General features: G+C 52.8%; 112 protein-coding genes, 1 tRNA gene and 2 pseudogenes (2 of these 115 cut by a window edge). 65 read left to right on the top strand and 50 right to left on the bottom strand.

Annotated features, from left to right (window positions below):
* Positions 1-973, top strand: the 3' portion of a protein-coding gene (locus J4E70_RS14135) for a ribulose-bisphosphate carboxylase large subunit family protein (RefSeq protein WP_213890282.1). It extends 296 nt beyond the left edge of the window; 973 of the gene's 1269 nt are visible here — the last part of the coding sequence; its start codon lies off the left edge, out of view; the stop codon is at positions 971-973.
* Positions 974-1560: 587 nt separating this feature from the next.
* Entirely contained in the window at positions 1561-2163 is a 603-nt protein-coding gene (locus tag J4E70_RS14130; RefSeq protein ID WP_213890281.1) for a hypothetical protein, read from the top strand.
* A gap of 14 nt (positions 2164-2177) precedes the next feature.
* Here J4E70_RS14130 and J4E70_RS14125 read toward each other — a convergent pair whose 3' ends face one another.
* The 3 genes from J4E70_RS14125 to J4E70_RS14115 form a co-directional block, all read right to left on the bottom strand.
* Positions 2178-3560, bottom strand: coding sequence for a DegQ family serine endoprotease (locus J4E70_RS14125; protein ID WP_213890280.1), 1383 nt, complete (start codon positions 3558-3560; stop codon positions 2178-2180).
* A gap of 196 nt (positions 3561-3756) precedes the next feature.
* Positions 3757-5379 (bottom strand): chaperonin GroEL, encoded by a 1623-nt coding sequence (groL, locus tag J4E70_RS14120; RefSeq protein ID WP_213890279.1) that lies wholly within the window; start codon positions 5377-5379, stop codon positions 3757-3759.
* A gap of 183 nt (positions 5380-5562) precedes the next feature.
* Positions 5563-6102 (bottom strand): Hsp20/alpha crystallin family protein, encoded by a 540-nt coding sequence (locus J4E70_RS14115; RefSeq protein WP_213890278.1) that lies wholly within the window; start codon positions 6100-6102, stop codon positions 5563-5565.
* A gap of 403 nt (positions 6103-6505) precedes the next feature.
* On the opposite strand from J4E70_RS14115, the pseudogene J4E70_RS19380 reads away from it, so the two are divergent.
* A pseudogene (locus tag J4E70_RS19380) lies at positions 6506-6655 on the top strand (IS6 family transposase); the annotation flags it as partial.
* A 183-nt stretch (positions 6656-6838) separates the two neighbouring features.
* On the opposite strand, the gene J4E70_RS14110 reads toward J4E70_RS19380, so the two are convergent.
* The gene (locus J4E70_RS14110) at positions 6839-7600 is read right to left on the bottom strand and encodes a sulfite exporter TauE/SafE family protein (RefSeq protein WP_213890277.1); all 762 of its coding nucleotides are present in this window, start codon (positions 7598-7600) and stop codon (positions 6839-6841) included.
* Positions 7601-7992: 392 nt separating this feature from the next.
* Between J4E70_RS14110 and J4E70_RS14105 the strand changes: the two genes are divergently transcribed.
* Positions 7993-8169 carry a hypothetical protein gene (locus J4E70_RS14105; RefSeq protein ID WP_213890276.1) on the top strand — a complete coding sequence of 59 codons (177 nt, stop codon included), beginning with the start codon at positions 7993-7995 and terminating at the stop codon, positions 8167-8169.
* Between the two features lie 302 nt (positions 8170-8471).
* Here J4E70_RS14105 and J4E70_RS14100 read toward each other — a convergent pair whose 3' ends face one another.
* Complete coding sequence (locus J4E70_RS14100) at positions 8472-9305, bottom strand: alpha/beta fold hydrolase (RefSeq protein ID WP_213890275.1); 834 nt, start codon at positions 9303-9305, stop codon at positions 8472-8474.
* A gap of 94 nt (positions 9306-9399) precedes the next feature.
* Here J4E70_RS14100 and J4E70_RS14095 point away from each other — a divergent pair, with 94 nt between their 5' ends.
* On the top strand, positions 9400-10299 hold the full coding sequence (locus J4E70_RS14095; RefSeq protein ID WP_213890274.1) for a LysR family transcriptional regulator: 900 nt from the start codon (positions 9400-9402) through the stop codon (positions 10297-10299).
* Between the two features lie 144 nt (positions 10300-10443).
* Here the strand turns inward: J4E70_RS14095 and J4E70_RS14090 are convergent, their stop codons facing one another.
* Positions 10444-11595 (bottom strand): tyrosine-type recombinase/integrase, encoded by a 1152-nt coding sequence (locus J4E70_RS14090; RefSeq protein WP_213890273.1) that lies wholly within the window; start codon positions 11593-11595, stop codon positions 10444-10446.
* 1237 nt (positions 11596-12832) lie between these two features.
* Between J4E70_RS14090 and J4E70_RS14085 the strand changes: the two genes are divergently transcribed.
* Both J4E70_RS14085 and J4E70_RS14080 read left to right on the top strand, forming a co-directional pair.
* Positions 12833-13207 carry a hypothetical protein gene (locus tag J4E70_RS14085; protein WP_213890272.1) on the top strand — a complete coding sequence of 125 codons (375 nt, stop codon included), beginning with the start codon at positions 12833-12835 and terminating at the stop codon, positions 13205-13207.
* Positions 13208-13629: 422 nt separating this feature from the next.
* Positions 13630-13830, top strand: coding sequence for a glycosyltransferase (locus J4E70_RS14080; RefSeq protein ID WP_213890271.1), 201 nt, complete (start codon positions 13630-13632; stop codon positions 13828-13830).
* Between the two features lie 494 nt (positions 13831-14324).
* Here the strand turns inward: J4E70_RS14080 and J4E70_RS14075 are convergent, their stop codons facing one another.
* The 6 genes from J4E70_RS14075 to J4E70_RS14050 form a co-directional block, all read right to left on the bottom strand.
* Positions 14325-14525 carry a hypothetical protein gene (locus J4E70_RS14075; protein WP_213890270.1) on the bottom strand — a complete coding sequence of 67 codons (201 nt, stop codon included), beginning with the start codon at positions 14523-14525 and terminating at the stop codon, positions 14325-14327.
* A 558-nt stretch (positions 14526-15083) separates the two neighbouring features.
* Positions 15084-16013 (bottom strand): sugar kinase, encoded by a 930-nt coding sequence (locus J4E70_RS14070; RefSeq protein ID WP_213890269.1) that lies wholly within the window; start codon positions 16011-16013, stop codon positions 15084-15086.
* 8 nt (positions 16014-16021) lie between these two features.
* Positions 16022-17809 carry an IlvD/Edd family dehydratase gene (locus J4E70_RS14065; RefSeq protein ID WP_213890268.1) on the bottom strand — a complete coding sequence of 596 codons (1788 nt, stop codon included), beginning with the start codon at positions 17807-17809 and terminating at the stop codon, positions 16022-16024.
* A 12-nt stretch (positions 17810-17821) separates the two neighbouring features.
* Entirely contained in the window at positions 17822-19120 is a 1299-nt protein-coding gene (locus tag J4E70_RS14060) for a TRAP transporter large permease (RefSeq protein WP_377608639.1), read from the bottom strand.
* Between the two features lie 30 nt (positions 19121-19150).
* On the bottom strand, positions 19151-19708 hold the full coding sequence (locus tag J4E70_RS14055; RefSeq protein ID WP_213890267.1) for a TRAP transporter small permease subunit: 558 nt from the start codon (positions 19706-19708) through the stop codon (positions 19151-19153).
* Positions 19709-19774: 66 nt separating this feature from the next.
* On the bottom strand, positions 19775-20797 hold the full coding sequence (locus J4E70_RS14050) for a TRAP transporter substrate-binding protein (RefSeq protein WP_213890311.1): 1023 nt from the start codon (positions 20795-20797) through the stop codon (positions 19775-19777).
* A gap of 114 nt (positions 20798-20911) precedes the next feature.
* Here J4E70_RS14050 and gntR point away from each other — a divergent pair, with 114 nt between their 5' ends.
* The 4 genes from gntR (at position 20912) to J4E70_RS14030 (ending at position 24622) form a co-directional block, all read left to right on the top strand.
* On the top strand, positions 20912-21961 hold the full coding sequence (gntR, locus tag J4E70_RS14045; RefSeq protein ID WP_213890266.1) for an HTH-type transcriptional regulator GntR: 1050 nt from the start codon (positions 20912-20914) through the stop codon (positions 21959-21961).
* Positions 21962-22208: 247 nt separating this feature from the next.
* Complete coding sequence (locus J4E70_RS14040) at positions 22209-23129, top strand: 2-dehydro-3-deoxygalactonokinase (protein WP_213890265.1); 921 nt, start codon at positions 22209-22211, stop codon at positions 23127-23129.
* Positions 23126-23755: a 2-dehydro-3-deoxy-6-phosphogalactonate aldolase gene (locus J4E70_RS14035; protein ID WP_213890264.1), complete on the top strand. Its 630-nt coding sequence runs from the start codon at positions 23126-23128 to the stop codon at positions 23753-23755. Before J4E70_RS14040 ends, J4E70_RS14035 begins: the two co-directional genes overlap by 4 nt.
* Positions 23756-24424: 669 nt before the next feature.
* Positions 24425-24622: a Flp family type IVb pilin gene (locus tag J4E70_RS14030; protein ID WP_213890263.1), complete on the top strand. Its 198-nt coding sequence runs from the start codon at positions 24425-24427 to the stop codon at positions 24620-24622.
* Positions 24623-24657: 35 nt separating this feature from the next.
* On the opposite strand, the gene J4E70_RS14025 is transcribed toward J4E70_RS14030, so the two are convergent.
* The 4 genes from J4E70_RS14025 to eutB all read right to left on the bottom strand — a co-directional run bounded on the left by J4E70_RS14025 (position 24658) and on the right by eutB (position 28721).
* Positions 24658-26028: an aspartate aminotransferase family protein gene (locus tag J4E70_RS14025; RefSeq protein WP_213890262.1), complete on the bottom strand. Its 1371-nt coding sequence runs from the start codon at positions 26026-26028 to the stop codon at positions 24658-24660.
* A 205-nt stretch (positions 26029-26233) separates the two neighbouring features.
* Entirely contained in the window at positions 26234-26713 is a 480-nt protein-coding gene (locus J4E70_RS14020; protein WP_213890261.1) for an Lrp/AsnC family transcriptional regulator, read from the bottom strand.
* 12 nt (positions 26714-26725) lie between these two features.
* A complete protein-coding gene (locus J4E70_RS14015) occupies positions 26726-27715 on the bottom strand; it encodes a cyclodeaminase (protein WP_213890260.1) in 990 nt (329 codons plus the stop codon).
* Positions 27708-28721: a hydroxyectoine utilization dehydratase EutB gene (gene eutB, locus J4E70_RS14010; RefSeq protein WP_213890259.1), complete on the bottom strand. Its 1014-nt coding sequence runs from the start codon at positions 28719-28721 to the stop codon at positions 27708-27710. The genes J4E70_RS14015 and eutB overlap by 8 nt, the downstream gene beginning before the upstream one ends.
* Positions 28722-29024: 303 nt before the next feature.
* On the opposite strand from eutB, the gene argE reads away from it, so the two are divergent.
* The 4 genes from argE (at position 29025) to J4E70_RS13990 (ending at position 32766) form a co-directional block, all read left to right on the top strand.
* Positions 29025-30188, top strand: coding sequence for an acetylornithine deacetylase (gene argE, locus J4E70_RS14005; protein ID WP_213890258.1), 1164 nt, complete (start codon positions 29025-29027; stop codon positions 30186-30188).
* Between the two features lie 109 nt (positions 30189-30297).
* On the top strand, positions 30298-30780 hold the full coding sequence (locus tag J4E70_RS14000) for a fasciclin domain-containing protein (RefSeq protein ID WP_213890257.1): 483 nt from the start codon (positions 30298-30300) through the stop codon (positions 30778-30780).
* An 84-nt stretch (positions 30781-30864) separates the two neighbouring features.
* A complete protein-coding gene (locus J4E70_RS13995) occupies positions 30865-31461 on the top strand; it encodes a CIA30 family protein (protein WP_246531763.1) in 597 nt (198 codons plus the stop codon).
* A gap of 51 nt (positions 31462-31512) precedes the next feature.
* A complete protein-coding gene (locus J4E70_RS13990) occupies positions 31513-32766 on the top strand; it encodes an MFS transporter (protein WP_213890256.1) in 1254 nt (417 codons plus the stop codon).
* A gap of 137 nt (positions 32767-32903) precedes the next feature.
* Here J4E70_RS13990 and J4E70_RS13985 read toward each other — a convergent pair whose 3' ends face one another.
* The 4 genes and pseudogenes from J4E70_RS13985 to J4E70_RS13965 all read right to left on the bottom strand — a co-directional run bounded on the left by J4E70_RS13985 (position 32904) and on the right by J4E70_RS13965 (position 37430).
* Positions 32904-33554 (bottom strand): hypothetical protein, encoded by a 651-nt coding sequence (locus J4E70_RS13985; RefSeq protein WP_377608636.1) that lies wholly within the window; start codon positions 33552-33554, stop codon positions 32904-32906.
* A 12-nt stretch (positions 33555-33566) separates the two neighbouring features.
* Positions 33567-34967, bottom strand: coding sequence for a selenium-binding protein SBP56-related protein (locus J4E70_RS13980; protein ID WP_213890254.1), 1401 nt, complete (start codon positions 34965-34967; stop codon positions 33567-33569).
* A gap of 143 nt (positions 34968-35110) precedes the next feature.
* A pseudogene (locus J4E70_RS19375) lies at positions 35111-36484 on the bottom strand (aminotransferase).
* 91 nt (positions 36485-36575) lie between these two features.
* Positions 36576-37430, bottom strand: a complete 855-nt coding sequence (locus J4E70_RS13965) for a LysR family transcriptional regulator (RefSeq protein ID WP_213890252.1) — start codon at positions 37428-37430, stop codon at positions 36576-36578.
* A 121-nt stretch (positions 37431-37551) separates the two neighbouring features.
* Between J4E70_RS13965 and J4E70_RS13960 the strand changes: the two genes are divergently transcribed.
* From J4E70_RS13960 to J4E70_RS13930, 7 genes are all read left to right on the top strand, one after another.
* Positions 37552-38100, top strand: coding sequence for a flavin reductase family protein (locus J4E70_RS13960; RefSeq protein ID WP_246531762.1), 549 nt, complete (start codon positions 37552-37554; stop codon positions 38098-38100).
* Between the two features lie 12 nt (positions 38101-38112).
* A complete protein-coding gene (locus tag J4E70_RS13955) occupies positions 38113-39594 on the top strand; it encodes an aldehyde dehydrogenase (protein ID WP_213890251.1) in 1482 nt (493 codons plus the stop codon).
* 36 nt (positions 39595-39630) lie between these two features.
* On the top strand, positions 39631-40665 hold the full coding sequence (locus J4E70_RS13950; RefSeq protein WP_213890250.1) for an LLM class flavin-dependent oxidoreductase: 1035 nt from the start codon (positions 39631-39633) through the stop codon (positions 40663-40665).
* Between the two features lie 32 nt (positions 40666-40697).
* Positions 40698-41294 carry an amino acid synthesis family protein gene (locus J4E70_RS13945; RefSeq protein WP_213890249.1) on the top strand — a complete coding sequence of 199 codons (597 nt, stop codon included), beginning with the start codon at positions 40698-40700 and terminating at the stop codon, positions 41292-41294.
* 1 nt (position 41295) lies between these two features.
* Positions 41296-42090: an alpha/beta fold hydrolase gene (locus J4E70_RS13940; RefSeq protein WP_213890248.1), complete on the top strand. Its 795-nt coding sequence runs from the start codon at positions 41296-41298 to the stop codon at positions 42088-42090.
* A gap of 22 nt (positions 42091-42112) precedes the next feature.
* Positions 42113-43801 carry a thiamine pyrophosphate-binding protein gene (locus J4E70_RS13935; protein WP_213890247.1) on the top strand — a complete coding sequence of 563 codons (1689 nt, stop codon included), beginning with the start codon at positions 42113-42115 and terminating at the stop codon, positions 43799-43801.
* 116 nt (positions 43802-43917) lie between these two features.
* Positions 43918-44586 carry a DNA-3-methyladenine glycosylase I gene (locus J4E70_RS13930; RefSeq protein ID WP_213890246.1) on the top strand — a complete coding sequence of 223 codons (669 nt, stop codon included), beginning with the start codon at positions 43918-43920 and terminating at the stop codon, positions 44584-44586.
* Positions 44587-44634: 48 nt separating this feature from the next.
* On the opposite strand, the gene J4E70_RS13925 is transcribed toward J4E70_RS13930, so the two are convergent.
* On the bottom strand, positions 44635-45669 hold the full coding sequence (locus J4E70_RS13925) for a LacI family DNA-binding transcriptional regulator (protein WP_213890245.1): 1035 nt from the start codon (positions 45667-45669) through the stop codon (positions 44635-44637).
* 255 nt (positions 45670-45924) lie between these two features.
* Here J4E70_RS13925 and J4E70_RS13920 point away from each other — a divergent pair.
* A tRNA-Arg gene (locus J4E70_RS13920) sits at positions 45925-46001 on the top strand.
* Positions 46002-46036: 35 nt separating this feature from the next.
* Here the strand turns inward: J4E70_RS13920 and J4E70_RS13915 are convergent.
* Positions 46037-46474 (bottom strand): hypothetical protein, encoded by a 438-nt coding sequence (locus tag J4E70_RS13915; RefSeq protein WP_213890244.1) that lies wholly within the window; start codon positions 46472-46474, stop codon positions 46037-46039.
* A 334-nt stretch (positions 46475-46808) separates the two neighbouring features.
* On the opposite strand from J4E70_RS13915, the gene J4E70_RS13910 reads away from it, so the two are divergent.
* Positions 46809-47597, top strand: a complete 789-nt coding sequence (locus J4E70_RS13910) for an inositol monophosphatase family protein (protein WP_213890243.1) — start codon at positions 46809-46811, stop codon at positions 47595-47597.
* A gap of 16 nt (positions 47598-47613) precedes the next feature.
* Here J4E70_RS13910 and J4E70_RS13905 read toward each other — a convergent pair whose 3' ends face one another.
* Both J4E70_RS13905 and J4E70_RS13900 read right to left on the bottom strand, forming a co-directional pair.
* The gene (locus J4E70_RS13905) at positions 47614-48315 is read right to left on the bottom strand and encodes a winged helix-turn-helix domain-containing protein (RefSeq protein WP_213890307.1); all 702 of its coding nucleotides are present in this window, start codon (positions 48313-48315) and stop codon (positions 47614-47616) included.
* 104 nt (positions 48316-48419) lie between these two features.
* Positions 48420-48701, bottom strand: a complete 282-nt coding sequence (locus J4E70_RS13900; RefSeq protein ID WP_377608633.1) for a hypothetical protein — start codon at positions 48699-48701, stop codon at positions 48420-48422.
* 182 nt (positions 48702-48883) lie between these two features.
* On the opposite strand from J4E70_RS13900, the gene J4E70_RS13895 reads away from it, so the two are divergent.
* The 4 genes from J4E70_RS13895 (at position 48884) to J4E70_RS13880 (ending at position 52240) form a co-directional block, all read left to right on the top strand.
* On the top strand, positions 48884-49390 hold the full coding sequence (locus tag J4E70_RS13895) for a hypothetical protein (RefSeq protein ID WP_213890242.1): 507 nt from the start codon (positions 48884-48886) through the stop codon (positions 49388-49390).
* 120 nt (positions 49391-49510) lie between these two features.
* The gene (locus J4E70_RS13890) at positions 49511-50149 is read left to right on the top strand and encodes a ribonuclease HII (RefSeq protein ID WP_213890241.1); all 639 of its coding nucleotides are present in this window, start codon (positions 49511-49513) and stop codon (positions 50147-50149) included.
* A gap of 90 nt (positions 50150-50239) precedes the next feature.
* Positions 50240-51355: a site-specific DNA-methyltransferase gene (locus J4E70_RS13885; RefSeq protein ID WP_213890240.1), complete on the top strand. Its 1116-nt coding sequence runs from the start codon at positions 50240-50242 to the stop codon at positions 51353-51355.
* A gap of 261 nt (positions 51356-51616) precedes the next feature.
* A complete protein-coding gene (locus J4E70_RS13880; protein WP_213890239.1) occupies positions 51617-52240 on the top strand; it encodes a hypothetical protein in 624 nt (207 codons plus the stop codon).
* Positions 52241-52339: 99 nt separating this feature from the next.
* Here the strand turns inward: J4E70_RS13880 and J4E70_RS13875 are convergent, their stop codons facing one another.
* From J4E70_RS13875 to mutY, 3 genes are all read right to left on the bottom strand, one after another.
* The gene (locus J4E70_RS13875) at positions 52340-53161 is read right to left on the bottom strand and encodes a hypothetical protein (RefSeq protein WP_213890238.1); all 822 of its coding nucleotides are present in this window, start codon (positions 53159-53161) and stop codon (positions 52340-52342) included.
* A gap of 275 nt (positions 53162-53436) precedes the next feature.
* Positions 53437-54570, bottom strand: coding sequence for an alkane 1-monooxygenase (locus J4E70_RS13870; RefSeq protein WP_213890237.1), 1134 nt, complete (start codon positions 54568-54570; stop codon positions 53437-53439).
* A gap of 53 nt (positions 54571-54623) precedes the next feature.
* Positions 54624-55682, bottom strand: a complete 1059-nt coding sequence (gene mutY / locus J4E70_RS13865) for an A/G-specific adenine glycosylase (protein ID WP_213890236.1) — start codon at positions 55680-55682, stop codon at positions 54624-54626.
* An 81-nt stretch (positions 55683-55763) separates the two neighbouring features.
* Between mutY and J4E70_RS13860 the strand changes: the two genes are divergently transcribed.
* Genes J4E70_RS13860 through J4E70_RS13850 form a run of 3 tightly spaced genes read left to right on the top strand, consistent with a single transcriptional unit; the run spans position 55764 to position 58113 of the window.
* Positions 55764-56291: a DUF721 domain-containing protein gene (locus J4E70_RS13860; RefSeq protein WP_213890235.1), complete on the top strand. Its 528-nt coding sequence runs from the start codon at positions 55764-55766 to the stop codon at positions 56289-56291.
* Positions 56292-56305: 14 nt separating this feature from the next.
* On the top strand, positions 56306-56971 hold the full coding sequence (locus J4E70_RS13855) for a DsbA family protein (RefSeq protein ID WP_213890234.1): 666 nt from the start codon (positions 56306-56308) through the stop codon (positions 56969-56971).
* Entirely contained in the window at positions 56971-58113 is a 1143-nt protein-coding gene (locus J4E70_RS13850; RefSeq protein ID WP_213890233.1) for a CaiB/BaiF CoA transferase family protein, read from the top strand. The genes J4E70_RS13855 and J4E70_RS13850 overlap by 1 nt, the downstream gene beginning before the upstream one ends.
* Here the strand turns inward: J4E70_RS13850 and lpxK are convergent.
* The 6 genes from lpxK to J4E70_RS13820 form a co-directional block, all read right to left on the bottom strand.
* The gene (gene lpxK / locus J4E70_RS13845; protein ID WP_213890232.1) at positions 58100-59095 is read right to left on the bottom strand and encodes a tetraacyldisaccharide 4'-kinase; all 996 of its coding nucleotides are present in this window, start codon (positions 59093-59095) and stop codon (positions 58100-58102) included. The genes J4E70_RS13850 and lpxK overlap by 14 nt on opposite strands.
* Positions 59095-60378, bottom strand: coding sequence for a 3-deoxy-D-manno-octulosonic acid transferase (locus tag J4E70_RS13840; RefSeq protein WP_213890231.1), 1284 nt, complete (start codon positions 60376-60378; stop codon positions 59095-59097). The genes lpxK and J4E70_RS13840 overlap by 1 nt, the downstream gene beginning before the upstream one ends.
* Positions 60379-60390: 12 nt before the next feature.
* On the bottom strand, positions 60391-60636 hold the full coding sequence (locus J4E70_RS13835; RefSeq protein WP_213890230.1) for a DUF4170 domain-containing protein: 246 nt from the start codon (positions 60634-60636) through the stop codon (positions 60391-60393).
* 475 nt (positions 60637-61111) lie between these two features.
* Positions 61112-61885 (bottom strand): 3'(2'),5'-bisphosphate nucleotidase CysQ, encoded by a 774-nt coding sequence (locus J4E70_RS13830; protein ID WP_213890229.1) that lies wholly within the window; start codon positions 61883-61885, stop codon positions 61112-61114.
* Positions 61872-63218 carry a TldD/PmbA family protein gene (locus J4E70_RS13825; protein WP_213890228.1) on the bottom strand — a complete coding sequence of 449 codons (1347 nt, stop codon included), beginning with the start codon at positions 63216-63218 and terminating at the stop codon, positions 61872-61874. The genes J4E70_RS13830 and J4E70_RS13825 overlap by 14 nt, the downstream gene beginning before the upstream one ends.
* Before the next feature lie 123 nt (positions 63219-63341).
* A complete protein-coding gene (locus tag J4E70_RS13820; protein WP_213890227.1) occupies positions 63342-64862 on the bottom strand; it encodes a DUF2125 domain-containing protein in 1521 nt (506 codons plus the stop codon).
* A gap of 126 nt (positions 64863-64988) precedes the next feature.
* On the opposite strand from J4E70_RS13820, the gene J4E70_RS13815 reads away from it, so the two are divergent.
* The gene (locus J4E70_RS13815; protein WP_213890226.1) at positions 64989-65741 is read left to right on the top strand and encodes an SDR family oxidoreductase; all 753 of its coding nucleotides are present in this window, start codon (positions 64989-64991) and stop codon (positions 65739-65741) included.
* Entirely contained in the window at positions 65738-66349 is a 612-nt protein-coding gene (locus J4E70_RS13810) for an enoyl-CoA hydratase/isomerase family protein (RefSeq protein WP_213890225.1), read from the top strand. Before J4E70_RS13815 ends, J4E70_RS13810 begins: the two co-directional genes overlap by 4 nt.
* An 81-nt stretch (positions 66350-66430) precedes the next feature.
* Here J4E70_RS13810 and J4E70_RS13805 read toward each other — a convergent pair whose 3' ends face one another.
* Complete coding sequence (locus J4E70_RS13805; protein WP_213890224.1) at positions 66431-67111, bottom strand: hypothetical protein; 681 nt, start codon at positions 67109-67111, stop codon at positions 66431-66433.
* 221 nt (positions 67112-67332) lie between these two features.
* On the opposite strand from J4E70_RS13805, the gene J4E70_RS13800 reads away from it, so the two are divergent.
* Both J4E70_RS13800 and J4E70_RS13795 read left to right on the top strand, forming a co-directional pair.
* Entirely contained in the window at positions 67333-68649 is a 1317-nt protein-coding gene (locus J4E70_RS13800) for a mechanosensitive ion channel family protein (RefSeq protein WP_213890223.1), read from the top strand.
* Positions 68646-69818: a TIGR03862 family flavoprotein gene (locus J4E70_RS13795; RefSeq protein ID WP_213890222.1), complete on the top strand. Its 1173-nt coding sequence runs from the start codon at positions 68646-68648 to the stop codon at positions 69816-69818. The genes J4E70_RS13800 and J4E70_RS13795 overlap by 4 nt, the downstream gene beginning before the upstream one ends.
* 129 nt (positions 69819-69947) lie before the next feature.
* Here the strand turns inward: J4E70_RS13795 and J4E70_RS13790 are convergent, their stop codons facing one another.
* From J4E70_RS13790 to J4E70_RS13765, 6 genes are all read right to left on the bottom strand, one after another.
* Positions 69948-70796 (bottom strand): class I SAM-dependent methyltransferase, encoded by an 849-nt coding sequence (locus J4E70_RS13790; protein ID WP_213890221.1) that lies wholly within the window; start codon positions 70794-70796, stop codon positions 69948-69950.
* Positions 70797-71065: 269 nt separating this feature from the next.
* The gene (locus J4E70_RS13785; protein ID WP_213890220.1) at positions 71066-71656 is read right to left on the bottom strand and encodes a glutathione S-transferase family protein; all 591 of its coding nucleotides are present in this window, start codon (positions 71654-71656) and stop codon (positions 71066-71068) included.
* A 17-nt stretch (positions 71657-71673) separates the two neighbouring features.
* Positions 71674-72696 (bottom strand): DNA polymerase III subunit delta, encoded by a 1023-nt coding sequence (holA, locus tag J4E70_RS13780; protein WP_213890219.1) that lies wholly within the window; start codon positions 72694-72696, stop codon positions 71674-71676.
* A complete protein-coding gene (gene lptE, locus J4E70_RS13775) occupies positions 72693-73181 on the bottom strand; it encodes an LPS assembly lipoprotein LptE (RefSeq protein WP_213890218.1) in 489 nt (162 codons plus the stop codon). Before lptE ends, holA begins: the two co-directional genes overlap by 4 nt.
* A complete protein-coding gene (gene leuS, locus J4E70_RS13770) occupies positions 73168-75729 on the bottom strand; it encodes a leucine--tRNA ligase (protein WP_213890217.1) in 2562 nt (853 codons plus the stop codon). Before leuS ends, lptE begins: the two co-directional genes overlap by 14 nt.
* Positions 75730-75803: 74 nt before the next feature.
* On the bottom strand, positions 75804-76325 hold the full coding sequence (locus tag J4E70_RS13765; protein ID WP_213890216.1) for a DUF3576 domain-containing protein: 522 nt from the start codon (positions 76323-76325) through the stop codon (positions 75804-75806).
* 162 nt (positions 76326-76487) lie between these two features.
* Between J4E70_RS13765 and J4E70_RS13760 the strand changes: the two genes are divergently transcribed.
* Complete coding sequence (locus J4E70_RS13760; RefSeq protein WP_213890215.1) at positions 76488-77147, top strand: YggS family pyridoxal phosphate-dependent enzyme; 660 nt, start codon at positions 76488-76490, stop codon at positions 77145-77147.
* Between the two features lie 11 nt (positions 77148-77158).
* On the opposite strand, the gene J4E70_RS13755 is transcribed toward J4E70_RS13760, so the two are convergent.
* Entirely contained in the window at positions 77159-77656 is a 498-nt protein-coding gene (locus tag J4E70_RS13755) for a L,D-transpeptidase family protein (protein ID WP_213890214.1), read from the bottom strand.
* The gene (ribA, locus tag J4E70_RS13750; RefSeq protein ID WP_213890213.1) at positions 77653-78735 is read right to left on the bottom strand and encodes a GTP cyclohydrolase II; all 1083 of its coding nucleotides are present in this window, start codon (positions 78733-78735) and stop codon (positions 77653-77655) included. The genes J4E70_RS13755 and ribA overlap by 4 nt, the downstream gene beginning before the upstream one ends.
* Positions 78736-78898: 163 nt before the next feature.
* Here ribA and J4E70_RS13745 point away from each other — a divergent pair, with 163 nt between their 5' ends.
* The 10 genes from J4E70_RS13745 to J4E70_RS13700 all read left to right on the top strand — a co-directional run bounded on the left by J4E70_RS13745 (position 78899) and on the right by J4E70_RS13700 (position 86723).
* Complete coding sequence (locus J4E70_RS13745) at positions 78899-79585, top strand: response regulator transcription factor (RefSeq protein ID WP_213890212.1); 687 nt, start codon at positions 78899-78901, stop codon at positions 79583-79585.
* A 692-nt stretch (positions 79586-80277) separates the two neighbouring features.
* Entirely contained in the window at positions 80278-81066 is a 789-nt protein-coding gene (locus J4E70_RS13740) for an exodeoxyribonuclease III (RefSeq protein ID WP_213890211.1), read from the top strand.
* Positions 81067-81077: 11 nt separating this feature from the next.
* A complete protein-coding gene (locus J4E70_RS13735) occupies positions 81078-82562 on the top strand; it encodes an FAD-binding oxidoreductase (protein ID WP_213890210.1) in 1485 nt (494 codons plus the stop codon).
* Complete coding sequence (locus J4E70_RS13730; protein ID WP_213890209.1) at positions 82559-82960, top strand: hypothetical protein; 402 nt, start codon at positions 82559-82561, stop codon at positions 82958-82960. The genes J4E70_RS13735 and J4E70_RS13730 overlap by 4 nt, the downstream gene beginning before the upstream one ends.
* Complete coding sequence (locus tag J4E70_RS13725; RefSeq protein WP_213890208.1) at positions 82961-84013, top strand: hypothetical protein; 1053 nt, start codon at positions 82961-82963, stop codon at positions 84011-84013. It begins immediately after the preceding gene.
* Positions 84003-84293, top strand: coding sequence for a hypothetical protein (locus tag J4E70_RS13720; RefSeq protein ID WP_213890207.1), 291 nt, complete (start codon positions 84003-84005; stop codon positions 84291-84293). The genes J4E70_RS13725 and J4E70_RS13720 overlap by 11 nt, the downstream gene beginning before the upstream one ends.
* Before the next feature lie 79 nt (positions 84294-84372).
* On the top strand, positions 84373-85281 hold the full coding sequence (gene trxA, locus J4E70_RS13715) for a thioredoxin (RefSeq protein WP_213890206.1): 909 nt from the start codon (positions 84373-84375) through the stop codon (positions 85279-85281).
* Positions 85282-85307: 26 nt separating this feature from the next.
* Positions 85308-85946: an LON peptidase substrate-binding domain-containing protein gene (locus J4E70_RS13710; RefSeq protein WP_213890205.1), complete on the top strand. Its 639-nt coding sequence runs from the start codon at positions 85308-85310 to the stop codon at positions 85944-85946.
* The gene (locus J4E70_RS13705) at positions 85943-86125 is read left to right on the top strand and encodes a Trm112 family protein (RefSeq protein ID WP_213890204.1); all 183 of its coding nucleotides are present in this window, start codon (positions 85943-85945) and stop codon (positions 86123-86125) included. Before J4E70_RS13710 ends, J4E70_RS13705 begins: the two co-directional genes overlap by 4 nt.
* A gap of 121 nt (positions 86126-86246) precedes the next feature.
* Positions 86247-86723 carry a lytic transglycosylase domain-containing protein gene (locus tag J4E70_RS13700; RefSeq protein ID WP_213890203.1) on the top strand — a complete coding sequence of 159 codons (477 nt, stop codon included), beginning with the start codon at positions 86247-86249 and terminating at the stop codon, positions 86721-86723.
* A 106-nt stretch (positions 86724-86829) separates the two neighbouring features.
* Here J4E70_RS13700 and J4E70_RS13695 read toward each other — a convergent pair whose 3' ends face one another.
* Positions 86830-87495 (bottom strand): hypothetical protein, encoded by a 666-nt coding sequence (locus J4E70_RS13695; protein WP_213890202.1) that lies wholly within the window; start codon positions 87493-87495, stop codon positions 86830-86832.
* 176 nt (positions 87496-87671) lie between these two features.
* Between J4E70_RS13695 and J4E70_RS13690 the strand changes: the two genes are divergently transcribed.
* On the top strand, positions 87672-88598 hold the full coding sequence (locus J4E70_RS13690; RefSeq protein WP_213890201.1) for an aminotransferase class IV: 927 nt from the start codon (positions 87672-87674) through the stop codon (positions 88596-88598).
* Between the two features lie 98 nt (positions 88599-88696).
* Here the strand turns inward: J4E70_RS13690 and J4E70_RS13685 are convergent, their stop codons facing one another.
* Positions 88697-89959, bottom strand: coding sequence for a UbiH/UbiF/VisC/COQ6 family ubiquinone biosynthesis hydroxylase (locus tag J4E70_RS13685; RefSeq protein WP_213890200.1), 1263 nt, complete (start codon positions 89957-89959; stop codon positions 88697-88699).
* A 45-nt stretch (positions 89960-90004) separates the two neighbouring features.
* On the opposite strand from J4E70_RS13685, the gene J4E70_RS13680 reads away from it, so the two are divergent.
* From J4E70_RS13680 to J4E70_RS13665, 4 genes are all read left to right on the top strand, one after another.
* Complete coding sequence (locus tag J4E70_RS13680; RefSeq protein WP_213890199.1) at positions 90005-91336, top strand: amidase; 1332 nt, start codon at positions 90005-90007, stop codon at positions 91334-91336.
* Positions 91337-91429: 93 nt separating this feature from the next.
* Positions 91430-92635, top strand: a complete 1206-nt coding sequence (locus J4E70_RS13675; RefSeq protein ID WP_425516551.1) for an aminotransferase class I/II-fold pyridoxal phosphate-dependent enzyme — start codon at positions 91430-91432, stop codon at positions 92633-92635.
* 13 nt (positions 92636-92648) lie between these two features.
* Complete coding sequence (locus J4E70_RS13670; protein ID WP_213890198.1) at positions 92649-95474, top strand: DNA translocase FtsK; 2826 nt, start codon at positions 92649-92651, stop codon at positions 95472-95474.
* An 81-nt stretch (positions 95475-95555) separates the two neighbouring features.
* Positions 95556-96161, top strand: a complete 606-nt coding sequence (locus J4E70_RS13665) for a LolA family protein (RefSeq protein WP_213890197.1) — start codon at positions 95556-95558, stop codon at positions 96159-96161.
* 16 nt (positions 96162-96177) lie between these two features.
* Here J4E70_RS13665 and J4E70_RS13660 read toward each other — a convergent pair whose 3' ends face one another.
* Positions 96178-96759: a transglycosylase SLT domain-containing protein gene (locus tag J4E70_RS13660; protein WP_213890196.1), complete on the bottom strand. Its 582-nt coding sequence runs from the start codon at positions 96757-96759 to the stop codon at positions 96178-96180.
* Positions 96760-96972: 213 nt separating this feature from the next.
* On the opposite strand from J4E70_RS13660, the gene hspQ reads away from it, so the two are divergent.
* Positions 96973-97299, top strand: a complete 327-nt coding sequence (gene hspQ, locus J4E70_RS13655; protein ID WP_213890304.1) for a heat shock protein HspQ — start codon at positions 96973-96975, stop codon at positions 97297-97299.
* On the opposite strand, the gene J4E70_RS13650 is transcribed toward hspQ, so the two are convergent.
* The gene (locus J4E70_RS13650) at positions 97296-98876 is read right to left on the bottom strand and encodes a gamma-glutamyltransferase family protein (RefSeq protein WP_213890195.1); all 1581 of its coding nucleotides are present in this window, start codon (positions 98874-98876) and stop codon (positions 97296-97298) included. The two genes, hspQ and J4E70_RS13650, sit on opposite strands and share 4 nt — an antisense overlap.
* A 36-nt stretch (positions 98877-98912) precedes the next feature.
* Between J4E70_RS13650 and J4E70_RS19555 the strand changes: the two genes are divergently transcribed.
* On the top strand, positions 98913-99047 hold the full coding sequence (locus J4E70_RS19555) for a hypothetical protein (RefSeq protein WP_281414307.1): 135 nt from the start codon (positions 98913-98915) through the stop codon (positions 99045-99047).
* Positions 99048-99236: 189 nt separating this feature from the next.
* On the opposite strand, the gene J4E70_RS13645 is transcribed toward J4E70_RS19555, so the two are convergent.
* Both J4E70_RS13645 and J4E70_RS13640 read right to left on the bottom strand, forming a co-directional pair.
* Entirely contained in the window at positions 99237-99701 is a 465-nt protein-coding gene (locus J4E70_RS13645; RefSeq protein ID WP_213890194.1) for an ATP-binding protein, read from the bottom strand.
* A 24-nt stretch (positions 99702-99725) separates the two neighbouring features.
* Entirely contained in the window at positions 99726-100067 is a 342-nt protein-coding gene (locus J4E70_RS13640; RefSeq protein ID WP_213890193.1) for an STAS domain-containing protein, read from the bottom strand.
* A gap of 101 nt (positions 100068-100168) precedes the next feature.
* Here J4E70_RS13640 and J4E70_RS13635 point away from each other — a divergent pair, with 101 nt between their 5' ends.
* The 11 genes from J4E70_RS13635 to J4E70_RS13585 all read left to right on the top strand — a co-directional run bounded on the left by J4E70_RS13635 (position 100169) and on the right by J4E70_RS13585 (position 111593).
* The gene (locus tag J4E70_RS13635) at positions 100169-101347 is read left to right on the top strand and encodes a thiolase family protein (protein WP_213890192.1); all 1179 of its coding nucleotides are present in this window, start codon (positions 100169-100171) and stop codon (positions 101345-101347) included.
* Complete coding sequence (locus J4E70_RS13630; RefSeq protein ID WP_213890191.1) at positions 101344-101796, top strand: GAF domain-containing protein; 453 nt, start codon at positions 101344-101346, stop codon at positions 101794-101796. The genes J4E70_RS13635 and J4E70_RS13630 overlap by 4 nt, the downstream gene beginning before the upstream one ends.
* A 124-nt stretch (positions 101797-101920) precedes the next feature.
* Complete coding sequence (locus J4E70_RS13625; protein WP_377608563.1) at positions 101921-102493, top strand: helix-turn-helix domain-containing protein; 573 nt, start codon at positions 101921-101923, stop codon at positions 102491-102493.
* An 8-nt stretch (positions 102494-102501) separates the two neighbouring features.
* Positions 102502-103128, top strand: a complete 627-nt coding sequence (locus tag J4E70_RS13620; RefSeq protein ID WP_213890190.1) for a LysE family translocator — start codon at positions 102502-102504, stop codon at positions 103126-103128.
* Positions 103128-103511 carry a GFA family protein gene (locus J4E70_RS13615; RefSeq protein ID WP_213890189.1) on the top strand — a complete coding sequence of 128 codons (384 nt, stop codon included), beginning with the start codon at positions 103128-103130 and terminating at the stop codon, positions 103509-103511. The genes J4E70_RS13620 and J4E70_RS13615 overlap by 1 nt, the downstream gene beginning before the upstream one ends.
* 11 nt (positions 103512-103522) lie before the next feature.
* Positions 103523-105970 carry a GcvT family protein gene (locus J4E70_RS13610; RefSeq protein ID WP_213890188.1) on the top strand — a complete coding sequence of 816 codons (2448 nt, stop codon included), beginning with the start codon at positions 103523-103525 and terminating at the stop codon, positions 105968-105970.
* Positions 105937-106425, top strand: a complete 489-nt coding sequence (locus J4E70_RS13605) for a pyridoxamine 5'-phosphate oxidase family protein (protein WP_246531760.1) — start codon at positions 105937-105939, stop codon at positions 106423-106425. The genes J4E70_RS13610 and J4E70_RS13605 overlap by 34 nt, the downstream gene beginning before the upstream one ends.
* On the top strand, positions 106422-107318 hold the full coding sequence (locus tag J4E70_RS13600) for a homocysteine S-methyltransferase family protein (protein WP_213890186.1): 897 nt from the start codon (positions 106422-106424) through the stop codon (positions 107316-107318). Before J4E70_RS13605 ends, J4E70_RS13600 begins: the two co-directional genes overlap by 4 nt.
* 5 nt (positions 107319-107323) lie before the next feature.
* The gene (locus J4E70_RS13595) at positions 107324-108337 is read left to right on the top strand and encodes a GlxA family transcriptional regulator (protein WP_213890185.1); all 1014 of its coding nucleotides are present in this window, start codon (positions 107324-107326) and stop codon (positions 108335-108337) included.
* A 96-nt stretch (positions 108338-108433) separates the two neighbouring features.
* Entirely contained in the window at positions 108434-110881 is a 2448-nt protein-coding gene (locus J4E70_RS13590) for a GcvT family protein (RefSeq protein WP_213890184.1), read from the top strand.
* Positions 110882-110945: 64 nt separating this feature from the next.
* A complete protein-coding gene (locus tag J4E70_RS13585; protein WP_213890183.1) occupies positions 110946-111593 on the top strand; it encodes an RluA family pseudouridine synthase in 648 nt (215 codons plus the stop codon).
* Positions 111594-111649: 56 nt separating this feature from the next.
* Here the strand turns inward: J4E70_RS13585 and J4E70_RS13580 are convergent, their stop codons facing one another.
* Positions 111650-113089 carry an aldehyde dehydrogenase family protein gene (locus J4E70_RS13580; protein ID WP_213890182.1) on the bottom strand — a complete coding sequence of 480 codons (1440 nt, stop codon included), beginning with the start codon at positions 113087-113089 and terminating at the stop codon, positions 111650-111652.
* 145 nt (positions 113090-113234) lie between these two features.
* Between J4E70_RS13580 and J4E70_RS13575 the strand changes: the two genes are divergently transcribed.
* Positions 113235-113882, top strand: a complete 648-nt coding sequence (locus J4E70_RS13575; RefSeq protein WP_213890181.1) for a peroxiredoxin — start codon at positions 113235-113237, stop codon at positions 113880-113882.
* Between the two features lie 70 nt (positions 113883-113952).
* On the opposite strand, the gene pnp is transcribed toward J4E70_RS13575, so the two are convergent.
* A protein-coding gene (pnp, locus tag J4E70_RS13570) for a polyribonucleotide nucleotidyltransferase (protein WP_213890180.1) crosses the window boundary here: on the bottom strand, positions 113953-114038 show its final stretch. The gene runs 2050 nt beyond the window's last position; 86 of the gene's 2136 nt are visible here — the last part of the coding sequence; its start codon lies beyond the right edge, outside the window; the stop codon is at positions 113953-113955.

The raw sequence follows: 114038 nt of genomic DNA, 5'->3' as shown, positions 1-114038 counted from the left end.
AGGCAATCTTTTCGAGCTGGCAGAACTCTCGGCGATCCGCATGACAGATATCGGCCTGCCCAAGGTCTTTGCCAAAACCAATCCCGGCCCCGCTTTCGGTGCCACAGGGACGAGAGGGGAATTGGGTGCGCATGATGGACCGATCATTGGCACAATCATCAAACCTTGTGTCGGACTAAGCCCTGCAGAGACAGCCGACCTTGTTCAGATATTGGCGGTCGCAGGAATCGACTTCATCAAAGATGATGAGTTGCAGGCCAATGGGCCGCATTGCCCATTCCCAAAGCGTGTCGAAGCAGTTATGGGCGTTCTGAACGCCCACGCTGACAAAACAGGCAAACGGGTGATGTATGCCTTTAACATCACCGACGAAGTTGACCAGATGAAGCGCAATATGGACCTGCTGAGCGCGCATGGGGCCACATGCGCAATGGTCTGCATGAATTCGGTAGGCCTGAGCGGCCTGCGTGCAGCACGCGATCACGGCAACCATATCATTCATGGCCACAGAGCTGGATGGGGACTTTATTCCAGATCGCCTCATATTGGCATCAGTTTTCCAGCTTGGCAGAAACTCTGGCGCCTCGCCGGTGCCGACCACCTGCATGTCAACGGCTTGGCCAGCAAATTTACCGAGCCTGATCCAGTTGTCGCAGAATCCGCCAAGTCAGTCCAAACTCCGGTCTTCTACGATCGCGGACCAGCACATCTTGCCATGCCGGTTTTCTCATCAGCGCAGACAATTTGGCAAATCCAACCGGCCAGAACCCTTTTGGGAAACGACGATTTCATCTTCTGCGCAGGTGGCGGGATCATGAGTCATCCAGGTGGCCCTGGTGACGGTGTGATCGCTTTGCGACAGGCCGCCGATGCGGCGCGCGCCGGCATATCGATCGAGAAATATTCACGCCAACATCCTCAGTTGCGTGCGGCGTTGGACGTGTTCATCAAGCCAACCCTTGATCTGGGTTGAAGATCGAGTTTCGGCAAGGAAAAGTTAGTGGAACGTCCACGGATCTCTGCTTTTGCGCTTAGTGGCAGTTTGGGTGCAAAGCGATATTTGGCAGTTGCCGACCAATATCCGCTCTGTCCCGCATAGCTGCCATCGGGGCGGCGAGCGGCAAACGGCTGTTTTGAGTCCCTAGTGACCAATGTTGCGACTTGTACATTTTGACGAGAAGAACCGAAAACGACTATTGGCCTGCGGCACTACTTTCGCAAGCTGGAGGGATGCTGTCGTGCGCTGCAAGATTGCAATATCATACTGACGTTACCGCTCCGTTTCCTATCGGTCCTTATAGAATGGACCCAACTAACTCAGGGCAATATCGTGGCCAAGATTCTCATCATCGAAAGCAAACCACCGTAACTGGTGGCTATGGGCAACGCGGCCTTTTTTGGATTCGTGTGCTCTGTCATCGAACGATATCGAAGTTTATCACAGCTCAACTGGTGGTAAAAAATTTACGAAGCGCTTTAAGAAAGGTTATCTTTTAACAAAAAAGTCTCTCGTAAGTTCAAAAAGAGTTACAATTTTTTCAAATCTGAAGGGAACGTTTGGTGCTAAAGAAAATTGAAGAGTTGAGACAACACATCCAAAAGCTCGAAGACGAATTGGAGGCTGAATTCGAGGACGCACGCGTGGCATTGGGTGTTCATATTGAGAACGGACGTGCAGTGTTCCGGGAAGAAGTGCTGCAGCGCCACAGCGAACTTCGAACAAGTCTTTTGAAATATGTCAGCGGTGCAAAATTGCTGACTATCCTGACAGCTCCTGCTATCTACGCTGTTTTTGTTCCTTTGGCGTTGCTTGATTTGTTTGTTTCAATATATCAACTGATCTGTTTTCCGGTCTACGGCATAAAAAAAGTACGTCGAAGCAATCACATTGTGTTCGATCGACACCGCCTTAAATATCTGAACGGTATCGAGAAAATAAACTGCGTTTACTGTTCTTACGCGAATGGAGTCCTCTCGTATGTAGTTGCTGTTGCTTCAGATACGGAAAAGTACTGGTGTCCGATCAAGCATGCGCGTCGAATTCCAAATCCTCATGGGAGTTACCATTCGTTCGCAGATTATGGAGACGCTGAAGGGTACAAAGACCGTGTTGCAAGATGTCACCGATCGTACAAGAAAATTGACGGCTCTACTCAAGAATAAAGAAACTTTTTTACCTATCGAATAATAAGATAAAGTCTTGTTCCTCCACGAAAAATCGTGAGCGCTACAGCAGAACTGTTATCGGGAAGAGCGCTAAATAGCTCCTCTACAGTCAATATTTTCTGTTTGTTTACGGCCATTATTACATCACCTGCCCGCAACCCTGCGTTGGCTGCGGGACTATGGCGGAGAACTGAGACGACTGACACACCTTCTACAATTCCAAAGCCTTGCATTCCGGAACTCAGGGCTTTGAATTCGGCACCCGTGAGTCTGTTAACGCGGCTTTCTACTCCGGTACGCGTGGGTTCGGTTGGTATGTCGATTGTTGTATCCAGCGTCATCAATTCGCCATCTCTGAGTAGTGTAATCCAAAGCGTTTCTCCGGGTTTTGTCAGGCCGACCATATTTCGCAGGTCACCAGAATCGTCAATGCTTTCGCCATCGACATCAATCACGATATCACCGGGCAAAAGCCCGGCCTTTTCTGCGGCAGAACCCGGCTCTACCTGTACAATGATCGCGCCTTGCGTAGTATCCAAGTCAAGGGCGGCCGCCAAATCTGGTGTCAAATCCTGTGCAGAAACACCAAGCAATCCACGACGGACTTCGCCATATTCGATCAATTGCTCCATAACCAGTTGTGCCATGTTGATGGGCACCGCAAACCCTATTCCGACGTTGCCACCAGAAGGGGCAATGATTGCCGAGTTTATGCCGACAAGATTGCCGTCGAGTGTTACAAGAGCTCCCCCTGAGTTACCTGGGTTGATTGATGCATCCGTCTGAATGAAATCTTCAAACCCTTCGGGGTTGATACCAGAACGATCAAGTGCACTTATAATGCCGGAAGTCACAGTCTGACCCAAACCGAAGGGGTTACCGACCGCCACAACAAAATCACCAACCCGCAAAGTCGAGGAATCTCCCATTTGCAGGGCGGTCAAATCTGATGGGTCAATTTTTAAAAGCGCAATATCAGTTGCACTGTCTGAGCCGATAACCACCGCCTTAAAGTTTCGTCGGTCGTTCAGCGTCACCGTGATTTCGACCCCATTTTCGATCACGTGATGGTTGGTGAGAATATAACCTTTTTCCGCGTCAATAACGACGCCGGAGCCAGCACTTAGACGCCGCTGTGGCTCCATGCGTTCGGGAAAATCAAAGTAACGCCGAAAGAAGGGATCGTTAAACAGCGGGTTCATTCGAATAGGTTTCTCTGAGACCACAGCAATGTTCACAACTGCGTCAGTGATTTTCTGCAGCAAGGGCGCAATCGTGGGTATGCCACGTTCATCTGTTTGAGCTAAAATCTGTGCCTGTGCCGGAAACGCCTGAGCATTCACAAAAACCAAGGTTACACTTATGAAAAGAAATCTAAAAAAGAACCTGTCCATCTGATAACCCTCCATTTTCACAAAATATCATCTAATGTCTTTGTCTTAGAGACGGTGAACTTATGCGGACTGCGTACTCCATTGACGAAAATCACACATGCGCTTGGCTCTTAACCTTTTCTGGGGACCTGCCTCTAATCGATATAGATCTAGAAAAATAATTATATAGTGACGCATACTACGGCCTATTTTTTGCCTAAATCCCTACAGCGCTTTCTCGTTGCCCTTTTTCTTCAGATTCGGGGACTTCCGTCATTGTTGCTTCTGTCAGCAAAAGAACACTGGCTACAGAAACAGCGTTTTCAAGGGCGATACGTACAACCTTTGTTGGGTCAATGATGCCAGCGTCAACCAGATCTACATATGTATTTGTTGCAGCGTCATATCCGACATTCTTTTTGCTGTTCATACTTTGGGCGACAACAACGCCGTCATCGACGCCAGAATTTTCAGCGATCTGCCGCATCGGTGCGGAAAGTGCGCGCCGCAGTATCTGGAGACCGGTACGTTCGTCACCCTCGACAGATTTTTCAAGGTCTTCCAAAGGCTTCGTGCAGCGTAAAAGTGCCAGTCCGCCTCCTGGGACTATCCCTTCGGAAACGGCAGCTTTGGTCGCATTAATCGCATCATCAAGCGCTTCTTTCTTTCGTTTCATTTCAGTTTCTGTCGGCGCGCCCACGCGGATAACAGCAACACCACCAGAGAGTTTAGCAGCACGTTCTTCCAGTTTCTCGCGGTCATAATCGCTTGTCGTCTTTTCAATCAGGTTGTGAATTTGTTCAACCCTGGCCTTGATCGCCGCGCTTTCGCCAGCGCCGCCGACGATCGTTGTTTTGTCGCCGTCACAGACAACGCGACTGGCGCGCCCAAGCTGCGGAAGCTGAACTTTTTCGAGCGTGAGCCCAATATCTGACGAAACCATCTGAGCTCCGACAAGAATTGCGATGTCCTCTAGCATGGCTTTACGCCTGTCTCCAAAACCCGGTGCTTTGACTGCAACGTTGGGTAAAACACGCCGCATCTGATTTACAACCAGGGTTGCGAGCGCTTCCCCATCTACGTCCTCTGCGATAATAAGGAGGGAATTTCCGCTTTTTACAATCTGCTCCAGTAAAGGAACAAGGTCATTCATCGTTGTAATTTTTCGGTCACATAACAGGATCAATGGATCTTCTAAAACAGCTTCCATTTTAGCCGCATCGGTCACGAAATAGGGGGAGATGTAACCGTGATCAAATTGCATCCCTTCGACAATATCCAGCACGGTTTCGGTGGTCTTCGATTCCTCCACCGTGATCACACCGTCGTTCCCAACCTTTTCCATTGCGTCAGCAATAAGTTCGCCGATTACTGTATCGCTATGCGCGGAAATGGCGGCGACCTGTGCTTTTTCCAATTTTGTTTCGACGGGTTTCGACATTTCTTGCAGGGTTTTGACGACGGTATTCAACCCTTTTTCAAGACCTCGTTTGATTTCGACCGCACTGGCGCCCGCCACAACGTTCCGTGTTCCGTCCGCGAAAATTGCATGGGCAAGTATCGTCGCGGTGCTTGTGCCGTCACCCACCGCGTCACCTGTTGTTTCGGCAGCCTGACGAAGCATGCGCGCTCCCAGGTTTTCCTCGGGATCTTTCAACTCGACTTCCTTGGCGATGGTGACACCATCATCGCAGACAATTGGCGCACCCCATTTTTTCTCGATGAGAACAGATTTTGATCGTGGCCCAAGCGTTACACGCACCGCGTCGGCCAAGGCAGATGTTCCGCGTAAAATTTTCTGTCGGGCGTCTGACCGGAATGTTATATTTTTGTAGGGCATTTTGCAGTCCCAACTTGCTCAGTGCAATAACTTGAAGCATTTAAGTAATAAGATGGCCCCCGCGTGATACCTGGGGGTGCGGGGGCACATCGTCGGTGGCAGACATAAAATAGTTCCGCCACCTGTTTCGTTCCGGAAATTTAAAGGTGACCGGAGCTTTCTCAAGTGTCATTCGAAGGCCATCTATGCTTTGGCTTTGACCTTCACCTTTTTCGTTTTTGCTTTCGCTTCAGGTAGTTTTGGTAAAGTGACCGTCAAAACACCCTTGCTGAAAGAGGCATCAACCTTGTCTGTGTTAACCCCTTCGGGTACAGCAAGCGATCGGGTGAAGGAGCCATAGCGCCGTTCGGAGAGATAGTAATTTCCTTCTTTCTCACCCTCTTCGCGTTCTTCCTTTTTTTCACCGCGGATGGTCAGCATGCGATCAGAAAGTTCGACTTCGATATCGTTTTCGTCCATACCGGGCAGCTCAGCTTTGATCTGAACTTCCTTTTCCTTGTCAATGACGTCTATAGCTGGGACTTTGGTGCCAAAATCAAAGGGCGTGGACAATGTCGGAACTTTCCATTGACGCGCCAATCGTCCAAACGGCCACCCTCCCTGAAACTCGTCAAAAACGTTTTCGATTTCTTCACGCAGATCGAGCAACGGGTGCCATTGTGATCTTGATGCGTCTGGCATGTCTTCTTTTGTTTTTACGGCTATATCGCTTTTCTTGTTCATAGTATGTCCTCCAGAATTTCTAAGGAAGTAAACGAAGCTCCCCTGAAAACAACTTAGGTGTTTGCAAATTTTTCTCATTGACGTTTGTCAATCATTCGCACCATCGAACATCAGAAGATGAACCGTTGGCTGAATACTTGTTAGGAGAGCTCGAATCCGCAATTTCAGCGAAGAGAGAGCTATGCCTCGCACCCGTCGAAATCGGAGTCTGTAGCGCCATTTTTTAGACAGTATGCAGCGGTTGTTTCAGAAACTCGCCGTGCCTGTGGGGACTGGTTTGCTTCTGTCTGAAAGCACCAATAGAAATGTTGGAAACTGAATGGCATATGATCGTCCACTCACCGAGCGAACTTCTTGCCCAGAAAATGGGACCGAGTGCTGACATTTGTCAATCTTTCCCTGGCCGCGCGCGATGCAGTGCTTCACGTACATGCGAAGTTTGCAGAAATTTGTATCTGTTCAAGCCTCTGACTACACTCACTTCAATTTGGAGCGCCACCTCTACAGTTGGGCCAAATTCAAGCTTAACCGCACAGCTGGTCTGGCCGAGTGACGCCAACTTTGTTCCGCATAAGTGCGCCCTATTTGCGGCAAACGGAGATTGGTTCGAACTAGTCTGACAACCCTAGGGTCGGTGTTTGATGGCACATTTATAGTGCTGCGGGGGGCATTTAATATAGATCTTTAAAATCTCAAAAACCGAAGCAAATATCAGCTACTCGCCAAGTAGGCTGGATCAGGGAAAGTTTGCAGTCGTAACGAACAACAGACCGGTGGCACTTAAGATCAACAAAAGCCACAAAACGACGGCCCTGAAAGTTTTTGGATCCGTTGATGCGAACTGCCTAGAGCCAAGCCATACACCAAGACCCAGCAGTGGAAGTGATACCAAGATCCGGTGGACTGTGAGACCATCGTAGAACCCTGAAGTAGCTAGAAATCCACCCGCCCAAACATCCGCCACAAACAAGTATGCAATCATGGTGGCGCGCATGCGCGTGGCTTTTTCATCTGTCAGGCTGAAAAACAACGCCAGAACCAAACCACTTAAGGCAGTTGCTCCGTTGGCTATACCGATGGCAAAACCCACCAATCCGTGCACCAATGACGGCAATGTGCGTAACCGTTTGTGTGAGAAAATAAGATAAAAACTTGAGATAAAGATAAAGGCGAGGACTGAAATGCGAAGGGGATCTTCAGGAAGAATTCCGAGAAGATAGACGCCTATTGGGGTTCCAACGAAACCGGCAGTCAGAAGTATGGAAAGTTGCTTCCACCGAATGTCAGAAAATATTCCACGGGCCTGACCGGACGAGGCAGCTAATTCTAAAGCGATCGACAGCGGTACGATCTCGATGATCGGGAGCGAGATCGTTAACCCCGACATGAGAACCGCTGTAAAACCAAACCCGGAATAGCCGCGTATGTAGGACGCTACAAATAGGACGGTCCCGCACCAGACTAGGTCAGTAATCGAGAGGCCCAGAAGCGGTATCATGGAAATCCAATCCAAGTGAAAACCAATGTATTGATTGTCTAACTAGACCTTGCAAGTTGGCAAAGGCGAAATTCCGATTGTTACACCAACTCACTTACACTCGATTATAAAAAAAATTTCTTCGTAGAATGCAATGTAGATATGTACGGACTCTCGGGACACTTCCTGTAAATTCCCTGATTTGGGATGGAGGAAGTTTTCATGACGAACGAAGAACGCGATATTCAACGCAAATTGTGAGTGCTCATAGAGCGGCTTGGCGCCCGCATAGTGTTCGCTGATGACACCACCCCCAAAAGTGTTGACGCCATCGCCTATGCCAAAAATCCAAAAAAAGGAGGCGGGGGGATCAGTGTTGCGAGACGAATGCGAAGTAGTCTAGGCATGTCTGCATGAAACAAGTCCCCAAAAATACCACGGATGAAGCGCTTATTCAGGAATTCCTGAACAAAGGCGGCAAAGTCAGCGTTGGCAAAACCAAACCCCTGCCAAGTGAGCTGGGTTTGAGCAACAATTCTTGGAACAACAAGCTGACTAAAGAAGAAAAGTCCGCGCGCGATCGGAAGTGATCTAGCAAGGCGAGGCCCTGCCTTTCTGCGCTTACTACACTATCCTCTCCAACAGAGATGGGCGGAAGCGGCCATTCGCTGCGTCATTCCCAGATGTCAGATGTGCGGAACAGAGCACCATTTCGCTGCACTCGTACCAATGTCGGCTGTCGGTTTGGCAGCCCGCGAGGTCTGCGCACTGACATGACCCTCGATTTAAGACCGTAGCTTTGAAGTAGTTTGGCCTTTCGGCAGTCACTGCAATATGTCAAAGCCCTTCATCAAGAGATGAAGGGCGAGTTGCCAAATGTGGTAATGAGTTCTTACTCTTGGAAAACTGTGCTGAGCCATTCGTCCAAGTATCTTGAGAACAAGCCTGGAGCATCGAGCATTACAAAGTGGCCAGAATCCGGCAACGTTCTTAGTATGGTATCTGGCAACATCTGGGCAAACCGCTCGCCCTCCGACCTGTCGACCCAGCGATCTTCTTCTCCCCAAAACACCGTAGTTGGAACAGTGACGCTTGAATATAGCTGTTCAAGTTGTTCGGTGTATTTGTAATCATACTGTCCAACCTGCCGATAGTAGGCCCGCTGACCTTCATTTCCTAGCCAAGGTGCAATCAGTCTATCCAAGACTTCGCTATTCAGATTGTGCGACACCGCGGTGTTTAAATGCGCTGCCAGAACGGCACGGTGAATGTACTCCGGTACGTTGGCAAACGTCTCTTCGTTCTCTTTCACATGTCGCGAGAAGGGCGTACCCCAAGGTGACAGAACAACACCATCACTAACACAAATCGCTTTCACATCCGCCTTCTCAATCAAGTGAGCGCCCATCACAGTCGCCCCACCAAAGTCGTGCCCAACGAGGACGGGGTGCGAGAGGTTTTTGGCGGCGAGCCATTCGGCCAGCACGCGCGCGAAGGACCTCAGCCGAACTTCCTGACCCTCAAACTTGGCGGAAGCTCCATATCCGGGCAGATCAAGCAAATGAAATCGATAGCGATGTTGCAAACGCTTAATGACTCCATGCCAGATTACCGAACTCACAGGGGTGCCATGGACTAAAACCACATCAGGACCCGTTCCGAATACATCGTGTGCTATACTTCCGCTGGTCGATTCAAATTGCTGCGTTAAATCAAATTTTGTCATGTTACCTTTCCTTAGCATCTATTTCGGGATACAAATCTCGCTTTTTTGGCGATATGTCGAACGAAGTTTCGTCATGCGGGAATGAAGGATCGTCATGTTTCCACCCATCCAAAACCTTCGCGCGTTTGTCGCCGTTGCCAACACAGGCCAATTTCGTATTGCTGCTGAACAAATCGGGGTGAGCGAGTCTGCTGTGAGCCATCAGATCGCACGTCTGGAGGCGCAAATGGGTGTGCAGCTACTTGAGCGGGGGCGGAATGGCGCGATGCTTACAGAGGTCGGGCGTGTATTCTATTTGCCAGTTTCCGCAGGCCTGCGTGAAATTGAACGCGGGTTGCAATTGGTCAATCAAGACAAAAGCAACATCGTAACGATTTCCGCGCCACAAACTTTGTCTTCTCTTTGGCTGGCACCCAATCTTGCCTCTTTTTATGAAGGGAATCCGTCTGTCGAACTCCGGGTATTCGCCACCGACCGGATCTGCGACCTCAAAAATGAGGGGATCGATTTTGCGTTGCGTCGAAGCACAGGTGATTGGCGCGGGTGCAATCAAGAGCCCTTCTGCGATGAGGAGATTTTTCCAGTCGCCACAAAAGCACTAAGTGTTCAAGTTAGAGAACTTGGTTGGCAACGGGCGTTTCAGGTCATCCCAATAATTCTGAATGAAGCGCATGTGGATGAGTGGGAAAGATGGAGCGCAGAGGTAAGAATACCACTGGCCGACAACATGAAGTTCCGCCGTTTGAGTTCTTATGATCAAGTACAGGCCGCAGTAATCAACGGGCTGGGTATCGGGATGGGACGAACACCGCTTTGCCTAGAGGCTTTGGGGGACGGACGCCTCCATCGGATAGGATCCCAAAGCTGCGCAACACACGCGTATCAACTCGTCTGGCCCTCAGATCGCCGAACACATTCCCGACAACGAGCATTTTTGAATTGGTTGCGAAAAATGAAGCCAGATCGACTTGCCAAAGGCATACATACTGATTGAGTGTATGCTCTCCAAATTATCATAGCCGCCGTTCGTTTGAAATGCAGCATTCGGTAAAATGGGCTCGTTGCGGTAGTTCGCCGTCCGTCCACGAACGATCGGTTTGGGCCGAAAGCAGATTAGAACGCAGAAGGTTTTTTAAAGTTACTTGAGCTTCGACGCCATAATCTCGGCAGCAGCTCTTAATGGATCATCTGCAAGATGTGAATATCGCTGTGTCGTCATTGGATTTGTGTGCCCTAGTAGCCGCCCCACAATAGCAAGGCTCATACCGCTGGAAACGAGTTGTGATGCATGCGTGTGGCGATTGTCGTGAATGCGATAGTCTTGAATCTTAGCTTTTGTAACGACAGTGCGCCAAAATTTCTTGAGATCAACAAGGGGTTTTTGAGGTGATCGGCCTGGGAAAACAAATTCCGATCCTTCGTTTTTGATGTCAAATATCCCCGCTAGGAGTTCTTGGGAAGCGGTGGAGAGAGGCAAATGCTCCGTCCGCTTTTGCTTCGTGTGGTGTGAAGGCTTGATCCAAACGCCACGCTCAAGATCAAAATCTACCCATCGAGCGGTTAAAACTTCGCCAATTCGTGCCCCTGTCAGTAGTTGCAGTCGAATTGCATTTGCAGCTTTTTGATTTTGATGCTGATTGAGGGCAACGACCAGTCTGCCAAGTTCGTCATCCGACAGCCAACGATACCTTTTTTCTTCGTGAAATTTTTCAACGCCCTTGACCGGGTTGTCCGTGCGCCATCCCCATTTGATAGAAAGTTCAAACATCTTGGAAAGAAGAGAGAGAACCCGGTTGGCTTGATAGGGTGTTTGCTTGAGGGAATTGTGAAGGGTCTGAATATCTTTATGACCAACTCCGGAGGCTCTGTGATTGCCGAGCTTTGGCAAGATCAGGCGATTCAGCATAGATTGATCATTTGCAACGCTTTTGGGGCGCTTTTTTGGGATCGCGTGAATTTCCAAGTACTGTAGAGCCAAGTCCTGCACAGAAGGTGCATCTCGCTTTGACTTGGCTTCTGCTACTGGATCTTGACCTCTGAGGACGTCGGAGAGAAGGCCCGTCGCAATTTCCTTAGCCTGTGCAAATGACATTAGAGGGCCGTGTTGTCCAATTGTCTTTCTACGAGATCTACCCGTGGTTTTGCTTCGGTATTGAACGACATAGCTTTTGGTGTTGTTTGGCTTCACGCGTACACCAAAGCCAATCAATGAGGTGTCCCAGTAAACAGTGTCAAAAGGGCAGGGGGCAAGCTTATCGACGACGCTTTTGGACAATCGGATTTTTGACATAACTCAATTCGCTTGAACTGTATGGGTAAGCATAAGGTAAGCAAAAAGTCGAGAAATTGGAAGTAGAAGATAGTTTGAAATAGTAATGGCATAGAATTAAATACTATCAAAATATATGCTTACAGGGTAATTTCGAAACCCACAGAATAGTAGAGAAGTAGGGACCGTAAGACTTTAATCAGTAGGTCACTGGTTCGAGCCCAGTAGGGCTCACCACATCTTTCTATTTTCAGTAAGCTAGTGCTATTTTGTGCATCGTGATTGTCGCGATGGGCTTTTGAGGAAGCACTGTGGAAGCTGCCGGGAATCGCGACTTGCAAAGTTGCGGTGTTGTCGGAACGCAATGTTATCGGTTTTCTGCGAAGGCTAGGAAAGTTCATTCGCCCGCATCGTGTTATGTCAATGACATTGTTTGCCGAGCAAATTTCTACGGCTACGAAACCAGAAACAGTAGTTCCAGAATAGCGTGCGGTCCAAGATAGACCGCCAAGCGCGTCAGCTGGAAAAGTCGGTTCTTCATGGGCGCATATCCTGAAGGCCGTAGGTTCAAATCTTATTCCTGAAATCAACCTTTCTTATATAAAACAACATGCTAATCACCAACAAGAAGCGGACATTTGTTTTGCCAAATTCCACGTGAAAGTGCTGTGAAAGCAGCAGGAGGAGTTTGGTGGGTGTGACGCTGCAGCAACAGCGTCGTTTGCTGATTTCTGGTGTCACCGCCGACACGCTGGGTATGCAGAAGGTCTTTTCTCACCGAAAACAGCCACCTTACACTGAAGATAGCCAATTAAACTGCGACGGTGGAATATTTCGGGCATTCATACGTTAGGAACATTTCACAGGAAAACAAAATGCAGCCCCCAAATTACGTGCCTCACAATAACACATCGGATGAGCAGCTGTCAGCCCGCCAGCAGCTTTATAGTCTGTTTGAAAGCCGACCCTTTGATGATGCGACTCTTCTCACCAATTTTGGCCTTTTTGCTCGATCTTCCGCTTTGGCGAAGATCTTTTTCTTGTAAGAAGCCTATAGTGAGGCGCTGACCTTGCCTGACGACATCTTCGTTTTGGGAACATGGCTGGGCTAGGATCTTGTTGTATTTGAATCCATGAGAGCAATGCTGGAACCCTATAATGCGGCCAGAGCGCTCGTAGGTTTTGATACTTTTGTGGGTACGAGGGCATTACCGGCAATGATACCCGCTCGGAAACGGTAAAAGACGATGGGTATGCTGTGTCCGAAAACTACAAAGACTATCTTGGTGCCCTGTTGGCTTATCATCGCTCAGAAAACGCAATGGGACACGCGCTTCGGCACAATCTTGTGCAAGGTGATGCTTGCGAAACCGTAGCCGAATATCTTGACCAGCATCCTGAAACCGTGATTGCCCTCGCCTATTTTGACATGGCTCTGTATGAGCCTACAAAAGCCGCGCTCGTGGCAATGGAAGAGCGTTTTCTTTCTGGCAGTGTACTAGTATTCGACGAATTGAACGACGAGCATTACCCGGGCGAAACAATGGCCGTTCGCGAATGGCTGAAAGGGAAAAGCTACATTGTCAAAAGATCACGTTTCTTACCGGACCGCTCATTTGTGATACTCAAATGATATGTGCTGCCAATCACTGGGGTTGTTAATCAGTAAATTTTAGGTAACTGGCGGTGTCTATCATGCGTTATCGTTGCTGTATTTGTTCGCCAATAGGAAGCTTTTTGGGCTGATTAGATGAGGCTGCCACCAACCTGCGACCATTGAATAGAAGACCTAGTGCTATCGCCCCTTAGATGTTTGCAATTTTGAGTTAGTCAATTCCTGTCGAAGGAGACCACCGACGAAGCGATCAAGGTTCATTGAGGAACAGGCGATTGGCAATCTGAAGGAACATCAATCGATACATGGTGTGAGGGAAACGTGCTGGAACTGCGGCGTCAGCGATGCGAAACTTAAAGCTGGCGCGCGCACGGTGTGGACGGAACAGACGTGATCTGCTACGCGGTCTGAGTTCGAACGAAGCCAGAAATCGCAGCAGCATGACACGTCGTTACACCTACACCTGTCTACTTCTCTCCTACGAGCAAGCGCCCTACATCGCAGAGGCGGTGCGCAGCGCATTGTTGCAGGAATGCGCGCCGATGCAGATCGTCCTCTCCGACGATGCTTCGCGTGATGACAATTACAGCCGCATGAAGGAGGTCGTGGACCAGTATGACGGCCGCACGATGTTCTCTTAAACCGATATGACACCAACCTCGACGTGAATGCACATCTCAAGAAGTGCCTTGAGATGTGTAGCGGGGACGTAATAATCGCGGCCGCTGGAGACGACATATACTATCCTGATCGCGCGCGGCGCATTATGGAGGCGTTCGAAGAAGCGGATCCTTTGCTTGTGTATTCGCATGCCGACGTGACGAAGCTCGATCGGTCGCCCGCTGAGGCGACCTACAGGAAGGCAACGTTTTACACGACCACGGACCCCCTTGCCGCAGCGAAATCGCGTGCGCTTTATCTCGGTGCAACATGCGCTTGGCATCGCGATCTTTATCGGAAATATGGGCTGATACAATTTGCGAACGCCCATGAGGATCTGATCCACGGGTTCCGAGCTGCCCTCGAGGGGAGGCTGCATTTCATCGATGCGCCGTTGCTGACCTATCGGATGGGGGCGGGCCTCACAAACACACCGACGGAGGCGCTTACAAAGGAAGCCTTCCGAAAGAAGCGCCTACGCGAAGTCGACCATGATATCTGCGTTTTCAAGCAGCGTCTCATAGATATACAGACCTTCGGTATGAGTCCTGATCACGAGATTTCGTTTCTTGGCGCTCCGCGCAAGCGAAGGAGAGATAAGGGCGGCGTTCATCACGCGAGGTTTTCCCGGGATTGTCCCATTCCTGAGTCGGCGCCTGCTGCGTGCCATCGGCATCGCGATCTCCGAGTCGCGTAGGCAACGCAAGGCGCTGCGGCATAGCGCTTGAGTTGGAACTATCTAGTTAGGGACGAGTTGAGATTCGCCAAAGCAAAACTTTTCCACCGTAAAGAATCGTAGGCACTTACAGCCTCAGAATCCGGAAGAGGTCAGGTGGTGGTTGTGGATGCCGCAACACATATCAAAAGTTGCCCGATACAACCACGCGTGTCAGGTCCACCGATACCTTCCCGCCGCTTTCCCGATCCGTTCCTTTACTGTGACGGGGTGATCGCTGCGAATGCGTCTCCGATGATATTGTGAATGTCCTGCCAATCCTGCATCTCGAAACGATTGCGCAGTTGCTTGGAGCTTAGGCGCATCTCAAAACACAATCATTTGGAGGAGCTAACGTAGGGCTCAGCCAACCGAAGTTCTGTTTCAGAGAAAACACTGCGTAAGTCAAATGGACACTTGTCCAGGTCACAATTGGTGCTTCGTGTGACAGAACCGGGATTGCCGCGCTATGAGCGCAGATCTTGCGCAGGCGTTTGCTGTTTGCTCTGGCGAGTTTGGTCATGCCGCACCGCGCAGCTCGGGGAATTGTGTCATGATGGTTTTGTGCGTCGGGATTGGTTTCGTAGCACCGTAGCCTGTTACGGACAAAGCTGCAGCAGCCGCTGCGTAGACCGCTGCCTCGGGTACTGTCTTCCTTTCAATCAGTTTTGACAGAAATGCACCGTCGAAACAGTCTCCGGCGCCGCTGGCATCTACGACTTCAACTTTTGGGCTGGGTAGGTGCTGCACTTCGTCTTGAAAAGACACCAGAACGCCATTGTCACCCATGGTCATCGCCACAACCTCGGGTCCCAGGCTGCGATAGTAACTCAAGATGTCTTCGGGTCGGTCCATGCCGGTAAGCTGACGTGCGTCATCGTAGCCAGGCAGAACGATGTCTGCACGAGCGACAGTGTCGTGGATGACCTTGCGTGCCCGTTCCAAGGGCCAGAGTTTTAGCCGTAGGTTCGTGTCATAGGAGACCCGACCTCCGTACTGCCGCATCTGATCGATGGCTGCCGACGCTGTTGCACTGGCAGAGGCGCTGATGGCTTGTGAAATGCCTGAAAGATGCAGGACTTGGGCCCCTTTCAACGCGGCGCTGTTCATATCCACTGGGCGCATTCGCGCCGCTGCTGAACCAGCGCGGCGGTACTCAAACTGATGCTCGCCGGTTTTATGCGTGATGAAGTAAATTCCAGTTGCGGCCTCTTCATGTGTCACCACACGTGTGTCGTCGATTCCTTCCGACCGCCATGTCTCTCGGATCATGGCACCGAACGGATCGTTGCCAAGTTGCGTCAGCATCGCCACGCGGGCACCCTGACGGGCAGCTGCAATTGCAACGTTAGATACGTCGCCTCCAATCCCTGAAACCCAGGTACCGTTCCCAACATCGCTGAATTCGAACAGAGGTTCGCCGAGGCAAATCAGATCGGGCTTTTTCATTTTCTGTCTCAGTGGTTGTTTCGAAGTTTGAATTTCCGCTCGATATCCTGATAGTCCGTCGCGCCATCCAAAATCATGCCCTCGGAAAACGGGCGGACCATGTCTCGGAAGATACCCTGCCATGGCGTCTGGCTTGCTGGGATAGGGAAACCACCTGCCTCTTCCAACTGTTGTCGACGCAAGGTAAGTTCACCGTCCGAGACCAGCACGTTTACGGCCTTGGAGCGCAGGTCCACGCGGATAACATCGCCAGTTTTCAGCAACGCAAGTCCACCACCGTCGCAGGCCTCGGGTGAAGCGTTCAGAATCGAAGCTGATCCCGAAGTTCCCGATTGCCGGCCATCACCGATGCAGGGAAGGGCATGAACACCCTGTTTGATCAGATACGAGGGCGGTCGCATGTTAACCACCTCGGCCCCGCCCGGATACCCCTTGGGTCCGGCACCACGCATAACCAGGATGCACGTCTCATCGATATCAAGTGCCGGGTCGTCGATGATGCTGCGAAACTGCTCCGGACCGTCGAATACGATCGCCCGACCTTCAAAGGCTTCGGGATCATCAGGATTTGAAAGATAACGCTGGCGAAATTCTTCGTTGATGACCGAAGTTTTCATCAGAGCACTATCAAACAGATTGCCTTTGAGGTTGAGAAAGCCTGCATTTTCCAGCATCGGGTTTTCGGCGCACCGGATCACATCACCATTGCTTGCCACTTGCCCGTCGTAATTCTGCGCAAGAGTTTTTCCGTTTGCGCCTTTTGCGCCGGGATGTGGCAGCAACCCGGCGCGCAACAACTCGGACACCACTGCGGGAACACCTCCGGCACGAAAAAAATCCTCTCCCAGATACGCACCCGAGGGCTGCATATTAACCAAGAGTGGAATGTGATGCCCCAAGCGTTCCCAGTCGTCGTTGGTCAGTTCAATCCCCAAATGACGGGCGATTGCATTCAGGTGGATCGGAGCGTTGGTTGACCCCCCCAACGCTGAATTGATGACAATTGCGTTTTCGAACGCGTCGCGTGTCATGATCTCGCTGGGGCGCAGATCCTCCAGCACCATATCGACGATACGCAATCCGGTGTAATAGGCCATCTGCCCTCGCTCACGGTATGGTGCAGGAATCGCAGCCGCTCCGGGTAGTTGCATCCCCAATACCTCAGCCAACGAGTTCATCGTCGTGGCGGTGCCCATAGTGTTGCAATAGCCGACAGAAGGTGCCGACGAAGCCGCGCGTTCCAGAAACTCTTCGGTGTCAATCTCGCCAGCGGCGAGTTGCTGCCGCGCATCCCAGATGACGCTTCCCGACCCGGCGCGTTCGCCATTGTGCCAACCGTTAAGCATGGGTCCGACCGATAACGCAATCGCAGGAATATTGACGGTCGCGGCCGCCATTAAAAGAGCTGGGGTGGTCTTGTCACAGCCGATTGTCAGCACGACGCCATCAATTGGATAGCCGAAAAGGGTTTCGACGAGACCAAGGTAGGCCAGATTCCGGTCCAGCATTGCGGTAGGGCGTTTGCCGGTTTCCTGAATCGGATGAACTGGGAACTCAAGCACAATGCCCCCGGCCGTGCGAATGGCTTCGCGGGTCCGCCCCGCCAGTTCCAGATGATGCCTGTTGCAGGGTGACAGGTCGCTACCGGTCTGCGCAATAGCAATGATTGGCTTGTCCGAGCGTAATTCTTCAAGCGTCAGGCCATAGTTCAGATAGCGTTCGATGTAGAGCGCGGTCATCTCCGGATCATCCAGATTGTTGAACCAGTCTCGCGAACGTAATTTTATTTTTGTCATTTACTCTTTCCTCTATCGGCCGGTCACACCAGGAAACATGATCAGAATAGCCAGTGCCAGTACCTGCATGGCAATAAACGGCAGCAGGGAACGAAAAATCTCACCCAGTGAAATATCCGGCGGCGCCACCGATTTCAGATAGAAGGCTGCAGGCCCAAAGGGCGGCGACAGGAAACTGACCTGCATGTTCATGGCAAAGACAACGCCGAACCAAACCGGGTCCAGCCCCAGATCGCGGACAATTGGCACAAAGATCGGCATGGTCAGCAGGGCGATACCAACCCAATCAAGGAACATGCCCAGCACAAACAGGATAAGCATCATCAGAAGCACGATCACGGTTGGGTTTTCCGAAACACCAACAATGAGTCCAGAAACGAAGTTGATCCCGCCCATCAGGTTGAACACACCGACCAGCGCCGAGGCTCCAATACCGATCCAAACGATCATGCCGACGGTTGACAGGGTTTGCAGTGCAGCGCCTTTTAGAAGACCCAAAGTGAACTCGCCCCGGATCACGGTAGACAGGGCTACGCCCACCACACCCATGGCAGAGGCTTCTGTTACTGATGCGATACCGCCATAGATTGACCCCAGAACAAAAATTACCACGATTATGGGCAGGATTAGCCCTTTAAGCAGCCGTAGCTTCTCACGCGTTGGGATTTCACCGGCTTCGGGCACAGGTGCGATGGCCGGATTCAGATAGGCACGTATCAGCACATAGGCGATATAAAATGATGCCAGCATCAACCCCGGCAGGAACGACGCGGTGAACAAGTCCCCGATAGAAACACTTGCCGTCAGACCATAAATAATCAGAACAATTGAGGGCGGGATCATCGTGCCCAGTGCACCGCCGGCGCAGCAAACACCGATGGCCAACCGCCGATCATAGCCCAGACGCAACATTTGTGGCAGCGCCAGCAGACCTAAAAGAACAACTTCGCCGCCGATGATACCCGACATCGCGGCGAGCACAACGGCCACAAGAAGTGTCTGAATGGCAATCCCGCCGCGAAGCCGCCCGCCGACCACGCGCATGGCGTCAAACAGGTCTTTGGCGATGCCGGATCGGTCCAGCATGGACGCCATCAGCACGAACATCGGTACTGAGACGAAAACGAAGCTGTTAACAAAGCTAAATATCCGCGAGGTGATCAGCGGCACCGACATTGGCCCGAACCAACCAAGCGCGAAGATCAGCGCGACCAGGAGCGTCACGAACGCCAACGGCATTCCGGTCAACAAAAGCCCCAGCAGCAGGACGAACATCACGAGGGTTCCCCACTCAATGCCCATTGACTTCATGTCGGTCAAATAAGACAGAAATTCCACGGTTCAGCGCCCCACAGGCTTGCGCAGGTAGTTGAAGGCGAGAATTGCAAATTGCAGCGCCATCAGAATAAGCACGATAAAGAGAAATACCTTGACCAGTCCGGGCGTGGGCGGATCCCAGGCACTGCCACTGGTTTCCAAGCGAAAGTCGCCTGTCGGGGTCCATACCGCTCGCACAACACTCTGCCATGAGGCCCAGGCAAAAACCGCACAGGCGAAACTGCAAGCCACAGATATGGCAACATCGAACCGTCGACGTTTGGCTGCGCCAAGCTGGTCGTAAATCAGCACCATCCGGATGTGGGCATTGCGCGATGCAACATAGAGCCCACCGAACACAAAGGAACAGGCTGTAAGAAAGATCACGGTCTCATGCGCCCAGATCGTTGGCCGATTGAGGCCGTAGCGCAAAATGACTTCCAGAAACAGGATTGCCGCGGAGGAAAGAATGGCTATCGCGAAAACGATGCCGAAAGCATTGATTACCTTGCCAAATGCACCTGCCTGAGGGATTGCCTCTGCAACTCTCTCTGGCTCTCGTTCATTCGTAATATCTGCCATTTACCCACCTCCCTTAAACCGCGACTGCCCCAGCTTTCAAGGCTGGGGCAGTCAAGTTAGCACGGCTTATTGCAGCAGGCCGTTGTCACTCAGGTATTTGGTCAAAGCTTCATAGACCACAGCGGATGCGTCTGATGCACCTGCGGCGGCTTCCCATTCAACCTTGGCGATGGCACGGAACTTCGCGCGCTCTTCCGCCGACCAATCGTGAACAGTCACCTCACCCGAGGCGACAGCTTCGGCAACCGCTGCGACGTCGCGTTCGGCCAGAGTGCTGACCTGCATCCGCGCAAAGTCCGATACGCTCTGCTCCAGCGCGGCTTGAATATCCTCAGGAAGCCCGTCCCAGGTTGCCTTGTTGATGCTCACTTCAACCAGCGGCATGGAGTGAAAACCCGGATAGACCGGATGACTGGCAATATCGTGCATGCCCTGGGCGTGGTTGGTCGAGAACACGGTATAGTCGGCGGCATCGATCACGCCCTTGTCCAGCGACGTGAAAACTTCGCTGCCTGGCAGGTTGACCGGCGCGGCACCTGCTGCTGCAAATACACGCTGAACCATGCCTTCAGGCGCGCGCATTTTCAGACCCATAAGGTCATCAACGCCATCCAGTGGCTTCTTCGACAGAAACGACTCCAGACCCGGGGTGGTGGCACCGATAAAGTGCAGGCCATAGGGCTCCATCAGCGAATTCATCAGCTCTTTGCCGCCGCCATTTTCCATGAAATCGAACATCTGCTCGGGATCGGACCAGGCGCCAACCGGATTGGCGATCAGGCCGAACGCAGGTTCTTTGCCGGCGAAGTAGGACGTGTCGGTGAAGTGGCCGTCCAGAATGCCCGCCGCTACGGCATCCTGTGTCTCGGTGTGGGCGACAATCGTGCCAACCGGCAGCAGTTCGATCGCAACACGACCACCTGTCCGTTCGGTCACTCCTTCAGCCCAAGACTGTTGCAGGATAAAGTTGGCGTTTCCTGCCGGGTCCGATGACTGGAACCGGAAGTTGTAATCTTGCGCCAGAGCGGATCCGGCAAGGACCACCCCGACTACCGCAGACACGGTGAACTTTGAAAAAATCTTATACATCTCTTCTCTTCCTCCCAAAATGCTGACTTCTTGGCCGCACTTGCAAACTGTTAATGATTGCGCAATCATTTGTCAACTTTCCGCGTTGTTTATTTTGTAATAGGATTGCAGAATATGAAGAAAATTAAGACAAAGCAAAAAATTACACTTGTGGACGTCGCTAAAGAAGCGGGTGTTAGCGCAATCACGGTTTCACGCACAATTCGCTCACCACACATGGTGTCGCCTAAGGCACGTGAGAAGGTTGAAGCTGCGGTTGATGCGCTTGGCTACGTGCCGGACGCAGCAGCTTCTGCGCTTGCCTCCAACCGTACGGATGTCATTGGTTTGTTGATCCCATCACTGACCAACAGCGTTTTTGCCGAGGTTTTGCGGGGCATGTATGACGAGATCGAAGGCACCCCGTATTCAATACAGATAGGTAATTACCGGTATAGTCCGCTGACAGAAGAGAAACTCATCCGTACCTTCCTGTGCCAGAAACCGGCAGGCCTGATTGTGGCCGGGCTCGATCAGACCGAGACCTCCCGAAAATTGCTGATGGAGGCTTCTTGCCCGATCGTTCAGATTATGGAATTCGACAAGGGACCCGTTGATAGCATGATCGGGTTTTCGCATTTCGAGGCGGGTGCTGCGGCAACACGTCATCTGATAGAGCAGGGTTACGAGCGGATTGGATTTCTGGGTGCGCGCATGGACCCGCGTTCACAACGCCGTCTGGCCGGATTCCGCCAGGAGCTTAAAAGCCGAGGGAGCCTTTCGGCCGAGCGGACGGTTACCACCCCCGAAGCTTCCTCGGTGGGCCTTGGTGCCGAGTTGCTAAGAGAACTACTTGTCCGCGCGCCAGACACTGATGCGATCTTCTGCAACAATGATGACCTTGCAATTGGTGCGTTGCTTGAGGCACAGCGCCGTGGCATCCGTATACCTGAAGATTTTGGCATATGTGGCTTCAACGATCTCGAAATCAGTAAGCAACTCAACCCCGGGCTAACCTCTGTCGCAACGCCCCGGTACCGTATCGGAGGTGCGGCTATTAAAACGATTGTTCGGTCTTTAGAGACGGATTCAGTGACAGCGCGAAAGCGACTTGATCTTGGTTTTGAGGTTATTCCCCGCGGCTCGAGTATCTTAAACCTGGAACGGAAAAATGCTCAAAGTTAATTATCAATTTGAACGCTGCCCTGATTTGTTGGCGAAATTTGACCAAGTTCTGAAATGTTATTTGCCAACAACGGTTTTCGTGGACGTTCAGCATCGCCTTGGCGTGACGGACAGCGGCCTCAAACCCCCGTTCCGCACCAAAGGCCAGTCAAGCGATTAACATTCAGCTGTCCAACGGTGGTCAGGGCACATCGGTTTGTGGCGGTCAAATGGGTGGCCAAAGGAAAAATGGTTAAGGATCTGTTGAATGAATTCGGTCGCATCTGACCCCGTTCTGATTGGAATCGATTGGGGCACTTCATCTTTGCGGGCTTTCTTGATTGGCGCGCAGGGCGAGGTGCTTGACCGCATCTCGACTTCGCAGGGGATCATGCATGTTCCGAACCGAGATTTCGACTTAGTTTTCAACGCGTTGGTTTCAGAGTGGCCCGCGGCTTGCAACGTGCCGGTTATTGCGTCCGGTATGATCACCAGCCGCAATGGGTGGGTCGAAACGCCTTATATCAACGTGCCATCCGGTGCCCAGGAACTGGCGGAGAACCTGATGTCGTTTGAAACGGCAGACGGAACGATTGTGCGGTTCGTGACCGGCATGACAACGGAACATAACGGCGCGCCGGACGTCATGCGCGGCGAAGAAACCCAGATCGTCGGGGCATTCTCACTGGGAATGGGTGACGGCGTTGTCGTCATGCCCGGAACCCACAGCAAATGGGTCACCGTTCGTGCTGGCAAGATTGAGGACTACGCAACTTTTATGACTGGCGAAATCTTTGCCGCTCTGCGGGGGTACACGATCTTGGGGACCCTGATGGAAGACGGGCCTTTTAATGAAACGGGCTTTCGTATGGGCGTATTGGCTGGGCTTCGGGAGGGATCGAACCTGCTGCATGACCTGTTTCATGTTCGCACGATGCCCTTGTTTGGAAGAATTAGCGCGGACATGGTAGCGGACTATTTGTCGGGCATGTTGATCGGCGCGGAAATTTCGGCACACATGCCGGACAATGAAATCAGCGATCTGATCACAATTGTTGGGCGCGATGATCTTGCAGACCGATACGAAACAGCAATGGGTATTGCCGGTTTAACCAGCCAGCGTGCCCCAGATGACATTGTGGCGCTGGGCCATTTCCTGATCGCCCAATCAGCAGGATTGATATTATGACATTGTGGCAAGATGCACTCACACAAAACCCGCTTATTGCGATTCTAAGAGGGCTCGAACCGGATAATGCAGTTTCCGTTGCTGAAGTGCTGGTTGACGCGGGATTTCGCATAATTGAAGTACCTTTGAATTCACCCGACCCCTTGGTGTCGATCAAACGTATCGCCGCCAAATACGGTGATCACATCGTCATCGGGGCCGGAACAGTTTTAACGGCGGACGAAGTTTCGGCGGTTGTGGACGCAGGTGGCCAGATCATTGTGTCACCAAACATGAGCCCCGAAGTCGGGGCGCGTGCTATTCAATTGGGCGCCAAATGGTGTCCCGGTGTGATGACCCCAACCGAAGCGTTCGAAGCGTTGCGATTGGGCGCGGCGGTCTTGAAATTCTTTCCCGCTGAAATGGTTTCGCCCGCAGTCTTTTCCGCCATGCGCGCAGTTCTGCCCAAGTCAGCTCTGGTTGCTGCAGTGGGCGGCATAAAACCCGAAATCATGCGCAGTTACTACGCTGCGGGGGTCAACAGTTTCGGCCTCGGCTCAGCGCTGTTCAAGCCAGGCGATGGGTTAGACGAACTGGCACAGCGCGCGCGGGTCTTTGTCGAGGCCTACTCTGATTTGACCAGCTGAGGATTTGGCCAGAAACTAAGATGCAAAACGGGTTTTTAGTCACGCACGCAAGATTACCTTCGATTTCAACCTGCTTCAAACTTGCTTCGACATCGGATCGTTCAGGTCCATCATAGGTCGCACAGGTTGCTATCCGACCCTCCACCGGCTTGGACCTCGCAGGAATCAAGACGGCACCCTCTGAAGACAAAGAGCCAATATTTTCTATATCCCCTTCACGCGTACACCAAAGGCAATTAATGAGGTACCCAAGTAAACAGTATCAGAAAGGCAGATGGTGAGTTTGCCGACGATGCTTTTGGACAATCGAATTTTGGACATCACTCACTTCGCTATAACTGTATGGGTTTGTGGTGAGCGCTTGTAAGACCTTCTGACTAATAAAGTTGGAGCCACCTTAAGTTTCGTCAAACCACATAGCGAGAGTCTCAGCACAATTCCAAAACAGGCGTGACGCCCCGTCAAACCAGGCGTAGAAACCGATACGGTCGATAGGTCCCAGTTACCGAAGTTTTTCCAATCGATTCTTATGAACGAAAGGCAGCAGCTTGAGACCGAGCATCTCGGAAAACGCCTAAGATAGAAAGTTATTATAGCTATTCTACTTATAAAAGAATCCATGCCCAATATGATGGGTGCGCGGCCAATCCTTTGCATCCTATCCTGAGCATGAAGATCAAGTTTCATGAAACGGTAAAGCGCTTTTGCACCGATGAATCCGGTGCAATCACTGTTGACTGGGTTGTGCTGTCGGCCGGTATTGTTGGCCTTGCTATCGCAGTCATGGTTTCGGTCGGCGGCGCAACCGCTGATATGGGTGACCTTGTCTCTGGCAACCTTGGCAGCCAACGCATCGCGACGTACTAATTGCAAGCCGGTTCAGCGGGCGCCATCAATGCCGATTACCCCAATACGGCCTTCACAGCTTTTGCGGTTTTAGCCACGACCTCGTCCGCCTCGCTTTTCGTCAGGCAGAAGGGTGGCGCAAAACCCAGAATGTCGCCCTGTGGCATCGCGCGCCCGATTACCCCTTCGCTAAGTAAGGCAGCGGCGACCTGCGGGCCAATTTTTATGGAAGCATCGAAAAACTCGCGTTTCTCTTTGTCTTCAACGAACTCTACGGCGCAAAGCATTCCTTCGCCTCTGATGTCACCTACGTTAGTGTGTTCTCCCAAGGTGTCTTTCATGGCTTTGTTCAGGTAAGCACCGACCGTGCCTGCGTTATCCACAAGATTCAGTTCATCAATAAGTTTAAGGTTGGCAACTCCAGCCGCCGCACCGATTGGATGGGCAGAATATGTCCAGCCATGACCAATTGGCCCGTTTTCATCTGTGCCTTGTTCCAGTACTTTCCAGACTTTGTCAGAAATGATTGAACCAGAAAGCGGCGCATAAGCAGAAGTCAGACCTTTGGCGATGGTGATAATGTCAGCCTCAATCCCGTAGTGATCAGAGCCGAACATTGTACCCAGTCGGCCAAAGCCGGTGACAACTTCGTCCGCGACAAGCAGAATGTCGTGCTTTTTCAGCACTGATTGGATGGCTTCCCAGTACCCGACTGGGGGTGGCACGATCCCGCCAGTTCCCAAAACTGGTTCGCCGATGAACGCAGCGATCGTGTCCGCACCTTCACGTTCGATCAGCTCTTCAAGTTCGGCCGCCAGATGCGCACTGAACTGGGCTTCACTCATGTCTTCATCGGTACGTCGGAAGTAATAGGGTGCTTCGGTGTGGATGATGTTGGCCAGAGGAAGATCAAATTTCTTGTGGAACAGCTCCAACCCGGTAAGCGAGCCTGTGATTAAGCCCGACCCATGATAACCGCGCCAGCGGCTGATGAACTTTTTCTTTTCCGGCCGACCCAGAATATTGTTGTAGTACCAGATCAGTTTGACATTCGTTTCGTTCGCGTCCGACCCACCAAGGCCGAAATAGACCTTCGACATATTTGCAGGCGCGCGATCAAGAATCATTTTTGACAAGGTAATTGACGCTTCCGTCCCATGACCAACGTAGGAATGATAGTAGGCCAGCTCTTTTGCCTGATCGGCGATCGCCTCTGCAATTTTCTGACGGCCGTATCCGACATTCACGCAGTAAAGCCCGGCAAAAGCATCCAACAGTTTATTGCCATCCCGGTCTTCGATATGCACCCCCGAGGCGGTCTTGATCACACGACTGGCGCTTTCGCCCCGCGCGTGCTGTGCAAGATGTGTCGAAGGGTGGAAAAAATTCTCTCGATCCCATTGATCAAGCAGATCATTTTTCAGCATTTTGCGTCCTTTTATACTGTTCTCACGGCCGGTGCCGATAGGTATCTCGATTAAGTGTTCGTGTATCAAAAAGCAATTTCCTGCAAATGACAAACACCCGGCTCTTTGGGCGGAGTGTGCGGAAATTGGTCAGAGGGTGTGGCTGTATTTCGCGCGATCTACAGTAGATTCTTCTGCTGATGGGAGTTTGGACAATCGTGTCGCGTCACTTTCCCAAGAGCAGTTCTAACGGCAGCGTTTGATTTGCCTTTACAGGCTTGGTGACGATATATGTGTAGTAGCGCGACAGGCCGATGCGGGCATCTAGCATTTCGTCTATGAGTTTTTGATACGCATTGATGTCGACAGTTACGATTTGCAACAGGTAGTCAAACCCACCGCCCAATGCCCAACACGCAATGATTTCATCATATTTCTGGACAGCATTTTCAAAAGCGCGAAAACTGGCAGCTGTGTGATCCGCCAGTTCTGCGGAAACAAATACAGTCACGTTGGAAGCGAGTTTTTTCAAATTAATGTTTGCGTGATAGCCGCCTATCAAACCCGCCTTTTCAAGTTTTTTCAATCTGTCCCAGCATGGTGACGGTGACAGGCCAACACGTTCAGCCAGAGCCGCTTTTGTGATCCGTCCTTCTAACTGAAGTATCTTGAGTATCTTCAGGTCGATTTTGTCGAGCTTATGCACCTTTTACCCCTCTCAGGTAGAGATACTCACGCCTTTTGACGCAACGCGTGCTGCAGCCAAAGCAACTGTGGCAATCGCCGTATCCTGGGCCCCGGTTCCGGTCAGATCACATATTGTGATGTCACTATTCGACACGCGGCCTTTATGCATTCCTTCGACGATATGCCCAAGTTCGGGCGGGGTAACATCCATCATAAGCCCGGCATCGCGCGCTTCCCGCAGTTCACCCATTGTTGCGCATTGGTTCAGATGGTCAACGACGTATAAATCTGCTGCAGCCAGCGCTTTGGGTGTGATTTCTGATTTGTTCGCCAGATCAGACCCCATAGCGGTGATGTGCAGCCCCGGGTGCAGCCAGTCCCTTTTGAAGAATGGCTCTGTAGATGGCGTTGTGGTTACAACCAGTTGACTTTGGGCAACCGCCGCCGCCGCGTCTGTTACAGCTTCGGCGCTCATACCCAGGCTTTCGCCCAGATCGCGTGCGCAAGCCGCTGCTTTTTCTGCATCCCGGCCCCATACAAGAACCCGTTTGAATGGGCGTACCAGATGTGCTGCCTGCATCTGAAGGCGCGCCTGAACACCCGCACCGAACACCATTGCGGTATCTACCTGTTCGGGAGCCAGATGGCGGGCGGCTACTGCACCAGCTGCGGCGGTGCGCAGATCGGTGAGATACCCGTTGTCCAGCAAGACCGCATCTACCAGCCCTGTTTTCGAAGCAAGAACAACCATTAGGCCGTTCACACTGGGTAATCCCAGTGAGGGATTGTTGAAAAATCCCGGGCTGATTTTGACCGCAAAACCGTCAAAGCCGGGAATATATGCTGTTTTCACGTCCAGATCACCGTGATGTTCTGCAATTTCCATCGACGTGATCGGCGGCATTTCCACCTCGCCACGGGCAAGCGCGCGAAAGACGTCTTCGATCGTATCGATCGCTGAAAGGTTCAGAGCAACGCAGTCTCTAAGTTCTGTTTCGGTCAGGATCAGAATTTCACGCATAACGCTCCCCTTTTAAAACAGTATCCCCAAGGATCACGTCTTGTCCCGTAATGATGGCAGTGAATTGGGTCATTTCAACATTCTTTCCGCTGATGATCATCGCTGTCTTACCATTCGCCTTCGATTTTTGAGCTAGCAAAGCTGCGACGCTAACGACACTGCCACCCTCGGCAACGATACCTTCGTCGTGAAACAGAACCTGCATGCCCTGATAAATTTCTTCTTCCGATACGGTTACAACATCGTCCAGATAATCGCGACAAAGCGGGTAAGTCCATCGGTTTTCAAGGCCAATCCCACCGCCAAGAGAGTCTGCCAAAGATGCATACTCCTCTACTTCGACAGGTTTGCCTTCACATAAACTACGCGCCATCGCGGCACCGTTTTCCATGCTTATTCCGACAATACGAATTTTAGGGTTGATCGTTTTTGCGGCCAGCGCAATGCCCCCCGCAAGACCGCCACCAGACAATGGGACCATGATCGTTTCAAGGTCAGGCTGATCTTCCAACAACTCCAATCCAATTGTTCCCTGTCCCGCTAAAACGTCCGGGTGATCAAAGGGTGGGATGTCCGTCATCCCTTTGTCTGAAACGAGCCGTGTAACTTCGTTTTGCGCCTCGTCCTGGCTGGTGCCTACCCTGCGGACGTCGGCCCCTAATGCCTCTATCGCTTTCACCTTCACGCCCGGAACCAGATTTGACAGGCAGACAACGGCCTTTACACCTGCGGCGCCTGCTGCGTATGCCAAAGCGCAGCCATGGTTTCCTGTCGAACAGCACACCACCCCATTCTTGCGAGCGGCTTCAGATAAATGTGCGACTGCGTTTGTGGCGCCACGCTGCTTGAACGCGCCGATAGGCTGAAGCGTTTCCATTTTCATCAGGATTTCTGCGCCAAAACGGTTGCTTAGACGTGCGGCTGTAACCAGAGGAGTGCGCAAAACTTTTCCGCGAATGGATTTTTGCGCCTCAAAGACATCTTTTAGAGTGACTCTTTGTTGCATTATTTACTTGCCCCGACCGGATTTAACGAACTTCAAAACTATAAGAAATGTGTCAGGACAGTAGTTTGATTTAATGAGAGGGTCGAGGTGAAATGCCGTTGGGAGCGCGCGTCGATGCATAAGCTTTAGACGCGGTCTCAAACGTTCAACGCCTAAAAGAATTTAGCGTAACTCGCACGAATGAAGATTGATTGTGTCTTCGAAGTTTGATTTGGAATTCAACAAACAAGTCAAAGTGCGCTGTTAGTGTGAATGCACTGTTTCATTGCGATCAGTGATTGAATGACCAAGGATAGGAACCCAATGCAGAATGCCGTTGAGATGACAGTTAAGATCCTTGAAAAACTGGTCAGCTTTAAAAGCTTTTCGGGCCAAACCAATCTTGATCTGATTTCATATGTTTCGGACTATCTGGATGGCTATGGGATTCAAACAGACCTAAGTCACGATGAAACAGGTCTGCGCGCCAATCTGTTTGCTACGATTGGTCCCAAAGCAGACGGGGGTGTTGCATTGTCGGGGCATACCGATGTTGTCCCGGTCGACGGACAAAACTGGACTCTGCCTGCTTTTGAACTGACCCGGAAGGATGATCGGCTTTTTGGTCGGGGCTCAGTTGATATGAAGGGTTTTCTTGCTTGCGCACTTGCGATGGTCCCGTCTTTTCAAAGGGCGCCTTTACAACGCCCAATTCATTTGGCGCTGTCCTTTGATGAAGAAACCGGCTCGATCGGTGCCCCGATACTTTCGCGTCAGATCGTTGATTCGGGGATGAAACCCGCTGCTGTTATTGTTGGGGAACCAACAGAAATGAAAGTGATTGCCGGGCACAAAGGCGGCTACGAAATGCATACGCATTTCACTGGAATCGCGGGGCATTCGTCTGATCCGCGGCGAGGTGTGAACGCAATTCACTACGCGGCACGTTTTATTGTTTTCTTAGAAAACCTGTCTGCAGAATTTGCCCAAAACCCACCCGCTGATTCAGCTTTTGATCCACCCCAGAGCACCCTTAATATTGGAACAATACGCGGCGGTGCAGGGCGCAGCATTATCGCCGAAGACTGTGCGCTCGACTGGGAGCTTCGTATAACACCACCTGATGATGGCAAAGAAACGATGAAGCGGATCAACAGTTTTCTGACGGATCTGTTGTTATCAGAGATGCAGAAGAACTTTCCTACTGCTGATATCGTCACCACAACAGAATCCGAATACCCGGGCCTTGCCTTTGATCCGGGCTCCACTGCCTTGTCGGTGGTACAGCAGATCAGCGGTGAAAACACGTTTACAACGGTGCCGTTTGGAACGGACGCGGGATGCTTTTTTCGCGACGGATTGCCCACGGTTGTTTTTGGCCCGGGAAGTATCGAACAGGCCCACAAACCGGATGAATATATTGAACTGTCTCAAATCAAGGCGTGTCTGAAATTTTTCCAGAAGCTCGGTGACTGGCAAAGCATATAGCGCTGACAGAAAGTTCAGCATTTCAAAATTGCGTATCAAATTCTTTGATCCAAACCGTGAATGCCTGCGTAACAGCAGTACAATTCAACGGCTAACCAAAGGATAAACCATGTTACGCAGAACCTTTCTTTCCGTCACAACCGCAGCACTTCTTGCAACGCCAGTTTTCGCTGATAGCCATTCAATGGATATCGTCGATACAGCTGTTTCTGCGGGTAGCTTTAACACATTGGTTGCCGCTGTTCAGGCCGCAGACCTTGTAGACACGCTGAAAGGCGAGGGTCCATTTACAGTATTCGCGCCCACAGACGAGGCTTTTGCCGCATTGCCAGAAGGAACAGTTGAGTCGCTGCTTCTGCCAGAGAACAAGGACCAGTTGGTCGCCATTCTCACCTATCATGTCGTGTCCGGTAAGGTCATGTCAGGTGATATCGCTGGCAAGAAAATGGATGTTGCGACTGTGAACGGTCAGTCCGCCATGATTGATGCAATGTCTGGCGTAATGATCGACGGAGCAAACGTTGTTCAGGCTGATATCGAGGCGTCAAATGGCGTTATCCATGTGATCGACGCGGTCATTCTACCTAAGTAAGGACCGTGAGAGTTTCGCCCTCAGCCATTTGATTTGGCTGAGGGGTAACCGCAGGAACGCAACTAAGTAGAAGGTACTGGTATAATGTCACAAACTCTCTTTTGTCGTATGAGATTTGCCAGAGTAACTTTTCCTCTCTCGTTGACGCTTTCTATGGTGCTAATCGGGTTTCTTGCTGTTTCTGCAAAAGCTGACGAACGCATGATTGAAGACTTCACTTCAGATCCCGAAACGCGATGGGCCTTTTTTACGGACCAAGTCATGGGCGGCGTCTCGAACGGTGAAGCGTCCTTTGCTCGGGAAGCAAACGAAAACTATGTAAGGCTTCGCGGCCAGGTCAGCACCGAGAACAATGGTGGCTTCATTCAGATCAGAACCAAACTTGAAAGCCGCATTCCCCGGTCGGCGCAGGGTATTACATTAACCGTTCGCGGAAACGGCGAAGAGTATTTTTTGCACGTACGTACGCCCGGCACAGTTTTACCTTGGCAATATTATCAGGCATCTTTCACAACAGCGCCCGATTGGAAAGAAATTCGCATTCCCTTTGACAGTTTCAAACCTTCGGGCCGGACGTTTCGGGCATCACTAAGGCCTCAGTCTGCCCGTAGTATTGGAGTGGTAGCATACGGACGCGACTATGACGCGGACGTATCCGTAGCCAGTGTGGGTTTCTATTGAGGTTGCTGTATCTTCGCGCAACGTCAGCGCCAATAGGACGACGCTGGATAGATGCCTTTGGAAAACAAAAATACGCTCGAAAGATTGCCGGCATATGCGGTCTTTGCTGGGGTTTTAGCATCCGCGGGTTTGCCAATCTACATTCACGCGCCCAAATTTTTCATCGATGAATACGGCGTTAGCCTTACTTCCATAGCCGGTATTCTTTTCTTCCTAAGACTTTTTGATGTCATTCAGGACCCGGCGCTCGGGTGGCTTTCTGGTGCCCTTAGGCGCCAGAGGCGTATTGCGGTCGCAATAGCGGCAAGCATGATGGTTCTGGGAATGTCCGGGTTGTTTGCAGTAACGCCTTTGACGACCCCGCTTGTCTGGTTTGGCATCATGCTGGCGCTGTTGTTCTCAGGGTTCAGCTTTCTCACGATTACATTCTATGCGCAGGGAGTTGAAAAAGCTGTGCGATCCAGCCAGATCGGTCATGTTCGGCTGGCCAGTTGGCGGGAAACTGGGGCGCTCGCAGGCATCTGTATCGCGGCAATTGCGCCGACGGTTTTTATCTGGATATCGCCTTCTCCATTCACCGTGTTCACAGGATTTTTTGTTGCGGGGGTAACTCTGGCTGTCGTGATGATGGCCCCGGAATGGAGCATTGAAAAAAGTGAAAATCCCTTTGCCTTTTGTTCGATCCTGAAAGACCCTGTTGTACGAAAATTACTGCTTATTGCTTTTGTAAATGCAGCCCCTGTTGCGGTAACCTCAACATTGTTCCTATTTTTTGTGGAAACTGTGTTGGATGCACCCGGGTTTGAGGGGCCATTGCTTCTACTCTTCTTTGTATCCGCAGCAGCGAGTGCTCCGTTCTGGGCCAATATTGCAAAACGTGTTTCTTCAAAAAAAGCCTTGCTTATGGGTATGTCAGTTTCGGTTGCTACATTTGCTTACGCATCTCTGCTGGGCGCCGGAGATGTGCTGTCTTTCATGGTTGTATGCATTGCTTCGGGTCTGGGGCTGGGGGCTGATCTTACTTTGCTTCCTGCAATTTTTGCAGACCGGGTTGCAAAGCATTCTCACAGTGCGAGTCCGGCTTTTGGCCTGTGGTCATTCGTCTCGAAGCTTACCCTTGCTGTTGCGGCGATTACGGTGCTTCCACTCCTTGAGAGTAGCGGTCTTGAGCCAGGGATTCCCGCCCCAGTGGAAGCAGTTGGTATGCTGACACTGCTCTATGCGGTGGTTCCGTGTATTTTAAAGTTAATCGCTATCGGGCTGTTGTTGTTAACGCCTCTGAGTGCGGACCAATGTGAATCCTAGTTCTTGAATTAGCAACGGTTTCTGCCGCACCAGCTAAAAAATCACCACACAAGGGTACGCTCGTAGTTGGAAAGTAAATGGGATTATCCCCAGTCAGTTACTTTTCCTAAATAGCTTGCTCCAGCGGGGGCAGAATATCATAACGCAGTTAAGATTCCGATTGATCCAACCAGGATCAGGCTCAGCGCCCAAACGACATCAAGATTAAACCAGCTTCTTGAAACGAATTTCAAACCAAGCCAGAAATAAACGACTACGGCAGCAAGGCCACCTGTTACTGTCATTGCCAAAGTATGCGTGACTGATACTAAAACAGCCTGCGCGATATTTGCGCTCATCAGTTCTGATGCGGCGCGGTGACCCGCGTCGAGTTCATCGACAGCGCAAATTCCCAGATAGATCGGCGCCAGCATGAGGCCAGCGCCATGTGCCGTTGCCGCCAAAAAAGACCAGAGCGCCAGCCGATGCGGTGGTACACGGGCTAAAAACCGGGGATGGCGCCTGTTGATCAACAAATAGATGCCCAGCAGGATGACAATGATTCCAGCACCAATTCGGATTTCGCTTTGCCATTCCACCAAAGCGGTCATTGTAGAGAATGGTATCAGAATTGCAGTCATGGCCAAGAAATGGCCCACCGCCAAAGCACCCAAAGCAGTGATCAGCGCAAGTCTGCGCCGCTCCATAAGAGCAGCGGAAACAGCCAACGGCCAGCCCATACCCGGGTTTGCGCCGTGGTATACGCCCGATGCTACGACGGCACCCCAAAGAGCTGCCGTCGTTTCGATCTCAAACACTTATCAGACCGACGGGTAACAGAAGCTGTCTGTCGAACAATCACCGCCTTCAAGACGGATTTGGTGTGAGCGATATCCTTTCGGAAACTCAACCCAGAAATTTTTGTCCAGCGTTAACCCACCGTTTGCACCGACGTCAGCCTTAACCATTGCTGCCCCGCCTTCTCCGGGATAAAACTGATCGTCCCAGGTCGAGTAGAGCGAATTTGTCCAATAGACACGCTTACCGTCACGGCTGATTTCAACCATTTGCGGGCCATAGCCAAAGTCCTTGCCGTTCGGATGCTTGGTTTTGGCAACGATCCCACCAATTTCTACCTTGCCCGCAAGAACCGGCTTCATCGGATCACTGACATCATATTGATGCATCTCACCAGTTCCCCAACACGCAACATAGAGATATTTATCGTCGAGGCTTAGATCTATGTCGGTTACCAAGGGTGGCACCGCACTGAAACCTTTCAGCAGATCAGGCAAATCGTCTGGGTCAGCGGCGACCGGCGGAATCGTTATTGTTTTCTTGGCGTTGAATGTTCCGTCCTTTTCGCGCCACCACGTAAAGATCGCGCCTTCTAGGTTGGTCGTATCAACAACCACACCACAGAATCCATATTCCTTTACCGGATCATGCGCTGGGCGAATTTCCAGCGCCATTTGATGGTTTGCGCCCAGATCTATGGTTTGAACATTTTTGCGACCGCGCAGATCCCAGAAATGGATCGAGTGGCCGTATTTGTTCGAAAGCAGATCTTCGGCGACGATCCCATTTTCAAATTGGGGCGGCAGTCCCCATTCCGAACTGACCATATAGTCGCGCGGCAGGTTCCACCAGAAATCATAGTGCTTATCCTGAACACCTCGGTCCATTTCCCAACGGCCGATAATGTCGAATGTTTCGCAATCCATAATGAAGATTCCGGGAGGACCATCAGTTCCGTCTTTGCCGCCTCCGCCAAGAGTTGAGACATATATGCCTTCCGGACCGCAATGGATGGTGTGCGGTCTCGAGTAACCGGTTTTGGCAAACACCTCTTCGGGTTCAATAATTTTGTGGATCTTGGCTTTCAGAGGATTTTTGACGTCAACGACGTAAATTCGCGAAGACCGAATGCCAGGAATTATCAGGTAACGACGTTCCAGAAACGCGTGACCGGTCAAGGGTGAAAGAGCCGAAGAGCAGGCGTTCCAGCCGAAATGGTGAAACTCATCGCCTTTGTTAGGCATGATGACCTGATGGACGATTTTGCCATAGTCAGATGAGGATGAATCTACGTCAATCACGGCGAGACCATCGGGTTGCGATCCGTCTGGGCTAAGCATGAGTGTGAACGCCAGCGTTTCTGCGGGTGCCTCCATGGCGAGTTTCGGAGATGCGTGAAATGTTGGATCAGGTCTTACAGTCATTTTCATCCTCCCAGATTGCTAAGCTATCAGAGTACACCACAATCTCGAAATCTTAGAGTCGCAATTGTTTGGACCAGAATCGCATCTAACGCAGCGCAGATCGACCTGGCGTAAAACCAGCGAATACTTTTCCGGATTCCAGATCACCCTTGTTCTGAGGCAAACTCATCTAAAGCCTCTGACAGCGCAGAGATCATCGTATCGCAATGTGAGTTGTCCAGGATAATTGGAGGGGAAAGAATGATCTGATCCCCAACCGGTTGCACGATAACGCCTTTCTCGAGGCACTTGTTGAACACCGATTGCCCGGCACTCACTGAAACCGGGAACGCTTCTTTTGTCGATTTGTCCGCAACGATATCGACGGCAAGCATTAGCCACTTTCCGCGAACGTCACCAACAACAGGGTTCTGCAACATAGAGAGTGCCTCTTTCTGAAAATAGTCACCAACGGTACTTGCGTTCGCGAGCAGGTTTTCATTCTCCATGATCTCAATGTTCTTCAGCGCAGCCGCACATGAAACCGGGTGTCCGAAGTACGTAAGCGCCATAGAAAACACGCCGCCTTCAAATTGGGGTCGGCTGATGACCTCGTAAATTTCGTCGGAAATCAGTGTGGCGCCAAGTGGGACATAGCCTGATGTTATCCCCTTGGCTGAAACCTATATGTCGGGGTGATAATCATAAATATTCTCCGAGGCGAACCATTCTCCCAACCGCCCGAACGCGGTTACAACTTCGTCGGCTATATAAAGCATGTCATATTTTTTACAGACGCTGTGCATCCGTTTGTTATAGCTTGCCGGCGCAATCAGGACGCCGCCAGCGCCCATGATCGGCTCTGCGATGAAGGCCGCTACATTGTCTGGGCCAAGCTGTTGAATGCGGTCGTCAAATTCCTGAACAAGAAAGTCGCAATATTCTGTCTCGCTCCAGTAGGCCGGTTTTGCATACATGTCGGCCGCTGAAATATGGTGAATGATATCCTGCGCGACCCTGTCAAAGCTATTTTTGGTTGCGTGAATTCCGGTCAGTTCTGCGGCAACATAAGTTGCACCGTGATAGGCGTAATTGCGCGAAATGATCTTCTTCTTGCGGTGCAACCCGCGGATTGTGTTGTAGTAATGAACAAGCCTGACTGCAGCATCATTTGCGGTTGATCCGCCGCATGTGTAGTAGACATGGTTCAATTCACCCGGCGCATTGCAAGAAAGCCAATGTGCCAGTTCGGCGGCTGAAATATTCGTCGAATGTCCAAAGGGATTGTAGTATTGCATCTGCATGACTTGTTTCGAAATCGCCTCAGCCATTTCTTTGCGCCCGTGCCCGATGTTCACGCACCAAAGGCCTTCAATACCGTCCAGAAGCTTTCGGCCCTTTGTGTCGGTGACATGCACGCCCTTTGCAGACTCTATGACCTGACTTCCCTCATCATGAAAGCTGCTGAAATCAGTTTGAGGGTGCAAAACATGTGCGCGGTCTTTTTGCCAAACAGAGTTGTTGGTTGAGATTTCCATATTGGCGGCTCCCGAAAAAGGAAGACTGATAACTTTAGGCGCTAACCTACACGATTGGGAACTTTCTTCGGAGTACCCTAAATGGGTAACCCTAGATTTTGCGTGTGATCGGGATTCTGAATTGTTCGATCATTTGTGCGAACCACGGCCAGTTTTGCTCGGCGGTTTCATTCACGATGAGGTATTTTTTTCTCAGGAAGATCTTTGCCGCTTCAATCGCGAACAGCTTTTCCTCATGTACTTCCTGCCGCGTTAAAGAAGCGGGTAAATATGCAGAGCCTCCATTTTCCAGAAGGTATTTCAGCGCCCACCTGGCTGAAGAAAAAGTAATGCGTGCCGTACCAGCATCATAGTAAACTTCACCATGCCAGCGACGGTAGCCCTCGCCGTGATCGACGAAGATATACCCGGGATCAAATTTTGTAGGGCTATCTCGCCGGTCAGAGTAAAGAACCAGTTCTTCTGGCGGTAATTCGTAAATCGTGTTGTTACCACGCGCGATAGGCTCATACGTCAGAACAACATCTGTCAGGCCAGCGACGAGCCAATCCTCTAGTTCTTGTTGGCTGCCCTGGTAAACCGACATACCCATTTCAGCATGTTCCACGGCAACCCGGTCGAAGAAAGATTTACCGCTTTGGTCCCAAAGGTCCTGATGACATCCGAACGCAAAAACAGCTTCGGTTCCGGCAGGGAGCCCGGCTTCGTGGCGGGCCTGCCGCCAAAGCCCCGTCATGATCTTCGCATAGCGCAGCAGCTTGGTGCCCGCCGGGGTAAGACTGACACCGGACTTGTGCCGATGCAGCAAAACCTGGCCAAGGTCTTGTTCGAGCGTTTTAAGGCGCGCCGTGACGGTTGACTGCGTGACATTCAACTTTTCCGAGGCACGCACCAGGCTACCGGTTTCAATGATGGCCAGAAACGTATGCAAGGAAATGATATTCATGACATTCTCCGTTCAATGCAATTATTTTGCATTTAATGTGCAGAATAATTCGTTTTTCAAATAATACAAATTCTGTCAAAAATCATGAGATCAAAACAGCGCGAACAGAGGAGATTCAGCGATGACTCTTGATAGTTTTGGTGAACTCAAACTGGCTCCACGTGATGCTTTTATTCACGCGATGCGTGGGGTTGCAGCCAGCGTGACCGTCGTGACAACGGATGGTGTTGCTGGCCGTCACGGGGCGACCGTGAGCGCCTTTTCATCGGTTTCTGCAGACCCGCCAACAGTTTTGATATGTCTGCGGGCCAACAGCCGGATCGCCGAAACAGTCTTGGGGAACGGTGCATTCTGCGTAAACGTTTTGCCGCAAAACAGCCCTGAGATTGCGAACAGATTTGCCGGGATGCACGACAATCATGTGTCCGACCGATTTTCAGGTATCGATTGCAAAAACGCTCCGGGTATCGCACCCGAGATTGTAGAAGCGACTGTCTTTTCCTGCGTTATTGAACAAACAGTCACTTCCGGGAGCCATCTCATTGTGATCGGTCATGTCCAGAGCGTTCGAGAGGGGCAAAAAGCGCCACTCGCGTATCTGGATGGTGCTTATCACCGTGTTGTCCCGCATCCTGATCAATCTTCGAAATTCAGCGCTGCTACGAACTAGATAGGCACAAAAATGACAAAGCTAAAACAGTATAAAATGCTGATAGATGGCAAGTGGGTCAATGCCTCAGACGGCAAGATGTTTGACTCTCTTAATCCAACAACAGGGCAAGTCTGGGCGCGTGTACCTGAGGCAACTGCAGAAGATGTAGACCGTGCCGTTTGCGCAGCGGACCGTGCTTTTAATGAAGGTCCATGGTCACGGATGAGTGCAACAGAACGCGGCCATTGTCTGCGGCGTCTGGCCGACCTTCTTGCCGACCGATCCGAAGATCTGGGTGCAACGGAAACCACAGATACCGGAAAGATGCTGAAGGAAACCCGTTGGCAGGCTAAATATATCTCGGAGTTTTTCCATTTTTACGCCGGTTGTGCTGATAAAATTCACGGCGAAACGCTGCCCATCGACAAGCCGGACATGTTTGTCTTTACCGAACGCGAACCTCTCGGGGTAATTGCCGCGGTTGTGCCATGGAATTCGCAGTTGTTCTTGTCTGCTGTGAAAATTGGACCAGCCTTGGCCACAGGCAATACCGTTGTTCTGAAAGCGTCTGAATATGCCTCGGGTCCGATGCTGGAATTTGGTGAACTGATCGCCGAAGCGGGTATCCCAGACGGGGTCGTCAACATCGTTACTGGCCACGGTGACCCATGCGGCAAATCCCTGACTTCGCATCCTTTGGTCGCGCGAATTGCATTTACCGGAGGGCCTGTTGCTGCGCGTCACGTTCTGATGAATTCGACCAATAACTTTGCCGAAGTATCGCTCGAGCTTGGCGGCAAGTCCCCTTTTATCGTCTTTGACGACGCCGAGATTGAAAGTGCGGTAAATGGCGCTGTTTCTGGCATTTTCGGGGCTTCGGGCCAAAGCTGTGTTGCGGGGTCTCGTCTGCTACTGCACGAAGACATCGCAGATGAATTTCTTGCAAAAATGACCGAGCTTGCGAAAGCGATCCGTATTGGTGATCCGATGTTGGATGAAACCGAGATGGGCCCGCTTTGCACAACAGGGCAGCTTGAAAACATCGAACGCGAAGTCGCCAATGCGCAAGTGGAAGGCGGCACAATACTCTGCGGTGGCAAGCGGGCTGATGCCAGCAGTGACATGTTCTTCCAGCCCACAATCATCGACTGCCCATCACCGGATCTGCGCATCTTGGATACGGAGCTTTTTGGGCCAGTTCTGAGCGTGCTAAGATTTAAGGACGAGGCTGAGGCAATTCGCCTTGCGAACAATTCCGAACATGGGCTGGCCGCCGGAATTTTCACACGCAACAGCGCGCGATCCCTGCGTATGGCAAAGGCCGTGAAAGCAGGAATTGTCTGGGTGAACACCTACCGGGCGGTTTCACCTATTGCTGAATTCGGGGGGATGAAAAATTCGGGCTACGGCAGGGAGAGCGGTTTTCAGGCGATCTATGATTACACACGTCCAAAAACGGTTTGGATAAACACATCAGACGAGCCGCTGGGAAGTCAGTTCGTGTCCCGTTGAGCGCTCAGAGAACATAACTAATTTCAGGAGAGTTTCATGAAGTTCCAACTCGCTATAAATCTCGAACGGATGGATAACTCCGTAAACATGAAGGACGTCCGTGACCACACATTGGAAATGGTGAAGATGGCCGATGCAGCGGGGTTCGAGATTGCATGGGCTGCCGAGCACCATGCGATGGAGATGACGATTGCGCCTAACCCGTTTCAGATTTTAACGTGGTGGGGTGATCACGCCAAGAACATCCGGCTGGGTGTGGGCGTGGTGAATGCGGCCTATTGGCATCCGATTGATCTCGCGGGTGAGGCGGCGTTTCTAGATCTTATCAGCGACGGGCGGCTGGAATTTGGTATCGGATCAGGTGCCTATCAGCGCGAGTTTGACCGGATGAAACCGGGCTTGGATCAACGCGACAGCTGGCGCTACATGCAGGAAATGCTGCCTGTGGTGCAAAAGCTTTGGGAAGGCGACTATGAACATAACGGCGAATTTTGGCAGTTCCCGAGTGCCACATCCTGCCCCAAACCAGTGCAGAAGGACGTGCCAGTCTGGGTCGCGGCGCGCGCGCCCATCACCTTTGATTACGCAGTCGAACATGGCTGCAATATCATGAGCTGGCCGCTGACTATGCCGTTCTCCGAGGCCGAAACCTATCGCGTGCGGCTGGACGAAGCGATTGCTAAAAATGGCGGCAAGTATGATGGCCGTTGGGCGCTGATGCGGCACGCGGCCGTTTATGACAATGAAGATGACCGTAAGGCTGCGATGGATGCGATCCGCGTTGTGCTGGGCCAGTTCGGTAACCTGATGATGAAATCGGGCGATGTGATCAACGGTTTCCCGGATCGGGTGCCGCTGGACAGCCTTGAAGGTAATGCGCGGGTTGATCCTGAAATGTTGGAGCAGAACCTGATGTTTGGTACGCCCGATCAGGTGACAGCTAAGGTGAAGCAATACGAAGACATCGGGGTCGACGCATATATTTATTACGCAAGCATGGGCATGGACATGGGCCAGCAGAAGCGCAGCCTTCAACTGTTCATCGACAAAGTCATGCCGAACTTTTCCTGATCCACAATAAGCGCGAACAGAAAGATTGACGAATGGCCATTGAAATACGCCGTACCTTGCAGTTCACCCAGACAACGCAGGTCGAAGGGGCCCGTAAGGTTCCAGAACCAACAAAACTATTCGCCGCAATGGCGATCATACGAAACCCGTGGTTTGGCCGCGGTTTTGTCGAAGACCTGAAACCCGAGATCCGCGAACATTGCCCTATGCTTGGAACCTTGTTGACAGACACATTGCTTGGGATGTCGGGCGGTATAATTGAAGGCGTTGGCAAGGCTTCGGTCGTGGGTATGGGCGGCGAGGTGGAACACGCCCAGGCGCTGACCCACTCGCTTTGGTTTGGAAATCAGCTTCGCGATGCAATTCAGGCGAAAACCTACCTTGTCTTTTCCAATACACGCGGTGCTGCGGGTTGCATGATCACCATACCGCTGATGGACAAGGAAGATGGAGGTCGGCGTTCACACTACCAGACGATACAAACCACCATTCCGGATGCCCCGGCAGATGACGAGATTATACTCGCACTGGGCGGCTCGCTGGGCGGGCATCCATTGCACCGTATCGGTAACCGCTATGAAGACCTTGAAGAAATGGGTCGTAGCGTCGACAACCCGGCAGGGGTCTGACATGGCTGTCAGCCCTGATGGCACTGCTTACGAGATGACCGGCCCCGATGGTGCGCCAGTCATTGCGCTTATACACGGGCTTGGCCTGACGCGGGCGACGTGGCGGGGGCATGTTCCCGCTTTTGCGAAGAAGTACCGTGTGCTGACCTATGATCTTTGTGGCCATGGCGAAACCGTGCTTCCGAAAGAAACGCCAAGCCTGACGGTTCTTTCGGAACAACTACGCGCGCTGCTTGATTATCTTGGTGTTGCGCAGGCTGCTCTCGTTGGCTTTTCACTGGGTGGCATGATTAACCGCCGCTTTGCGATGGACCGTCCCGAGCGCACCTCGGCACTGGTCATTCAGAACTCTCCGCATGAGCGTAGCCTTGAGGCGCAGGTGCTGGTCGAACAGCGTGCGCGTGACACAGGGGCAGGTGGGCCTGCCGCCACTATCGAAGAAACGCTGAAGCGCTGGTTCACACCGGAATACCTGCAAAACAACGCTGATACAGTGAACTGGGTCCGCGAAGCTGTATTGGCCAACGATCCCGATAACTACACCGCGCATCGCTATGTATTGGCTGCGGGGGTCACGGAACTGATCCGACCAGAACCTCCTATTCTGCACCCCACGCTAGTTATGACCTGTGAGAATGACAGTGGTAGTACACCTGCCATGTCCCATGCGATTGCCAGTGAAATCGAGGGTGCTGAAACCATCATAGTGCCGGGTCTGCAACATTTGGGTTTGCTGGAGCAACCGGCGCTCTTCACCGGTCCGGTACTGGAATTCCTTGGCCGTTACATTGGCTGAGACGAAACAAAGGAAACGCGACATGACCAGAATGACAGGCGGACAGGCCGCTGTTGAATCTCTGAAGGCGGAAAAGGTCGAACATGTGTTCGGCCTTATTGGGTCGGCAACGATGGAAATGTTTGACGCGTTGTACGACGCGCGCGAGATCAACTTTGTCGGTGTGCATGATGAACGGACCGGCACTCATATGGCAGATGGTTATGCCCGTGCCAGTGGCAATGCCGGCGTCATACTTGCGGGCCAGAATGGGCCGGGGGCAACCAACCTTGTGACGGGCCTGGGTCAGGCGATGGCTGCGTTTTCGCCGGTGGTGTCGATTGCCGGGTCTCTGGCTTCGTCACATGTCTATCGTGATGCGTTTCAAGAGGTTGACCAGCAGGCGTTGTTTACGCCAGTGACAAAGAAAACATGGACCGCCACAGGTGCCGACCGGGTGCCTGAAATGTTTCGCGAGGCGTTTCGCGTCGCCAACACCCCGCGCAAAGGCCCCGTTCAACTGAACCTTCCGCGCGACGTGCTTTCAGCACAAGCGGAGTATGAAGGTTTTCAACGCCCCGAAACCTATCGGTCTCAATCGGTTCCGGCGGCATCGCAAGACGCAATTGATCGCGCAGCTGTGCTTTTGTACAAGGCCGCCCGCCCGGTGATTATTGCAGGAGGTGGCATCAAGAATACCGAAGGGCACGCACAGGTGCTTGCCCTGGCCGAAGCACTTAACTCACCCATCGTCACCTCACCCGGGCACGGCGACGCCATACCCTTTGGCCATCCGCTGAATGCCGGCCAGATGGGCCCGCGTGGCAACCCCGTTGCATCGCGGCTGGTGCAAGAGGCCGATGTCATTCTGGCGCTTGGGACGCGGATCGGATTCAACGCAACTTTTTACAGTTACGATAACATCAATCGCGATGCGGCGATCATTCATGTGGAACTGGAGCCAACAGCGATTGGTCGCTACTTCCCGGTTGAGATGGGCATCTGGGCGGATGCCCCGACCGTGGCCTTGCAGTTATGTGCGGCATTGAACAAGCTTGCGAAACGCACGGTGGCAGACGCCTGGACCGAAAGCTTTAAGGCAGAGAGAACTGCCTATCTGGCCAAGCGAGATGCGGATGCGCAGGTTGATGCGATGCCCATCCACCCTTCTGGCCTGTTCAAGACTTTACGCGATGTACTGCCACAGAATGCTGCCGTAACAATGGACGCGGGTACGCTATGTTTGCAGGCGACCGATGCGCTGAACTATTGGCACCATAAAAGCCTGTTTACGCCGCTTGATTTCGGGCTTGTCGGGTTTTCCTTCGCCTGCGGGCTTGGCGTGAAACTCGCCTGTCCCGACCGCCCGGTTGTCAGCCTGATGGGCGATGGCGGCTTTGGCATGACCGTGTCGGAACTTTCTACAGCGGTTGATCATGGCATCAACACAGTAACCGTTGTGATGAACAACAAATGCTGGGGGGCAGAAAAGGCGTATCAGCGTGATTTCTTTGGCGAACGCTACATCGGTGCCGATGTAAGCAGTCCCGCCTTTGACAAACTGGCAGAGCTTTATGGCGCCAAGGGGTATCGCGCAGATACACTGAGCGGAATGGCGGAAGCGATAGAGGCGGCGCTTTCCTGTGGCAAACCCGCGGTCGTCGATGTCATGGTTGACCCGGCTGCTCTCTACAGTTTTCGCCGTGACAGTTTCAAACACAGAGGAGGGTAACCCCACGACAATCGCCTGCAAACACAGGCTTTGGCGCGGCAATTCTTATGTGACTGGAATATCGGTACAGTTTGCGACACTCTGGTTGAGCAGAGTGGAGCCGTGTGGGGAGTAAGATGCGCAGTTTTGACGAGATTTTTGCAATTGCCGCTGATCGCAAGGGTGGTCCTGACGCGCTTGAGGCATTATTAAGCAAGCCTCAAACCGCAGAAGCTTTGGCCGCAATCCCAGATGACCGCTGGCTTGCGAAGTTAACGCAAATGGTTTTCTCCGCTGGCTTCAACTGGAAAGTGATTGAGGCCAAGTGGCCCGGTTTTGAAGAGGCGTTCAAAGGATTTGATGTTGGGCGCTGCGCTTTCATGGATGATGAGTGGTTTGACAGCCTGCTGACAGACACCCGCATTGTCCGGAACGGCACAAAGATCAAATCAGTGCCTGAAAACGCCGCCTTTCTACTGGAACTCCAAAAAGAACATGGCAGTGCAGCCAGGGTTCTTGCAGACTGGCCGTCTGAGGATTACATCGGCCTACTTTCGATGCTTAAATCACGAGGCTCGCGGCTTGGCGGTTCCACAGCCCAGTATTTCCTGCGTTTCATGGGCAAAGATAGTTTTGTACTGTCTGCCGATGTTGTCGCGCGGCTTGTCGCCGAAGACGTGGTTGACAAAACCCCGACATCTAAAAAAGCACTGGCGGCAACGCAGGCGGCATTCAATGAATGGGCTGCACAATCTGGTCGATCACTAACCGAAATCAGTCGTGTATTGGCGATGAGTGTCGGGTAGGCAGCGCACGAGTGGGTTAAAAGCCAGCCGACCCAAAGGCTACACTGTTCAGCGGCGCAGGGTTTCGCCGTACTGAAGCTTCGGTGTCAGTTCCACCCGTGTTTGCAAACCTTCAACGTCACCAGCAGCCATGCGTGCAACAATCTCGGCAGCTTTGCGGCCTGTTTCTATTCGCCCGGCGTCCATCGTAGCGAGTAGCTTGGGAAGACCTTGGAGCAGTTCCACCCCGTTGAAACCAGCCAACCCAATCTGACCGGGCACATCAATGCCCTTATCAAGGCAGTAAAGCAGCCCGCCTGCGCCTATCATGTCATTGGAATAATAAAGAAAATCAAGGTCTGGGGATCTGTTTAGAATGGTTTCTGTCATTTCGCGGCCTTTGACCAACGCAGATCCACCTTCGTAAAATTCCTGATCTTCAACTTCCAGCCCTTCTTTGGCGAGAGCCTCTGTAAATCCTTCAAACCTTTTGCGGGCCCTGTGATCGAGCGGCATTTTTGTGCCGAGGAACCCTATGTGTTCGTACCCTGCCTTAGCGATCGCCTGTGCCATCATGCGCCCGGCGCGGCGGTGCGATATCCCAACCATCGCGTCTATGGGCGTGCCATCGACATCCATAATTTCGACAACAGGAATATCGACGCCCCGCAACATTGCGCGAGCAGCATCTGTATGTTCCAAACCAGCGATGATCACGCCAGAGGGCCGCCACGACAACATTTCGTACAGAACGGATTCTTCTTTTTCCGGCAGGTAATTTGTCAGCCCGACAACCGGTTGCAGCGGTGTGTTGTCCAGCACCTCTGAAATTCCTGTCATCACATCCGGAAAAACCATGTTCGACATAGAAGGAATTATGACAGCTACAAGATTAACGCGTTGAGAGGCGAGCGCCCCGGCAATCTTGTTTGGGACATAACCAAGCGTCTTTGCCGCTGCGAGCACCTTCTTACGCGTCGCGGCAGACACATCCCCCCGGTTCCGCAATACCCTTGAAACCGTCATTTCGCTGACCCCTGAAGCCTCTGAAACATCACGCAGGGTCAGGGGGCGTTTTGCTTGATCTTGGGAGCCGCGAGTCATTTGTAACTATCCTGTGTTTTCTAATACTTCCTTGTTAGCGATAAACTAATGCTTGTCCAAGTCATCTGTGACGTATATGTTAGCGCTAGCAATTCATCCGGCAAGCAAGGTGAGCTCCCTTCAGCATGCTTTGCCCGGGCGAAAGGGAAGACGGTGGGCCAAACTTGTCTTCCCTTTTTCATTTCATAACAAGTGTAAGAACATGGTTGAATTGTTACATTTTTCCCGCGACAAAGGCGCTATTGGCCCATGTTTGGCCCCGTAGCTCAGCAGGATAGAGCGACCGCCTCCTAAGCGGTAGGCCAGTGGTTCGAATCCACTCGGGGTCACCATAAATTTGTTAATATTCTTTTAGGAAAAGACGGGCTTAGTCCGAGATATCCCTGCTAACGTGCAGTCGGAATGCCAGATTATCGTCGCGCTTATCCGGTGCCACTGATGGAGCTGACCATTCAAGTATCTTGCTTGCATCAGTGATAACTGTTTCAAACCAGTTCAGAGCTTCGGCTGTGGTGCAGTTTTTGCGGCAATAGTTGTTTATCCATGGTGCGATATTGTAGGCGATGACTTCGTCTTTTTCATAGGCGTGTGCCAGAAAAATCGCTTTTACAAAGGTGTGGACAGCAAACTCTTTTGGTTCAGCACACAGGGTAAGACAGTCTACCTCAATCGCAGATTCAACCAATTTTACCTGATCAGAAAATTCTACCTCACCAGGCTTAAGCTGATCTGACTTCGGGTTTGTAATACCCGTTACATATGTTGTCGTTGTGTCCGACCGATTGCCAACCATAATTTTCCTCATTCGCCGAATCGTTTCATTCGCACAACCATCACGTGATTGTTTGCGTTAACGCAATAGGATGAATTAAGGTTTTGGTAAAGGTTTTACATGATGTTGCGGAGTTCCCACAGCAAGATTTATGTTAGAGGTCAAATATTTGCGTTCGATGGGTGTTTCTTTTTCTCATTTAGTGAATCCAAATATTTTCTCAAACTTTCCCGTTATGGCTGAATATGGGCTGTTGATAACATCTCTTCAAATTGGAAGGTAAATATTTCATGGTTATCCGGTGTTTGCTTGGAGTAGTTTGTTTTTATAGTAAACGCCCTCGTTGAAACTATAAAAAGGAAGTTCGATGCCCACTAGCGAGAGAGCAGAGAAAGCCTCTGAGATAGCAACTGCGGCAGGTGCGTTGGCGCTACGATACTTTAGACAACTCGAAAGTCTGACTGTCGAAGAAAAAGGGCATCAGGATTTCGTCAGCCAGGCAGACCGCGATGTCGAAACTTTTGTGCGCGATGAGCTAAGCAAAATCTTTCCCGAAGACTCTATCGTCGGCGAAGAACACGCCCCGACAATTGGAAGTTCTGGTTTCACCTGGGTTATTGATCCGATCGATGGCACAGCCAACTTTGTGAACGGCATTCCCATATGGACGGTCGTTTTGGCAGGTGTTCGCAGTGGCCAGACAGAACTAGGGGTTATCTATGATCCCTGCTATGACGAAACATATTCTGCAGTCGCGGGTCAGGGCGCTTCACTTAACGGTCGAAAGTTGCAAATGGCGACCGACAAAAGGCTTTCTGACGGGTCAATTGGCGTTGGGTATTCCAACCGAACCAGCCCTGATGTGACCTGCAAACTCATCAGATCACTGCTTGATGAAGGCAGCGTTTTTCAGCGGAACGCATCAGGTGCGTTATCGCTGGCCTATGTCGCGGCAGGGCGCTTGCTGGGATATTCCGAGGAACATATGAATGCCTGGGACTGTTTGGCTGGCCAGTTACTGATTTCTGAGGCAGGCGGGTGCGTCGAAGAGCAGAATGCCGATCATATGATCGCCACAGGTGGCCGCGTAATAGTTGGCGGAAAAGGAGTCTTCAAGCATCTGGTGCGTATTTCTGAAGCCGCATTTGACGGATAAGGGCCCCGGCTTGGGCTTAAACCATTTTAATCACGTCTTTTTCGATCGCCAGCATGTACCCACGTCGCGCAATGTTTTTGACTAACAGATCGCTTACCATTTGATTTCCCAATGTATCACGAAGACGTTTGATCCGGGTGGCACCTGCCGCTTCATCACAGTCAAACGCTGATTTTCCCGTGATCACCGATTCAATCTCGGCGCCTGACAAAACCTCGTCATCCATCCGCGCCTCTGCCAGCACAGACAGGGTCTCAAGCGCGGCTTCGGTCAGTTTGAATTCCATATTGTTCAGATAAACCGTGTTTTCCTCGCGGCTGATCAACAGGGAAGAAACCTGAATACCAGCACGCTCGATCTCTGACATACGACGGTTGAGCGTGAGTATGGTGACCAGAAACACCAATGCCGCGATAAGCAACGAGGTGGCGAAAACCAACAGAACGAAAATGATCGTCCGGTAAGACGCAAGCGTATCGGAAAAGGCGGTTCCAGACTGCGCCAGTATCTCCAGCAGCTTGATCTCAGCCGTGGACGTCAGGTCATCATTTTCAATAAAGATCTGCTCAACGCGGCTGTCAAAGGCATTTGCGTCAGGCAGGTTGAGAAACAGCAGAACCGCAGCAACCAACAAAATCGTAACAATCGCCACAAGCCCGATCACGACTGTACGGTTGCCGTGTAATCTGCCAGCAGCTAACTTTGTTTGCGTTTCAATCACGGATATTCCCTTTTGCCCTTCCGGCACCGCAGCTCAGATTTCCCGGAAACTGCGCCCCCAACCTTAAGACATGTAATACTTCGTTTTCGCCAATCCAATTATCAATAACGAAGATAGAATGGCCCTGCACTGGCTCTGCGTTCTGCCAGCCCGCTTTCGTCAAAGACCGAAACAACATTCAGCAACTTCCAGCCGTCAGCCCGTAACCGCGCTGCGATCTGTCCCCGCGCAGCGGCCACGGTGCAGGCACTGTCCGGCAATTCAATCACCCCATAATGCAGACGAAGCGGATTGTCCTGCTTGGCCTTGTAGTCGGCGTAGCAGGCTGCGCTGGCGGGCGAGGCGCTGAGAAGCGCAAGGATCAGGAAAAGTTTTTTCATCATGAGGGCGAGAATGGCGAACGCGGCGCTGATATTCAATAACAACTACGCTGCCACTGGGTAACGCGGTGCAGGTTATCCGATAACATGGTGGTGTCATTGTCTATCAGACGCCCCCTGCTGCAAATTTGGTTCATCGAAATTGGCACGCCCGACGACGCTGGGTGCAAAAAAAGGATGGACCAATGACCAAGAGTTTTATTGCAGCAATACTTGCTGTTTCGCTCGCCATAACAGGTGTAACCGCAACCCAGGCCAAAGCTGACGGCTCTGACATTGCCAAAGTCCTGCTTGGTCTCGCAATCGTTGGCGGTATTGCGGCCGCTGTTGATAACAACAATGATCGCCGGGCGGCACAGCACGCGCCGGCAACGCGCGACAGATACGGTGATCGGTACTACAACGACGGAGGGATCCACCAGCGCAACTACCGGCCGCAAAATCGCCGTCGTGCGGTTTTGCCAGCGCAATGTCTGCGCACCTTTCAAACCTATAACGGCCCACGTGACGCTTTCGGCGCGCGTTGTCTGAACCGCAATGCCGGAAACATTCGGCTGCCGAACCGTTGTGCCCGTCAGTTGAATACCCCGCGTGGTACCCGCCATGTTTACTCGGCACGCTGTCTCGACCGCCAGGGGTATCGCGTTTCTACCCGCCGGCACGGCCTTGGGCGCGGTCGCGATCATGAATGATCTTTAAGGTCGAGCAGAGGCGCAATGTGTCCCTAGCCCAGTTGCGCCGACAAGGCGGAGGTCCCCAGCCTCCGCCTTTTTTTCTTGCAGAGGACCGGCTTAAAGGGTTGATGTTTGCCTATGGCAAAATCCATTCCTGACTACACCTTTGAAGAAGCGGCCCTGCTACGTGGCGCAACCCGCATTGCGGGCGTCGACGAAGTCGGGCGCGGCCCACTTGCCGGACCTGTGACCGCTGCTGCAGTTGTTCTTGATGCCAACAATGTTCCCAGCGGGCTGAATGACTCTAAAGTTCTTACAGCGAAACGCCGTGAAACGCTTTATGAGGAACTTCTTAAAGTAGCGGATGTCAGCGTATCCCATGCAAGTGTGGAAGAGATTGACGAGATTAATATTCTTCGTGCTTCGCATCTGGCAATGGAGCGGGCCATTGCCGGATTGCAGACACCACCGGACCATTTGTTGATTGATGGCAATATGCTTCCGCGCGGTGTGACCATTTCTGCCGAAACAATTGTCAAAGGCGATGCTCGATCCGTGTCGATTTCAGCGGCTTCAATTGTGGCAAAAATTGTGCGTGATCGGCTGATGTGGGATTTAGCGCAACAGTTTCCCGGATATGGATGGGAAACAAACGCCGGATATCCGAGTCCGGCACACAAAGAAGCCCTGCGAAATCTGGGTGTGACCCCACACCATAGACGTTCTTTTAAACCAGTGCACAATATCTTGTATCAAGACAAAACAGTAAGTAACTGATTCAAAAAAGAATTTGACGCCGAATCATCAATGAATCATCTTTGTCCTAAATAAACGAAGCGCAAACGACGCTCGGGCAAAGAGGCGGAAATGACGGTAAAAACAAATACAAAAGGGGCAAGCAAGCTCCCTCTGAATCAAATTCTTGATGGTGATTGCATAGAGATCATGAACTCTCTGCCCGAAGGATCTATTGATCTGATCTTTGCTGATCCACCTTACAATTTACAGCTCAAAGGTGACCTGCACCGCCCCGACAATTCCAAGGTAGATGCTGTGGATGATGAATGGGACCAGTTTTCCTCATTTGCTGTCTATGACAAGTTTACCAATGGCTGGTTAAAGGCTGCACGCAGATTGCTGAAGCCTCACGGTGCGATCTGGGTCATCGGCTCATATCACAACATCTTTCGGGTTGGGGCCGCGATGCAAAACGCCGGTTACTGGATTTTGAATGATGTGGTCTGGCGCAAGTCAAACCCGATGCCCAACTTCCGGGGCAAGCGGTTCACAAACGCGCATGAGACAATGATCTGGGCCTCAAAAGAAGAAGCCAGCAAATACACCTTTAACTACGAAGCGCTGAAATCGCTGAACGAAGGCGTGCAGATGCGTAGTGACTGGGTCTTGCCGATTTGCACCGGACATGAACGCCTGAAGAATGAGGAGGGCGAGAAAGCCCATCCAACACAAAAACCCGAAAGCCTTCTCCACCGTGTTCTGGTTGGGTCAACCAACCCCGGTGATGTGGTGCTGGACCCGTTTTTTGGAACTGGCACAACCGGGGCGGTGGCGAAGAAACTAGGCCGTGAATTCATCGGGATCGAACGCGAAGAGGCCTACCGCAAGGTCGCTGAAAAACGTCTTTCCAAAGTGCGCAAATTTGACCGTGAATCGCTTCAGGTCAGCACGTCTAAACGCGCTGAACCACGCGTTCCCTTTGGCCAACTTGTAGAACGCGGCATGCTTACACCAGGGGATGAACTTTACAGTATGAACAACCGCCACAAGGCCAAGGTGCGCGCCGATGGCACGCTGATTGGTGACGATGTTAAGGGCTCTATCCATCAGGTAGGTGCCGCACTTGAAGGCGCCCCAAGCTGTAATGGCTGGACATACTGGTGCTTCAAGCGTGACGGGCAGCGTGTTCCGATTGACCTGCTGCGCCAACAGATCCGCGCTGAAATGGCGGATCGGCCAAACTGAAACTAACCAAGAAATTACCGCCGGTGCCTGTGGCCTGACACAGTGCATTAACTTGCCTCGCCGTTTTTCGGCGGGGCTTTTTTATCTGACGTCTCCCGTAGTGGAGTTGCGAATCAAAGAAAAGAACAGTGAGCAGACGCTGGAGTCGACAATGCTTCACGTTCTTTTGCACATTGAAGCAGTAATTCATGCAGTTACTCGACAACCGCGAAATGACGCGCTAGCATCTTTGGCACCGTGTTCAGAGGTCGGGCTAAGACATTGAAAATTATCAGGCGAATATCCTGTGTGCTTTCGCTGCTGGTGATAACTATTCTCGCCGGTTGCGCAACAACGTCTCCGGCTGGTCCGCCACCGCCGAACCAGCAAGAGATTCTGGAACTTGCGCAGGTCATTCGTGCGCTTGGCGACGATGTTGATCCCGAAGAGGCAGATCGTGCGGCCCACATTGCTTACGAGTATCCGCTTCAGCTGGCGCAAGAATATCAGATCACTGACTCGGCACTTATACATAATATGAAGGTCAATAATGGCACGCGTCCGCGCGGGCTCTGCTGGCATTGGGCCCAGGATATGGAGACCCGGCTAAAGCAAGAGAACTTTCAAACGCTCGATTTGCATCGGGCCATCGCGAATTCCAACATGCTGCTTCGGATTGATCACAGCACTGTAATCGTCAGCAGCCGTGGGGATACGATGTATGAGGGGCTGGTGCTTGACCCCTGGCGATACAGCGGCGAGCTTCACTGGACGCCACCGCGTGAAGATTCGAGCTACGCCTGGCGCCCGCGTGAGGAAGTGCTGGCTGAAAAGCGGGAACGCATGGTGGCGCAAAACAGGTCTACAAATTCAATTAGCGTGTCTACCGGGCAAGCGGGTAACTGAGCTTTCGGTACTACGCCTAACACTCCAGCAGTTTCAAATTTCCGCAGATTCAGATGAACAGGCTGCGCTTTAGCGAAATGTCAGAATGACATACCGCTCTTAGGCCTGCCCAGATTTCATTTCGGCGATCCGCTCAAGCGCTTCTTTGCGCGTGTTGCGGATATTGGGGCGGCTGTCCTGACCTTCGCTACGCATGCGGATCAGTTCTTCAGTCCCTGAACCAGGCGCAAAGCGTACTGTGCCCAAAGAACCATCTGCGTTAAGATTCTTGCCGCGTTGGGCGTAGCTGACCCAAGCTTCCGGGTAGATATTTGTGCTTTCGTAGTTGACGAGGAAATACCATTTTTGGCCAGTTTCTTTGATCGCTTCTTCCAGAAAGTCATAGAACGCGTTCACGTCACCGGAATGCGCAAAAGTGAGGTTCGAAAAATCCGCTTCCATAATCTGATCATCAAACAAAAACCGAACACGTTCAGCAATCTGGTCCAGCGTGAGTGACAGATCATAAACGATCTTACGGCGACGTTTCGATGGCATCTCTGCAATCCGGGCGAGCGCGGCGTCACGATTGGAAAAGAGGTTCGGGTCAAAGCGTTCTGTTTTTGCGTCGCGCTCAATCTGACGTTTGGTTTCGTCGCTTGCGTCAAACCGCACGGATCCTTGCGAATGGGCGAGGTTCAATGCCTTGCCGCGCTTTGCGTAAACAAGCCACGCACTTGGGTCGATCCGCATACCGGACAGGTTGACCAGGAAGAACCATTTGTCCTCTCCGGTTTCTGCGATCCGAGCTTCGAGCCGATCATAGAAATGGTTTACATCCGGAGATGTCACAAACGCATAATTTGAAAAATCCGCTTCCATGATTTCGAGGTCATCAAGGAACTGTATACGGTCGTCTATGGAAATTGTTGCTTGGGTCATAAAATTCATCTCGCTACTGGGTCAGTGACGCTAAACACTGATGTGCCCGGCCACGTGCCGCATACACTACCGACTGCGATGTATACAAATGTATACTAACTATTTGCGAGCAAATGTCGCAGCCTTCCTTGGCCTTAAAGATAAGGACTTCTAAAAGATATTGTGGGTGTGCCGCTTAGTCAAATGTACCGGCCAATCACCGCCTAAAGGTGAAAGAGCCCATAGCTGAAGGCGCTAAATCTGTGGATTGAAATGACATGACGGCCCTTCTGTCGCTACCTCGGCATTGGATTGCTCGCGGTTTTGTAGGCCGACCAATCGGTGATCTCCGGATAATACATCGAACGCCACCTTCGCACGCGCGGGTTCATCATGCGCCGCCAGAGCGGTGGTACCATCGCGACTGCAGTCATTACCGGATAGCCATAGGGCAACTGTGGTGCCTCTGCTTCAGAATAGTTTTGCAGCAACGGAAAACGCCGGTTCGGTTTGTAGTGGTGGTCTGAATGGCGCTGCAGGTTTATCAGCAACCAGTTTGTTGTTTTATGCGCTGCGTTCCAGCTGTGGCGTGGTTTGACATGTTCATACTTTCCGTCGCCAAGATGTTTGCGGGTTAGACCATAGTGCTCAACGTAGTTCGTCAGCTCTAAGAACCAGACAGCGACGGATGCCTGATAGATGAACAGTGCCAGCCCGCCCCAACCGCCGATCAGATAGGCCAGAACAAGCATTGCCGCCTGCAATGTCCCGTAGCGAAAAAACGGGTTTGATCTGTCAAAGGCACCTTTGCCCTTACGCGCCAGCATCGCCTTTTCTGCATTCCATGCAGAGCGCAGACATTGGCGCAGCACACGCAGGAAAAACTTGTGAAATCCTTCGTTGTAACGCGCTGTTACCGGGTCTCGCGGTGTTGCGACATAGCTGTGATGCACCTGCAGATGCTCGCTGCGAAAATGGCTGTAGAGAACCATCGCAAGCAAAAGATCCCCCAACCAGCGTTCCAGATTGTTTTTCTGGTGCATCAGTTCGTGGCTGTAGGTTATGCCGATACCGCCTGACAGCATCCCAACACCGTAAAAAAGAACAATCTTTTCCCAGAGTGCCAGATGATCGGTGTGCGTCACCCACCAGATTGTCCCAAAAACCACGCAAAGCTGAATCGGAAACCAGAGCAACGTAATCAGCCGATACCAAAACAAATCGGCCTCATCAGTCTCTACGTCGGGGTTTTCCAGATTGAGACCGGTGAGTTTGTCGAGAATACTGAACAGGCACAAACCATAGAACGGCTGAAGGATAAGCGCCCAACCGCCAAAAACTGCCCCCAGATAGGTCAGCGGAACCATCCCAAGCGAAAGCCAGAACGGCAACGCATTTTGCAGCTTAGCAACCTGTGCAGCAGGGATCATCGCAGGCGTCCTTTTGATTTTGGTGAAATCATAACGCGTCTTCGCGGGGATACTCAATCTTCCTGCAAAAAACCTTGCGTCAGATCAAAGGCCTTTCGCATAACTGTCGGCAGGTCGGACGGTCGAAACTTATCAAGCGGCAGGAAATTTCCTGAAATTGGTCTGCAATCCTGTGAAACATCGGCATAGCGCAAAGCAAGCCGAAGATGGAAATGTGTGAAGGTGTGACGCACTTCCGCTGGTACGGTTTGCCAGTTCGCGGCAATTGGGGGGGCTTCGGTTGCAACATCTCCCCAATCCGAGCCGGGCCAGCCAAGCATTCCGCCGAGCAAGCCTTTATCCGGGCGGCGTTCCAGCAGCCACGCACCGTCATACCGCTTCGCAAGGAAAGCAACGCCATACCGTATGGGTTTCGGGTTTTTAGGTGTTTTCTTTGGCAGCTCTGCCTGAATACCTTTGGCACGCGCAACGCAGTCCGTTGACCATGGGCAAATACCGCAAGCGGGTGATTTCGGGGTGCAGATCGTGGCTCCAAGGTCCATGACCGCCTGAGCGTAGTCACCGGGCCTAGTTTCGGGTGTCAAAGCCTGTGCGAGCTTTGTGAGTTCTGGCTTCGCAGCGGGCAGGGGCGTCTCAATCGCATGTAACCGCGCCATCACTCTTTCAACGTTGCCGTCAACAACTGTCTCCGGCAGGTCAAACGCGATAGAGGCTATCGCGGCCGCCGTATAGGGGCCAATTCCCGGCAAAGTCAGCAGTGCATCATAAGTATCCGGAAACGTTCCGCCATGCTGTTCCACGACTGCACGCGCGCATTTCAACAGGTTGCGCGCCCGGGCGTAGTAACCTAGTCCGGCCCATTCCCCCATAACATCCCCGTCCTCGGCGGCCGCCAATGAGCGGACATTCGGCCAACGCGTTGTGAAACGGTGAAAGTAGTCGCGCACTGCTGCCACAGTTGTTTGTTGCAGCATGACTTCGGACAGCCAAATGCGATAGGGGTCGGGGACCTGTCCGGCTTTGCGGTCTGCCGGGGCAATACGCCAGGGCATTTCACGGGCAAACCTGTCATACCAGTCTAATATTTCCTGCCTAAGCTGACTATCACGCAAGTTTTATATCTCCTGTGGCGCTATTGCGCTGGCAGTTGCGCCGCATGAGTCTAAGATAGCGCGCAATTACGGGATGAAAAGATGGCACGTACATCAGCGCAATACCCAAAACATCCGCGCAGAGGCAAAGGCTTTGCGCAGACCTCGAGCCTGTTGCAAACCCGTATACGCAAAGCCAGTGAATCTCGCGGGTTCGCGGTAACCCGGCTGTTGACGCATTGGGAAGAAATTATCGGTGCCGAAATCGCTGCGACTGCGTATCCGGTTAAGGTCGGATATGGGCGTGACGGCTTTGGCGCGACGCTGACCATCCTGACAAACGGGGCCAATGCACCAATTGTTGAAATGCAGAAAGAGCGTATTCGTGAAAAGGTAAATGCCTGTTACGGATACTCCGCCATTTCGCGAATCCGTGTCACGCAAACGGCGCCTACCGGATTTGCAGAAGGTCAGATGTCTTTTAAACCTGCACCCAAAAATACCACTCCAGAACCTGACCCGGCAGTACGAAACGCAGCCCAAGAGGTTGCAAAACCCGTTCAGGATGATGATTTACGTTCTGCCCTTGCAGCACTGGGTGAAAAAATCTTATCTCGTAACAAACTTTAGAAGAGGTCCCCCTCATGCAACGCAGACTTTTCCTCGGAGGCACAGCACTCGCGCTGATCGCAGGTGGCGCCTATTTCTATAACAACCAATCCCAGACAACTGGCCCGAGCCTTGGCAGTGTCAGTGCGCAGGAAGCCAGCAACATCGATACATCTGGTATCGTCGAGATGGCGATGGGTGATGAAAATGCACCAATCACGATGATCGAATATGCGTCCTTCACCTGCCCTCATTGTGCAAACTTCCACAAGAATACGTTTCCACAGCTAAAAGCGGATTACATCGACACGGGTAAGGTAAGGTTCATCTACCGCGAAGTTTACTTTGACCGCTTTGGCCTTTGGGCCGGGATGCTGGCGCGTTGTGGTGGTGAAATGCGCTATTTTGGCATTTCCGACATGCTTTATCACCGGCAACGTGAGTGGCTTGAAGGTGGTGAGCCGGAAACCATCGTCAACAACCTGCGTACCATTGGCCGTGCTGCCGGCATGTCGGACGATCAGATGAACGCATGTCTGAATGACGGTGACACCGCTCAGGCGATGGTGGCTCTTTACCAAAAGAACGCGGCAGCGGATGACATTAATTCCACCCCTTCCTTTGTCATCGACGGCACCAAATACAACAATATGGGCTATGATGAGTTCCGCGCCATTCTCGACGAGAAGCTGGCTGGCTGATGACAGCTCCTCTTACGGGCCTGAAGGTCGTTGAACTGGCGCGTATTCTTGCGGGCCCTTGGGCTGGCCAAACGCTCGCGGATCTCGGGGCTGACGTTATCAAGGTTGAAAGCCCCTCGGGTGACGACACCCGCCAGTGGGGACCGCCGTTCTTAGAACGTGATGATGATCGCTCTGCGAGCTACTTTCACAGTTGCAACCGTGGCAAACGGTCCATTGCCGTTAATTTTCGAACCACTGAAGGGCAGGAAACCGTGCGGGCGTTGGTCGCTGACGCAGATATCCTGATCGAAAATTTCAAATTCGGCGGTCTCGAAAAATACGGGCTGGACTACAAAAGCCTGAGCGAACTGAACCCAAGGCTTATTTACTGTTCGATCACCGGGTTCGGTCAAACCGGCCCCTACGCGCATCGCGCAGGATACGACTACATCATTCAGGGCATGTCGGGTCTTATGTCGATCACAGGTGCACCAGACGGCCAGCCGCAAAAGGTTGGGGTTGCGGTAACGGATATCTTCACCGGCGTATATGCGACCACTGCAATTCTTGCTGCTGTGCATCAACGCAGTATCACCGGCAAGGGCCAGCAAATCGACATGGCGCTGCTGGATGTTGCCGTATCCGTCACCGCCAATCAGGCAATGAACTATCTGACCACGGGCAAAGCACCCGAGCGGATAGGGAATATGCATCAGAACCTCGTACCCTATCAGGTATTTGATTGTGCGGATGGCTATATCATCATCGCAACGGGGAACGACGCACAGTACCAGCGGCTTTGCCTCTTGCTTGGTCTGCCCGATTTGGCGGAAGCACCAGAGTTTCTGACCAATGCGGATCGGATCAAAAACCGGGAAAAGCTGACCGAACTGTTAACAGCGGTGACAGTCACCTTCAGTAAGGCCGACTTGCTGGCCGTTTGTGAGAGTAAGGGCGTTCCTGCAGGACCGATTAATGATCTGGAAGAGGTGTTTGCTGACCCGCATGTGAAAGCACGCGAAATGCAGCAAACGCTTGATGGGGTTCCTACGGTTCGGGCACCCTTCGTTTTCTCTGAGGCGGAGCTGACGATGGAACGCCCCTCGCCGAAACTGGACGAACACGGGGGTGAAATAAGGGCAGAGCTTAGCCAGAAGTAACCCGCTTCAATGCGGCATCAAAACTGCTCCAGTCTGAAATCTCAAGCCGTACCGGAACTGTCAGTACTTTCAGCCGAAAATCACGGGGCAGGCGCACCGCGTCCTTTTCTGTTGTGACCAGTTGTGCATTGCGCAACTTCGCTTCGGTCTCAAGGCGTTTCATCAGGGCAGGTGTCAGGGGTTGATGGTCGCTCAGCGCTTCGGCCCGTACAACGTCTGCTCCTTCTGCGCGCAGGGTTGCAAAAAACTTCTCCGGATGCCCAATACCTGCAAAGGCAAGCACACACATCTCACCCCATTCTATTCCTGTTTGAAGCGGTTTAAGCACGCCCTTGAGATGCGGAAGGGGAATGCGTTCTGCCCAAAGGTCTGCGAATTTATCCTGAGCTTTGTCGTCTCCGATCGACAACAACAAATCACCACGCTCTAGTCCAACGTCCACTGGTTCGCGCAAAGGCCCCGCAGGTAAAACCCGTCCATTGCCAAACCCGTGCAGCGCATCAACAACGATGATCGAAAGATCCTTAATCAAGCTGGGGTTCTGAAACCCATCATCCAATACGATGATATCTGCACCTGCAGCAATGGCCGCCTCAGCGCCCGCCGCCCGGTCCTTAGCCACCCAGGTTGGAGCAAACGCTGCAAGCAATAGGGGCTCATCGCCAACCATGCTCGCAGTATGCGCGGTCTCGCTCACATGAACCGGCCCAGATAGGCTTCCACCGTGCCCGCGAGACACGATATGTGGCACGAAACCCTGTTCCTTAAGCCGCATGACAATAGCAATTGCTGTGGGTGTCTTGCCGGTTCCGCCCGCATTCAGATTACCAATGCAGATCACGGGCACCGGCAGGCGTAGCCCGCTCCCACGCGCCAGTCTTCGCGCGGTTCCAACGCTGTAGAGCGCGCTGAGCGGGGCCAGAAGCCGCGCGCGCCAATCAGGTTGATCGGGAGGTGTGAACCAAAAGCGTGGTGCCTGCATCAGCCCGCCCTCGGTGTGTCGAGCACATCTGTCAGAAGCTCGATAATGCGCCCGGTCACGAGGGACCCGCCAGAGGACACGGCCCAAGCGTTATGCGCCATGATTGCCGCCTTATCAGGGGCTAATAGGGTCTCAACTGCGGTTGCCAGGGTTGTTTTGTCTTCAACAAACTCTGTAGCTCCGGCTTCGCCAAGACGCGCGTAGCTATCTGCAAAGGGACCTAGTTCGGGACCGTGTAGTATGGCAGAACCCAACGCAGCAGGATCATAGGGGCTGGCACCGCCAGGTTTGGTGTTTGGTTCAAGCGTGCCACCCATGAATGTTGTCGGGGCCAACCGATACCACAGGCCCATTTCACCCTCTGTGTCTGCGACATAAACTTGCGTGTTCTCATCCGGGTCTTCCCCACCAGACCTCAAACAGGTGTTAAGACCCGCCGCCTCAAAGTCCTGCGCCAGTGTCGACCCGCGCTCCGGGCGCTCAGGCACGACGATAAGTAAAAGCCTGTGGGCGCGCCGCATCGCAGTTTTATGGGCGGCAATAACAATCGCCTCTTCATTTTCCGAGCAACACGCGGCCAGCCAGATCGGCCGTGTCAGCAATAACGCTGCAAGACGCGCACGCTCGACTTCGTTGCACGCAAGCGCAACAGTGCCTTCCTGCATTGGACCAATAATTTCTATCTTGTCAGTCTCAATTCCCTGACGTTTCAACCAATCAGCAGTTTCTTCATCGCGGGCTAAAATCGCCTCGAACTTCTGATAAAGACTTTTGTCGAGCCTCAAAAGCTGATGAAAAAGTGAAGGTTTCGCCGCTGGCATGTTTGCGTCCGCTAAAATCAAAGGGATTTTTCTGGCTGCGATTTCGCACAAGATCAGCGGATGGCTTGGGTTTTCTGTCCAGACCACGGCATCGGGTTTCCAGTGTTCAAGATAAGGACGGATAAATTGCGGTGCTTGTAACGGCAAAAAAAGATGAAAGCACTGTTCAGGAAGGTGTTGTTTCAAAAAATCATCTAAATCTGCAGACTCTGAGGTCAGAAGAAACCAAAGTTCATCACCATCTTCACGGATGCGAGATATGGTTTCGAAAAAGGCGTCCACCTGCGTTTTGGTTTTAACGTGACACCAGATCAGAGGGGCGTCAGGGCGCCGCTCTTTGGGGGTTCCCAGTCTTTCGTGGATGCGGGTTGCATCTTTCTGGTGCTCCAGTCGCCGACGCTGAAGCACACCATACTGGTGCGCCAGAACATAATAGAGCATCAGACCAAAAGACTGTGCCACTGCTTAATCCGCTTAGTTGCCAAGCTCTTCGGTCGACGAAGCTTCTGTTTCTTCGTCGCGAAGGCGGTGAATATGGGCAATGAAATACCGCATGTGGGCATTGTCCACTGTGCGTTGGGCTTCACTCTTCCAGGAATTGTAAGCGGAGGCATAGTCTGGATACATGCCAACGATGTGAATATCCTCGACGCTTTTAAATGCGTTCTTTGTCGGGTCGACAAGCTCGCCACCAAAAACGAGGTGAAGACGTTGGGTCATATGGTCCTCCGAAAGGTATTAAAACGTTGCCCGTACCCTAGTGGATTGATGACACAGGGGAAAGAGGCGAAGCTTGATCTCATCAAGGCTTCTGTGCGGGCAAACTGTATAGTGACGAGAACAGGTGCCGCGAGAGGTTCCTAGTTTACCGGAACAGAGGCGGGTTTTTCGGCAAAATCCCAACTCCGGATGTAACAGGTTCAGCCAAAAAGTAATCCTGGGCTGCCCCAGGTTCGTTTTGAAAAAACACTTGATCAGATTCCTGTTCTTGGCGACGCTTTACACGCTACTGCGCGATTTGGCAGATTAAGATCGTTGTTTTTAGGTAATTAAGTATTGGAGCGTTCGATGAGTGACCGCAAGAAAAGCGAAGACAAGAAAAGCCCGACCCCCGGTGGTTACGTTAAATCAGGGTCAAAAGGGGAAAAGGGCGGCGCGAAGGAAAAGCCATCCAAAGGCAAATAGGCCTAAGACTTTAGTCTGGCAAACGGGCACGCAGACCGCTGTGCAGGCCCGGGCCCGCGGCGATCATGCCTTTCAGCATAGGGCGCGCGTTGTTGTATGCCGGTTTCCCGCCGTGGGTATCTGAAACTGTGGCGCCAGCCTGCGCTGCAATCAGGCTGCCTGCGGCAACGTCCCATTCCCAAGTGTCGCGCAACGTGAGCATGCCATCAAATGCGCCCTCTGCGACCAGGCATAACCTGTACGCCAGTGACGAACGGAAATGCCGCTTTACAGGGGGCACACCACCCGGCCAGTGTTGTGTTTCAAAGTTGGGCTTTGCGGCCAGCAGGTTCGCCTTTTCGATCGCGACACTGCTGACCGTGATTGGTCTGTCGTTTAACAAGGCGTGGCTGCCGGAAGTCGCGACATAAAGTTTATCGAGCATCGGTAGAAAGACGGCGGCTGTCGTGATCCGACCGTTTTCCGCTATTGCCAGTGAATGGGAAAAATTGCGTTCCCCGGCAATAAACGCGCGGGTTCCGTCGATCGGGTCAATGATGAAAACTTTCTCATGGCTCAGACGCTGGGCGTCATCTTCGGTTTCCTCGGACAACCAGCCATAGTCAGGCCGTGCGCCGCGCAGTTCAGCCGTCAGCATCCGGTCGATTTCCAGATCGGCTTCTGTTACCGGGCCAGCGCCATCCAGTTTGTCCCAGAAATCGGGCGAATTTTTCCAGTATCGTCGCGCAATCGCGCCGCTCGCATGGGCGGCGTCGATCAAGAGGGACAGGTCACTCGCCGGCAAGGGTCAGCCCCTCGACAAGCAGGCTTGGCACAACACGGCTTAGGTGCAGGCGCGCGTCATTTGCTGGTACAATGCGGCGCAGCATGTCGCGCAGATTACCCGCGATTGTGCATTCATTTACCGGATACTTTATCTCGCCGCCTTCAACCCAGAAGCCAGAGGCACCGCGCGAATAATCGCCGGTTGTGGAATTGATGGACGATCCGATCATTGACGTGACGAGCAAGCCTGTCCCCATTTCGGCCAGCAGATCAGCCCGGCTTTGATCGCCCTGAGTCAGGCTGACGTTTGACACCGATGGCGACGGCGGCGAAGACGTGCCACGTGCGGCATTCGCCGTGCTCTTCATTCCGAGCTTTCGGCCAGTGCCAAGGTCCAGCGTCCATCCCGTCAGAACACCGTTTTCAACAATGGCGCGTTTGGCGGTTGGCAACCCTTCACCATCAAAAGGGCGAGAGCCGCTGACACGTACCCTGTGTGGGTCTTCGATCAATGACAGGTGATCCGGCAAAACTGCGTCACCCAGTGCGTCGCGCAGCCAGGAAGACCCACGCGCAATGCTGGATCCGTTGGCTGCTGACAGCAAGTGCCCAATCAGGCTGGAAGAAATGCGTTCATCAAACAGAACCGGATAGGCCCCGGTTTTTGGCTTGCGCGCGCCGCTACGCTCAACCGTGCGTTCGGCTGCCGTAAGGCCAATAAATTCTGCATCCGGCAGATCGTTCTGAAATATACGGCTGTCACCATAATAGTCCCGTTCCATGTCGGACCCGGTACCGGTGATCGCAACACAAGACAGCCCCCGGCTACTGCGGCTGTAGCCCCCGGAAAAACCATTGCTTGCCGCCAGATGTATGTTTTGCCGACCATATCCAGCTCCGGCAGATTGAACCTGACTGATGCCCTTCACTGCGAGTGCTGCGGCCTCAGCGCGCCTTGCATCGTCTTCCAGCGCTGCTGGTGCGGGTTCCTCCGACGGATCATACATTTCAAGTGCATCAACATCCCAGTGTTGGGCAAGCTGCGCTGGATCGGCCAAGCCTACCGTATCATCCTCTGGCGCTTCAAGTGCCATAGCGACAGCACGTACAGCCATTTCAGCCATTGTTTCCGGGCGTGTGTCCGAGGCGGAAACCATCGCCTGCCGCGTTCCAACCAACACGCGCAGACCAATGTCTGTACTTTCAGAGCGTTCCGCCTGTTCAAGGGCACCGTTCCGCACGTCAATAGAAAGCGAAGAACCCGCAACCGCCAGCGCATCGGCGGCTTCGGCCCCGGCTTTCTGCGCAGCATCAAGAAGGGCAGATGTCAACTTTTCAAGTTTATCGCTCATGAGATGTCCGTATTTTACCTGTGGGGTTGAGGTAAGCCGCGTTCAGCGTAGGCGCAAGCCCCCGCATTAAAAAGGGCCGCCCGGTTTTACCAAGGCGGCCCTGACTTTTTACTGTTTGCACAGTTATTTCAGACGCTGACCATTGGCCAGAACATGGCCTTGATCATTGACTTCGATTTTTGAATTCAACGTGTCTTCGCCGTCACCGGGAACCGCAAACAGGCCCATCATCATGCGCGCACCCATTGCCTGATCATCCGGGATAAGGCCCATCTGAACCAGCTTATCAAGCAGTCCGTTTGCGCCCACCAGTTTCAGATCAATGCTACCCTCTGGGCGTGGAACACCGTCGAAGGTCTGCAGGTCATCGTTGTCAAAAGTAAAGCCGCCGTTCCCTGTAAGATCTGCGCCTGCAACAGAAACCTGAAGATCATTCAGTGTCAGCGCGTGTAGCTCACCAGGAATTTCGCCACCGTCCATCATTCCGGCTTCTTCCGGGTTCATGATGTTGAAGAACCAGTTCGCTTTACCAGCCGTATCAATGACTAATGTGGCCGGATCGCGTGGCAGAACAGTTGCCGGGTCGATCATGTTCCAAAGCGTATCCGTCACTTCGATACCAACAAGCCGGACGCCCATTTCAAAATCATCGGGCGTGTCGGACTTGGTAATGGGCATCAGGAAGTTCAGCCCATATTCCGCAGCTTTCAATGTCAGTTCGGGGAATGGAATTTCAGACCCGGAAATCGCGATATCGATATCTTTCACAAGTTCTGAAAGCCCCATGCCGTCCTGGTTCATTTCAAAAGCAACTTCAGCGCCACCAACTCTGCCATTTGCAGCAAAGCTGTCCCCGTCACCTGTGCCGTCGAGGTTGAAGGTGATAGCGCCTAAGGAATAATCAAAATCAAAGGCCATTCCGGCATCCAGGTTGGCTGCCATATTCTCTTGGTCAAACACCTCTGGAACCGACATTGCAAAAGTGCCAGCCAAAGCAGCCGCAGCAAGATCAAAGTCTACGTCAACACCTTCACGGGGTTCTTTGACACGGATGCTTAACTCCATAGTGTCTGTCGTTAGATCACCGGATATTTGTGTCGGTGCACCGTCAACCACCAGATAGCGGCCGCTGTAACCAGTGAGCGCAGCATTCAAATCCACATCGATTTTTTCACCCTCAACTTCGATGCCGTCCATCGTCATTGTCATTGTAGGTGCCGAAAAGTCATAGGCTGTTTCACTGTCATCGCCGCTTGCAACGATAACCATGCCGGAATGAGCGACAGACATTACTAAATTCATGTCCTCGTTGCCGCCGTCTGCCCGGACAGCAATGTCAAAGTTTGGTGGAAAGGTGATCGCGACGGTGCCGTCACCCTGTTCGGTCAATGACATAGAGCCCATCGACATGGAAACCGTTCCGTCGATATCTTTGCCCAAGTCCATTGAAAAGTTCATGTCGTTGATTGTCAGCGTATCGCCTGACATGTCTTCGGAACCGGTTTGAACGGTGTAACCAAACCCTTCCATGTAAGTCTTATAGTCGTTCCATACGCCTGCGGCGGTTACGTCCGCAAATACTGCCGTACTTGTTAACAATGTTGCTGTTGCGGCCAGACCGCTAATGGACTTCCATTGTGCCATTATAAAACCTCGTGGTTAAAATTCATTTTCCAATGTCGTCTGTGCAACAAGATTGGTCAAGGGCAGAGGGCGCTGGTGCGTTCAAAATTGCTGAGGTATCACAGGGGTAAATAGTGAAGGAAAAGAATGATGCTTTCAGGAAAATGTGCACTGATAACCGGGGCAAGCCGAGGCATCGGTGCCGAAACGGCGCGGGCTTTGGCGGCAGAGGGTGTGAATGTTGTTTTGTTGGCGCGCGGGGCTGCCGCAATAGAAGCGCTCGCCTCTGAGATTGGCGAGCAAGCCCGTGCAATCCCTTGCGACGTCAGCAACTACGATGACATCGCAGCTGCGGTAGATACTGCGGTGACGACCTTTGGAAGTCTCGATATTGTGATCAACAATGCCGGCGTGATCGAGCCGATCTCTCATTTGGCAAAGTCAGACCCGGCTGAATGGGGACGTGTGATCGATATCAACCTAAAGGGCGTCTACTATGGAATGCGCGCGGCTGCGCCTGTCATGCAAAAGGCAGGGAAGGGCACCATTATCACGATAAGTTCAGGTGCTGCCCATCACGCACTGGAGGGGTGGAGCCACTATTGCGCCTCTAAAGCGGCTGCTGCGATGCTGACGACCTGCGCGCACAACGAATTGTCTGCAGACGGTTTGCGCATCATGGGGCTGTCGCCCGGAACAGTTGCCACGCAAATGCAACATGAGATCAAGGCATCAGGTGTGAATCCGGTGAGTGAGCTCGACTGGGAAGATCATATTCCTGCGGACTGGCCCGCACGTGCGTTGGTGTGGATGTGCAAACCGGAATCAGACACTTATCTGGGGCAGGAAATCTCGCTTCGGGAAGACAGTGTCCGGCGCAAGATCGGGCTGATTGCATGATCGAACTTGTGAAAGATGATGGTCTCTGGACGGTAACGCTTAACCGTCCGGACAAGGCAAATTCGCTAACGCCCGAGATGCTGGAAGACCTTGCAGAGATCGCAACTGCAGCAAACGGCACCGCCAAGGTACTGGTGCTAACTGGCACAGGCAAGGTTTTCAGTGCCGGGGCCGACCTTGAGGCTGCGCGTGCAGGCCTCGCTACCAGCGATGTGTGGGAGCGTCTTTCAGGTGCGCTTGCGGCATTACCATGTCTGACCATCGCAGCGTTGAACGGGACACTGGCTGGTGGTGCCTTTGGCATGGCGCTTGCCTGTGATCTGCGCATCGCCGTTCCAGAAGCCAAGTTCTTTTACCCAGTCATGAAGCTGGGCTTTCTGCCGCAGCCGTCGGACCCAAAGCGTTTGACAGAGCTTGTCGGGCCATCCCGGGCAAAGCTGATCTTGATGGCGGGTCAGAAACTGACAGCAGATGAGGCCCTTTCTATCGGCCTTATCGATCATCTGGTCGAACGGGAACGTCTATCCGAAACAGTCGTAACATTGGCTGCAGACTCGCTTGGTGCAACGCAGTCGCATGTCGCCGGGATCAAGGCGATGATCAGCTAGGGGCAAGGTCCCATAACGTGATTGAAAGAGTCTAATGAAGGCTTTGAGCCTATTGCAGACATCGCTCGGGAAATCGTGCGGTCACCATGTTTCTATTCTCACATTCCGAAACGACACGGCGGTGCTATCGCCATCAGCCAAATTCAATGAGCCTGCTAATCCTAGTGCTAACCTCACTTCATCCCCCTCGCCAAGGGTTGGTCGACCGGAGCGCAGTAACACCTCAGTCCCATCGCAAAATACATGTATCTCTCCCGGTGTCTTGTCTCTGAGTCCTTTCTTCGGGGTGGAATCCCACACGACACGTACCTCTATCGTGTGCCATGCGCCGAAACCATCTGGATCAAAACAGGCTTCGCGCCCAACATCGTACCCAATTTTCCCGTCCAGAAGAAAGCTAAGAACCGACTCTTCGTTTCTATTCAAAAACCTTGCCGCGCGAAGATATCCTCCTGATGCGTTATAGGTGAAACTTTCGGGTACCATAATGTCCCAGCCATAAATAGTCCTGTCACCGCGTGCGTGTGACGTGGTTGAAACATATTCACTACGCTGGAGCACCGTTGAACAAGCAGCCTCAAATCCGACTACGCAACCATTTTGATTGAGGTTGGCCTGAATTTCTCCATCGATCAATTCCAATGAGGTTTCACTAGGTGTGATTATCTCAAAATCTTCTGATTGGCAGATTGTCGGCCAGGCAAGTGCTGCAAGTACAACTAAAGCTGAGAGAGTTTTGTGAATGACGGTGGATGTAAACATAGCCTTTCTCCCTATTAGTAATTAAGAGTTTACCACAGTTGGTTCAGGCTGCGTAAATCGATGTCGAAACTGTGCAATGCAAAAGACAGATTGTCCGCGCTGCAGACCTTTGTTCATTTTCAGTTTGTCGGTTCTGACCCTAGAAAAAGTCGGGGGTGTTGTATCAACCGCATTCCCCTGTAGAACAGGGAACTGACGTTAGTTGTTAAAAGGTTGAGAGCATGGATGGACAGCCAGAAATCGTCGATAAGGTGCTGGGCTATCTCATGCAGGGATGGGAGATCGCGCAAGGCTGGCTGTTAAGCCCCGCCGCATGGTCGCAATTCGCGCTGCTTGTTGTCGCGTTTTTCAGTGCTTGGGTCGTGACACGCAGGGTGTCCCCGGTTCTGAAAAATATTCTGACCCCACCCGAAGAGCAAACCCATTTGTTCGCTGGGTTGCGGCTCTTTGTGCTAAGCTTCCTGCCCCTTCTTTTGCCGTTGCTTGCCTACTTACTGACGGCCGTAGGCGAAGAAGTAACACGTTCCCTGTTCGGCTCGGGCGCGGTTATCGCCTTTGGCAAAAGGTTGCTTTTGTTTTTAGCGGCGCGTGCGCTTGTCAATAAAATAGTCAAGGATCCGTTTCTCAGGCTGCTTGGAAAATACGTGCTTGTGCCAATCATGGCGCTCTACGCGCTGGGCTTGCTGCCTCTTGCAACCACCTACTTGTCTGAAACCATCATCAGGCTTGGCAATATTTCCTTTTCGCTGATGTCACTTGTTCGGGGCATTATTGCAGGCTCGGTTCTGTTCTGGCTTGGTCGCTGGTCAAATGATCAAAGCGCGAGTTACATTCAACGACAAAAAGAGCTTCCCCCGGCGACCCGGCAACTGGCGGTCAAAGCCGCCGAGATTGTTATATTCGGCGTCGCATTCCTGCTTTTGCTCAACATCATGGGGATCAACCTTTCAACAATTGCTGTTTTGGGGGGCGCAATTGGTGTTGGTCTTGGGTTCGGGCTGCAAAAGATCGCGGCGAATTTTATCTCTGGTGTTATTCTTCTGCTCGAGGGCCAAGCGACTGTTGGCGACTATGTTGCGCTTGATGGTGGCGAAGCTGGCACCATCGTTAAAATGACCGCCCGCGCGGCAATTCTGGAAACTTTTGACGGGCGCTGGATCATGGTGCCCAATGAGGATTTCATAACAACGCGTGTCACAAACTATTCCGACAGCGGCTCTGCCAACCGGTATGAGGCGGATTTTTCAGTGTCTTACGATACAGACATCAACACCATTCCCGCCATTGTCGAGGCCGCCGTTGCCACGCATAAGGATGTGCTCGACAAACCTTATCCACCAGACTGCGAACTTCGCGGCTTTGGCGACAGCGGCATTGATTTTTCAGTGGAATTCTGGGTGAACGGTCTGGACGATGGGCCAAACAAGTACACATCGGACGTGCTGTTCCTGATCTGGAATGCGCTGAAGGACAACGGTATCGAAATTCCATATCCACATCGCGTAGTCGAGATTAAGGGCGGTCTGCCAACAGCATGACAGATGCTTTGGTCATTGGCGCAGGGCCGGCTGGTTTAATGGCAGCAGAGGAACTGGCGCGCGCCGGGCGTCGGGTCTTGGTTACCGAGGCCAAACCCTCTGTGGCGCGCAAGCTGCTGATGGCGGGAAAGTCCGGGCTTAACCTGACAAAGGATGAACCGCCTGCCATGTTTACCAAGCATACTAGCGGCGGCGGTCCAGCTCTTTTTGAAGCTTTGAAATCATTTGGTCCTGAAGAGGTCAAAGACTGGGCCCGCAATTTGGGGCAAGAGGTGTTTACCGGAAGTTCCGGCCGTGTCTTTCCTGACGCTATGAAAGCCTCGCCATTGCTGCGAGCATGGCTTTTGAGGCTCGCTGATCTTGGTGTGGAGTTTCGGACGCGCTGGCGCTGGGTCGGTCTTGACGATGGAATGCAATTTGAAACGCCTGAGGGCGTTGTGACGCTAAACCCAAAGGTGACTGTTCTCGCGCTTGGTGGTGCGAGCTGGTCGCGGCTTGGCTCTGACGGTACGTGGGCGCAGATGCTCTCGGGTAAAGGTGTCACGCTCGCCCCGTTCAAACCCGCGAATATGGGATTTTGCGTCAATTGGTCAGACCACATGAAGCCGCATTTTGGGGTTCCTGTGAAAGGCACTGCGTTACTGGTGAACGGTCAGACAACGCGCGGGGAATACGTAATCTCGGAAAAAGGTTTGGAAGGTGGTGGTATCTACGCCATCTCGGCCGCTGTGCGCGATGGTGCTGATTTGAAAATCGATCTTTTGCCGGATTGGCCGCTTGAAAAAATTGCAGCCCGACTATCTGGCCCGCGTGGCAAAACCTCTGTTTCAAATCACCTTCGCAAGGCGCTGAAACTTGAAGGTGTGAAGCGTGCCCTTCTGATGGAGTTTGGCAATCCGCTGCCAGACGGGGCAGCGCTTGCCAGCCTGATCAAGGCCTTGCCTGTCCCGCACGCAGGTCCGCGACCGATAGACGAGGCGATATCGACAGCCGGGGGGGTCCGATTTGAGGCAATGGATGAAAATCTGATGCTGAACGCCTTGCCCGGCGTCTTTTGCGCAGGGGAAATGCTGGATTGGGAGGCCCCAACCGGGGGCTATCTGATCACAACGTGCCTTGCGACAGGACGGCACGCAGGGCGGGCAGCAGCGCGCTGGTCTCAGGGTTAGGTCCGGTAAACTGATTGAAAGAGTCAGATGACGGCTATGAGCCCGAAGCGGTCTCCGCCGTACCACAAAGAGAAAACCTGATCGGTGTCGAGAGTGAGCGTCGTGTTACCGGTCGACTACTCCGTATGATCAGGCTGGTGGGTTTGTCCCGGAAGCCAGCAGGAGAGTCATATCGGAACTGACGCCGCCTTGGTTCGAAAATTGTTCAATGCAGTCCCTGATTTCGGCCCAGGCCACATCGCGTTTTTTGTCGTCCAGATCGGCCAGCACGGCGCGATAGGCACCAAATGCTTCTTGCATCATGGTTAGCGCGTCGCCGATCGATGCGATGGACAACCGGGCGGCGACCTGCTCGATCCTGGTGTCGATATACCCGGCCGCTTGAAATAAGCTCTCTAGTCTCGCAGGATCTGATAGTGCAAACAGCCCTGGTGAACCCGGCGGCGGCGGGGTCTTCCCGGCATGTTTTAGTGCGATCATCATTGTTTTTGAAAACAGCAGGTTGTCCTGCGGCGAGGCCACCACAAGAACAGCGAAGCGCCCGTTCTCCGCCAAGACGCTTCGCACGGCCGCGAGCGCGTCTTGAGGCGACTGGAACAGCATCAGGCCGAGTCGGCAGGTTGCCGCATCGACGTGCAGCCCACTTTTGGAAAGGTCTTCCGCCGGTCCGTGCAGTGTTTCGACATTGGTCAGCCCCGCGGCGGCGGTATTTGAGGTCACAAAGGTCAACATTTTTGACGCGATGTCGTTTGCGAAAACCCGGCCAGTCGGCCCCACGCGCCTCGCGGCTTGTATCGTTTGGCTGCCGGCGCCACAGGCGAGGTCCAACACTCTCATGCCCATTTCTACGTTGGCCGCATCCAGCATTTGTTCAGTCGCCTCGGCGGCGGCGCCCATCAAAGCGGATTCCCATTTCGCCCATCCCGGCGCGGCTGAATCCCAAATACTTTCATTTTTATGTTCACCATTTCCGGCCATCGTACGCATCCTCCCTTAAAGCGGTACGTCAGGTTACACTACATTTCACGTTGCTCAAGAGCCCTGCGAGGCCGGCATTGAGTGCAAAGAAGTGTCTCCCGCGCAATGTGCAGAACCTAACGATGGTTTGTTTCCATTAAATGGCGACTTTGTCCGCGCAGCAGAAATTCAACACGAGCTTTGATGCCGCTGTGCAGTGACCTGTTGAAATCGCACCGCACAGCAGACCTTCGCTCCTATTTCAATTTAACAGATCTGACTCCAATAAACTATTCTAACACCATCGCACGTTTGTAAGCCGGGCGGCCATGCATCATACGGAAGTACTCTTTCAGTTGCGGTTCCGAAATCTTGAACCCGGCAGATAGCGCCCAACCACCGCAATGGGTCAGGATGATATCCGGCACTGTCATATCTTCGCCCATAAGGAAGGGACCATCGCCCATCCGTTCAGCCAGCACCTTTTGGCTGCGGGCGAGCTCCCAGCCGACCGTGTCATGAATACCTTCTTGCCGAAGTTCTTTGGGCAAATAGAGCATATGCCGCGTTGCGACCCAAAGGGCCGCATCAAACTCATCCAGCAAAAATTGCGTAAGCCCGTCCTGTATCGCGCGGTTTATCGTTCCCGCCGGATGGGTCAATGCCCCATGCTTGTCCGCCAGATACTGAATAATTGCAGTCGAATCCGTCAGCGTGACACCGTCCTCGATCAGGACGGGAATTTTTCCTTCCGGATTTACTTCGGTCACAGCCTCGGAATGTGAACCAGCAATGATGTGCTCATATGGCTGGCCTAATTCTTCGAGCATCCATAAAACACGAAGTGTTCGTGAGCGTATTTTTCCGATGACCTGATACATAATTCCTGTTCCGTGAGTTACCGCCGTGCAAGCATCGACAGGCGTATGAGTGTGCGTTCCATCAGGGCCATGGCCGGGGCCTGACTGGTCGAGCGAAGCTGTAAATCCGTATCGGTCAGCATTGTTAGTGCCTGCTCCAGCTTATACATGCCCCATCCCTGCGCTTGTCGCAGCATCCGGTCCCGACGCGCCCCAAATACAGGTGGGCGCAGGCGCCCGATTCCAGCAGCGGGGCCGCCGGGGTCCGAGGCCGCAACATAGAGCTGGCGAAAATGGCGTGTCGCCCCGATGCAAAGGCCAACAGGCTGTGTGCCCTGACTGACGAGCCGCGCCATGATCGGGCCAATTTCGGGTGTGCGCGCTTCGGCCACGATATTCAGGACGTCATCAAGCGCCGCTTCGGTTGAGGTTGGCGCCACCGCCGCAACATCTTCAGGTGTTACCGGGCTAGTGTCACCCAGCTTGTAAAGGCCAAGCTTTTCGACCGTTTGACGAAAATCCCCCGGGTCCACGCTGCGCGACAATGCCTCAAGCGCGCCCATTGCATCGCGATCAAGGTCCTGAACTCCGGCACGCTTTAGGGTTGCCTCTATTTCATCACGCGAGGGCGGATCGTCATAGATGCCAACAGCGAAAGCATTGTTGTGAGATTCAAACAGTTTACGCAGTGCTGAGCGTGCAGTGATTTGTCTGGCCGTTACGATTATCTGTGCGTCACCGGTCTGCCAGTCTGCAAAAGCCATGCTGATTTGCGGCGCATTCGCATCGCCCGCGTCTTCTACAAAGGCTACACGCGGCCCCGGGAAAAAACTCTGGGCCTTTACGGCATCAAGCAAAAGAGCCGGGTCTTTGCGCAGTTCCGCCCCGGGAATTCGGCTCAGCCGCATCTCTTCATCGCCGTTTGGGCCGATCAGCGCGGCGATTACTTCCTGACGCTTTAGCGCAACGCGCATCGCATCTGCGCCATAGATCAACAGGCCGGTGCGGTTCGGGTCCGGTTTTGCGAAATACTGGTTCGCATCGCGGCCCGTCAGTTTCATCCTGCCCAGGCCCCGGATGTTGCAAGAAGACGTGCCACTATCTGATCCGCCAATATGACCATCAACCGGTCATTGGCATCGCGCTCAGCGGTCTGGGTGCTGACCGTGGTCCCCGTGGCAGAGTAACCTGTGAAATTGTCGACACGACCGCTTGTCAGAACGTTTTCCGTCCCAAACTCGCGCAGCGTAAAGTTGATTTCACCAATCAGATTGTAGCGGTTGATGACTTGTGTCGAGGAAATTGCCAGCTCGTCGGTCGTTACAGTGACCACATAGCTTAGCTCATAGCGCGGTGCCTGTGGTTGCCCAAGGCGTTGTTCCAGCCGCCGAACAAGCTCAAAGCTATTGCGATCAGACGGCGCCATGACCTCAATCGCGCCATCCAGTTCGCGGGCAGGGCCTTGCGGCCCGTACACCGGCTGAAACTTGCAACCGGCAAGGGCTGCAAGACCTGTCAGAAAAAACCTGCGATCAGATAACAACATTAACAATGCGTCCCGGTACAATGATTAGCTTTTTAGGAGCGCCGCCATCCAGCGCCTTTTTGACAGCATCATTTGCCAGCACAAGTTTTTCAACCTCTTCCTTTGACATATCGACAGGCACGGCGATTTCTGACCGACGTTTCCCGTTGACCTGAATGGGTAGGGTCACAGTATCTTCAACCAGCATCGCCGGATCAGGCTTTGGCCAGGGAGCGTTCACAACAAGCCCCTCGCCCCCCTGACGCGCCCAGATATCTTCGGCCAGATGAGGGGTCATCGGCGACATAAGCTGCGCCAATGTCATGATCGCTGTTTTCTGTGCGGCGACCCCAGCCTTTGATTTAGCGATCGTGTTGGTAAATTCATAAAGCTTTGCGACAGCTTTATTAAAGGCGAAGCTTTCGATTCCTTCGGTCACGTCACGAATGGCGCGGTGGGTTGCGCGCGTCAGATCATCATCCCCGTTGCCCCCGTCATCAGCTGACATTTTGCTGATCCGATCACTTAGGGTCCAGACGCGACCCAAATGCTTATGCGTCGCTTCAGCCCCTGCTGCTGTCCATTCGACATCACGCTCTGGCGGGCTGTCAGACATCACGAACCAACGCGCCGTATCCGCCCCGTAAGATGAAATAATGTCATCCGGGTCCACCACGTTTTTCTTTGACTTTGACATCTTGGCAGAGGGTACGACTGTTATCTCCTCACCCGTGGCCCCCAAGCGTGCGCCGCTTTCGTGCCATTCGATATCTTCGGGCAGGTGATAAACCGGGCGATCCCTTTCATCGCGCGTTACGTAAATTTCATGCGTGACCATGCCTTGGGTGAACAGGGCATTGAACGGTTCAATCGCCTTGTCGGGCAAGTGTCCGGTGATGTTCATCGCGCGCGCAAAGAAGCGCGAGTAAAGCAGGTGCAAAATCGCGTGCTCGATCCCGCCGATGTATTGGTCAACATTCATCCAGTAATCCGCATCTGCCGCATCTGTCGGTGTCGTCGCCCGGGGCGAAGTGAATCGTGCGAAATACCAGCTTGAATCGACAAAGGTATCCATTGTGTCGGTTTCACGCTTTGCTGCTTTACCACAGGCAGGACATGCGCAGTCACGCCATGTTGGATGGCGGTCCAGTGGATTGCCGGGCAGATCAAAGGTGACATCGTCGGGCAATTCAACGGGCAGGTTTTCTTTCTTTTCAGGAACCACACCGCAGTCTTCACAATGCACCACAGGGATCGGGCAACCCCAATACCGCTGACGGGAAAGCCCCCAGTCGCGCAGACGATAGTTGGTAACACCTTTGCCCCAACCTTTTTCTTCGGCCCAGTCAATCGTCGCGTCAATCGCCTCTTGTCCGGTGGCGATATCCAAACCGGCGAAATGGTTAACCCATTTGACACGTTCAGTTTTGGGAGGGACAAAGGCAAGGTCTGCGACCGGGGTGTCATCATCAAGCGCAAAGAAGGTATCAACGACCGGCAGGTCGTATTTGCGGCTGAAATCAAGATCGCGCTGGTCATGTGCAGGACAGCCAAAGATTGCCCCGGTGCCATAATCCATAAGGATGAAATTAGCGACCCAGACCGGCAATTCCCAACTGTCGTCAAGTGGGTGTTTCACCCGAAGACCGGTGTCAAAACCCTTCTTTTCGGCCTTTTCCATGTCAGCTTCGGATGTCCCCATCCGGCGACATTCGGCGTTAAAGGCCGCGAGGTCTGCATTTTCAGCCTCGAGCGCACGCGCGAGCGGATGATCGGGCGAAATCCCGATGAAATTCGCACCCAACAGTGTGTCAGGCCGGGTTGTGTAAACCTCGACCGAGTCAAAACTGCCCGCAGGTTCAGTCAGGTTAAAAGAAAACTGCAAACCGCGTGATTTACCAATCCAGTTGGCCTGCATCGTACGGACTTTTTCAGGCCAGTTGTGCAACCCGTCAAGCGCCTCAAGCAGTTCTTCGGAGTAGTCGCTGATCTTGAAAAACCATTGTGTCAGTTCACGGCGTTCCACAGGCGCGTTCGACCGCCAGCCTTTGCCGTCAATCACCTGTTCGTTCGCAAGTACCGTCATATCGACCGGGTCCCAGTTCACCACGGCGTTTTTGCGGTAGACCAGACCCTTTGCCATAAAGTCGATGAACATCGCCTGCTGCTGGCCGTAGTATTCCGGGTCACAAGTCGCAAATTCACGCGACCAGTCGATAGACAAGCCAAGCGGTTTCATCTGCGCGCGCATATCGGCGATATTGCCATAGGTCCAAGTCTTGGGATGACCACCGATAGCCATAGCCGCGTTTTCTGCGGGCATTCCAAAGGCGTCCCACCCCATTGGGTGCAGCACGCTGAAACCGGAGGCGATCTTAAAACGCGCAATCACGTCGCCCATGGTGTAGTTGCGCACGTGGCCCATGTGGATACGCCCGGAAGGGTAGGGAAACATCTCAAGCACATAGTATTTTGGCTTGCTTTCATCCCGGCGGGCTTTGAAAACATCTGCCTTGTCCCAGGCGGCTTGCCATTTTTGCTCGATGTCAGATGCGGTGTAGCGGGACATATTGATGGTCCTTCAAGTGGAAACGCCGAGCGCAAAGGGCCCGGCGTGGTCTTATTAAGTGTCGCGGACGAGGTCTAGAGCTTACCTTCCCGAATTCGCAGTTGTCGCGCGCGCGTCAGAATCGCGTCTTCGATGGCGCGCACCGTGTCGGGGTCGACCGCACGGCCACCACGGGTCTGCATCGCAACGTTAAGAGACCGCGCATCAAGCGCCGGATCGGTGATGTAAACGGTTGCGCGATAGGCCTGTCCACCGCCCGGCGGTGTGCCATACCCGGTCACAAAAACGCCTGTGAAAGGATCGGCAGCTTCGATCGGCAAAAAGTTCAGAACATCAAGCGAGGCGTTCCAGATGTATTTATTGACCTCAAGCGTGACATTCGGGTCCGCAGTATTGAAAACATCCCGGACAACCTTTCGAAGGTCTGTTCCGCCTTGAACACGGCTTCCGTCGGTCCTGCGGATGCTTTCAGGCCTGCTTTGCGTTTGCCCCTCGGCGCTGTCGGCGCCTGATGCGCGATCTCTGTTGCCACAAGCGGTAAGGGCTACAAGTGCCAGTACTGTAAAGCCAACCGTAATAAACCGTGTCGTTTTCATTAATATGCCCCGATCCTTCGTCACTACCCCTACTACCCAACGGTATTAAGACGGGCAAGGTATTTCAACATTTTCAGCATAGCGTCTCTGTGAAGTTTGATGTGCTCTTTTCTTTTTGTGCACTTTGGTGTTTGACAGACTAAGAACTGATCCGAGGTCTCTATGCCCCTTTCTGACATTATTTCCCGTATCCACAACGAAGAAGCCCGCGTTGGTCGCCCGGTGGGCAGCACTAGGCTGATTGCTGTTTCAAAGGTGCAACCTGACGCACGCGTTAAAGCGGTGCTTGACGAAGGCCACAGATTGTTTGGTGAAAACAAGGTGCAGGAAGCCGCGGGGAAGTGGCCCGCCTTCCGGGAACAATACGACGGGGTAGAGGTACACCTCCTTGGTCCCCTGCAAACCAACAAGGCGCGTCAGGCAATGGAGCTTTTTGAGGCAATCCATTCTCTGGATCGCCCAAAACTTGCGAATACGCTTGCGCGGCTGTCACAGGAACTCGGCCATTGTCCGGACCTGTTCATTCAGGTCAACACGGGAGAAGAGCAGCAAAAGGCTGGGGTCATGCCAGCGGATGCTGACGCTTTCATCCAGATGTGCCGCGATCTTGAATTGCCCGTTATCGGCCTCATGTGCATCCCCCCGGCGGATGAAGAACCAAGCCTGCATTTTGCCTTGCTGCGAAAAATAGCAGAGCGAAACGATCTGGCAGGGCTATCCATGGGCATGAGTGGCGATTTTGAGCGCGCGGTTGCATTGGGCGCTACCCACGTGCGCGTTGGCTCTGCGATCTTTGGCGAACGGGATTACGGCGAGAGCTGACTTTTGGGGCGTTAACCCCGAACAATCACGCGCGAACCCGGCTCTACCCGCGCTGTGATCCACAACAAATCCGACCTTGAAAATGCAATACAGCCTTCAGTCGGATAATGGGGCCGGCGCCATTGATGCAGGAAAATCGCTGACCCCCGCCCGGGGTCAGCAACAGGCCAGTTCCAGTCCGTGACCAGAACAATGTCGTAAAGCGGGTCTGCCCGGCACAGCCGCTCGTGGCTAGCACCGTAAGGCACCTGCACCATCTGATTATAATCAATGTCATCAACATCATCTGACCAGAGGTCAAAAGGCCGGATCGGACGCGCCCAGTTCGTGGGTTGTTCCACGCGATCAGGTCTGTAAAGCACAGCTTCGATGTGATGCGTCCCGGTTGGCGTTGCGCCGTCACCTTCGCGCTTGTCCGATGTCAGACCACCACGCCCGATAGAACAAGGAAAATACCGCCCTAAAAAACGCACTCCGCGCGGTGTAAGAACCAAATCGTGCGGGTTCACAGCAGATGCCCGGATTTTCGTGCCTTGGTGGCAAGATATGCCTTGTTATGGATGTTTTCGCCGACCTTTAAGGGAACGCGTTCTGTCACGACAATTCCTGTGTGTTCCATCATCGCGACCTTTTTGGGATTGTTCGTCATCAGCCGGACACTTAAAAACCCTAAGGTTTTCAGAATTTCTGCCCCGATCCGAAAATCCCGCTCGTCATCTTCAAAGCCCAGCCTGTGGTTTGCCTCAACCGTATCAAACCCCTGATCCTGCAAGGCGTAGGCGCGCATCTTATTGGCAAGCCCAATGCCGCGCCCTTCCTGATTGAGGTAAAGCAGCACGCCAGCGCCTTCTTCGCCCATCTGACGCAACGCACCACGCAGTTGCGGGCCACAGTCGCATTTCAGACTGCCGAGCAGATCACCGGTGAAACAGGCTGAATGCAGACGTGACAGAACCGGCACATCGCGGGGCGGCTGACCGATTTCGACGGCATAATGTTCCTCTGCTCCGTCCTCGGGGCGAAACACATGCAATCGTCCGGCCTCGGAGACTTCCAGAGGCAGGCGTGCGCTGATAACTGAATGAAGCGGGCTGGTGTCATGGAAACCCGAGCAGGCCTCGGCCAGGGGCACAGTGGTCAGATCGGTGACTTGCGACAGATCAGAAAGCTCAAGCACCAATGCGGCAGGTAACAGCCGCGCTGCTTTGGTCAGGTTGATCGCTGCACGATGTGAGGCCACATCACCACCCCGGTCGCATTCAAACGGCCCCTTCATCGGCATGCGTAAATCATCTGCCGGGTCTGCAAGCGCCTGTATCCAGCTAATCCCCGCGTCCTTTGGCAAAACAATGCGCGCAAGATCGCCGTCATAAACCTGCGCCTTCAGCGTTTCAGCGCGACGCGCCGTTACGGCCAGAACAGGCTTCCCGCCGAGCGCGCGGACATCAGCCAGTCGCGCGGCACTTAACGTTTCCGCCGCAAGTATCAGCGCCAGACGATCTGCAGATTGCAGAACAACAGGTACCCCCATCCGCAAATCGGCCCGCGCCCGCGCGATCAGTTCAGTGGTATTTGGGCGCAGCGCCATCGGGTATCCTTGTTACAAAATCACCGGCTCATTTAGTCGGCTTTGTCAGAATATGAAACATATTCCACGAAATAGACACGAGCGCGTGAATATATTGCAGCATATCTTGCATATTCCTACAGTTGTGAACATCTGTTGGGCAACAGCAGAGGAACCAGAGACAATGAGCAACCTTAAAAAGATTCTTTTAGTCGATGATGACGACGATCTTCGCGAAGCGCTTTCAGAACAGCTTGTGATGACCGAAGACTTCGATGTTTTCGAAGCTGCAAACGGCACCGAGGCCATGCAAAAGGCCAAGGAAGCGATCTATGATCTGGTTATTCTTGACGTTGGCCTGCCTGACACAGATGGGCGCGAATTGTGCCGCCTGATGCGCAAACAGGGTGTGAAATGCCCGATTTTGATGCTGACGGGCCATGACAGCGATGCTGACACCATTCTTGGTTTGGATGCGGGTGCCAACGACTACGTCACCAAACCCTTCAAATTTCCGGTTCTTCTGGCACGCGTCCGTGCGCAACTGCGCCAGCATGAACAATCCGAAGACGCGGTCTTCCAGCTTGGGCCATATACTTTTAAGCCTGCAATGAAGATGCTGCTTGATGAAAACGAAAAGAAAATCCGCCTGACCGAAAAAGAGACGAATATCCTGAAATTCCTCTATCGTTCGACCGACGGTGTTGTGGCCCGTGATGTGCTCTTGCACGAGGTCTGGGGCTATAACGCAGGTGTTACGACCCATACGTTAGAGACACATATTTACCGTCTTCGCCAGAAAATAGAACCAGATCCGTCAAACGCTCGCCTTCTTGTGACCGAATCCGGGGGTTATCGTCTTATTGCGTGAACTCGCATTCTCGTCCCGGCGTCTGGGTTAAGACGCATTCCTCCCTGTTGGACTGACCCGGCTTTATGCCGGGTCTTTTTTTGGTGGGGGTGATGGTTTGGGAGTGTTGCGTATGGTGAAGCAGTGACTGCAATGAGCCCTAAGCGGCAGCCCGCGCCCGTGATGTTGCCGCTTTGTGCGATACTGGGTCGGCCATCCCAGCATTAGATCTAGAGGGTTACCAGATCGGCGAGCTTAGCCGCGATATTTGCCATCGATCTCACATCTCTGACTTCTGTTTGTCAGTGTAAAATGTATGCTGACGATACTTCATGCTTCACACTCCATCTTTCCAAAAAAGATTAAAGTGTTGCCGCCACCTGTTGAAACCGCAATTATGCATTGCTGACGTTTAACCAAGGGTTCGCGATTCGGTTGCCGACAACGGTGCTACTGGGCCCAACGCGAGAAAAGCGTCTGATATCCAAATGCCCGTGCTTGGCACGGGCAGCGCCCGAACCGCGCCCACGGGGCGGGCGCTTTGCACCCTCCCCTCGGTTCGCCCTTACTTTTATCTCTGATACTCTCGCGAAAAAACTGCTCAATCTGCTTTCCATTGGTGTGATTGATCGCAATAACAAGTATGGAATTCCGGAACTAGCCGTGCGCCTCAAAGCGCCACATATTGAAATGAATGACGCGGAGAGCAGGACATGGCCTTTACCCTGGCAACATGGAACATCAATTCGGTTCGATTGCGTGAACCCATCGTGCTGAAACTGCTGGCCGAAGAAGCCCCTGATGTTCTTTGCCTGCAGGAATGCAAGTCCCCAGTTGATAAAATCCCGACCGAGGGATTCGCCGCAATTGGTTACAAGTACATGGTTGCGCGGGGCCAAAAGGGTTACAACGGTGTCGCGATCCTGTCGCGCCTTCCAATCACCGATGCAGGGTGCCATGATTTTGCGGGCCTTGGGCATGCCCGCTATGTTGCAGCAAAGCTCGAAAATGGTGTGACGATCCACAACCATTACATCCCGGCCGGGGGCGATGTACCGGACCGCGACGTGAACGAGAAATTTGGCCAGAAACTCGACTACCTGACAGAACTGCGTGACCATTTTCATGCGGACCCGCCAGCGCGCTCAATTCTGGTGGGTGATCTGAACATCGCACCGCGTGAAGATGACGTCTGGGACCACAAAAAATTACTTAAGGTGGTCAGCCACACGCCGATCGAGGTAGAGCATTTTGAGGAAACCCGCGATGCGGGCAAATGGGTCGATGTCACCCGCGCAGACATTCCCGATGGGCGGCTCTATAGCTGGTGGTCCTACCGCGCACGTGACTGGGACGAAGCAGACAAAGGCCGCCGCCTTGATCATGTCTGGGCCACGCCCGATATCGCGAACTCTGCCCATGGCAGCCGTATCTTCCGCCCGGCACGCGGTTGGGAGAAACCATCAGATCACGCGCCGGTATTTGCGACGTTTGATTTGTAAAAGGGGTCCGCATGGCAGGGTTTACAAGACGCGCATTATTGCTTGGCACAGGTGCAGCAATTGGCGTTGCAGGCACCCGTTACTTCACCGCGCAAAACCCCAGCCTCGATGGAACCAGATCACTTATCCCTGCTGGGGGCGAAAACACGCTGAACGACGCGAGCCTGCTGAGCGAAACCCCGATACACAAACATATCATACTGTCGGAGGATCCGGGCGAAGCCCTTGTTAACGCTATTCGTGCAGAATTACGCGAAGCAGCTTCTGAAAACCGCCCGGTCAATATCAGCGCTGCGCGTCATTCGATGGGCGGTCAGGCAATCCCGCGCGACGGACATGCGATTACCTATGACAGTGGGTTTCTTGAGCCCGATAGCGCCGCAAGTACCTACCGCGTTCACGCTGGGGGGCGCTGGTCACAGGTGATTGCGCAGCTTGATCCGCTGGGATTTTCCCCCAAGGTCATGCAATCCAACAATGATTTCGGCGTGGCCGCAACCTTTTGCGTGAATGCCCATGGCTGGCCCGTGACACATGGCCCGATGGGGGCAACCGTACGCGCCTTCAAAATGGTGCTTGCAGATGGCGAACTTGTCACCTGTTCACGATCCGAAAATGCCGATCTCTTCAATCTCACGATGGGGGGATATGGTTTAACCGGGGCCATCACAGAGATGGACGTTGATATGGTTCCAAACCTGCGGCTCGACCCGAGTTTTGAGGAATTTCCAGCCCGCGAGTTTGGCACGCGCTTTACCGAAGCGCTCGCTGATCCAAATGTAAACATGGCTTACGGGCGCCTGAATGTTGATCGCGCGCGGTTTTTTGAGGACGCGCTTATGATCACTTATCGCCCGTCCGGGGATCAATCTGACCTTCCTGCTGCCTCAGGCTCTGGCTTTCTGTCCAAAGCAGCGCGGCCCATCTTTCGCGCACAGCTTGGGAACGAGCGGATAAAGCGCGCGCGTTGGTGGACGGAGACGGATGTCGGCCCAATGTTCGCAGGCTCCACAACCCGCAACAATCTTATCAACGAACCTGTTATAACGCTGGATGACCGGGACCCGAACCGCACAGATATTCTGCACGAGTATTTCGTTTCGCCTGACCAGTTTGCTGAATTTATTACCACCTGCCAGGAGGTTATCCCCGCGTCCTATCAGGAATTTCTGAACATTACGCTGCGCTATGTCGATACGGATGCTGAAAGCCTTTTGTCCTATGCGCCGGTGCCGCGCATTGCTGCGGTTATGTTGTTCAGTCAGGAAATGACGGAACGGGCAGAGGCCGACATGGCCCGAATGACGCGCAATTTGATTGACCGGGTAACGGACATTAGCGGAACCTACTATTTGCCCTACCGCCTTCATGCTATTCCGTCACAACTGTTGCGCGCTTACCCGCGTGCGCCAGAGTTCGCTATCGCTAAACGTGCAATCGATCCGATGGCGCGCTATAGCAACAACATATGGGATACCTATCTGGAGGCCCTATGACCCTGCTTCGCAAGATTGCCATCGGCTATTTTATTGTCCTGCTCGGTGCGGCTGCGCTTAACTACATTCCTGGCCTTACGGACGATCAGGGTCTCGCATTTGGTGTCTTTGCACTTGATATTTTTGACGACAGTCTGCATCTCGCCTCCGCACTTTGGGCTTTGGCTGCTGCCATTGTATCGCATCGCGCCAGTCGAACGTTCCTTGTTCTGTTCGGTGTCCTGTACCTTGGGGATGGTGCACTCGGTCTTGTGACGGGTTCGGGCTATCTTGATTTCGGGATTTTCAACAACGGTATACTTGATTTGCCATTTGGGTTTAAGATTCTCGCAAACCTGCCGCATATTGCGTTGGGTGGATTTGCCCTTTTTGCGGGCTACAAACTGGATCGGAACTAAATGCGTTTGTTGGGAAAATTAATCGGGCGGAGTCTGCGTTTTCTGCTGATATTGGCTTTGATCCTGTTGGCGCCTGTCGGGTATATCGAAACGATGTGCCGTGGCGAGGTATCTGCTGAAAATTATCAGCCAATCCTGCCAGCGGACCAGCACCGCCCTGAATCAAGAACTTTGTTGACCTATCCGGAATGGTACATTGTACATGCCTATGACGACTATGCGAAAGTAATCGCAACGGGGGACCCGCATGATTTTGGCTACATCAGCAGTGTAACGGGGTTATGGAGTTCGCTTTGCGCGGTCTCGGAACAATCCGCATCACACGGCGGTTTTCCCTGGGAAACAAAACAGATGGTTTACACCATTGGTATAAGTTTTTCTGTCGAGCTGGCCTTTAAGGCGGCCTATGAGGAATCAATTGGCCGAATGTTTGCCGTATTACGCGGCCCGGAGCACAGCCCGCTCGACAGGCTTTCTGCGCAGCAGGCAGCCGATTACGCCAGGTTTTTGCAGCAGGTTCCCTGGCATCAATGGGATTTTGACCGCGACGCTGCGCAACTTGTAGCGGCGAATAGCCAAAGCCCACGTGACAAGGAACGCCGCGCAGCGCTTGGTATCGAATTTGCGGTGAAATCTGCCTATGCGGGTCTGATAGCACAGGCTGTCGAGAATATTGGCCCGGACGAGTTGACGATCCGCAGTATTGTGACCGGCCTGACCGAAGGGCAACTGGCTGGCATCGAAGGCGTGACTGTCATCGCCTCTCGTCCCGAGGGACTGGAAATCGAAACACCGCGCTATCGTGCCTTCACAAATATTCTTGCAGCTCTGGCGGCTTCTGGTGGTGAAATTGTTGAAATAGCGGGAAATGACGACATCTTGTTTACCGCGACGTCGAACAACCCGACGGCCCCCGGCGCAATCTTTAGCTTTGAACGGCAGGGCTATGGCGACTACCGCCATTTGATTTTTGTAAAACTGCCTGATCTTGCTGAAAGCTTGAACAACCTTGCCGCCAATGGTCTTACCCTTGAACACATCCATGACTATTAGGTGGCTGTTTGCGCTTGCTTTGGTGTTGCTTGGCTGGATCACGGTCATGGCGCTTGTGATGGTGTTCTCTGATGCCGCCCCGGCGGCCGTTGTGTTTTTTCCGTCCGAAGATTTTCTGAACCATGTTCCCGAAGGCACGTCGATCCTGTCGCGCACCTCGCTGACACTGATTCTTCAGGGCGAAACAACTGATTTCGGTCGCGCGCTCTATCAAGCGGGCGCGCTGTTTGTATTGCCAGCCGGGTTGACCGGTTGTCTGCCCTTGCCAAAACAGCCATGAACGCATCCAACCCTTGAACCGGCCCGCGCTTTGCGCCATCTAACAGCCAAAGCCCACCGCATTTAGGGAATGACGAAGAATGATCGAATTTGGCTCCGATACCGCCACGGCCCCCGCAGAAGACCTGATCAAGGAAACATCTGAAGCCACATTCATGGCCGATGTGATCGAGATGAGCAAAACCGTCCCGGTGATTGTCGATTTCTGGGCGCCCTGGTGTGGCCCTTGCAAAACGCTTGGCCCTGCGCTTGAGGCTGCCGTCACGGCCGCAGCGGGCAAGGTAAAGATGGTGAAGGTCAACGTGGATCAGAACCAGATGATTGCAGGCCAGTTGCAGGTGCAATCCATTCCAACGGTGTTTGCCTTCTGGGAGGGCAAACCCGTAGACGCCTTTCAGGGCGCACTGCCGCCTTCTGAAATTCAGGCCTTTGTCGACCGCACTGCCGACCTTGCAGGCGACGATGGTTTGGAAGAGGCGATTGCCGCCGCCGAAGAAATGCTGGCAGAGGGCGCGGCCATTGATGCTGCGCAAACCTTTGCCGCCATTTTGGAAGAAGACCCAAAAAGCGCAGCGGCCTATGGCGGCCTTGTCCGTGCGCATGTTGCTATTGAAGACCTTGATCAGGCCGAGGCGATTCTGAATGGCGCGCCTGCGGAAATCTCGACCAGCCCGGAACTGGAAGCCGCCCATGCGCAGCTTGAGCTTGCCAAGCAGGCCGCAGACGCTGGGCCAGTCGCTGAGTTACGGGCTGCCGTTGCTGCGGACGAGACGAACCTGCAGGCCCGCTATGACCTTGCCATCGCGCTCCATGCAAACGGAGAGGTCGAAGAGGCAGTTGCGGAATTGCTGGAGCTTTTCCGCCGCGACCGCGACTGGAATGATGGTGCCGCAAAGGCGCAGCTTTTCACAATCTTTGATGCTCTGACCCCAAAAGACCCCATCGCGCTGAATGGTCGTAGAAAACTCTCGTCGATGATCTTTGCGTAAACGCTGTTTCCAGCTAGGGTGTGTCTATGTTCTCAGTCGCTGATCTGCCAGACTCGCTGCCGATCTTCCCGCTACCCGGGGCCATCGTGCTGCCGCGGGCGCGCCTGCCGCTGCATATTTTTGAGCCGCGCTACCTCGCGATGATTGAAGACACGCTCAAGACGCCACATCGCCTGATCGGGCTGACCCAGCCGATCGGTACCGGCGAAGACCCACGCCTGCACGAAATTGGCTGTGCGGGGCGCGTCACGTCCTTCACAGAAACCGAAGACGGCCGTTACATGGTCACCCTTACGGGCATCGCACGTTTCCGCATTGGGAAAGAGCTTTCGGGCTTCACCCCGTATCGTCGTGCCGATGTTGAGTGGGGTGAATACACCCATGATCTGCATCGCAATGACCATGACGAAGGGTTTGATCGCACGCGTTTCCTTCCGGTGTTGCGCCGCTATCTCGAGACACAAGAGCTTTCGACAGACTGGGAAAGCCTGAAAGATGCCGAGGACGAGATGCTGATCAACGCACTTTCGATGCTTTGCCCGTTTGACCCCGAAGACAAACAAGCATTGCTAGAGGCCCAGACACTGACAGCCCGTCGTAAAACGCTGGTAACTTTGATTGAATTTTCCCTTTTGGGCGGTACTTCTGACGAGGTTATGCAATGAGCCACGAAGGAGAGTTTGACCGCAAAATGCTGGAAGCACTGGTCTGCCCCAAAACCCATAGCGTGCTTAGCTATGACGCGGAAAAGCAGGAACTGGTGTCCAAGGCCGCGCGGCTTGCCTTTCCCATCCGCAACGGCATTCCTGTGATGCTGGTGGATGAGGCGCGCAAGCTCGATTGACGTTGTCACCGCAAAAAGTTTTGAAAAAGAATAACTGGCAAACCCCCGCTTACCGGGCTGCGGCCACTTCCCCACGCTTCGCTGGCACGCTAACAATTTGAAAAACCTATCGGAGCATCCAATGCAAAACTTTCCCCGCCGTACCGTCCTTGCCCTTATTCTTGGGGGTCTTGCAGCGTGTGGCAGTAGCCAACCCTCTGATGTGGGTGTTGCGTCCCGTTCCGCAACGCCGCTCTATCCGAACGAAACGCCAGAGTTGCGCGCGCTCATCGAAAAATACGCTGCGATCTACGATGTGCCTGTCGATCTTGTGCACCGGGTTGTCATTCGCGAAAGCACCCACAACCCAGCGGCCCGGAATGGCCCCTATTACGGTCTTATGCAGATTTTGCCGCAAACCGCGCGGGGAATCGGATATGAGGGCACGGACGAAGGATTGATGGACGCCGAAACAAACCTGCGCTGGGGTGTCAAATACCTGCGCGGCGCATGGCTGTTGTCAGACGGCGACTATGACACAGCAGTAAGCTGGTACGCACGCGGCTATTACTATGAGGCCAAACGCCGTGGCATGCTGGAAGAAACCGGGCTGCGGTGAGTGGGTTTGAAGATGCGTACGATTCACAAGAAATTGTGAGTTCCGACAGACCTCTAGTCAGAGAATATTTGAAAAGCTTACGTTTGCGGATTTTTCTTTAATAATTTCAATGTAATGCACCACCAAAGTGCAAGATTTGAAGACATTCCGACGGCTCACCCCCATCTTCCGGTAAAGGACCAATCCATCCACAAGGAATACCGCCGGTTAAAAAGGCTTTGTACATTTGTTTAAACAAAGGTGATTGATCCATACCTGCGTAGCAAATTCCTTCAATTATACGAGAAATGTAGTTGTGGATTTCATTAAAAAAAACGTTAATTATTTCCTGAAAATTTTGTTCATCAACCACCACGCCTTCAAGAGTACTAGCTAGGAAACTCCGCACCTCGTTCCGACGAAATGAATCACTCACAATTTCAAAAAAGTTTCGACTGAAGTCATCGAATTTCGATCTAAAAACCCTGCCAAGGCGAAGCCTTTCCTCGTTTACTAAACCATTCTCATACTTGAGTCTGCCAGCTTCATCTTCCACAACTCCAACGAAGTATTGAAAAGGCCAGGGTTCTGGCAAATCCCAGATCTCCTGAGATGTCATCATTTCATGAGCTTTCTTCACATCTGTTAATACCGAGAAATACTCAGGTTTTTCCATTTGTTGGGCGTTTATGCCGATTGCTTTCAGAAAAATATCGTCTTTTAACAGAAGCTCGATTTGCTCTAAATCCCGTTTTTTGATCGCATCATCAACTTCAATGAAATCTAAAACCATCTACCAACCCAACAATTTTTGGAGTATCATCTGCTGGCGATAACAATCATAAATTGTGCAACTAATCAACGCAGTTCAGCAGTAGAAGGCTCGCGCTGAATAAACTGGTGACAACGCAACAAACTGGCTAAGACTTACCTGCCAGCAGTACCCAATCCCGAACAGAAAAGACCACCATGACCGACGACAACCATACCACCCATGACGCCGAAGAAGACGCGCGCAACCGTGACATCAAGATTTATGTGAACGGTGAAATTCTCCACCGGGATGAAGCGAAGGTTTCCGTTTACGATTCAGGCTTTATGCTGGGCGATGGCATGTGGGAAGGGATGCGCCTTTACAACGGCACATGGGCGTTTTTCGATGAACATATGGATCGGTTGTTTGACAGTTGCAAAGCGGTATCGCTCGACATCGGGATGAACAGGGCAGGGGTTCTGGACGCGCTGACCCAAACGGCTGCTGCAAACAACATGACCCACGATGTGCATTGCCGCCTGATGGTGACGCGCGGGGTGAAGGTGAAACCGTTTCAGCACCCCAGCCTGTCACGCACCGGCCCGACCGTCGTGATCATCATGGAACATTCAAAACCCGCAACCAGCCTGCAGGCCAAAGGCATTCGTCTTGCCACCGTTCCGCAGGTGCGTGGCCTGCCAATGTCGCAGGACGCGAAATACAATTCCCATTCTAAGCTCAATTGCGTGATCGCCTGTCTTCAGGCTGAACAGGCTGGCGCGGACGAAGGGTTGATGTTGGACCCGCATGGGTTTGTGAACACCACCAACGCCTGCAATTTTTTCATCGTCCGCAAGGGCGAGGTTTGGACCTCGACCGGGGACTACTGCATGAATGGCGTCACTCGGCAAAAGGTGATCGACCTGTGCCGTGCAAATGACATTCTGGTTTTTGAAAAGAATTATTCCCTGTTTGAGGCTTACGGTGCGGACGAGGCGTTTTTGACCGGCACCTTTGGCGCACAAACGCCTGTCGCTAAAATTGATGGAAAACCGATTGGCACCCATTCGGGCATTGGGCCGGTGACGGCAAAACTTCAGGGGCTCTATCGCGCGCTTGTGGCTGCAAATACAGGCGGTTGAAACAAGCATTTTGCGGTCTGGAAAACTTGCAAGTTTTGCAAATCGGGCTTTTTTGACCGTTAAACTCTTTAAAGTTCGGGCCGAATCCTAACGCATCGTTAAACCTGACGTCCCTGTAAAAGCTTTGGCAGGTCCCCGGTAAGTCCGGCGGCCTCTCGGATAAACGTGCGCCGCAATCCGGGCATTGCGTTCACCGCGCCAAGCCCCAGATCGCGGGCGAATCTCAGGAATGCATTATCGTTTGAAAACAGTCTGTTAATGCTGTCTGTCGCGGCCACCAATGTTGCTGTATCCCAACGCCGCCATTGCTGGTAGCGGTCCAGTACGTCCACCGCGCCGAAATCTTCACCGCGTCTGCGCGCCTCGATCAGCACTTCCGCCAGAGCCCCGACATCCCGCAATCCAAGGTTCAGCCCTTGCCCCGCAATCGGATGCACCCCATGCGCCGCATCCCCGATCAGCGCCAGTCTGGGGGCCACAAAACTATCCGCAAGCGTCAGGTTCAGAGGGTAGGTAAAGCGTTGACCCGCAAGGGAAAATTTACCGAGGAAGCTGCCAAAGCGCGGCTTCAGAACCTCCAGATATTCGTCATCGCTTAGCGCCTGAATGCGTGCTGCGGCTTCGTGTGTTTCGCTCCAGACAATCGACACTTTGTTGCCCGGTAGTGGTAAAATCGCGAGCGGTCCGGGGGGCATAAAAAACTGATGCGCAATACCGTGGTGTGGCAGTTCATGCTCAATCGCGCAAACCAATGCGGTTTGGCCATAGTCTTTGCCGGTGCGTTTGATGCCAGCACGTTCTGCAGTGCCACTTTTTCGCCCGTCAGAACCAACGATAAGGCGGCCTTTCAGTTGCCTGCCGCTGGCGAGGGAAACCGACACTCTGGAGCCATCAACTTCTTGATTTATAACAGTTTCACCCGGCACATGCGTGATCCCTGGGTGGGCTTCCATCGCCTTTAAGAAGGCCGCATAGAGGAACCGGTCTTCCAGCATGAACCCCATTGGGCCTTCTTCGATTTCAGCATGATCGAAATGCAGCATCCAGGGGCTTGGCCCTTCGCCAGCGCGGCCATCGGTGATCTTGATTTCCAGAATTGGTTGTGCATTCGCAGAAACACCTGCCCAGACTCCAATTGCCGAAAGCAACCGCTGCGACGCAATCGCCAGCGCATACCCCCGCCCGTCAAACCCCGCATCTGCCCGCGCACCTGCGGGCTGCGCATCAATTACCGTGACAGAAAACCCCGCATCCGCCAGCGCCAGCGCCAGCGCCGGGCCGTTCAGCCCACCACCAACGATCAAAATATCCGAGTCATAGGTCATGCCCCTCAATATGGTCAGCGATGTGGGATTGTCCATGCGCTTCGGTGCCGCTACCGTCTGCACAAACAGGGAGGCGGCGATATGTCCAATGATTGGCTTAGAATGACGGCAGCGGAACTTGGCCGTGGGATTGGCGCGGGTGAAATTGATCCGGTTGCGCTGACGCAGACATATCTTGATGCGGTTAATGCGCATCCGATGACTGACCGTATCTATGCCCGCCTGACAGAGGAACGCGCGCTTGCCGAAGCGAAAGCAGCATCAGGGCGTGCAAAAATGGGTTTTCGGCTGGGCCCGCTCGACGGCGTTCCTGTTTCCTGGAAAGACCTTTTTGACACAGCGGGCGTTGCGACCGAAGCGGGCTCTGCCCTGCTTAAGGGCCGCGTCCCAGAGATTGATGCCGAGGTGCTGCGAAACGCAACCGCAGCAGGTCTTGTCTGCCTTGGAAAAACGCATATGTCCGAGCTCGCGTTTTCAGGTCTGGGTCTCAACCCAGTCACGGCCTCGTCGCCCTGTGTGAACGATGAGCAGGCCGTTTCCGGTGGCTCGTCTTCAGGGGCGGCAGCCTCTGTCGCATTTGGCTTGGCCCCTTGTGGAATTGGCTCTGATACGGGTGGATCAGTCAGGATACCTGCGGCTTGGAATGATCTGGTGGGTTTAAAGACCACGGCTGGCCGTGTGTCGTCAGATGGTGTTGTTCCGCTTTGTAAAACTTTCGATACTGTTGGGCCACTGTGTCGTTCTGTCGAAGATGCGGCGCTGATGCTGGCCGCACTGGAAGGTGGAAAAGCAGCTGATCTGACTGGTGCGAGCCTTAAGGGTACACGCCTCATGATACTAAAAACCGCAGCAATGGACGATCTGCGTGAAAAAGTCGCCGAAGGGTTTGAAGGCGCGGTCAACAAACTTAGTGCCGCCGGAGCAGAGATTGATCATGCCGAGATTCCAGAAGTGGCAGAGGCACTGGCTTTGTCCGCAGTTCTGTTCACGACGGAAGCCTACGCAGAGTGGCGCGACGTTATCGAAGCGAATCCAACATTGATGTTTGACGAAATACTGGAACGTTTCCGTGCGGGCGGCAGTTTTTCCGGCGTCGAATATTTACAGGCTCGTGAAAAGATGATGGCGCTGCGCGAAGTATATTTCGCAAAAACAGCAGGTTATGATGCTGTCATCCTGCCAACTTCGCCAATAATGCCACCGAATGCTGAAAGATTGCAAAGCGATCATGGTTACTATGTCACTGAAAACCTGCTCGCGTTACGCAACACACGGATTGGCAACCTAATGGGGGTGGCAGGTATCACGCTTCCAACTGGTGTGCCTTCGGTCGGAATAATGTTCCTGACCCCGCCCAATTCTGAAGAACGGCTGTTGCGCGTAGGTGCTGCTGCAGAGGCGGCGCTGGCTTAAATGCCACATAGGATAGACCCAAGCACATAATTTTGCGGCGTTTTTCTGGACCAGCAGCGTTCATCTTTGTATCCTTCTTTCAAACGGGGCGAAATGATCCCGATGTTTGAGGCAAAAATGATAGCTCCAGAGCGGTTTTCGAACCTGCCAGAATACGCATTCCCGCGATTGCGGAACCTGTTGGACGCGCATGCGCCCGGCGGTGACGTTTTGCATATGAGTATCGGAGAGCCGCAGCATGATTTTCCAGAGTGGGTGGGCGATGTCATCGCTGAAAATGCCCATGAATTCAGGAAATACCCACCGAATGATGGCTCGCCGGAATTGCTTAACGCGATCGCAGGTTGGATCAGCCGCCGTTACGGTGTTTCAGTCGCGCTTGATCGCCAGATCATGGCGCTGAATGGCACGCGTGAGGGTTTGTACAATGCCGCGATGGCGTTGTGCCCGGAAACCAAGGGCGGGAAGCAACCGGTATTTCTTATCCCGAACCCGTTTTATCAGGTTTATGCGGTCGCGGCGCTTTCTGTCGGTGCAGAGCCTGTTTTTGTGCCTGCCATTGCGGAAAACGGCTACTTGCCCGACTACGCCGGTTTGCCCGAGGACGTGCTTGAGCGGACGGCAATTGCCTATATCTGCTCGCCGGCGAACCCGCAGGGCGCAGTGGCAAGCCGTTCGTACTGGGCAGAACTTATTTCATTGGCTGAAAAACATGATTTCCAAATTTTTGCTGATGAATGTTACTCCGAGATTTATCGCAAAACTCCGCCAACGGGTGCGTTGCAAGTAGCAAGTGAACTTGGTGCTGACCCTGAAAGGGTTTTGATCTTTCACTCTCTTTCGAAACGTTCAAACCTACCGGGTTTACGATCCGGGTTTGTTGCGGGTGGGCCAGAAAGTATTCGCCTTATCAAACAACTTCGGGCTTATGCCGGTGCTCCGCTTCCACTGCCACTTCAACGCGCAGCAGAAAAGCTTTGGGCGGATGAAGAACATGTTGCTGAGAACCGCGCACTGTATCAGGCTAAGTTCGCGGTTGCTGACAAAATTTTTAAAGGTGTTAAGAATTATTTCGCACCTGAGGCTGGCTTTTTCCTTTGGCTTCAGGTGGATGACGGTGAAGAGGCGGCGCTTAAACTTTGGAAGGAAACCGGGGTCAGGGTGCTTCCTGGTGCGTATTTGAGCCGTACAGTTAACAATTATAATCCGGGTCAGGGCTACATCCGTGTCGCCATGGTGGCCCCAATACAAAAAATGCAGCACGGGCTGACGCAGCTACGTGACTGCCTCTACGGGTAAGGACAGGTAAAGAATGGCAAGCTATCAGATAAGACAAAGAGAGCGCCTTTTGGACAGCGATACACAGGCTGCCCTAGAACGACGCGGCAAGGAACTGTTGGGCGTTGGCCTGATACTGCTTGGTGTGATGGTTGTGCTGATGCTTTTGTCTTATGTGCCTGAAGACCCGAGCTGGCTTTCCGCAACGGATGAGCCTGCGAAAAACTGGCTCGGTCGTTTCGGAGCGTCTATTGCTTCGCCGCTTTACGTCATCGTTGGGTGGGGCAGTTGGGGCATTGCCGCCGTTTCATTGACCTGGGGGCTACGGTTTATTACGCATCACGGGGAAGAATGGGCGCTGAACCGGCTGATTTTTGCGCCGATCGCAATCGCGCTTGCCTCTGTTTATGCGTCGACACATGTGCCGGCCTCTGAATGGACTCATAGTTTTGGTCTGGGTGGGCTGTTTGGTGATACGGTTTTGGGCGCAGTATTGGGTGTAGCCCCTGTCACAGCTACCTTTGGTTTGAAAATTCTGTCCTTCTTCATGGGCATTGCAGCCGTTTCGATGCTTTTATTCGTAATGGGTTTCACCCTGCCCGAACTAAAGCGTTTTGGGCGCTTCCTGCTCGTTGGTCTGGTCATGACATATGCAATGCTTTTGCGGCTTGTGGCCAAAGGTGTTGTTGGCACCGTTCGCGCGGTGCAACATTTCAAAGAAGCGCGTCAGGCCCGCCTTGACGATGCGCGGGTTGCGAACGACGAAGCCGTTGCCAATGCCGCCCTGCATACTGTTGGCGTTTCGGCAAGAGCCCAGGTTTTGCGTGCTGAGCCGCTGGTGACAGCGCCAGCACCTTTAGGTGAACAGTTTGAAGAACCCGCCTACGAACCAAAGTCAAAGCCCGGATTGATTGCAGCGCTTATGAAGCGGCGGTCAACACCCGAACCAGAATTGGTAGAGCCAGAACCGTTAGAGTATACACCTGACGCAGAAGGTGGCGAAGAACGTATCAAGGAAAAAATCGCTGACGTGATCAAGGCACGTTTGCGCCAAAACCCAATTTTGCAAGTTGACCGGTCAGAGCCGCAATTGACACGTGGGCGCGGCCCACAACCTTTGGTGCTTAGCACAGAGCCACCAGTTCAAGCACAAAATCAATTTCAGCACGGCGCGGCTGAAATGGCGGATGAAATGGAAGTGCAAAGCTATGTGTTGGAAGATCCAATAAAAATTCCAACGGCACCGCCGCGTTCCGTCGTGCAGCACGCACCAAAAAAAGCTGTCCAGCCTTCCCGCAAGGCCCGTGCCGAAGCGCAGCCAAATTTGCAGTTTGAAGAAAGTCACGCGGCGTATGAGACACCCCCGCTATCTTTGCTGACAAACCCAGTTATCGTAGAGCGCCATCACCTGTCAGACGAGGCGTTGGAAGAAAACGCCCGGATGCTGGAAAGCGTGCTTGATGACTATGGTGTCAAAGGTGAAATCGTTTCTGTACGTCCCGGTCCGGTTGTTACGATGTATGAACTTGAACCAGCACCAGGCCTTAAAGCCAGCCGCGTGATTGGTCTGGCAGACGATATCGCACGTTCCATGTCGGCGTTGTCTGCGCGAGTTTCGACAGTCCCAGGCCGAAGCGTGATTGGTATCGAACTGCCAAACGTGAACCGTGAGAAAGTGGTTTTACGCGAAATATTATCTGCACGTGATTTTGGTGACAGCAACATGCGTCTGCCGCTGGCGCTGGGCAAGGATATTGGCGGTGATCCAATCGTTGCGAACCTTGCTAAAATGCCGCATTTGCTGATTGCCGGGACCACCGGTTCAGGTAAATCCGTTGCGATTAACACCATGATCCTAAGCTTGCTTTACAAGCTTTCACCCGAAGAATGCCGGATGATCATGATTGATCCGAAAATGCTGGAACTGTCAGTCTATGATGGCATTCCACATTTGTTATCACCTGTTGTGACCGACCCGAAAAAGGCCGTGGTTGCCCTGAAATGGGTCGTGGGTGAAATGGAAGAACGCTATCGCAAAATGTCAAAAATGGGAGTGCGCAACATCGAAGGATTCAATGGCCGGGTGCGTGACGCGCTGGCGCGGAACGAGATGTTTAATCGCACGGTTCAAACCGGATTTGACGACGATACCGGAGAGCCAATTTTCGAGAGCGAAGAATTCGCACCCGAAACCATCCCCTACATTGTGGTGATCGTGGACGAGATGGCCGATCTGATGATGGTGGCTGGCAAGGAAATCGAGGCCTGCATTCAGCGTCTTGCGCAGATGGCGCGGGCCTCGGGCATTCACCTGATCATGGCGACACAGCGTCCGTCCGTTGATGTGATTACCGGTACAATCAAAGCGAACTTCCCAACAAGAATTTCGTTTCAGGTGACGAGCAAAATCGATAGTCGCACCATTTTGGGCGAGCAGGGTGCCGAACAACTGCTTGGCATGGGTGACATGCTTTACATGGCGGGTGGTGCAAAGATCACGCGTATTCACGGTCCATTCTGTTCGGACGAAGAGGTTGAGGAAATTGTGAACTACCTCAAAACCTTTGGCCCGCCAGAATATATGAATGGTGTTGTCGATGGCCCTGACGAGGGCACCGAAAGCAGCATCGATCTTGTGCTGGGTCTTAGCGGAAATGGTGACGCAGAAGATGCGCTTTATGACACCGCTGTTGCAATTGTGATCAAGGATCGCAAGTGTTCGACGAGTTACATCCAGCGCAAACTGGCCATTGGTTATAATAAGGCTGCGCGCCTTGTCGAACAAATGGAAGACCAAGGGCTCGTGTCAGCAGCAAACCACGTGGGAAAACGTGAAATTCTGGTGCCCGAGCAGCAATAAGCATAAGCAAGAACAGGCTCATAGTGAATTTATGGGCCTGTTGGGGGTGCAGAGGAAGCTAGGAAGACCTAAGTAAAAGCTATGAAGTGGTTAACAATGTTTTTGGCGCCCGCTGTTTCGCTGGCGCTCGCAGTTCCGGCAGCGGCTGATATTATCCCTCTGTCGCAATTGTCGCGTTATATGAATGATCTTCGGACCGCCAAGGGTGAATTTACCCAGATCAATGGCGATGGGTCTATTTCCACCGGGCAAGTCTACATCAAACGCCCTGGCAGAGCGCGGTTTGAATATAATGCCCCTGACTCAGCGGTTATGCTGGCGGGCGGCGGACGCGTTGCAATTTTTGACGACAAGTCGAATGTGGAGCCTGATACCTATCCGCTTGGACGAACCCCTCTGAAACTTATCCTCGGGCGCAACATCGACCTTGAAAGTGAAAACATGGTCGTTGGTCATAGCAGCGACGGTCCGACGACCTCTGTAACGGCACAGGACCCTGCACATCCGGAATACGGCTCTATCCAACTGGTCTTTACCGATAACCCGGTTGAGCTGCGTCAATGGGTTATTACCGATGACGTAGGCGGGCAGACAACGGTGATCTTAGGGGAACTGGAAAAAGGTGTTCAAATCTCCTCGATCCTGTTCAGTATTCCCTTTGAAACTGAACAAAGGCAGCGCAACTAGCGCTGCCTTGAAAAAACTAGCGCCCACAACTCAGCAACTGCCTGTTATAGGTTTCTGCGCGTTGCGAAACTTCGCCTGCCACCCGCAACAACCACGCTTTATTGCGATACGAGCCACGCGTGTAACCTGTGCGGCCTTCATGATAGGCTAAGTACTGGTTGCGTGCGTCAGATCGGGAAATACCCAAATCTTCTGTTGATTGAGACATGTACCAACCCATGAAATCAGTCGCATCATCAATATCATCGCGTTGCGCACGACGATGCCCGGTATTCTGGCGATACTCATCCCAGGTGGCATCCAGAGCCTGGCTGTACCCATAGGCTGAAGACTGGCGCCCCATTGGAATAACGCCAAGCGCATAGCGGTGCGGTGTGCGCGCGTTACTGACAAATTTGCTTTCCTGATAGATGGTTGCCATCTGAACATGCACAGGCACGCCCCACCGTCTTTCTGTACTGCGCATCGCTCTCAGGTAGTTGGGGCGTTGACTGACAATACTGCAGGCATCATCAAGATTTCTGGGCGCAGTGTTGTTACTGCTGCCACAGGCGGCTACCAAAACCATCAAAGCTGTCGCGCGAAGAAGTCTGCTCATGTGCCTCTCGCTTTTTATTTTTTCTTATCATAGCCGAAACATGACGCGGGCGAAAAGCAAAAGTTGGTGACGCGTTCTCACAAAGTAATTTTGCTGTACCAGGAGGTCAGCGTTTCATTGTGCGCCACAGACTGTTTCCATAAAAATCAGTGCCTTCGCATGGACAAATCACCGCATAAAGGATTAGTAAAAGGGGCAGAGGCTAATAATAATATGTTTAAAACACGTGCTAAATATCACTTGGGGCAAGTTGTCCGGCACCGGAAACATCCGTTTCGCGGTGTCGTGTTTGACGTGGATGCGATGTTCTCAAATACTGAAGAATGGTATGACTCCATCCCTGAAGACAGCAGACCAAAAAAGGAACAGCCTTTTTACCATCTTCTGGCCGAGAATGACCAAAGCTATTACGTAGCTTACGTTTCAGAACAGAACCTTGTTGCAGACTATACGGGGCAACCTGTTAGCCACCCTGACCTTCACGACCTTTTCGGCGATTTCGAAGATGGGTGTTACCCGCTGCAGTTCCAGCTGAATTAATACCCGAGCGCACAGCCGTCTTTTCGTGGGTCTGATGCGCCCTGTAACGTACCTGTTTCCCGATCAATCAGAATTGCCTGTGCGCCACCAATCGGCCCTGGTGGGATGCTTACACTGTGCCCCAAATCGGTCAATTCCTGCCTTACCTTGTCTGAATATCCGCGTTCGACCTTCATGTTGCCGTCTTCGGAAAAGCAGCGAGGTGTATCAATCGCAGTCTGCGCATCCATGCCAAAATCAACCAGGTTCGACAGAAACCTTGCGTGGCCACAGGATTGATACTGCCCGCCCATAACCCCGAACGGCATTGTCACGCGCCCGTCTTTTCTGAGCATTCCGGGAATAATCGTGTGCATTGGGCGTTTGCCTCCCCCTGCCTCGTTCGGATGCCCCGTTTCCAATGTGAAACCGGACCCGCGGTTCTGAAACAAAATCCCAAACTTGTCGGAACTCAGGCCCGAACCAAAACTCGCGAATATTGAATAGATCAGAGAAACTACCATCTGATCCTTATCGACGACGGTTAAGTAGATTGTATCTTTGTGGACCTGCTCGGAAAGTCGCGTAGCGCTTTCTATTGCACGTTTCGGGTCGACAAGTGCTGCCAGATTGGCCGCAGTTTCAGGTGCAATCATGTATTCCGTTCGCATCATATGATCTGCATCTGCAATAAACCGATTGCGTGTGTCGTAGGCCAGCTTGGATATCTCGGCCTCAATGTGTGCACGTTTGCCTCCCAGAGGGTCCATGTCGGCGATATCGAAATGAGCAAGCATATTTGCCATCAGGATTGCCGTTGCACCCTGTCCATTCGGCGGATGCTCAACCAGTTCAGTGCCTTTGTAGAGACCACTCACAGGGTCAGTATAGTCGCAGGCAGTCGCTGCAAAATCGTCAAGTGTGTGTTTGCCACCTTCTGCTTTAAGCGCTTTCACCATGTCTTCGGCAATGGCACCCTGATAAAATCCAGCGCGGCCTTCAGCCGCGATGTGACGCAGCGCTTCTGCTTGTTTTGGTACGCGAAAAACCTGGCCGGGTATCGGGGCTTTGCCATTTAAAAGAAAATCCTTGCGTGCGGTTCCGGTCAAGTTGCCCACAGCTTCCGCCCAATCAAAAGCGACCCGTGGCGCAACCGGGATACCCGCATCTGCGTAGTAGATGGCCGGTGCAAGCGCCGCTTTTAAACCAAGTTTACCCCAGTCTTTTGATAGTCTGCAGAATGCGTCTACAGCCCCAGGAACCGTTACAGAATTTGCCCCACCCACGGGAACGACTTTGTTGCCCTGTTCCCGCAATTCTGCAGAAGATAGGCCTGCTGGTGCCCGACCCGATCCATTAAGGGCGATAATGTCTTCGCTTCCTGGGGGTTTCAGCAAAACGAAGCAATCTCCACCGATGCCCGTCATCTGCGGTTCGCAAATGCCCAACAGCACGGCTGCCGCAATAGCAGCATCAACGGCATTTCCGCCGGATTCCAACATTTGAACAGCAACTTTCGCCGCCAAAGGGTGCGAGGTCGCACACATGCCGTTTGTGGCATAAACGAGGGATCGTCCTGGTTGCTGAAAATCACGCATCATCTACCTCCGGTGTGTAAACGGAGATTAAGGAGGATGTTAAAGGAAGCCAAGCCCAGAGATGGTATTATGATCCTCGACGTCGCACGCTGGGTGGGGGCTGTGAAGCACGACGCCGAGGGAAGCTATATGCAGCTACCCGAGCATCTTGGTGTTGCATTCAGGCGTTGATACGGATTCATTGAGGCTAGATTGTGGCTTTTGCGAGCGGGAAATCTAGTCTTGCTTCTGCATCTAGAGTTTTGGGGAAATATAAATAACTAATTTAAAACAATATGTTAAGATCTAAAGAAGGCTCGAGGATTTGCTTTTCTAGTGATCCCGCAGATAAGCAAGTCAGACAGCGTTATTGCAGGTAGGTTACGTTTTCTCCAACCCAATATGGAAAGACAAAATATTTTTTCCTCCCGCCCGATTGTATTGAAGGTTGTCCGACAATTCCCCGATCAGGAACCATCCAAACCCACCTTCAGGTAACTCACAGATATCATTGGATAAAACTTGAAGATGCCCAACTGGTAGCGTGCTGTTCGGTAGTGGAAGACCATCATCCGAAACAACGCACTTCACCTGTTGATTCTCGAGCGTGATTCGCAGATCGATCTTACCTTCGTGCGTTATGGGATAAGCATGTTCCACGATGTTGTTCAGGACTTCTGCCAAAGCTAGTTCAACTTTCCGACGGGCTTCGGGTGTTGTTCCAAGACCGCCTAATTTTCGAAGCACCTTTTCAAGCGCGCGCCGCACTGAAAGTGGATCACTTAAGAACGTTATCCGTAGCTCGTTCTTTTGCATTTCAGGAGGTAAAGTTTCGCCGTTTTTCATACCCTAAGAAACCCATATGTCTTTTCACAGGACATGATTCTGGTTCAATGCAACTTCAGTATTTGGATGGATCTTAAAGATTGTATCCATCCGGGTCAGGTGAAACACTTTTTGCACGGTTGGGGTCAGGTCAGCCAACTCCATCGACGTACCTTGTTTGATTTTTTTCAGCACCGCCACAATCGCGCCGAGTCCGCTGCTGTCCAGAAAACTGACAAGTGACATATCCAAGACCACCCGGTCTGGCGCGGTTTGTGTCAGTTCCCGCATTCTGTCTTTGAACTGAATTGCGCTGGCTGCATCCAGTCTGTTTTCACGAAAGGTGATCAATAAGACACCGTTTTTTTCTTCAGCGACTAGATTCATCGAGTTCCCCATCAAGAAGTGCCGATGCAGACTAGACGCCAATCCTTACCATTCGGTATGTAAGCGAGTAGAAATGAACTGAGAATAAGAAGGGTTTTATCGTGAAAGACGTCGTTATCGCAGGTGCTGCGCGCACGCCTATGGGTGGTTTTCAAGGTGTCTTTGATAGTGTGGAAGCCTCTGTTTTGGGAGGCGCCGCGATCAGCGCTGCACTCGTAAATGCGAAGGCTTCACCACAATCGGTAGAAGAACTTTTGATGGGGTGCGTTTTACCTGCTGGGCAGGGTCAGGCGCCTGCACGTCAGGCCGGGTTCGCAGGGGGGCTGGACAAGACGGTGCCAGCCACAACCCTAAATAAAATGTGCGGCTCCGGGATGAAAGCGGTGATGATGGCGGCTGATCAGATCGCGACCGGTCAGACAGGCATCATGGTTGCAGGTGGGATGGAGAGTATGACCAACGCACCTTACCTATTGCCGAAAATGCGAGGTGGTGCCCGGATAGGTCACCAAAGCGTGCAGGATTCAATGTTTCTGGATGGTCTGGAAGACGCGTATGACAAGGGTCGCCTTATGGGAACTTTTGCAGAGGACTGCGCTGAAAAATACCAGTTCACGCGCGAAGCACAGGATGAATATGCGCTCAGGTCACTTTCAAATTCTTTAAATGCGCAATCCTCTGGCGCATTTGAAGGAGAGATTGCAGCGGTAACCGTGAAAACCCGTAAAGGCGACATCGTTATTGATGAGGACGAACAACCCGCAAAGGCGCGACCCGAAAAAATCCCACAGCTAAAACCAGCCTTTCGGAACGAGGGAACAGTGACGGCAGCGAATTCCTCGTCCATCTCTGACGGTGCTGCAGCGCTTGTCATCGCAAGCTCAGACGCAGCGAAAGAGGCTGGCTTGAATATTCGTGCGCGGATTGTCGGCAAAACGAGCCACGCGCAAGAACCCGAATGGTTCACGACAGCCCCGGTTGCAGCGACCAAGAAGCTTCTCGATCAGATCGGCTGGTCTGTAGATGAAGTGGAACTTTGGGAAGTTAACGAAGCTTTTGCAGTTGTACCGATGGCATTCATGCGTGAAATGGGCATCCTGCGTGAGAAAATGAATGTAAACGGTGGTGCCTGTGCATTGGGCCACCCGATTGGCGCGTCTGGTGCGCGCATTATCGTGACCCTCCTCAATGCGATGGAAAAACGCGATCTTAAACGCGGTGTTGCGGCGATTTGTATTGGCGGTGGCGAAGGGACTGCCATCGCGATTGAGCGTCCATGAGAGCGGATTACACAACACTTGCAAAAACAATAGCTAGCTTGACGGAGGGCGAGACGGATGTTGTCTCGCTCATGGCAACGGTCGCCTGCGAGATTCATCATTCTGACGCCAGGTTCAACTGGACGGGTTTTTACAGGAATGTAGGTGATGAGATCCTGAAAATTGGGCCCTATCAGGGCGGGCACGGGTGTCTCGTTATTCCGTTCACGCGCGGGGTGTGTGGGGCTGCAGCGCGCACAGGTCAGGTGCAACTCGTGGCGGATGTTGATGCTTTCCCGGGTCATATTGCCTGTGCGTCTTCAACGCGTTCAGAAATCGTGCTTCCTGTCTGGGGAGCCTCGGGAAATTTGTTGGGGGTGTTTGACATTGACAGCGATCAGCCCAACACTTTCACGACTTACGACGCCGAGCAAATAGGGCAAATATTGAACTCTGTGTTCAGGGTTTAGCGCAGGAGCCTCCGGCGGGGATATTTCTGGAAACTGGTGAGATGCATTTTTCGCTTGCGTCGACTCAGTACTTTATTGCATCGTGAAAAAAACAGTGAAAATTTCACCAAAGGTTTCATGACCCGTGCTGCACTCTGATTCATTTCAAGCCAAAAGTCTTGGTGCGGATCTGCGTACCTTACGAAAAGCACGCGGCATGACGTTGACCGAGTTGGCCGAGGTCTTGAGGCGGTCTGTTGGGTGGCTGTCGCAGGTGGAGCGGGATTTGTCTGAGCCGTCCGTGACGGATCTGCGGGAAATTGCGTCTGTCTTGGGTGTGCCAATTTCGATGTTGTTCGGACATGTAAATGTTCCTGTGGATGAGCAGGGGTTCATTGTACGCAAAGGAGCCCGACGCGAAATTGGCATCAACAAAGCCGGGCTTAGTGAGGAGTTGCTTTCACCCGATTTGACTGATGATTTTGAAGTTGTCCATTCAACGTTCGAGCCACATTCAGAGGTCAAAGATATTATCACACGCCCAACGCAGGAAGTGGCTTATCTGATTTCCGGCAAGCTTGATTTGTGGATCGGCGGTCGGTTTTTCACCGTTTACGCTGGCGACAGTTTCCGAATTCGGGGTGAGCCTCATCGCTGGATCAACCCTTATGATGAGCCTGCAGTTGCGATCTGGGTGATCGCTCCACCGGTCTACTAGGGGCGATGATGAGCTTTCAGGCGTGGACCATATTTGCACTGTTTTGGGTCGTCTTTGTTGTGACGCCCGGGCCGAATGCGGTGAATTGCATTTCCAACGGTATGGCGCTGGGGTTTAGGCGAGCTTTGCCGGGAGTTGCTGCTATCTTATGCCAGGCTGTGCTGTTTTTGGTGCTGTCAGCGTTGGGTATCACGGCATTGATCGCGGCATCCCCAACGGCCTTTTTCTGGGTAAAGATGTTGGGGGCCGGGTTTCTGATCTATCTTGGCATTCGCAGCTGGATGAATGCCGGTCAACCTGTGACGGCAGATGGACGCCCCGCGCGTTCTGTGTTTTGGAAGGCGTTTTTGATCGCCACGATCAACGCGAAAAGTGTGGCGGGGTATCTGGCTGCATTTTCGCAGTTTGTGCAACCGGATGTGCCCATCTGGGATCAGATGATGTGGATCATGCCGACAGCGCTCACGATCACTGCGCTCAGCTATTGTAGCTACACTGCGCTTGGCTCTGGATTGGGCCGGCTCGCGATAGGGGCTGTTCTGAACGTCTGGTTTCGCCGCACAATGGCTGCCTGTTTTATCGTTTATGGCATTTTTCTGGGCACTGCGACTGCCCCGCAATTGGGGAGGGGATAATGCATAAGGGTTCCTGTGAATGCGGTGCTGTGACCTATGAGGCGACAGGGGAAATGCGACCTGTAGTAGCCTGCCACTGTACCCAATGCCGCAAGACAAGTGGCCATTTCTGGGCGGCGACTTCAGTTCCGTCAGAGGTGTTGAATATTACAAAATCTGATGGTCTGAAATGGTATCGCTCCTCTGGTTTTGCGCGTCGCGCATTCTGTACCGAATGTGGTGCGAGCCTGTTTTACGAAATGGATGGTGAAGGTCGAATTTCTATTGGTGCGGGAACACTCGACAGTCCGACAAGCCTGCACACCGAAAAGCACATCTTTGTCCAAGACAAAGGCAATTACTACGACATTCCCGATCGCGAAACGCAGATCGACAGATATTAAGGAGACGAACCATGGCAGACATTCCAGCAAAGGCCCGCGTGGCCATCATTGGCGGCGGCGTCGTTGGCGCATCTACCCTGTATCATCTGGCAAAAGCGGGATGGACCGATTGTGTTTTGCTAGAAAAGAACGAGCTGACAGCAGGCTCAACATGGCATGCTGCCGGGAACGTGCCAACGTTCTCCACAAGCTGGTCAATCATGAACATGCAGCGTTACTCGACTGAGTTGTATTCGCGTTTGGGTGAAGAAGTTGATTATCCGATGAATTATCACCAGACTGGTTCACTTCGTCTGGCACATAGTAAAGAGCGGATGCAGGAGTTCGAACGTGCCGCAGCGATGGGCCGCTACCAGGGCATAGATATTGAAATTCTGACGCCCGGCCAAGCCAAGGAGCGCTATCCGTTCCTGGAAACGCACGATCTTGCGGGTGTTCTCTTTGATCCGGAGGATGGCGACATCGATCCAGCGCAGCTTACTCAGGCGCTGGCCAAGGGCGCGCGCGATATGGGGCAGAAGATTATCCGTTTCTGCCCGGCGACCGGTGTAACCCAAAAGCAAGATGATACATGGATCGTGCATACCGATAAGGGTGACATCGAATGCGACTATGTGGTCAATGCTGCTGGGTACTACGCTCAGCGTGTTGGTAAATTTTTTGAGCCTTACGGTGGTCGCGAAGTTCCGATGATGGTGATGAGCCACCAGTACCTGCTGTCGGAAGAGGTGCCTGAGATCATCGAGTGGTCCAAGGAAAATGGTCGCAAGCTGCCGCTGCTGCGCGATGTGGACACCTCTTATTATCTTCGCCAGGAGAAGAATGGTTTCAACCTCGGTCCGTATGAAGACACCTGTAAAGCCGCGTGGGAGGATCCGGCTGACCCGATGCCCGAGGATTTTTCGTTTCAGCTTTATCCCGATGACCTCGATCGTATCGAATGGCATATCGAAGATGCTATGGCACGGGTGCCGTTGCTGGGGACGTCTGGTGTCAACCGTGTCATCAACGGCCCGATCCCTTATGCCCCTGACGGATTGCCGATGCTCGGCCCGATGCCGGGTGTGAAAAACGCGTTCGAGGCGCATTCCTTCACTTTTGGAATTGCTCAGGGTGGTGGCGCGGGTAAATGCATGGCCGAGTGGATCATCGATGGTTACACCGAATGGGACATGTGGGCTGTCGATCCTCGTCGCTATACAGATTACACGGACCACGACTATTGCGTGCAAAAGGGGATGGAGACATACGGCAATGAATACGCCATGCATTTCCCGCATCACGAATGGCCTGCGGGCCGCAACAAAAAGCTGTCGCCTGTGCACGCTAAGATCAAGAAATTGGGTGGCGTGATGGGCGCCTATAACGGTTGGGAGCGTGCCAACTGGTTTGCTAAAGACGGTGACGATACCTCGTTGGAGGCAACCCACACATGGAACCGCTCTGGCCCGTGGGAGCAACGCATCAAGGAAGAATGCGAGAACGTTCGCGACAATTGCGGTGTGCTCGACCTTCCCGGCTTCTCGCGCTTTAAGTTGCGTGGTGACGGGGCTGCCGAAGCGTTGCGGGGGCTGGTTAGCGGGGGGTTGCCCAAGGTGGGCAGGATCAACCTCGTCTATATTTCTGACAGCCGGGGCCGAATCCTGACCGAGATGTCCTGCATTCGAACGGGCGAGAACGAGTTCTTGATGATCACTGCGGCAACCGCGCAGTGGCATGATCGAGATATTCTTGTGAACGCGATGCCCAAAGGTGTGACCGTCGAAGATGTGACCACAACCCGCGATACGCTGATTGTAACCGGACCAAAGTCGCGCGACATCCTGACCGAATTGACCGACGCAGATCTGTCAACAGGGTGGCTGACCCATCAGGCGGCCACGGTAGCGGGGCAGCCGGCTTTTCTCATCCGTGTATCCTTTGCAGGCGAGTTGGGTTGGGAAGTCCACGCGCTGAACGAACATATGCCTGCGATCTATGATGCGATCCTTGATGGTGGAGCCAAACCCTTCGGTATGTATGCGTTGAATTCGATGCGGCTGGAAAAAGGCTATCGCGCATGGAAAGCCGATCTGTCCACTGACTATTCGCTGCTTGAAGGTGGGCTGGAGCGTTTCGTAAAGCTCGACAAGCCGCAGGATTTCCCGGGCAAAGCCGCTATCCTTTCAGAGAAACAGCAGGGCGTGAAAAAATCCTTTGTTACGCTAGTCGTAGATGCTGGCAAAGCGGATGCACCTTACATGTCAACGATCTGGCACGATGGAAAGGTCGTTGGTGAAACCACGTCGGGTGCGTGGGGATATCGCGTGAATGCCTCGATTGCGCTTGGTATGGTGCAGATAGATCTTGCGGCGCCCGGAACCGAGCTCGAAGTCGAAATATACGGTGAGCGATGCCGTGCGGTCGTTCAAAAGGAAGAGCCGCTTTGGGATTCAGCAAACGAAAGGCTGCGGGCGTGAAGCTAAACGCGTTTTCACGGGGGGTTATAGAAACCTTCCGACTTGGGTTTGTTGCGACTGTTACATCGGATGGTCGCCCCAGCCTATCGCCGAAAGGTACATTTGTTGTACTGGATGAAGAAACGATAGCTTTTGGCGAAATCCGGTCACCGCAAACAATCGCCAATCTTGGCCATTGTGCAGAAGTCGAAGTGAATTTCGTCGATCAGTGGAAGCGGAAAGGTGTTCGGGTGCGCGGTACGACCCGGATTGTTGAAAGTGGGTCGGACGAGTTTGCCCGGATTTATCCGGAATGGGAGACTCTTTGGGGTGATCTGGCAAAGAGGGTGAACCGGATTGTCGTGATCCCGGTAGAAGACGCTAAACCGCTCACGACACCGCCTTATGATGATGGCGCAACGGAAGAAGATATGATCGTGCTTTACAAGGCCAAATATGCGGAGATTTACCCATGAGCAGGATTACTTTGTTGGATGGATCGATAGGTCAGGAAATTGTACATCGCGCCGGAGACCGGCCAACGCCGCTTTGGTCTGCCAGTGTAATGATTGAAAAACCGGGCATTGTGGGGGATGTGCACAACGACTATTTCGCTGCTGGCGCGACGATTGCCACGACGAATACCTATACTGTTTTGCGCGACCGCCTGGAACCCGTAGGCATGGCGGATAAACTGCCGGAACTTTTGGATTGTGCATTATGTGAGGCAGAAGCTGCGCGAAGCAAGCACGGTTCCGGGCGGATAGCCGGGGCGCTGGGGCCACTTATGGCCTCATACAGGCCAGAACTCTGCCCCCCTCCTGAGGAAGCAGAACGTGTCTACGACGAATTGGTGCAGATCATGGCGCCGCGAGTCGATTTGTTTAGTGCTGAAACGATGGCGTCGGTTGAACAAGCAGAAGGCGCGATGCGCGCAGCGGTGAAGAGCGGGAAACCAGTTTGGTTATCGGTAACGGTTGACGACGATGATGGTAGCAAACTGCGTTCAGGCGAAGGCGTCGAAGAACTGGCGCAGGTCGTAGGAAAATACCAACCAGAAGCCGTTTTGGTGAACTGTTCACGACCAGAAGCCGTGGCCACTGCGCTCGAGATTATCAAGGGGTTTGGCAAACCCTTTGGCGCTTACGCAAACGGCTTTACGCGTATTTCCGACGCTTTTTTGGAGGATCGCCCAACAGTTGACGTACTTGAAGCGCGAACTGATCTTGACCCTGTAGCATATGCTGATTTTGCGATGTGCTGGGTTGACATGGGTGCAACAATTGTTGGTGGTTGTTGCGAGGTTGGGCCAGCCCATATCGCGGAACTGGCGCATCGGCTAAAGGCCGATGGCCATGAGATTGTCTGATTAAGATGAGCACGCGAAGCCAGCCTCGTTCAGGTAATTCACTGCCTGCGTCAGATCACCGCGTTTGGCATTTCGATGTGATTGTGTCTGATGGGTTTGTTCTGACGGAAGCCGCAGCGGTGGTTGACGCTTTGCGAACGACCAATCGGGTGCTGGCAACACCTGTATTTGGCTGGACCTACAGGTCAGAAAATGGCGGCCCGGTTCAAAGCCTGAGCGAAGCATTTGTGAATACCGAACCCTTCATCGACAAACCTGCTGCGGACTATGCGTTTATCATTGGCAACAGTGACCCTGATTGTGCCGAGCTCTCTTTAGGGTTGGTCATTTCGAGCTATACCTACCGCAACGCGCAGGTCTTTCTTCTGGCAGAGGCTGCGAGCCGCTATATCAAGCAACGCGGCGAAAGCGCGAGCAAGCTTTCAACACATTGGGAAAACTCTGTTATCCTGCGTGAACGCATGGGTCTGTTTGACGCTGATAATGCCATTGCCAGCGAGGATGGACAGATTGTGACTTGTGCCGGGATGAGCACCACGCTGGACGTTGTTTTGGCGGTGATACGTCGGCATATCTCTGCTGCTGCTCTGATGACCGTTGCGAATATTTTCTTACATGAAAAAATTCGCGATTTTTCCACGCGGCAACCCTTTGGCGGCGATCAGGGTACCACAACAGGGGATCGTGAGCTTGATCAGTGCATCGAGATAATGCAGTCCAATATTGAGGACCCCCTGCCGATCAGCGAATTGGTCGCAGCGCTTGGAATTTCAAACCGATCCCTGGAGCGTAAATTCCGCACTTTTCTCGGCACAACGCCCAACACCTATTATCGAGAGCTGCGTCTGGCCAAGGCAAACAACCTGCTTTTAAATACCACACTCAGCGTAGGTGAGGTCGGCCTGGCCTGCGGTTTTTCCAACGGGTTTTCGAGTCTTTACAAAAGCTTTTTCGGTATCACGCCGTTTGTCATTCGCAAACAGCGCCGCGCGAAATGTTTTAAACCGGCAAATGTGTGAATTTCCGAATTTCGCTGGCGTATTTCATGCCTTTTGCGTCGAAAATCCGTGCCATAGTGAAATAAATGCGACTCTTCCTTCGGAGACTTAAAGACAATGAGCACTCTTCCCACAAAGGCCCGCGTGGTTATCATCGGCGGTGGCGTAATCGGCTGTTCAGTAGCCTATCATCTTACCAAGCTTGGCTGGAAAGATGTTGTTCTGCTTGAGCGTAAACAGCTTACTAGCGGGACCACATGGCACGCAGCGGGATTGATTGGCCAGCTACGGGCGTCGTCCAACATGACCAAACTGGCACGCTACTCTGCCGAGCTTTACCTTGGCCTGGAAGAGGAAACCGGTATTGCAACCGGTGTACGGCAGGTTGGGTCGATTTCTGTGGCGCTGACTGAAGAACGTAAAGAAGAGCTTTATCGCAGCGCGGCGATGGCGCGGGCATTTGGTGTTCCGGTCGAAGAAATATCACCAGCCGAAGTTAAAGAGCGCTACGAGCATATCAATCTGGATGGCGTAAAAGCAGGTGTCTGGCTGCCAACCGATGGGCAGGGCGATCCGGCGAATATCGCGCTGGCACTGGCAAAGGGGGCACGCCAAAGAGGCGGGCTTGTAAGAGAACGCGTCAAAGTTACAGGCATCGTAAAAGATGGCCGCCGCGTTACGGGCGTTGACTGGAAAGATGAGAACGGCGAGACCGGCCACATTGCTGCCGACATGGTAGTAAACTGCGCTGGAATGTGGGGGCACGAGGTTGGCCGTATGGCAGGTGTGAATGTACCGCTTCACGCCTGTGAACATTTTTACATCGTGACCGAGGCAATTGCGGGGCTTACCCAGATGCCTGTTCTTCGGGTTCCTGACGAATGCGCATATTACAAAGAAGATGCGGGCAAGTTCCTTTTGGGTGCGTTTGAACCAAACGCAAAACCCTGGGGTATGAATGGTATTCCTGACAGTTTTGAGTTTGACCAGTTACCTGAAGACTTTGATCATTTTGAGCCAATTCTTGAAAACGCCTGTAACAGGTTGCCAATGTTGGCAGAAGCCGGGGTTCACACGTTTTTCAATGGCCCGGAGTCCTTCACGCCCGATGACGCTTACCATCTGGGTCTTGCACCAGAAGTGGATAACTTCTGGGTTGCAGCAGGCTTTAACTCTATCGGAATTCAGTCTGCGGGTGGCGCTGGCATGGCGCTGTCAGAATGGATGGATAAGGGTGAAAAACCTTTTGATCTGGGGGATGTTGACGTCAGCCGGATGCAACCGTTTCAGGGCAACAAGCATTACTTGTTTGAGCGTTCCAAAGAAACGCTGGGGTTGCTTTACGCCGATCACTACCCCTATCGGCAAAAAGACACGGCGCGTGGCATTCGGCGCACGCCGTTCCATCAGTACTTGCTTGATCACGGTGCAGTCATGGGGGAAATCGCTGGCTGGGAACGTGCAAATTGGTACGCCAATGAAGGGCAGGAGCGAGAATATCAATACAGCTGGAAGCGTCAGAACTGGTTTGAAAATTCTGCGGCGGAACACCGTGCGGTGCGCGAAAATGTTGGCATGTACGATATGTCATCGTTCGGTAAAATCCGTGTTGAGGGCCGCGATGCAGAGGCGTTCCTGAATTACGTTGGGGGCGGGGATTATTCAGTGCCTGTAGGCAAGATCGTTTATACGCAATTCCTTAATAATCGTGGAGGGATCGAGGCAGATGTCACAGTGACACGGCTGTCAGAAACAGCTTATCTGGTTGTCACCCCTGCGGCCACGCGACTTGCAGACCAGACATGGATGAAGCGCCACATCGGTGATTTCAATGTTGTCATTACTGATGTCACGGCAGGTGAAGGTGTCTTGGCTGTCATGGGGCCAAATGCGCGCGCACTGCTACAGAAGGTGTCCCCCGCCGATTTCTCAAACGAGGTAAACCCATTTGGCACCGCGCAAGAGATTGAGCTTGGCATGGGTCTCGCCCGCGTACACCGCGTGACTTACGTGGGTGAACTTGGTTGGGAAATCTACGTTTCCTCTGACATGGCGGGTCATGCCTTTGAAACGCTATATGCGGCGGGCCAGGGCATGGGCATGAAACTCTGCGGAATGCATATGATGGATTCCTGCCGGATTGAAAAAGGTTTCCGCCACTTTGGTCATGACATCACTTGCGAAGATCATGTTCTGGAAGCCGGGCTTGGCTTTGCCGTAAAAACCGCGAAACCTGATTTCATTGGACGCGATGCAGTGCTTGCCAAGAAGGAAAGTGGGCTGGTAAACCGCTTGCTTCAGTTCAAATTGCAGGACTCTGAACCGCTGCTTTACCACAACGAACCCGTCATTCGGGATGGCGAGATCGTTGGCTACCTTAGTTCTGGTAATTACGGTCACACGCTCGGCGCAGCAATTGGCATGGGCTATGTTCCATGCAAAGGTGAAAGCGCTGTAGATGTACTGGCGTCAAATTACGAGATTGATGTCATGGGAACGCGCGTCAAAGCCGATGTTTCGTTAAAACCAATGTACGACCCGAAAGCAGAACGCACCAAGGTTTAACGTTGCTCTCTTGCGGCTTCTTCGCAGTTCGTGCGAGGAAGCTTGCAAGATCAAGGAGCACACCGTGTCAGATGACTACAACCCGCCGAACGACCCGCTGGTCATAGTGCACCGTGACCATCATTTGTTGCTTGTCGACAAACAATCAGGTCTTTTGTCTGTTCCGGGGAAAGGTGAACATCTGGCCGACTGCCTGATATCGCGTGTAAAGGCAGTTTTTCCAGAGGCTCTGCTTGTACACCGGCTTGACCGGGACACGTCGGGCATCATGGTATTTGCTCTTTCTGCTCAGGCGCAACGCCACCTAGGCCTGCAATTTGAAAAACGACAGATGAAAAAAGTCTATGTTGCGCGAGTTTGGGGCCGTGTCGCGGAAAAGACGGGCACTGTCGACCTGCCGCTCATTGTCGATTGGCCGAACCGCCCATTGCAACACGTCAATCATGAAACTGGCAAACCTGCCGTCACTGACTGGCGCGTTGTGAAATACGAAGAAAATGCAACGCGTGTACGACTATACCCGCAGACCGGGCGCAGCCATCAGCTTCGCGTTCACATGCGAGAGATTGGTCATCCAATTTTGGGTGACCCGTTCTATGCGACTGGAGATGCTCTGGATGCGCCGCGCCTGATGCTTCACGCCGAAAGCTTGAACTTACGCCATCCGGACGGCGGCCGCGGGATGAGGTTTTCCGCCCAATGCCCGTTCTAAGAATGGACATTGGGAGTCGTGCGGCAGCGCCCCGAAAGGCGCCGCCCGTTGTTGGATTACTCTGCTGCCAGACCAGAGACGGCTTTGACTTCCAGGAAATCCTCTAGCCCGAACACGCCACCTTCGCGGCCATTACCGGACTGCTTGTAGCCACCAAACGGCGAGCCCTGACCAAAGCCAACACCGTTGGTCTCAACCATGCCAGAGCGCAGGCGCCGCGCAACGCGTTCGCGTTTTGCGTCATCTTCCGTCTGAACGTAGTTCGTCAGGCCATAAACAGTGTCGTTGGCAATTGCGATTGCGTCTTCTTCGCTGTCAAACGGCATAATGGACAGGACAGGCCCAAAGATTTCTTCGCGGAAAATTGTCATATCCGGTGTCACATCGCCAAAAACGGTTGGGCGTACGTAGTAACCGCGGTTCAAGCCCTCGGGGCGGCCAAGACCCCCTGCGAGCAACCGCGCACCTTCTTGGATGCCTTTTTCGATCAGGCCCTGAATTTTGTTATATTGCAACTCTGACACAACCGGGCCGATATGACGGCCTTCTTCGGAAGCCGGCCCAACGGTTGTTGCTTCAGCAGCGGCTTGCGCCTGTTCCAGTGCTTCGTCGTAGCGTGAGCGTTCAACCAGCATTCGGGTTGGAGCATTGCAGGATTGGCCAGTGTTACGCATGCAGCGTATCACACCCTGCTTCACCGCTTTGGGGTTTGCATCGGCAAAAATTATGTTCGCGCCCTTACCACCAAGTTCCAAGCTTACGCGCTTAAGCGAATCTGCAGCGGCTTTGGAAATTGCGATGCCCGCACGGGTTGACCCGGTGAAACTAACCATATCGACACCGGGGTGAACAGACAGCTGGCTGCCAACGCCAGGGCCGTCGCCATTAACAAGGTTGAAAACGCCGGGTGGGAAACCTGCTTCGTCAACGAACTCGGCAAAGAGCAGGCCAGAAAGCGGCGCAATCTCGGAGGGTTTCAGCACGACGGTGCACCCTACAGCGATGGCCGGGATCGCCTTTAGAACGATCTGGTTCATGGGCCAGTTCCACGGGGTGATTAATGCGGCGACGCCGATTGGTTCCAACATTGTGCGCTCAGTCGGGGCTTGCGGTCCAAGGGGGCGTTCAAATTGAAAATCTTTGAAAGCATTCAGAAAACCTTCGATGTGCCAGCTGCCAGCGCCTACTTGTTGTTGACGGGCCAGATCCATCGGAGCACCCATCTCCATGCTCATCGCCTGCGCCATTTCCTCGGCGCGCGTATTGTAAATTTCAAGCAGTTTTTCAATAAGCGTTATTCGTTCGGACTTTGAAACAAACGACCATGTTTCAAAAGCGTCGCGTGCTGCTGCCACAGCTTTGTCAGTATCGGCCTGACCTCCGAGAGAAATCGTCGCGCAAACCTCTTCGTTCGAAGGGTTGATTACATCGAAGTCATTTGGCACCGCCGGGGCGACCCATTTGCCATCAATATAGAAGTTACGTTTGTTGATCATGGGACTCATCCTTTATTTTGGCGCCACCCTGTCATTCTCCGAAAGAAGCTGCAAGTGCTCTGGATTGTAGTTCTTGCGATACCTATACTTGCAACACGAGTCGCGGCTGTTTTCTGTTTGCGACAGGTAAAAAGAGGAATCATCCATGGCACTCCGCATTAACGATAAAGTTCCTGATTTCACGGCTGAAACAAGCCAGGGAAAAATTAGTTTCCATGACTGGATTGGTGATAGCTGGGCAATTCTTTTTTCTCACCCAAAGGATTTTACACCTGTTTGCACGACCGAGTTTGGTGTCGTCGCGCAGTTGTCTGACGAATGGGCGAAACGTGGCACCAAGGTGATCGGTGTTTCCGTCGATGGTGTTGAGGATCACAAGAAATGGATCGGCGATATTGAAAGTTATTCCAACGCAACGGTCGATTTCCCAATCATTGCTGACGAAGGCCTAGAGGTATCGAAGGCTTTCGATATGCTGCCAGCCGAAGCTTACTTGCCGGATGGAAGAACGCCAGCTGATTCAGCAACGGTACGTTCAGTATTCATTATTGGCCCGGACAAGCAACTGAAATTGTCGATGACCTACCCAATGACAGTGGGCCGAAACTTTGCCGAGGTTCTGCGCGCGCTTGACGGCCTGCAAGCCACAGCAAACGCTCCGATCGCAACACCGGCAAACTGGACGACCGGTCAGGATGTTATCATTGCCCTTTCGCTGAATGACGAGCAGGCACGCGAGAAGTTCGGTGAATTTGATCAACCCCTGCCTTATGTGCGCAAGGTCAAACTCTAGACAAGTTTCCGATTAAACGAAAAAGCCCCGGTGAAAACACCGGGGCTTTATTTTTTGAAGCATGTCAGACTTAGGCGTCTGCTTTGTCTTCTTTGATTTCTTCGCCAGTTGCCTGATCGACCATTTTCATCGACAGACGCACTTTGCCACGGTCGT

The sequence above is a fragment of the Pseudohalocynthiibacter aestuariivivens genome, from assembly GCF_018457175.1.
Lineage (GTDB): Bacteria > Pseudomonadota > Alphaproteobacteria > Rhodobacterales > Rhodobacteraceae > Pseudohalocynthiibacter > Pseudohalocynthiibacter aestuariivivens.
This window is presented reverse-complemented; position numbering and strand designations above follow the sequence as displayed.

Excerpts from the sequence above, each read along its gene's own strand:
- J4E70_RS14125 (WP_213890280.1), bottom strand. The coding sequence starts at position 3,560 with ATGGACAGGTTCTTTTTTAGATTTCTTTTCATAAGTGTAACCTTGGTT.
- groL (WP_213890279.1), bottom strand. The coding sequence starts at position 5,379 with ATGCCCTACAAAAATATAACATTCCGGTCAGACGCCCGACAGAAAATT.
- J4E70_RS14115 (WP_213890278.1), bottom strand. The coding sequence starts at position 6,102 with ATGAACAAGAAAAGCGATATAGCCGTAAAAACAAAAGAAGACATGCCA.
- J4E70_RS14110 (WP_213890277.1), bottom strand. The coding sequence starts at position 7,600 with ATGATACCGCTTCTGGGCCTCTCGATTACTGACCTAGTCTGGTGCGGG.
- J4E70_RS14105 (WP_213890276.1), top strand. The coding sequence starts at position 7,993 with ATGAAACAAGTCCCCAAAAATACCACGGATGAAGCGCTTATTCAGGAA.
- J4E70_RS14100 (WP_213890275.1), bottom strand. The coding sequence starts at position 9,305 with ATGACAAAATTTGATTTAACGCAGCAATTTGAATCGACCAGCGGAAGT.
- J4E70_RS14095 (WP_213890274.1), top strand. The coding sequence starts at position 9,400 with ATGTTTCCACCCATCCAAAACCTTCGCGCGTTTGTCGCCGTTGCCAAC.
- J4E70_RS14090 (WP_213890273.1), bottom strand. The coding sequence starts at position 11,595 with ATGTCAAAAATCCGATTGTCCAAAAGCGTCGTCGATAAGCTTGCCCCC.
- J4E70_RS14080 (WP_213890271.1), top strand. The coding sequence starts at position 13,630 with ATGACACGTCGTTACACCTACACCTGTCTACTTCTCTCCTACGAGCAA.
- J4E70_RS14075 (WP_213890270.1), bottom strand. The coding sequence starts at position 14,525 with ATGCCGATGGCACGCAGCAGGCGCCGACTCAGGAATGGGACAATCCCG.
- J4E70_RS14070 (WP_213890269.1), bottom strand. The coding sequence starts at position 16,013 with ATGAAAAAGCCCGATCTGATTTGCCTCGGCGAACCTCTGTTCGAATTC.
- J4E70_RS14065 (WP_213890268.1), bottom strand. The coding sequence starts at position 17,809 with ATGACAAAAATAAAATTACGTTCGCGAGACTGGTTCAACAATCTGGAT.
- J4E70_RS14060 (WP_377608639.1), bottom strand. The coding sequence starts at position 19,120 with ATGAAGTCAATGGGCATTGAGTGGGGAACCCTCGTGATGTTCGTCCTG.
- J4E70_RS14055 (WP_213890267.1), bottom strand. The coding sequence starts at position 19,708 with ATGGCAGATATTACGAATGAACGAGAGCCAGAGAGAGTTGCAGAGGCA.
- J4E70_RS14050 (WP_213890311.1), bottom strand. The coding sequence starts at position 20,797 with ATGTATAAGATTTTTTCAAAGTTCACCGTGTCTGCGGTAGTCGGGGTG.
- gntR (WP_213890266.1), top strand. The coding sequence starts at position 20,912 with ATGAAGAAAATTAAGACAAAGCAAAAAATTACACTTGTGGACGTCGCT.
- J4E70_RS14040 (WP_213890265.1), top strand. The coding sequence starts at position 22,209 with ATGAATTCGGTCGCATCTGACCCCGTTCTGATTGGAATCGATTGGGGC.
- J4E70_RS14035 (WP_213890264.1), top strand. The coding sequence starts at position 23,126 with ATGACATTGTGGCAAGATGCACTCACACAAAACCCGCTTATTGCGATT.
- J4E70_RS14030 (WP_213890263.1), top strand. The coding sequence starts at position 24,425 with ATGAAGATCAAGTTTCATGAAACGGTAAAGCGCTTTTGCACCGATGAA.
- J4E70_RS14025 (WP_213890262.1), bottom strand. The coding sequence starts at position 26,028 with ATGCTGAAAAATGATCTGCTTGATCAATGGGATCGAGAGAATTTTTTC.
- J4E70_RS14015 (WP_213890260.1), bottom strand. The coding sequence starts at position 27,715 with ATGCGTGAAATTCTGATCCTGACCGAAACAGAACTTAGAGACTGCGTT.
- eutB (WP_213890259.1), bottom strand. The coding sequence starts at position 28,721 with ATGCAACAAAGAGTCACTCTAAAAGATGTCTTTGAGGCGCAAAAATCC.
- argE (WP_213890258.1), top strand. The coding sequence starts at position 29,025 with ATGCAGAATGCCGTTGAGATGACAGTTAAGATCCTTGAAAAACTGGTC.
- J4E70_RS14000 (WP_213890257.1), top strand. The coding sequence starts at position 30,298 with ATGTTACGCAGAACCTTTCTTTCCGTCACAACCGCAGCACTTCTTGCA.
- J4E70_RS13995 (WP_246531763.1), top strand. The coding sequence starts at position 30,865 with ATGTCACAAACTCTCTTTTGTCGTATGAGATTTGCCAGAGTAACTTTT.
- J4E70_RS13990 (WP_213890256.1), top strand. The coding sequence starts at position 31,513 with ATGCCTTTGGAAAACAAAAATACGCTCGAAAGATTGCCGGCATATGCG.
- J4E70_RS13980 (WP_213890254.1), bottom strand. The coding sequence starts at position 34,967 with ATGACTGTAAGACCTGATCCAACATTTCACGCATCTCCGAAACTCGCC.
- J4E70_RS13965 (WP_213890252.1), bottom strand. The coding sequence starts at position 37,430 with ATGAATATCATTTCCTTGCATACGTTTCTGGCCATCATTGAAACCGGT.
- J4E70_RS13960 (WP_246531762.1), top strand. The coding sequence starts at position 37,552 with ATGACTCTTGATAGTTTTGGTGAACTCAAACTGGCTCCACGTGATGCT.
- J4E70_RS13955 (WP_213890251.1), top strand. The coding sequence starts at position 38,113 with ATGACAAAGCTAAAACAGTATAAAATGCTGATAGATGGCAAGTGGGTC.
- J4E70_RS13950 (WP_213890250.1), top strand. The coding sequence starts at position 39,631 with ATGAAGTTCCAACTCGCTATAAATCTCGAACGGATGGATAACTCCGTA.
- J4E70_RS13945 (WP_213890249.1), top strand. The coding sequence starts at position 40,698 with ATGGCCATTGAAATACGCCGTACCTTGCAGTTCACCCAGACAACGCAG.
- J4E70_RS13940 (WP_213890248.1), top strand. The coding sequence starts at position 41,296 with ATGGCTGTCAGCCCTGATGGCACTGCTTACGAGATGACCGGCCCCGAT.
- J4E70_RS13935 (WP_213890247.1), top strand. The coding sequence starts at position 42,113 with ATGACCAGAATGACAGGCGGACAGGCCGCTGTTGAATCTCTGAAGGCG.
- J4E70_RS13930 (WP_213890246.1), top strand. The coding sequence starts at position 43,918 with ATGCGCAGTTTTGACGAGATTTTTGCAATTGCCGCTGATCGCAAGGGT.
- J4E70_RS13925 (WP_213890245.1), bottom strand. The coding sequence starts at position 45,669 with ATGACTCGCGGCTCCCAAGATCAAGCAAAACGCCCCCTGACCCTGCGT.
- J4E70_RS13915 (WP_213890244.1), bottom strand. The coding sequence starts at position 46,474 with ATGAGGAAAATTATGGTTGGCAATCGGTCGGACACAACGACAACATAT.
- J4E70_RS13910 (WP_213890243.1), top strand. The coding sequence starts at position 46,809 with ATGCCCACTAGCGAGAGAGCAGAGAAAGCCTCTGAGATAGCAACTGCG.
- J4E70_RS13900 (WP_377608633.1), bottom strand. The coding sequence starts at position 48,701 with ATGATGAAAAAACTTTTCCTGATCCTTGCGCTTCTCAGCGCCTCGCCC.
- J4E70_RS13895 (WP_213890242.1), top strand. The coding sequence starts at position 48,884 with ATGACCAAGAGTTTTATTGCAGCAATACTTGCTGTTTCGCTCGCCATA.
- J4E70_RS13890 (WP_213890241.1), top strand. The coding sequence starts at position 49,511 with ATGGCAAAATCCATTCCTGACTACACCTTTGAAGAAGCGGCCCTGCTA.
- J4E70_RS13885 (WP_213890240.1), top strand. The coding sequence starts at position 50,240 with ATGACGGTAAAAACAAATACAAAAGGGGCAAGCAAGCTCCCTCTGAAT.
- J4E70_RS13875 (WP_213890238.1), bottom strand. The coding sequence starts at position 53,161 with ATGACCCAAGCAACAATTTCCATAGACGACCGTATACAGTTCCTTGAT.
- J4E70_RS13870 (WP_213890237.1), bottom strand. The coding sequence starts at position 54,570 with ATGATCCCTGCTGCACAGGTTGCTAAGCTGCAAAATGCGTTGCCGTTC.
- J4E70_RS13860 (WP_213890235.1), top strand. The coding sequence starts at position 55,764 with ATGGCACGTACATCAGCGCAATACCCAAAACATCCGCGCAGAGGCAAA.
- J4E70_RS13855 (WP_213890234.1), top strand. The coding sequence starts at position 56,306 with ATGCAACGCAGACTTTTCCTCGGAGGCACAGCACTCGCGCTGATCGCA.
- J4E70_RS13850 (WP_213890233.1), top strand. The coding sequence starts at position 56,971 with ATGACAGCTCCTCTTACGGGCCTGAAGGTCGTTGAACTGGCGCGTATT.
- lpxK (WP_213890232.1), bottom strand. The coding sequence starts at position 59,095 with ATGCAGGCACCACGCTTTTGGTTCACACCTCCCGATCAACCTGATTGG.
- J4E70_RS13835 (WP_213890230.1), bottom strand. The coding sequence starts at position 60,636 with ATGACCCAACGTCTTCACCTCGTTTTTGGTGGCGAGCTTGTCGACCCG.
- J4E70_RS13825 (WP_213890228.1), bottom strand. The coding sequence starts at position 63,218 with ATGAGCGATAAACTTGAAAAGTTGACATCTGCCCTTCTTGATGCTGCG.
- J4E70_RS13820 (WP_213890227.1), bottom strand. The coding sequence starts at position 64,862 with ATGGCACAATGGAAGTCCATTAGCGGTCTGGCCGCAACAGCAACATTG.
- J4E70_RS13815 (WP_213890226.1), top strand. The coding sequence starts at position 64,989 with ATGATGCTTTCAGGAAAATGTGCACTGATAACCGGGGCAAGCCGAGGC.
- J4E70_RS13810 (WP_213890225.1), top strand. The coding sequence starts at position 65,738 with ATGATCGAACTTGTGAAAGATGATGGTCTCTGGACGGTAACGCTTAAC.
- J4E70_RS13805 (WP_213890224.1), bottom strand. The coding sequence starts at position 67,111 with ATGTTTACATCCACCGTCATTCACAAAACTCTCTCAGCTTTAGTTGTA.
- J4E70_RS13800 (WP_213890223.1), top strand. The coding sequence starts at position 67,333 with ATGGATGGACAGCCAGAAATCGTCGATAAGGTGCTGGGCTATCTCATG.
- J4E70_RS13795 (WP_213890222.1), top strand. The coding sequence starts at position 68,646 with ATGACAGATGCTTTGGTCATTGGCGCAGGGCCGGCTGGTTTAATGGCA.
- J4E70_RS13790 (WP_213890221.1), bottom strand. The coding sequence starts at position 70,796 with ATGGCCGGAAATGGTGAACATAAAAATGAAAGTATTTGGGATTCAGCC.
- J4E70_RS13785 (WP_213890220.1), bottom strand. The coding sequence starts at position 71,656 with ATGTATCAGGTCATCGGAAAAATACGCTCACGAACACTTCGTGTTTTA.
- holA (WP_213890219.1), bottom strand. The coding sequence starts at position 72,696 with ATGAAACTGACGGGCCGCGATGCGAACCAGTATTTCGCAAAACCGGAC.
- lptE (WP_213890218.1), bottom strand. The coding sequence starts at position 73,181 with ATGTTGTTATCTGATCGCAGGTTTTTTCTGACAGGTCTTGCAGCCCTT.
- leuS (WP_213890217.1), bottom strand. The coding sequence starts at position 75,729 with ATGTCCCGCTACACCGCATCTGACATCGAGCAAAAATGGCAAGCCGCC.
- J4E70_RS13765 (WP_213890216.1), bottom strand. The coding sequence starts at position 76,325 with ATGAAAACGACACGGTTTATTACGGTTGGCTTTACAGTACTGGCACTT.
- J4E70_RS13760 (WP_213890215.1), top strand. The coding sequence starts at position 76,488 with ATGCCCCTTTCTGACATTATTTCCCGTATCCACAACGAAGAAGCCCGC.
- ribA (WP_213890213.1), bottom strand. The coding sequence starts at position 78,735 with ATGGCGCTGCGCCCAAATACCACTGAACTGATCGCGCGGGCGCGGGCC.
- J4E70_RS13745 (WP_213890212.1), top strand. The coding sequence starts at position 78,899 with ATGAGCAACCTTAAAAAGATTCTTTTAGTCGATGATGACGACGATCTT.
- J4E70_RS13740 (WP_213890211.1), top strand. The coding sequence starts at position 80,278 with ATGGCCTTTACCCTGGCAACATGGAACATCAATTCGGTTCGATTGCGT.
- J4E70_RS13735 (WP_213890210.1), top strand. The coding sequence starts at position 81,078 with ATGGCAGGGTTTACAAGACGCGCATTATTGCTTGGCACAGGTGCAGCA.
- J4E70_RS13730 (WP_213890209.1), top strand. The coding sequence starts at position 82,559 with ATGACCCTGCTTCGCAAGATTGCCATCGGCTATTTTATTGTCCTGCTC.
- J4E70_RS13725 (WP_213890208.1), top strand. The coding sequence starts at position 82,961 with ATGCGTTTGTTGGGAAAATTAATCGGGCGGAGTCTGCGTTTTCTGCTG.
- J4E70_RS13720 (WP_213890207.1), top strand. The coding sequence starts at position 84,003 with ATGACTATTAGGTGGCTGTTTGCGCTTGCTTTGGTGTTGCTTGGCTGG.
- trxA (WP_213890206.1), top strand. The coding sequence starts at position 84,373 with ATGATCGAATTTGGCTCCGATACCGCCACGGCCCCCGCAGAAGACCTG.
- J4E70_RS13710 (WP_213890205.1), top strand. The coding sequence starts at position 85,308 with ATGTTCTCAGTCGCTGATCTGCCAGACTCGCTGCCGATCTTCCCGCTA.
- J4E70_RS13705 (WP_213890204.1), top strand. The coding sequence starts at position 85,943 with ATGAGCCACGAAGGAGAGTTTGACCGCAAAATGCTGGAAGCACTGGTC.
- J4E70_RS13700 (WP_213890203.1), top strand. The coding sequence starts at position 86,247 with ATGCAAAACTTTCCCCGCCGTACCGTCCTTGCCCTTATTCTTGGGGGT.
- J4E70_RS13695 (WP_213890202.1), bottom strand. The coding sequence starts at position 87,495 with ATGGTTTTAGATTTCATTGAAGTTGATGATGCGATCAAAAAACGGGAT.
- J4E70_RS13690 (WP_213890201.1), top strand. The coding sequence starts at position 87,672 with ATGACCGACGACAACCATACCACCCATGACGCCGAAGAAGACGCGCGC.
- J4E70_RS13685 (WP_213890200.1), bottom strand. The coding sequence starts at position 89,959 with ATGGACAATCCCACATCGCTGACCATATTGAGGGGCATGACCTATGAC.
- J4E70_RS13680 (WP_213890199.1), top strand. The coding sequence starts at position 90,005 with ATGTCCAATGATTGGCTTAGAATGACGGCAGCGGAACTTGGCCGTGGG.
- J4E70_RS13675 (WP_425516551.1), top strand. The coding sequence starts at position 91,430 with ATGATCCCGATGTTTGAGGCAAAAATGATAGCTCCAGAGCGGTTTTCG.
- J4E70_RS13670 (WP_213890198.1), top strand. The coding sequence starts at position 92,649 with ATGGCAAGCTATCAGATAAGACAAAGAGAGCGCCTTTTGGACAGCGAT.
- J4E70_RS13665 (WP_213890197.1), top strand. The coding sequence starts at position 95,556 with ATGAAGTGGTTAACAATGTTTTTGGCGCCCGCTGTTTCGCTGGCGCTC.
- J4E70_RS13660 (WP_213890196.1), bottom strand. The coding sequence starts at position 96,759 with ATGAGCAGACTTCTTCGCGCGACAGCTTTGATGGTTTTGGTAGCCGCC.
- hspQ (WP_213890304.1), top strand. The coding sequence starts at position 96,973 with ATGTTTAAAACACGTGCTAAATATCACTTGGGGCAAGTTGTCCGGCAC.
- J4E70_RS13650 (WP_213890195.1), bottom strand. The coding sequence starts at position 98,876 with ATGCGTGATTTTCAGCAACCAGGACGATCCCTCGTTTATGCCACAAAC.
- J4E70_RS19555 (WP_281414307.1), top strand. The coding sequence starts at position 98,913 with ATGTTAAAGGAAGCCAAGCCCAGAGATGGTATTATGATCCTCGACGTC.
- J4E70_RS13645 (WP_213890194.1), bottom strand. The coding sequence starts at position 99,701 with ATGAAAAACGGCGAAACTTTACCTCCTGAAATGCAAAAGAACGAGCTA.
- J4E70_RS13640 (WP_213890193.1), bottom strand. The coding sequence starts at position 100,067 with ATGAATCTAGTCGCTGAAGAAAAAAACGGTGTCTTATTGATCACCTTT.
- J4E70_RS13630 (WP_213890191.1), top strand. The coding sequence starts at position 101,344 with ATGAGAGCGGATTACACAACACTTGCAAAAACAATAGCTAGCTTGACG.
- J4E70_RS13620 (WP_213890190.1), top strand. The coding sequence starts at position 102,502 with ATGAGCTTTCAGGCGTGGACCATATTTGCACTGTTTTGGGTCGTCTTT.
- J4E70_RS13615 (WP_213890189.1), top strand. The coding sequence starts at position 103,128 with ATGCATAAGGGTTCCTGTGAATGCGGTGCTGTGACCTATGAGGCGACA.
- J4E70_RS13610 (WP_213890188.1), top strand. The coding sequence starts at position 103,523 with ATGGCAGACATTCCAGCAAAGGCCCGCGTGGCCATCATTGGCGGCGGC.
- J4E70_RS13600 (WP_213890186.1), top strand. The coding sequence starts at position 106,422 with ATGAGCAGGATTACTTTGTTGGATGGATCGATAGGTCAGGAAATTGTA.
- J4E70_RS13595 (WP_213890185.1), top strand. The coding sequence starts at position 107,324 with ATGAGCACGCGAAGCCAGCCTCGTTCAGGTAATTCACTGCCTGCGTCA.
- J4E70_RS13590 (WP_213890184.1), top strand. The coding sequence starts at position 108,434 with ATGAGCACTCTTCCCACAAAGGCCCGCGTGGTTATCATCGGCGGTGGC.
- J4E70_RS13580 (WP_213890182.1), bottom strand. The coding sequence starts at position 113,089 with ATGATCAACAAACGTAACTTCTATATTGATGGCAAATGGGTCGCCCCG.
- J4E70_RS13575 (WP_213890181.1), top strand. The coding sequence starts at position 113,235 with ATGGCACTCCGCATTAACGATAAAGTTCCTGATTTCACGGCTGAAACA.